Source organism: Rhizobium herbae, from assembly GCF_017873135.1.
Lineage (GTDB): Bacteria > Pseudomonadota > Alphaproteobacteria > Rhizobiales > Rhizobiaceae > Pararhizobium > Pararhizobium herbae.
Window position 1 is genome coordinate 111,269 of the sequence record NZ_JAGGJV010000008.1, and the last position, 110,120, is coordinate 221,388.

A 110,120-nucleotide genomic window follows, 5' to 3' on the forward strand; every position below is an offset into this window, starting at 1 on the left:
CTTGCAGATGGCGAGATACTCGACGCCCCTGTCGGTCACGCGGGTTCCGGTCGTGGTGCCGTCGCCGGCCTTTTCGATCAACGGTTTCCAGTCGGCGGGAAGTTCCTGTGCCATCATGCGGCCAAGGTTGCGGATCGAGACGTCCCGCATCGTGGCGGCAAAGACCTTGGCCTGATCGCAGCCGGGATATTTCTCGCGCGAGGCATTGGCTTCCGCCTGGCGCTTGCCGATGATGGCGTTGCGCTTGGAGGCCGGCACGACGAAGATCACCTGCTGCAGGAAATATTCCGTCGTCACCGGCTTGTTGCCGCCGTTTTCCTGCATGCGCCGGACGAGATCCTCGTTCGAAAGGCGTCCGCCACCGCCACCGCCGCCGAAACGGGCATTGACGACGCGCGGCCAGCTCATGGCAACGGCGACATAGTTTCTGAAGTGGTCGATGCCGACGCCGGCCTGGTCGAGAACATGCGACAGCTGTTCCACCGTCAACTTGTTGCCGGCGGCAAAACGCCCGACGGCGCCGTCGACCTCCGTCGTGCTGACGGAAGCGCCGACCCTCAAAACTTCCTCTCGCTTCAGGGATTCGTCAATCATCTGCTGGCGGGCGGCATCCGCGCCGCCGCTCTGCCGCTGCAGCCGCATGAAGGCGGCGCGTTTGGCGATATCTCCGGATGTGATGGGCGCACCGTTGACGACGGCGACCACCTTGCTTGCGGCGAAGGCCGCCGGCGCGGAGGCAAATGCCAGGCCGCAGGCAAGGATCATTGCCGAAACCGTGCGCGTGATCGAAAGTTTCCCGCCCATTCCCTATCCTTTTCGTTTTCCGCCGAACGTGACGTGTCCGGAGGCCATGGTCTTCAGGCCAAACGCCGTCGTCCTGCGCATTTTCTTTGCAAGGATGCATAATACATGCGGCCGAACAATGACAAGGCCTGCCGATCACAGCAAATAGCGGTTTCCGCTGTCGTTCACCTGCGGCAATGCTTTTGAGGTGCGATTGCCGCAGGTGTGGAGAGAACGCCGTGGCAGCGGCGTGTCTCAGTTCAAGCCGTCGAATTTCGTATCGCCGACGTCGATGTCGCCGAGTGTACGGAAGCTGATGCGTGCGCCGATCGACCAGTCGTTGGCGACGGACTGATCGGTATCGCGCTCTTCCTTATAGACGAGCGAGAAGATCGTATCCCGGTCGTCATAGGTGATGCCGACGCCGTTGCGGGTAATGACATTGCTGTTCAGGTCGTAGGTGACCGATCCGAACACCGACCAGTAGTCGGCGAACTTGTAGGCCGCGGCCGTCTGGATTTCATCCTGGTCGCTTGTCGATCCATAGAGCGGTTGCGCCTGAATGCTGGTGTAGGTGACGGCCGTCTGCCAGAGGATACCCTGGTAACCCACAGTGGCATCGGCCCGCCGCATATCGAAATTGCTCTCGTCGAAACGGCTGCTGAAGCTTGCGGTCAAGCCGGAGGGCGCGTCGATGCCGACCATGGCCACGTAATCGGAGCGATCGGTTTCCAGGCCGGAATCGGATCCGGCCTTGACCAGGTCGTCGGTTGCAAAGGAATTCAGCCCGCCGAGATGGAAGGATTGGCCGGCAATCGCCCGGACGGCGTAACCGTTGCCGAGCGCGCCGGTATAGCGGAAGCCGAGATTGGCCCGCGTTCCGCCTTCGATGCGGTCATAGCCCGAGAACTTGTCGCGGTCGAACAGCGATGTCGCGTCGAAGACGAAGCTCTGGGCGTCCTCGTTCGGCAAGCCGCCGGCATATTCCTCGTCCGGACGGGCAAAGACCTGGGCGATCGGCTCGAGGATATGGCTGCTGTACTCGGTGGTCATCAGGATCGGGTAGCGGGCATCGATACCGGCTGTCAGCATGCGCCGCGTGGCGGCATCATCGTCATAGTAGTTGCCTGTATAGCCGCCGCCCGGATCGGACATGGTTGTTCCGATCGCATCGCCGCGGGCGGCAAGGATCGGCGTCAGCGACAGGCCGCCCGGGATGATGAAATTGCGCTTCCATTCCAGCTCGGCGCTCAGGCGGTGGTACGTGCCGTCGAGGCCGGGAAAGCGATCGACCACACCCGGTATCGTCAATTCGTCCTGACGGTTGCGGTTGATATTGGTCAGGTTGACATCGGCCGTCAGTTCGCCACCGAACACCGGCTGGGGGTGCGTATAGGAATAGTCGAGAACCTGGGCCACGGCCTGCTTGTTTTCGGCCAGGCTGTTCGGATCGGCATCCTGGATGTCGAAATAGAAGGCGCGCGCGTCGAAATAATTGCGCTTGCCGAGACCGGTCAGGTAGGCCTGATTGGTCAGGGTCGTGCCGTCGAAGGTCGACAGCTCATAGGTCTTGGCGAAGTTGTTGTCGCTCTGCACCAGCACGTCCCAGCCGAACGTCCAGCGTGGATTGATCTCGAACTTCGCCTGGGAGCCGATCATGCCGCGGTTGGTTTCCTGGGCGTCGACGGTGTTGCCGGTAAAGCTGCCACGGTTCAGCTGGCTGATGCCGGCCATGCTGAGAACATGTTCGCCGTTTTCGAAGCGCTGGCGGAATTCGCCCTGAAGCAGGAATCCCTGACGGGTCAGGCCGGTTGCCGTCACTGTCGCATCCATATAGGGCGAAATCGCCCAGTAATAGGGAATGCTGACGCCGGCACCGAGCTTCTGGGTGTAGCGGAAACTCGGAAACAGGAAGCCGCTCTTGCGCTTGACCGTCTGGTCGGGAACCTCGAGGACCGGCAGGAAGAGGATCGGCTTGCCGAACAGCTCGAATTTGGCGTTCTCCATGCGAATCGTATGGGTCTTGCCGTTCTGGACGATACGCTGCGCCTTGACGTGCCAGAGCGAGCGATGATCGGGATTGGTCGCGCAGGGCGTGCAGGCGGTGTAGACGGCATTGTTGAGGATCATCTCCTCGCCGTTGCGCCGCTCACCGCTCACCGCTGCGAGTTTTGTCAGGTCGGTGGTTTCGACGCGCAGCCTTTCGATGAAGCCGTTGCCGAAGTCATCGGTCACGTCCATCTGGTCTGCATAGACCTTGTTGCCGCCCGGCTCGATCAGCTCGATTTCACCGGTCGCAATAATGCGCCCGGTCTTCTGGCTGTATTCGACCTGCTGGGCGACCATCTGGTAGCCGCCATAATTGATCTGCACGGCGCCGCGCACGATCACACGCTCGGCGTCCTTGTTGTAGACAAGCTCGTTGGCCGACAGAAGCATCTTGGCGTCTTCTGGCATTTTCGGATTGAACGAATCGATATTGGTGTCTTGTGCCCATGCGGGAGCGATCGGAGTAAACGTTTGGAACGCAACACCTGAAAGCAGAATGGCCGCCAGCAGCCTGATATGTTTGCGGTTGCCTGCCGCCACTAGCCGTCCTCCTCATGCAATAGAATCGTCGAGCCCAGCGCCATCGCTACAACAACTGGCAACCAGGCTGCAACGAACGGAGGCACAATGCCGCTGCTCCCGAATGCTTTTACAAGCACGGTGACGACATAAAGCACGAAGCCCGACAGGATTCCACCGAGAATTACCGGTCTCGATTGGTTAAACCGGCTAAATTTTAACGAGACGCTTGCAGCGATCAATGTCATTGCGACCAGAAGCAGTGGAAGCGAAAGCATGGAGTGGAATTGGGTTTCCATGCCGTAGGTCGGGAAGCCGAACGACTTTGCCACTTCGATCTTGCGTCTAAGGTCGAAAAACTGAATGGAATCAGCCTTCGTCAACGTTTCCTGAACGAATTCCGGTTTCAGATGCGTCGGCAGCTGTACCGCTGCGAGACGCTGCGGCAGCTGCCCGTTGCGCGTTTCCGTCACACCGTTAAGAAGCCAGTAACCATCTTCCAGTTTTGCTGTTGCCGCATCCTGTCTCGAAACGATCGTACCAAGCGGATCGAAATGGATCACCGTGACGTTGACCAGCGTCCTGCCCTCGTCCTGAACGGACCGGGCGCCGATGATCGTATCGTCTTTCCCATAGATCTGGCGAAGCCAGGGGATCGAGATCGCCGAGACGGCGGAAGACGAGCTTCCCCATTTTGCCTCGAGCGCTTCGGCCTGCTTGGTGCCCCATGCGGCGATCGGATTGAGCGCGATCACCGCCAGGATGCCGAACAGGAAGGCGCCGATGACGAAGGGCTGCAGGAACTGCCAGACGGAAATGCCCGCTGCGCGCGCGACCACAAGCTCATAGCGGCGATTAAGCGAGATCAGGGCCGCCATGCCGGCAAACAGTGCGACGAACGGCACCGTCTGCTGCAGGATCATCGGAATGCGGAACGTCGTCATCAAAAGGGCGCCGGTGACCGAATAGTGCGGCAGCTGCGACATGCGGTTCGAAAGTTCGCTGAAATCGATGATGAAGATCAAGGAGAAGATGCCGGCGAGGAACCAGAACGTGGTTATCGCGTAGCGCCTGAAAAAATAACGCCCGAGCGTCGTGAATATCATGGAGCCTTGTTCCCGTCAGATGCAGGTGCTGCCTTGGTCAGGCGCAGGCGAACCAGGATCTCCTTGACCTTCTGCTCCAGAGTGATCGGAATTTCAAGCCGCCTGTTTCCCAGAAGCTGTTGTATCGCCAGATAACCGGTGATGAGCGGGATCAGATACATGATCAGAATGAAGGGACGCGATTCCTCCGCGCTGTTTGCGGCGTAAAACGTCATCCAGCGGATGAACAGGCAGGTCAGCAACGCCGTGATCATCGGATGCACGCGCGCTTCGCGGTGCGACCGTGCGTCACTGCTGACGACCAGCGCGACCAGCGCGAAAAGCAGCGGGTAAATCCATTCCGTGAACCGGCGATGCAATTCCGCCTCGAAGGACATAGGATCTTTCAGGTAGATCGGATCCTTCGGGTCCGGATTCATGAGGAAGGGCAGGTCGCGGTCCTTCGCACGGATCGTGGCTTGGCCCGCTGACTTCGTCATGTCGGTCAGGTCGAAGGCGTAACTGTCGAATTTGATGATCGAGACGTTGCCGTCAGGCAGTTTGCGATGCACCTCGCCGTCCTTCATCACCAACGCCGTTCCGCTCTCGTCGACGGCACCTTCGCGCGCATAATAGACGAGCTCATAGGCGGGATCGCGCGAATCGGCGACGAAGATTCCATGCAACACGCCGCCGCTGCGCCGGGAGGCCACCTGCACATAAAGGCCGTCGCCGATCTTGCGGAAGGTATTTTCCTGGACGATCGACGACAACAGGTCGGCATGCGCGGTGGCGATCATCTTGCGCACGGCCGTACGTGAATAGGGCTCGACGAAGTTGTCGACGGTGAAGGACAAGACGCTGAGCGCAACGCCGAGATAGAGAATCGGGCGGATGATCGTCATGCGCGAGGCGCCGGCGGCGTTCAGAACAGTCAACTCGGAATCCGCGTTCATGGCCGTCAGCGTCTGCGCCACGCCGATAACCAGCGCGAAAGGCAGAATGAGCGGGATGATCGTCGGCAGGATAAGCGTTGCCAGGCGCATGAAGGCAAAGATCGACTGACCGCTGTCCGTTACCAGATTGACGCTCGTCAACGCCTGGGTCGTCCAGACGATCGCCATCAGCGGCAGGAGCGTGACAAGGAACATGCCCGTTGCCCGCTTCAGGATATAGCGTTCGATCAATTTCATGCCTGGTCCTGGCCCATCTTCCCGCCGCTTGCCCGGTATGGCTTCGCCGGTACGCCTCTTGCCGGTTCGTCTGTCCCTATCGCGCTCATTGAACGGGTTTGCAAGTTTTCCACGACAACCAAATTGTAAAAGGGCAGGGCTAAGGCTCGGCAAAGAATGATGGTTAACAGCATGTAAACACAAGGGTGCGTCTTGCCAAGGCCATCAAAACGAAGAAGGGTGCACGGACCTGTTTCCGGGCTTGCGGTTGATGGCGAATGTTTGCCACTGTAACCGCCATGTAACATACAGGCGTCCGCCTGGGGTCATTCTGGAGTCTCTTCATGTCATTGAAATTCGAAATCGGTTTCAGCAAATCGGTACGCCTGTCCGGTGGCCTGGCGATCCTGCTCAAGACTCTTGACGGAAAAGAGGCGGCCGGGACCGCGGAAGCCGATCCCGAAGCAATTCTTTCCAAGGCCGCGAGAATCGCCAAGTTCAAGGCGAAGTCGCTGAGTACGCTCGACGTGGTCGCGCCGCATGGATCGCCGGTCGATCGCATTCTTGTCCTCGGCCTCGGCGATGGTGCCAGCCTTGCCGCGCATGACTGGCTGAAGGCCGGTGGTGCCGCCGCGTCGAAAATCCGTGGTGCCGACAAGGTCGCGATATTCCTCGATGCGCCGGGCGTCGAGGTTTCCGGCAAGGCGGCCGCCGATTTCGCGCTCGGCATGGAGATGAATGCCTACAGCTTCGATACCTACAAGACGACGAAGAAGGACGACGACGACCAGAAGGGTCCGCCGAAGCCGGTGAAAGTGACGATCGTCACCGGTGCCGTCATTGCCGCCAAGAAGGCGGCGGTGAATTCGCAGGCGATCGCCGAAGGCGTCTTCATCGCTCGTGATCTGGTCAATGAACCCGCTAATATCCTCGGCCCGGTCGAATTCGCGGCCAAGGCGAAGGAGCTGGAGAAGCTCGGCGTCGAGGTCGAAATCCTCACCGAGCGCGAAATGAAGAAGCTCGGCATGGGCGCGCTGCTGGGCGTGGCGCAGGGCTCGGTCCGGCCGCCGCGCCTGGCGGTCATGCAGTGGAAAGGTGGAAAACCGAAAGACAAGCCGGTGGCTTTTGTCGGCAAGGGCGTCGTTTTCGACAGTGGCGGTATTTCGATCAAGCCGGGCGCCGGCATGGAGGACATGAAGGGCGACATGGGTGGTGCCGCTGCCGTCACCGGCCTGATGCACGTTTTGGCAACGCGCAAGGCCAAGGCCAATGTGGTCGGGATCATCGGGCTCGTGGAAAACATGCCGGATGGCAATGCCCAGCGTCCGGGCGACATCGTCACCTCGATGTCCGGCCAGACGATCGAGATCATCAACACCGACGCCGAAGGCCGGCTCGTGCTCTGCGATGCGCTCTGGTATTGCAACGACCGCTTCAAGCCGCAGTTCATGGTCAATCTGGCGACGCTGACCGGCGCCGTCATGGTGGCGCTCGGCAGTCATCATGCCGGCCTGTTCACCAATGACGACAGGCTTGCGGGACAACTGACGGCGGCGGGGCTGACGACGCAGGAACGGCTGTGGCGCCTGCCGCTCGGCAGGGAATATGACAAGATGATCGACAGCAAGTTCGCCGACATGAAGAACACCGGCGGCCGCTACGCCGGCTCGATCACCGCGGCGCAATTCCTCAAGCGCTTCGTCAAGGATACGCCCTGGGCGCATCTGGATATCGCCGGCACCGCGATGGGCTCGCCCACCGACGAAGTCAACCAGTCCTGGGGCTCGGGCTTCGGCGTGCGTCTGCTGGATGAACTGATCCGCGCCAACTACGAGAGCTGATCTGAACCGTGACGGAAATCCTGTTCTACCATCTGACCGAATCCAAGCTCGAAGACGCGCTGCCGCCGCTGCTCGACCGCTGTGTCGAACGCGGCTGGCGCGTCGTCGTGCAGACTGTGGCCGACGAGCGCCGCGACATGCTCGACAATCATCTGTGGACCTACCGCGACGACAGCTTTTTGCCGCATGGCACGGATGCCGCCGAGTTTGCCGGGGACCAGCCGATCCTTTTGACGGCAGGAGAGGGTAACGATAACGCCGCCACCGTCCGCTTCCTGATCGACGGAGCAGAGCCGCCACCGGTCGGCGGCTATGAACGGGTGGTGTTCATGTTCGACGGTTATGATCAGGCTCAACTGGAGGGCGCGCGCGGGCATTGGAAGACGCTGAAGGGCGAGGGGCATGCGCTGACCTATTGGCAGCAGAATCAGGACGGGCGTTGGGTGAAGAAGGCTTAGCTTGAAGGGCAACGGCGTCGATGGAACGTATGGACGAGAAATCTTGGCAAGCGATTCCCGGCGGCGAAGCGCTGATCGCCTATTTCGGGCATGTTCCGTTTTTCCATGATGGCGAGATTACGCAGGTGGTTCTCAATCGACGCTCTGCCAGCACAATCTCAATTCATATTTGGGGAATGGACAACATCGATCCCGTTAAACACGCTGTGGTGACGCTGTTGATCGATGATATCATCGATCTTGAGCTCGAAAACTTCAGCCCACAGAATGTTATCGGCGATCTGATCATTCGCCCCTTGCCAGAACGTGACGATCGCAGGGTTTATTATCCCAGGAGTCAAACAGAGGGTGATGTCGAGATCGTATTTGTACCGATTTACGGGTTGGCCGGTGTTATTCGCGCAGGCTCGGTATCTCTGACTTTCGTCCCGGGCAAACCCCGGGACGCTTAGATCAGCCGAACCAATCAATCGAAAAACGCATCCACGAACTTGCGCCGACCCAGCATGAACGCATCGGCGACATGCCGCAGCGGAGCGAGATCGACGTCGGATTTTTTCGCCTTGATGATCTCGGCGAAGCGGGCGTAGAGGGCGGGGTATTCCTGTTCCGGCTCGTCATGCACGAGCTTGCCGTCGATCGACAGCTTGGCGCCGCCTTCGGACAGAACCATCATGCCGGCATCGGTTTCGGCAACGATGTCCCAGCTCTGGTGGCCGGTCTGGCGCCAGTCGAACTCGGCCGAGACGGGCAGGTTGTTGGCATCGCTGAAGACGATCGACGCGGCGATCGGGGCGTCCTTGTTTTCCGGGAATTCCAGCGTCGCCGAGGTGATGAACAGCGGGTTCGGCAGGATATGCGTGACGATCGACAGCGCGTTGATGCCCGGATCGAAGACGCCGAGGCCGCCCGCTGCCCAGATCCAGTCCTGGTTCGGATGCCAGTGGCGCACGTCTTCCTTCCAGATCACCTTGACATCGTTGATTTTCGTGGAGGCGAGAAAGGCCTTCGCGGCTTCGACGGCTGGCGCATAACGCGAGTGCCAGCTGGCAAACAGCGACAGGCCCTTCGAGGCTGCAAGCGATTCCAGGTCGGCGACTTCGCTCAGCGTCGCGCCTGGCGGCTTTTCGAGGAACACATGCTTGCCGGCCTCAAGCGCGGTGCGGGCAGCCGCATAGCGGAACTGCGGCGGCATGCAGAGCGAGACGGCATCGATGGCCGGCACTGCTTCGAGCATCGCCTCGATCGACTTGAAATTGTCGATGCCATCGACGACGCCATGGCGGCTGGCGGCGGCGATCAGGTTGTAGTCGCTGTTCTTCGCGATGGAGGGAAGATGCTGGTCGCGGACGATCTTGCCGACGCCGACGATCGAGATATTGATGGGGCTCATGGTGTTTCGCTCGATTTGTATGACTTTATGACGGGCTTTGTAGCAGAAAGAGAAGTGCGGGCAAGCGGCTGTCACGACGCATAAACGATGACACGCGGACAATCGCGACTGCCGGTGGTGGACAATAGCAATGCCGCGCTATTTGGATAGTCTGCAAGTCAAAACAGGAGTGCCCATGCCCCCGATCATTCGAAAAGCCAGCCGCGCCGATCTCGATATCCTGATCGACTGGGCAGCCAGGGAGGGCTGGAATCCCGGTCTCGACGATGCGCCGGCCTTCTGGGCCGCCGATCCGGAGGGCTACTGGATCGCCGAGGAGGGGGGCACGACAGCGGCGGCGCTGTCGCTGGTGCGCTACGACGAAAGCTATGCCTTCCTCGGCTTCTACATGGCGCATCCGGATTTTCGCGGGCAGGGGATAGGGCTCAGGCTCTGGCAGGCGGCGGTGGCGGAAGCGGGCGGGCGCACGATCGGGCTCGACGGCGTGGTGGCGCAGCAGGACAATTACCGCAAATCCGGCTTCGTCTATGCCCACGCCAATTTTCGCTATGGCGGCGAAGTCCAGTGCACGGAGCCACCCGGCACCGAGCTTGTGTCCGTCTCTCCGGTCCATGTGCCGATGCTGGCCGACTATGATGCACGGTTCAATCCGGCCCGGCGCGATGCATTCCTGCGCGAATGGCTGAAGGCGCTCACAACGCGCGAGAGCTTTGCCTTGCTGCGAAACGCGGAGGTCCTCGGCTACGGCACCATCCGCGCCTGCCGCGAGGGCCACAAGATCGGCCCGCTGTTTGCCGATACCGAAACCGGCGCCGATCTGATCTTTCGCAAGCTGGTGACCAGCGTCGGCGGCGGTCAGGTCTATCTCGATATCCCCGAACCGAACGCGGCGGCGCGGGCGCTGTGCGATCGCTACAATCTGAAGCCGGTGTTCGAGACGGCGCGGATGTATCGCGGCCCGGTGCCGGAGCTGCCGCTCGGGCAGATCTACGGGATTACCACGTTCGAGCTGGGATAGGGTGAGGTCGGGATATCAGGTCCAGGCGAGGAGATTGTGATGCCCGCCGATGATCACGATACTGGCAAAGACGCTGATCACCAGAAGCACGACGAGAACCCAGAACAGCCTGCCGGACGCCTGAGCGTCATCGGTAAGGACAGGTTCCTTGTTGCGCAGCGCGTTCATCGCGTGCCGGGGGTCACCCCATTTGACGCGCCGGAACCGGAAGGCATTTTGCGTTTCGTGTTTCATGGAAGGCAAGGTTAAAGCCTTCATTTGAATGGTGCCTTAAACCCTTTGGTAAAATTTTAGCGTCTGCTTGTGGATAAGGATCTCTCGCAAGCGAATCCGCCGCGGCCGGCTATCGCTTTCGCGCAATGGCCTTGCGCAGTGCTGCAAACACGCGCTCGTCCTGGGACTGCGAGACATTGAACCGCAGAAAGCTGGAAGCCGATTGCGACAGGCTGAACACATTGCCGGGGGCAAGAACGATATTGTCTGCCAGCGCTTGCCTGGCGACATCTGCCGAATCAAGGTCATCGGGCAGGCGGCTCCAGAGAAACAAGCCGGCCTGGGGCTCGATCCACGGTACGAGCCCAAGGTTTTTCAGCCGGGCGTTGACCTCGGCCATGGCGCGCGAGAGGCGATGGCGCAGCCCTTCCATATGCTTGCGGTAGCTGCCGTCGCGCAGCACATTCAGCACCAGTTCGGCGGTGAGCCGGCCGCCGCCGAATGTGGTGGCGATCTTCAGGTCGATCAGCCCTTCGATCCAGTCCGGGCGGGCGGCGATGAACCCGCAGCGCGCCGATGCCGACAGGGTCTTGGAAAAGCTGCCGATATGGACGACTCGGTCAAGACCATCGAAGGCGGCGAGCCTTGGGGCGGGCACATGCTCGAAATCGGCGAAGATGTCGTCCTCGATAATGGTGAGGCCGGCCTGTTCGGCAAGCTTCAGCACCCGGTGCGCCGTTACCGGCGACAGCATCGCCCCGGTCGGATTGTGGATGGCGGAATTGGTGATGTAGAGCCGCGGCCTGTGTTCCTGCAGCGCCTTCGCGAACTGTTCGATATCCGGGCCTGTGGGCGTATAGGCAACGCTGACGATACGGGCGCGATGGGCGCGCAGCAGCGCGTGAAAATTGAAATAGCAGGGATCATCCACCATGACGGTGTCGCCCGGCTCGAGCAGAAACCGGCACAAGAGATCCAGCGCCTGCGTTCCCGATTCCGTCAGCATGATCTGGTCCGGCGATGCATCGATGCCGTGATCACCCATTCGGCGCGCGATCAGCTGGCGCAAAGGCGGCAGGCCAAGCGGCGTGCCGTAGTCGGCGAGCGACGGACCATCAGTGCGCGACAAGGTCCGCAAGGCGCGGCGTATGCCGTCGTCCGGCATCCAGGAGGGCGGCAGCCAGCCGCATCCCGGCTTGAGATCGTCGCCGCCGGCGTCCAACGATTGGCGCGATACCCAGAAGGGATCGACGGCCCGGTCCAGTTTCGGCCCGATTTCCGACAAAGCAAGGGGCACCGCCTGACTTGCCACGTAGAAGCCCGAGCCTGCACGCGCCTGGATCACGCCTTCGGCGGCAAGTCGGTCATAGGCTTCGACCACGGTGGACGTGGAAACCTGCAGGGCTCGTGCAAACGCCCGGATCGACGGCAGCTTGTCACCGGCCGTAAGGCTGCGGCCGGCAATGCGCTGCCTGATCGTGGCGATAACCGCGGCGATACGGGTGCCGTTCTTTGTCTTGTCGAGCATCTGTACGGGATCCGATACCATAACAGTTTTGCCAAACTGTACACGACTGTTGCTGGCATTGCCAGCCGCCGCCGCCGATAAGGGCGAAACGAAGGAGTGTGACATGGACCGGATGGCGAGCGGATGGATCAACGGACTGATCGGCGTGGTGATCTTCAGCGGCTCGCTGCCCGCGACCCGCGTGGCGGTGATGCAATTGGACCCGGTGTTCCTGACGGTGGCGCGCGCGGCGATTGCCGGCCTCCTGGCGCTCTGCCTGCTTCTCGCCTTCCGGCAGAAGCGGCCCTCGCGCAACGATATCGTCTCGCTCGCGGTCGTCGCCTTCGGCGTCGTCCTTGGCTTTCCGCTGCTGACGGCGCTGGCGCTCCAGCACGTTACCTCGGCGCATTCCATCGTCTTCATCGGCCTGCTGCCGCTGTCGACGGCGATCTTCGGCGTGTTGCGCGGCGGCGAACGGCCAAAACCGGCCTTCTGGATATTCTCCGCTCTCGGCAGCGCACTGGTGGCCGGTTTTGCCCTTGTGCAGGGCGGAGCGGCGTCACCTGTGGGCGATGGGCTGATGCTTGCCGCCATCATCGTCTGCGGGCTCGGTTATGCCGAAGGGGCAAGGCTGTCGCGCACGCTGGGCGGCTGGCAGGTGATTTGCTGGGCTCTGGTCCTGTCGCTGCCGGTGATGATCGCCCTGTCGATAACCTTCATGCCGGCAACGTTCTCCAACGTTGCGCTGCCTGCCTGGCTCAGCCTTGCCTACGTGTCGCTGTTCAGCATGCTGATCGGTTTCATCTTCTGGTATCGCGGCCTTGTGCAGGGCGGCATCGCCGCCGTCGGCCAGTTGCAGCTGCTGCAACCGTTCTTCGGGCTGGCACTGGCGGCAACCCTGCTGGATGAGCCGGTGACGTGGGCGATGCTGGCGGTCACCGTCGCCGTCATCCTCTGCGTCGCCGGCGCGCGAAAATTCGCACGGTAGGATCGGGCGCGGGGGACTTTTCCCAAAAGAGATTTTACACTTCGGTCTTCATCGAAGCATTCCGGCGTTTAGGTCGCTATAGCGGGATGGAATTTGGCAATCCTTCTGATGCGAGACGATCATGATACCGGACACGATAGACTTGAAAAAGGAACTGGCGCTGCTCATGGCGCTCGCAACGCTCTGGGGCGCATCCTACACCTTCATCAAGATCGGCGTGGAGACCATTCCGCCGATCACGCTGATTGCCACCCGCACCCTGATCGCCGGCCTGCTGTTGCTGGCGGTTCTGCGCTTTCGCGGGCTTTGCCTGCCAAAGGATAGGGCGACATGGGGCAGGTTCCTGTTTCAGGCCTGCCTGAACAGCGCGATCCCCTTCACGCTGATCGCCTGGGCGGAAAAGACCGTCGATGCCGGTTTGGCCGCCATCCTGAATTCGACAACGCCCATCTTTGCCTTTCTCCTGACCGCCCTCCTGACGCGCCATGAACCGGTGACGGGACGCAAGCTGTTCGGCGTTATCACCGGGATCGCGGGAATTACCCTTGTCGTCGGTCTGGAAGCACTGAACGGTGCCGGTGACCAGCTGCCGGCCCAGCTCGCCATCGTCGCCGCGACGATCTGCTATGCGGGTGCCGCCATTTTCGGCCGCGGCTTCAAGTCGCTCGATCCGATGATGCCGGCGGCGGGCTCTCTGATCTGCGGCGCCGTCATCCTCATGCCGCTTAGTCTTGCGATCGACCGGCCATGGACATTGGCGCCGTCCACAGGCTCGATTCTCGCCTTGCTGGGCCTCTCGGTGTTTTCAACGGCATTGGCCTTCGTCATCTATTTCCGGCTGGTGCACACGCTGGGCTCCGTGGGCACGACCGCACAGGCCTATCTGCGCGTTCCCATTGGCGTGGCGATTGGCGTTGTCTTTCTGGGAGAGAGTGTCAGCGGCACCGCATTGGTGGGGCTTGCCTGCGTTATCACCGGCGTCGCGGCGATGACCATCCCGGCGCGTAGGCGGGTCATGATTGTGTAAAGGCGAGAACGGCACACGAAAGAAAATGGCGGGATTAGCCCGCCATTCAGACAGCCGACAAAGTGCGCCGGATTCGATTTTTGAAAGGCAAAACTTGTCCCGGATGCCCGCCGCAAGGGCGAGCATGAAGGAGGAGACTAGGTACTCAAAACAGTCAACCCGAAGGCCGCCGATCAGCCCGCCATCGCCTGTTCGTATTCGTCGGACAATGTCATCCAATGTTCCTCGGCCTTGGCAAGCTTGGCGACGACCTCGGCGCGTTCCTTGACCTTGGCGGCGGCCTTTTCCGGGAACTTGTCGTAGAGGTCCTGGTCTTCAAGCTCCTTGTCGAGGGCTTGAATCTGTTTGTTCAGTTTTGCCGTCAAGGATTCGACATCGTTGATCTTTTTCTTCAGCGGCGCGAAGGTTGCGCGCTTGTCGGCATTGGCCTTGCGCTGCTCGGCCTTGCTGAGTTGCTCCTCGCCGCCATTGCCCTTGTTCTTGCCGCCCTTGCCCCTGGAACTCTGGACGATGGTTGCGCGGTAGTCTTCAAGATCGCCGTCATAGTTGGAGACGGTACCGTCTTTCACCAGCCACAGCCGGTCGGCCGTTGCCTCGATCAGGTGGCGATCGTGCGAGATCAGGATGACGGCGCCGGTATATTCGTTCAGCGCCTGGATCAGCGCATTGCGGCTGTCGATATCCAGATGGTTGGTCGGCTCATCGAGGATCAACAGGTTCGGCGCATCGAAGGCGGCAAGACCCATCAGCAGACGGGCCTTTTCGCCGCCGGAGAGATCCTTGGCCGGCGTACTCATCTTGGCGGTCGCAAGGCCCATCTGGGCGACGCGGGCGCGTACCTTGCCTTCGGTCGCACCCGGCATGCGCTGGCGCACATGCTCGACGGCATCATGCTCGGGGATCAGGTCGTCCAGCTGGTGCTGGGCGAAGAAACCGATCTTCAGGCCCGGCGCCGTCTGGACAGAACCGCCGGTGGCCGGCAGGCGGCCGGAGATCAGCTTGGCGAAGGTGGACTTGCCGTTGCCGTTCGAGCCGAGAAGGGCGATGCGGTCGTCGGTGTCGATGCGCAGCGACAGGTGCTGCAGGATCGGCTTGCCCGGCGTATAGCCGACGGAGCCGCTTTCCAGCGCGATGATCGGCGAGGCCGCTTCCTTTTCCGGATCGGGAAACTTGAAGCCCTGGACGTGATCCTCGATGACCGAAGACACCGTGCCCATGCGCTCCAGCGCCTTGACGCGGCTCTGCGCCTGGCGAGCCTTGGACGCCTTGGCCTTGAAGCGGTCGATGAAGGCCTGCAGGTGCTTGCGCGCCGCGTCGTTCTTGACCTTGGCCTTGGTCTGCAACTCCATCGCCTCGGCGCGCTGGCGCTCGAACTGGTCGTAGGAGCCGCGATAGAAGGTCAGCTTCTGCTGGTCGAGATGGACGATGGCGTTGACGGCGGTGTTCAAAAGGTCGCGGTCATGGGAGATGATGATGACCGTGTGCGGATACTTGCTGATGTAGTCTTCCAGCCACAGCGTGCCTTCAAGGTCGAGATAGTTGGTCGGCTCGTCGAGCAGCAGCAGGTCGGGCTCGGAGAACAGCACGGCCGCCAGCGCCACGCGCATGCGCCAGCCGCCGGAGAAGGACGAGGCGGGACGCAATTGCGCCGCGGCATCGAAGCCGAGGCCGGCCAGAATGCTGGCGGCACGGGACTCAGCCGAATGCGCCTGGATATCGGCCAGCCGCATGTGGATGTCGGCGATGCGGTGCGGGTCGGTGGCGGTCTCGGCTTCGGCGAGCAGCGCCTCGCGCTCCTTGTCGGCCTTCAGCACGATCTCGATCAGCGGTTCCTCGGTGCCGGGTGCTTCCTGCGCCACCTGGCCGATGCGGGCGTTCTTCGGGATCGAGACCGAACCGGTCTCCGCCTCCATGTCGCCGGTGATGATTTTGAACAGGGTCGACTTGCCGGCACCGTTCTTGCCGACAAGGCCAGCTTTGATACCCGCCGGCAGCGCGACGCTGGCCTGGTCGATGAGAAGGCGTCCGACAATGCGGGCCGAAAGGTTGTTGAGCGTGATCATGGCCGCGTTTTGGCGGAAGTCTCGCGATAAGGCAAGGGTTTGCCGCAGTGCAATACGATCAAGCGGCGTGCGGCGCGTACGTTTTCTTCGTCCGGCCGCCGATCGCGGCGGAAAAGACGAGTACGCCGGGCCTGCCGCTGCTGCGCACGGCGCCGCGGGCAAGCTCCGCCTGGGTGAAGAGATCGACGCTGCCCGATGCGGTCAAGGCCATGGCGATGCCGGTTGACAGCGACAGGGTTTGCGCCGTGAACGTCCGGTTCGGCAAGGCGATCTGTACGCCTTCCACCGACGCGCGGATGCGCTGCGCGATCGCCTCGGCATTCTCGGCTAAGACGTCATGGAAGACGAAGGCGAACTCGTCGGTGCCGATGCGGGCGACGAAATCGTTCTTCTTGATGGATTTGCGGAACACCGGGGCCAGCTTCTTCAAGGCCTTTTCGGCGACGGCCGCGCCATGGCTTTCGCCGAGGTCGCGCAGGCCCTCGATCGTCACCAGCGCCAACGCCGCCGGGCCGGCGGCGTTGCCGTCGTCATAAAGCGCCGAAAGCTTGGCCGAAAAGGCGATCCGGTTGGCAAGGCCGGTGATGGGGTCGCGCATCGATGCCTTGCGCATCACCTCGATGTCGCTGCGAAGACCACCGAGCAGCGCCACGGTTTCGTTCATGGAGGTGGCGAACGCCCGTTCCTCGCGTTCGAAGACGGCGACGGCATCGCGCAAACGTGCGGCATCATCGGCGAACTCCGACATGCCGGCGACGGGATCGGTCTCCAGACGGTCGATGAAGCCGCGCAGCAGCGCGGCGAAGGCTTCCTTCCTGGCGATGCCATTGTTCAGTGCACCGCTCATGGCGGCAATCGACCGTACCGTGTCGGCGCGGATCGTATCGGCCGCAACCGCTGCAAAGCCGGTGAGGTGATATCGGATGCCGATCTGTTCGATCCGGTTTTGCGCAGGCTGGCTGCCAAGGGCGGCGACGTCGCGCGTCAGCTCTGCATTGTGGCCGGACAGCGCCTCGTAGAACAGTTCGTAATTGCGCGGGAAGGGCGCGACACCGAGCTTCGCCATGGTCTGCGCGACCTTGAGAAGGATCGCAGCATTCTGTGCGCCGTCGTTTCGAGACTTGTCCGTCATATCCGAGCCCTCACAAGACCGCGGGAGACGCGGTCGATCGCAAGGAAAGCTCTAGCGCATCGGGATTAAAAGACCGTCAAAAAGGGGCGGATGAACGGCCACTGAAGCATGAGACTTTGGTTGCGGTTCTACTTCGCCGGGCAGGGCCATTTCGCCTGCATGGCCAGCTGGACCAGCATGTCGGCGCTGCGGCCGCGCTCCTTCGGATTGGCCGCGACGAAGGCGCAGACGGTGTTTACCTGCTCTTCAAGCGGGATGGTGATGGGATTGCAGACATTGGCGCGGATCTTGTCCGTCACCGGCACCTTGCTCTTCGGCCGGTTGTTTTCCGCGTCGACCACGTCGGACATTTCGGCGTGATGCAGGTCGCGCGACCAGCGGTCGAGCACGCCGGCGACATAGCCGACGGTTACGGGGTGTTTCTGCTGGCAGAATGTGTTGAGGTCGTCCGCATCCATGAATTGCGCCTGTGCAGCCGGATGAAACAGCAGCAGTCCCGCAAGCCCGAGCATCCTTCGCTTCATGTCGCTCTCCCCGCCATGCCTGCCGGCAGAATAGGTCAAATCTGCGCGGGCGGAAACAGGGAGTCTCGGTACCGGCGCCTAAAGCGCCGCCGACAGGATCTGCTTGGTTGTGTCGGGCAGGGCGACGAACAGGGCGGACAGGTCCTGCCAGCCGTCCGGCTTGCGGCCCGAGACGTTTTCCGGCCAATGGCAGATGCCGTCGCCATGGATATATCCGACCCAGCGCTGCGCGTCCTCGTTTTCGAAACGCAGAACGGCAAGCTTGCCAGCCTCGAGAGCTTCGATCGGATACCAATCCATTGTCTTGCCGTCCTCCTCCTGAAAATCGAAGCGGATATTGACTCGCCTGACTTGCTCAAACCTTGTGACGGTGTTGTGACTGCCCGGAAGAACCAAATGATTTCCGCTGGTTGAGTCACTCGGCGTAATGCCGCCCCTCCGCTGCCCGCAAAAAATAGCTCATATCCAGCGCAAGGCTCGGTCCCCCAAGCGCCGTCAGTGTCATGTGGCACTGACCCCGGTGATGGGTCTGGTGGTTGAAGAAATGGGCGAGCGGCGGGGCGAGGCGCTGGGTGACGGGGGTGGGGTTGGTGATCGGGGTGTAGGTGAAGCGGCCGGCAAGGTCGGCTTCGCTCAAGGACGCGATCCAGGCGACGATGCGGTCGTCTTCGGCTGTTCGCGCCGCTGACAGGCCGGCGAGATCGTCAAACAGGATGGTGTCGAGCGAGGCGGGCGCATCGCCGGTGCCGGTGAAGCGTTTCATCCAGATGCGGTCGGCTGCCAGCACATGGTTGAGCGTCGCATGCAGCGAGCCGAAGAAGGCGCCCTTGTTCTCGCGGTATTGCGCATCGGTGAGGTTGCGCGCCGCCTCATAGAGCAGGCGATTGGCCCAGCGGTTGTAGTCGGCAAACATGCGGTAGTGATCGAGCATTGCGTCCTCCTTAGGCGATGCTTCCAGCCTATCCCATAACCGTATCGCGGTGGGTGATGCGATCGATGAAATTTACTGATTTGATTGTTGTGTGCCGTTGCCGCCGCTTACCGGCTGTGGCGTTTTCGGCCGCTGCAAGCGAAGCGCTTCGTCCGGCTGAAGGCGATTCTCGAGAGCGGCGCTGCGGTCATGGGCGGGTCGAAGCGCTGCCTCGATCTCCGCGGCGGCGTCGGGCGCTGCGTGACAGCGGCGTGAAACTTCGCCGCTCCCCCCTTGTTTTGCGCGGCATTGGCGGCTATTGAACCGCCAAATTCACGGAAAACCCAAGGGAATTGAGACAATGGCGATTGAACGCACCTTTTCGATGATCAAGCCGGACGCCACCAAGCGCAACCTGACGGGCGCCATCACCAAGATGCTCGAAGATGCAGGCCTCCGCGTCATCGCTTCCAAGCGCGTCTGGATGAGCAAGCGCGAAGCCGAAGGCTTCTACGCCGTGCACAAGGAACGCCCCTTCTTCGGCGAACTGGTTGAAGGCATGACCTCCGGCCCGACCATCGTTCAGGTTCTCGAAGGCGAAGGCGCCATCCTGAAGAACCGCGAAATCATGGGCGCGACCAACCCGGCCAACGCCGACGAAGGCACGATCCGCAAGACCCACGCTTTGTCGATCGGCGAAAATTCGGTTCACGGCTCGGACGCTCCGGAAACCGCTGCCCAGGAAATCAAGTACTGGTTCTCCGACACCGAAATCGTCGGCTGAATCAATTCTTGAGGGTTTCGGCCCGAAGGACTTGAAAAGACTGAATTTAAGAGCCGGGGCGGAAACGCTCCGGTTTTTTGTTGGGATTGAGCCCGACAGGCTCTTCGGGGTTTACCGAAAGATCCAAAGCCGAGCGAATCATTGCCTTCGGGGCCGGAGCCATTGCGCGGCGAATTCCCGTGTGTCCTCGATCATCAAACCCGAGAAAATCCCACTTTTGAACCCGATTAATTTGCGAGGGGATTACAATTCCTGCTGGTAGAAAAAACGGGTACGTACCTCACGTAAAGTGTCACGTTTTCATCTTGAACCCCTAATACTTTGGACTAAGGTCGAACGTGCTGGAGGCCGTTGGGAGGCGGCTTATCACGAAAAAAAAAAGCCAATCCTTGGGAGGAAAATGATGCAAAAGCCGGATATCGCAATACCGCCGAAAGACCTCAATATGCTCCAGACGGTTCTTGACGCTTGGTGCTCGCAGCATCGCATTCTGCGCAAGGATGCGACTGCTGAAGCGAAAATATTGATCAACGAGTACAAGCGCGGCAATCGTTCGCAGATCGCACTCATCGATGCACTTATAAACAGCACCACGCACTAGCGGCTCACCTGCCGCTTATCGTCGAGAACCCGGCCTGACAAGCCGGGTTTTGCATGGCCAGATAGATACGCGATGAACAGTCCCGCCCAGAGTGTCGTTGCCCTATTGCAACCCAAAAGGCTGGTTGCCTTCCGGATAAATCATCGCCTCATGCGCGACAGCAGAGGCTTGCACATCTCTATGTCCCGCACTTCGCCGTCGCGAAATGTTCCGGTGTCTTGCCCGCCTTGAAGACGTCCGGATTCTTGTCGTAGGCCGGGCCGACGACCAGCGCCTGCGCCGGCATGATGTCCTGATCGAGGCTGGAGGTCACCGTGGTCTTCAGCGTTTGCAGGATGGTCCCGTCCGGGCCTTTGACCTCGATCGTCACCGCATAGGGTGTGTGCTTCTTCACGCAGGTGACATCCGGGCTTTCGAGGACCACCTTGTCGAGTTTTTCAAACAGCTTGCGGTCGAGCGTCAGCGGCGGCCCGCCGGCGGGGTTTTCGAATGTAGCCACAACGGTACTGCCATCCGGAACAGGTTCGGTCTTGCTCAGCGTGATCATGTAGGTGGCATAGGCGAGGCGATAGTTGAAGATGAATATCTTGCCGGTCAGTTGCAGCGGATCGGGGCCGGTCTCGCGCTGGCAGGCGGAGAGCACCGACAGGACGGCGAGAACACCAGCGGCGAGGGGAAAGCGCTTGCTGCGGGGGCTCATGCGGTCAACTCCTTCTTCTGGCGCTGATAGTGGCGGCTCGCTTTCACGCGGTTTCCGCAGACGGTCATGTCGCACCAGGTGCGGCTGCGGTTGCGGCTGCGGTCGAGAAACAGCCATTGGCAATTAGGGCAGATCTTCAGGCGCTCCGGCTCGCCGAGAGTGGCCAGCATCAGCGCCGAACGGGCCGTTGCTGCGTCGAGCGGCGTGCAGGCGGATTTGGTCGGGTGGCGGCGGATGACGGTGGAGGCTGCGTCCAGCAGGTCGGCCAGCCGTTCGGAGGAGGCAAGCCCCAGCACTTCGGCGCGAAAATGCCGGTCGGTGGCTTCCCGGAGATCGAGAAAGGCAGCTCGGTTCTGCGGCGCGACAGGTTCGAGCGGACCGAACAGCGCCTGTTCCGCGGAGAATTTCATTGCGGCAGTGGCAAAGTCCCTCATGGCAGCGGGATCGGCATAACGGTCGATCCGGCGCTCGGCGTCGAAGCGCAGGATCACCGAATTGGCGACATCGAGCGCAAGCGCGCCACCGGAAAAACGATGCGGGGTCCAGGAAAACGTCATGCCATATCCTAACTGGTAAAACGCATTTTACCAGTTATAATGATTTTGTCATCAGTGGATGTGTCATGGCCTATTTTCTCCAGCAGCTTGCCAGTGCCCTGCCTATCGCCGCCCTTTATGCGCTGCTGGCCTTCGGCTATTCCATCGCGTTTTCCGTGACCCGGCGGGCGGACCTCACCTATGGCGCGCTGTTCGGCTTTTCCGGCCAGATCTTCCTGCTGTTTTCCGATTTTGCCTGGAACCGGCTGTGGCTGGTCCTGCCGGCGGCGCTTGCCGTCGGCGCCATTTCGGCGCTGGTCTATGCGCTCGGCGCCGGCCTCTTCATCGGCCGCTCGATCATGCGCAGGCTGGTGGCGACCTCGGCCAATACGGTCGTGGTCGCCTCGCTCGGCGTGGCGCTGGTGCTGATGGAGCTGTCGCGAATTGCGGCAAAGACCCGCAGCCTCTGGCTGCCGCCCTTCCTCAACACGCCGCTGGTCCTCTGGCCCGATCCGCAATTCCCGGTGACGCTGACGGTGATCCAGCTTCTCAATACCGTGGTGATGCTCTCCATGGTCGGGGCAGGGCATGTGTTTCTGGCGCGGTCCGCCTGGGGCCGTTCCTGGCGGGCGGTATCGGATGATGCGGGAGCCGCGGCGCTCTGCGGCGTCGACGGCAGCCGGGTGTTCGTTGCGGCCTACGGGCTTTCGGCGCTGCTGGCTGCCATCGCCGGCATTCTCGCCACGTCCTACTACGGCAACATGGATTTTGGTGCAGGCCTGATCTTCGGCGTCAAGGTGTTGTTCATCGCGGCGATCGGCGGCCAGACGGCGCCTGTGCTGGCGGCAGTGGGGGCGGCGGCGATGGGCCTGGGCGAAACGCTGTGGAGCGCCTACGGCCCGATGCTCTGGCGGGATTTTGCGATCTTCTCGTTCCTGGTCCTGCTGCTGGTGCTGACGCGCAAGGAGCAATTCCAGCCGTAATCAGTCCTTCGACCAGCGATCCCGCGCGCTGTCGTCTTCGTCCTTGGCGCTGACCCAGCCGCGCTCGATACCGTCGGCGGCGTGTTCCTTCTTCCAGAAAGGCGCCGAGGTTTTCAGGAAATCCATGATGAAATTGGCGCCGTCGAAAGCTGCCTGCCGGTGCGGCGAGGCGGTGACGACGAGGACGATGTTTTCGCCTGGCAGGATTTTTCCGTAGCGGTGGATGGCCGAGACGGCCTGTAGTCCGAAGCGGGTGACGGCCTCCTCGCAGATGCGGTTGATTTCCGCCTCCGCCATGCCGGGATAATGCTCGAGTTCAAGGGCGCTCAGCATGCCGGCCTCGTCGCGGCAGAGGCCGGAGAAGGTAACGACGGCGCCGATATCGTGGCGACCGGCGGACAGGGCTTGCACCTCGGCGGCGAGGTCGAAATCTTCGCGCTGGACGCGAACGGTGACAGGCACGCCGCCCACGGCGTCAGCCTCCGGTCATTGGCGGGAACAGCGCGATTTCCCGCGCACCGGCAATCGGCTCGTCGTGCTCGACATGTTCCTGGTTGATGGCGACGCGGATGACATTCTCATGCTCCAGCGCCGTCTCATATTCCTCGCCGAGCGTCTTCAGATGGGCGAGCAGGTCGCCGGCCGTGACGATGCCGTCTGGAAGTTCCAGCGTTTCCTCGGCCCTGCCGATCCGCTCGCGCACCCAGGCGAAGTAGACGAGGTTGACGGTCGCCATCAGTCGACCATGTGCTTGAGGCCGGCGCGGAAATAGTCGTAGCCGGTATAGAGCGTGATGGCGGCGGCGACCCAGAGAAGCAGGATGCCCATCTCGGTGGTGTAAGGCAGAACCTTGTCGCCGGCGGGGCCTGCGAGCAGGAAGGCGATGGCGACCATCTGGATCGTCGTCTTCCACTTGGCGATACGGGTCACCGGCACGCTGACCTTCAGCGCCGCCAGATATTCGCGCAGGCCGGAAACGAGGATTTCGCGGCACAGGATGATGATCGCAGCCCAGATCGACCAGCCGGCAATCGTGCCGTCGGCGGCAACGAGCAGCAGGACGGAGGCGACCAGAAGCTTGTCGGCGATCGGATCGAGCATGCGGCCGATATTGGAGGTCTGCTGCCAGATGCGCGCCAGATAGCCATCGAAAAAGTCGGTGATCGAGGCGAAGGCAAAAAGCCCCAAGGCCGTCCAGCGGGCAAAGTCCGAACTCTGCAGCCTGCCCTCGATGAAGAAACACAGGACGATCAGCGGCACGGCCAGTATGCGGGCATAGGTCAGGAGATTGGGGATGTTGTAGGCGGCAGGCGTCGTGGACATCGATTCGGGTTCTCTGCGGGTTCGTGGCTACAGATGAAAGACTTTGTGACAGCGGCGTCAACCGGTCATTGAGAGATCGGCCTGAATTATGGCGGAATTCGTCTGAACGCACCGTGAACCGGATGAGATGCATCTTCCCCGAAGGGTAAGCTCCTCTTCCACCCTGGTTTACGCTCTACTTCGCGCCGTCCTCGTGAAAATGATCGTAGACGATCCGCGCCACGGCTTCCGAAATGCCTTCGACCGCGATCAGGTCGTTGATGCCGGCGCGGGACACGGCCTTGGCGGTGCCGAAATGGTGGAGCAGCGCGCGCTTGCGCGTCGGGCCGATGCCGCCGATCTCGTCCAGCGGATTCTTGACCATCTCCTTCTTGCGCCGCGCCCGGTGCGAGCCGATGGCGAAGCGGTGCGCCTCGTCGCGCATGCGCTGGATGAAATAGAGCACAGGATCGCGCGGCGGCAGGGTGAAGCCGTCGCGGCTGCCGCCGGGCGGGAAGAAGCGCTCGCGGCCGGCCTCGCGGTCGACGCCCTTGGCGACGCCGATGGCGACGACGCAATCCTCGATGTCCAGTTCCTTGAGGATTGCCCGCACAGCCGTCATCTGGCCCTGGCCGCCGTCGATCAGGATAACGTCTGGCCAGGCCGGAAATGCGCTGTCCTCGTTGGTCTCGATGCTGCGGTCGGGTTTTCCCTCTTCCTTCAGGAGACGGGAGAAGCGACGTGTCATTACCTCCTTCATCATGCCGAAGTCGTCGCCGGGCGTGATGTCGGTCGATTTGATGTTGAACTTGCGATACTGGCTTTTGACGAAGCCTTCCGGCCCGGCCACCACCATGCCGCCGACGGCATTGGTACCCATGATATGGGAGTTGTCGTAGATCTCGATGCGGCGCGGCGTGCGCTCCAGCTTGAATGTGGTGGCAAGCCCTTCCAGCAGGCGTGACTGCGAGGCGGTATCGGCCAGCTTGCGGCCATGCGCCTCGCGGGCATTGGCGACGGCGTGTTCGACCAGATCCTTCTTCTCGCCGCGCTGGGGAACGAGGATCGCGACCTTGTAGCCCGATTTCTCGCTGAGCGCTTCGCCGAGCAGGTCCTGTTCCTCGACCGTTTCGCACAGCAGGATCTGTCGCGGACAGGGCTTGTCGTCGTAGAACTGGGCAAGGAAGGCACTGAGCACTTCGGCCGGCGTCAACGTCGGATCGGCCTTGGGGAAATAGGCTCGGTTGCCCCAGTTCTGGCCGGTGCGGAAGAAGAACACCTGGATGCAGGAGACGCCGCCTTCGTGGTGGATGGCGAAGACATCGGCTTCCTCGACTCCGGACGGGTTGATGCCCTGATGGCTCTGGACATGCGACAGCGCCGCCAGCCGGTCGCGGTAGAGGGCTGCCCGCTCGAAATCGAGATTTTCCGAGGCCTCGCTCATCGCCGCCGCGATCGTCGCCTTGACCGCCTGGCTCTTGCCGGAGAGAAAATCCTTCGCTTCGGTGACCAGTTCCGCATAGTCGGCGTCGCTGACTTCATGGGTGCAGGGGGCGGCGCAACGCTTGATCTGGTGCAGCAGGCAGGGGCGGGTGCGGCTTTCGAAGACGCTGTCGGTGCAGGTGCGCAGGAGAAAGGCGCGTTGCAGCGAATTGATCGTGCGGCCGACGGCGCCGGCCGAGGCGAAGGGGCCGAAAAAATCGCCCTTGCGGCTGCGTGCGCCGCGATGCTTGTAAAGCGCCGGGGCTCTCGAGTCGCCCGTCACCAGAATATAGGGAAAGGACTTGTCGTCGCGCAGCAGAACGTTAAAGCGCGGCCGTAAGCGCTTGATGAGATTCGCTTCGAGCAGCAGCGCCTCGATCTCGGTGCGCGTCGTCACGAATTCCATATTGGCGGTTTCGCGCACCATCTTGGCGATGCGGTTGGAATGGCCGCGTCCCTGCGCATAATTGCTGACGCGCTTCTTCAGGCTGCGCGCCTTGCCGACATAGAGAACGTCGCCCGCCTCGTTGAACATGCGGTAGACGCCCGGGCTGTTGGGCAGAAGCTTGACGAAAGCCTGGATCAGCTCCGCGCCGCGCAATCCATCGGGAATGGCGCTGGTCTCGGCCCAGTCCAGAATAGGCGCGGGGGCGCCGTTATCCGGGACCTCGATCAGGTCCTCGTCGTCGCTGGCATTTTCGTCATAGAGAATGCCGCCGTCTGTCGGCACGCGCCCGCTCATTCCACAATCTCCAAAATATCCGGCGTCTGCCAGGCCAGATGCTGGCCGCCGTCGAGCGCGATCATCTGCCCGGTGATCGACGGCGTGTCGAACAGAAACCGGATCGTCCGGCCGAACTCGTCGAGCCGCGGGCCTTGTTTCAGGATCACTGCCTCGACCTGCGCGTCGAAATCGGCCTTGTTCTGCCGTTCGTTCGGCAGGGCCGGGCCGGGGCCGATGCCGTTGACGCGGATTTCCGGCGCCAAGGCCTGGGCCATCGTCCCGGTCGCCGTCAGCAGCGCCGACTTCGACAACATATAGGAATAAAATCGGGGGTTTGGAGCCCAGACGCGCTGGTCGATGATGTTGACGACCAGGCCCGCGTTTTCCTTTGGCAATTGCGCTGCGAAATCGCGGGCAAGCAGAGACGGGGCCTTGACGTGTAGGGCGAAATGCCGGTCCCAGATGGCCTCGTCGAAGTCTTCGAGGCTGTCCTTCTTGAAGAGCGAGGCATTGTTGACCAGCAGGCCGATCGGCCCCAAAGCCGCAACGGCCTGTTCCATCACTGTCAGGACGGAAGCCGTGTCGGCGAGATCAGCCATGATCGCCGAAGCCTTGCCGCCTTGCGAGCGGAGGTTGGCGGCAAGCGCTTCAGCCTCCGGCAGGGAGGTGTTTGCGTGGATGGCCACGGCGAAGCCATGGGCGGCCAGATCCTCGACGATCGCCTTGCCGATGCGCTTGGCGCCGCCGGTCACCAGCGCTGTTTTCAAAGGCTGCCTCAAATGTGTCCCCGCCGTGCGATTCGAAATGTCTGCATCCGGCAAGGATATAGGAGCCGGGCAGACAATGCGAAACGGGCTCCACGAATTCGTTTCGGAAAATTTAACGGAAAACGCCTAAATTGAATTGATTTCGACGTTTACAGTATAGATTTCGTTATTCTTTATTTGTGGTTAATAATTACCCTGTGGCTACAGAGCAACATCGAAATTCAGCCATCCTCCCGCCACTAAAATTTCACAATTTGGCTCTTGAGAATCCGCATTTGACGACCAAATTCTCCTCAACCGGGCGGGGTTAATTGCAATTTGTCCGATGTATCAGTTTAGGACCGCGAGGGTCCGGAGCATCGGTTCGAAAGGAGACTTTAATGCGTACTCTCATCACCACTCTCATGGCATCTGCCGTATCCCTCATCGCCTTCTCCGCCGTTCAGGCCGCTGACGCGATCGACGAAGTTCCGGCGGCTCCGGCTGCCGAGTACAGCGAGCCGGCGATCAAGAACTGGTCGGGCGCCTATGTCGGCGGCACGGCCAACTGGGCACATGGCCAGTATGACGCAACCGGCGGCCGTGGAGCTGCAGGTTTCGGCGGCGGTCTCTATGGCGGCTACAACATGCAGAGCGGCAACATCGTCTACGGTGCTGAAGCCGATATCAACTACGGCGACAACGACACCAGGAATTCGGCACGCAAGATGGAGCAGGGCGTCAATGGCTCGGTCCGCGGCCGCGTCGGTTATGATCTGAACCCGGTTCTCGTCTACGGTACGGCGGGTGTTGCCGCGTCCAACGTCAAGGCAACCGCCAATGGCGGTGGCTCGGACAAGAACACGCTGCTCGGCTGGACGGCCGGTGCTGGTGCCGAAGCCTTCGTGACCGACAACGTCACGGCCCGCGTCGAATACCGCTACACCGATTACGGTTCGAAGGACTTCAGCCTGCCGGGCGGCAAGGTTTCGTCGGGCTACGACGAACACAGCGTCCGCGTCGGTATGGGCGTCAAGTTCTGATCGATCGGAACATCGTGAATGAACAGGAAGGCCGGAGCGATCCGGCCTTCTTGCATTTTACAACCCACCGTCGTCAGCGGCTCAGATTTTGAACTGCGCATAATCGGGGAAGAATTTCTCGAATTTCTGCGGCCAGTTCTTCAGCTTCGGGCGGCCCTTCTGCCATTCACCGGAGAAGCGCAGCTCGATGTAGCGCAGCATCGCGGCAAGTGCGAAATGGCCGGCATGCAGCTTGGCGCCGGTCTTCGGCATGTTGGCGTTGAGGTAATCGAGACCGCGCACGACCTTTTCCCATTGCCTGTCGATCCACGGCTGGTGGATCTTTTCCGGCGGGTGGAAGCGCTTTTCGTAGACGATGGCGAGCAGGCTGTCGCAGATGCCGTCGCAAAGCGCTTCCAGCATTTCCACCTCGGTCCGCTTTTCCGCATTGCGCGGATAGAGCTTGCCCTTCGTCTCGCGGTCGATGAAATGCATGATTGCCCGGCTGTCGTAGATCGCCTTTCCAGCAGGCGTAATCAGCGTCGGAATCTTGCCGAGCGGATTGTTGCCGATCAGTTCGGGCGGATTGGCGTTGGTGTCTGTCAGCACGCTTTCGGCCGCAATCCCGGCATAGTGCGCACCCATGCGCACCTTGTTGGAATAGGGGGAGGCGGGGGAATAGAGAATTTTCATGCGAGGTTTCTTTCTTCTGGTGGTCAGGGTGTGGCCGGCAGGCTGAGGCTTTTCACCGTGCAACCGGCGCGATCGATCTCGCCGCAGGCGCGGAAGCTCAAGTCCTTGTTGAAGCAGATGCGGACTTCATCGACGCGTCCGGCCGCGCAGCTGACGGCCATGGCATTTGTCCGCAGGCCGGGATTGGCGGTGGTGAGCGCAGTTTCGATCTCCGCGGCGCTCGTCCGCCGAGGCGATGCCACCGATTGCAGCGCCGGCGGTATCGTCACCTTTTCCCGGGCAGCGCGCAGGACGGCAAAATAGTCTCTCTGGCCGAGCCCCGAACACGAACCGTGCTTGCGCCATTCATGGCCGATCAGGCCCATGGAGGGCATGATGTCGAACAGGGTCCGCCCCAGCGCGTCCGGCACCCGGTCGGGGTCGCGCGTCCGGCAGAATTCCGGATAGCCCTGTTCGTTCTGCGGCCAGAGGCCGTGGACGATGAAACCATGGCTATTGTCCGGGTCGCATTGTTCGGTGCGGCCGGACGGATCGTTCTCGATGCACCAGCTCGGCGACCAGGAGAGCGAAAGCACGTAGAAATCGAAACCGCTGCCGAGAGGAACCGGTTGCGCGCCGGATGGCGTTTTGACGGGATTGCCGGCGATCGGTGTCGTCGTCATCGAGGTGTTGGCGTTCTGCGGGGCCTTCCGCGCGTCACTTTCGCCATCGCAGGCGGCGAGCAGCAGCGCACCAAGCAGGAGCAGGACAATGCGGCGGAAACCGGACATCACGCCTTTCACCGCAACGAAGCGCACTGCGCACCATGGACATTCCAGGGATCAAGACCGCTCAGGCAGAATTCGATGTTCGATCCCATGCCGGCAAAGCCGAAGCCGCGTTCGATCAGATACCAGAGCCCGCGCCGCTTTCCGTCCGTTGTGATGGCGGTAGCGCTGCAATATTCGCGCTGGACCGGTCGGGTCTCGTCGCGCAGGACAAGCCGTTTCTGCCGCATGTCACGGATTTCGGCGATGGCGATATCCCTCTTGAGATAGTGAGAGGCCCGATAGCCGAAGTCGGAGGTGATGAAGGCAAGCACATCCCGGCTGCGGCAGGCATCGGTGACGCGTCCCGTGCGGGAATTCAGATAATCGCCGGCCTTCACCGGTGCTGCGAAGCATGTCATGGCGGCAAGCGAGAAGAGGAAGGCGGTTTCAAGCATCGCTTTCATGATCGTCTTCCCCGTTTCAGCCCTGAATGACATTCAGATTGCGTCTCTTGCAGCCGGACCGTCAAGCCCCGTTCAATCCCGCTCGGGCATCTCCTCGCCGCGCAGCCAGAAGGCGCGGGCCGACGCATGGCGATCCTGTTTCAGCCGGTCCTTGAGGAAGGGCAGCAGGATGTCGAGTTCGCCCTTCAGCGTGAAGGGCGGATTGACGATGATCAGGCCGGAGCCGGAAAGCCCGGTCGTGTCGCGGTCACTGCGAACAACGAGTTCGGCGCAGAGCATTTTTGGGATTTCCAGCGCCTGAAGGGCTGCATGGAACTCGGCAATCGGTGCGCCCTGCTTGAGCGGATACCACAGGCAGAAGGTGCCGCCGGAAAACCGTCGGTATGCCTTGTGCAGGCCGTCGGCCAGCCTCTCGTATTCGCCAGCAATCTCGAACGGCGGATCGACCAGCACGATGCCGCGCTTCTCCTTCGGCGGCAGATGGGCTCCGAGCGCCAGCCAGCCGTCAAGCTCGGTGATGCGGCTCTGGAAGTCGCCGTCGAACAGGCGGTGCAGCGTCTCGTAGTCGTCGGGATGCAGCTCCATCGCCGACAGCCGGTCCTGCGGCCGCATCAGCATGCGGGTGAGTTTCGGCGAGCCGGGATAGAGCGTCAGGCCGCCGTCGGGATTGAGGTCGCGCACCGCCGTGAGGTAGGGCTCCAGGATTGCCTTTGCCTTGGCGGGAATATCCGTATCGAGAATGCGGCCAATGCCATCCACCCACTCGCCGGTTTTCTGCGCTTCCTCGCTGGAGAGGTCATAAAGGCCGATGCCCGCATGCGTATCGAGCACACGAAATGCCTTGTCCTTCTGCGCCATGTAGACGATCAGCCGGGCAAGCACCGCATGCTTCAGCACGTCGGCGAAATTTCCGGCGTGGTAGATGTGACGGTAATTCATTCGCGTTCCTGATCGTTCGGATGAAATGTTGGAATGCATGGCGTTGGGGACTTTGAGACCCTTTCGCGATGCAATATAGAAAAGCCATGAACGTTGCGACCCCCATAAAACCACAAATGTCCGTCGGCCACACCGTCTGTCCGCATGACTGTCCCTCGGCCTGTGCGCTGGAGGTCGATGTCACGCCCGAAGGCCGGATCGGCCGGGTGCGCGGCGCCGGCGCCAATACGTACACCGCCGGGGTTATTTGCGCCAAGGTGGCCCGCTATTCCGAGCGCATCTATCATCCCGGCCGCCTGATGGTGCCGCAGCGCCGCAGGGGCGCGAAAGGCGAGGGCAGCTGGCAGGAACTTTCCTGGGAAGACGCGCTCGACGAAATCGCCAGCGCCTTCGTCAGGGCGGAGCAGACGCATGGCTCCGAAGCTGTCTGGCCCTATTTCTATGCCGGCACGATGGGGCAGGTGCAGCGCGATTCGATCGACCGCCTGCGTCATGCGAAGAAATATTCCGGCTTCTTCGGTTCGATCTGCACCAATCTCGCCTGGACCGGGCTGACAATGGGAACCGGTTCGCTGCGCGGGCCTGATCCGCGCGAGATGGCGAAATCCGATTGTGTCGTCATCTGGGGCACCAATGCGGTCTCGACCCAGGTCAACGTCATGACCCACGCCATCAAGGCCCGCAAGGAACGCGGCGCCAAGATCGTCGTCATCGACATCTACGACAATCCGACCATCAAGCAGGCCGATATGGGTCTGGTGCTGAAGCCCGGCACCGACGCGGCGCTCGCCTGCGCCGTGATGCACATCGCCTTCCGCGACAACTATGCGGACCGTGCCTATCTGGCTGAGTATGCCGATGATCCGGCCGGTCTCGAAAACCACCTGAAGACGCGCACGCCGGAATGGGCCTCGGCCATCACGGGGCTGCCCGTGGACGAGATCGAAGCCTTCGGCAAGCTCGTCGGCACGACCCCGAAAACCTATTTCCGTCTCGGCTACGGTTTTACCCGCCAGCGCAACGGCGCGGTCGCCATCCATGCCGCAGCCTCGGTGCCTACCGTACTCGGCTCCTGGAAGCACGAGGGTGGCGGCGCCTTTCATTCCAACAACGATATCTTCCGGTTCGACAAGCGCGAACTGGTCGGATCAGTGATGCTGGACCCGGATATCCGCATGCTCGACCAGTCGCAGATCGGCCGGGTGCTGACCGGCGATGCGGAAGCCCTGCGCCATCGCGGCCCGGTGACGGCGATGCTGATCCAGAACACCAATCCGGTCAATGTGGCGCCGGAGCAGCGGCTGGTGAAGCGCGGCTTCCTGCGCGACGATCTTTTCGTTGCCGTGCACGAGCAGTTCATGACCGATACGGCCAAGGTCGCCGATATCGTTCTGCCCGCCACCATGTTTCTCGAACATGACGATCTCTATCGCGGCGGCGGCCACCAGCACATTCTGCTTGGCCCCAAGGTCGTCGAGCCGCCACCGACGGTGCGCCCCAACCTCTTCGTCATCGAGGAACTGGCCAAGCGCCTGGGCGTTTCGGACAAACCCGGCTTCGGCTTGAGCGAGCGCGAGCATATCGACCATATCCTGGTCAACTACGGCATCGGCTATGAAGGGCTGAAGCGCGAGAAATGGCTGGATGTCCAGCCGGATTTCGAGACGGCCCATTTCATCAAGGGGTTCGGTCATCCCGACGGAAAATTCCGCTTCAAGGCCGACTGGACAGGTACGCCGGCACCGAACCGCCCGCCGAAGGCCTTGGGCGTTTTCGGCCCGCATGCGCAGCTTCCCGAGTTTCCCGATCATGTCAATTTGATCGAGGTCGCTGACGAGACACATCCGTTCCGTCTGGCGACATCGCCGGCGCGCTCCTTTCTGAACTCGACCTTTGCCGAGACGCCATCCTCGCTCCAGAAGGAAGTCCGTCCGGAGGTGATGATCCATGCGGACGACGCGGCGGCACTCGGCGTTGCCGAAGGCGATATCGTCCGGATCGGTAATGAGCGCGGCGAAATTCGCCTGCATGCCAAGCTCGGCGGCGGTGCGCGGCGCGGTGTGGTGATCGCCGAAGGCCTCTGGCCGAACGACGCGCATCTCGACGGCGAGGGCATCAACGTGCTGACCGGCGCCGACGCGGCAGCCCCCTATGGCGGGGCGGCGTTCCACGACAATCACGTATGGCTGCGCAAGGACTGAACTGGAAATGGCGAAATTCAAGGATGCGAAGGTCGAGATCCTCAAGGACGAGACGCTTTCGAAAAACTGGTACCACCTGCGCAACGTCACCTTCGATTACACCGGCTCGAACGGTGTCACCAAGAAACTGAAGCGCGAGGTCTACGATCGCGGCAACGGCGCGACCATCCTGCTCTACGATCCCAGGCGCGACAGCGTCATCCTCGTGCGGCAGTTCCGCATGCCGGCGCACCTCAACGGTCATTCCGGCTGGCTTTTGGAAACGCCGGCCGGACTGCTCGACGGCGATCATCCGGCCGAGGCGATCAAACGCGAGGTGATGGAGGAAACCGGCTATCTGGTCACCGATGTCCGTCCCGTCTTCCAGGCCTTCATGTCGCCCGGCGCGGTGACCGAGACCATCCACTTCTTTGCCGCGATCATCGACGTGACGGTGCGCGCCGAAGACGGCGGCGGCGCCGCGCACGAGGACGAGGACATCGAGGTGCTGGAGGTGCCGCTTGGCGATGCGATGGCGATGATCGACAGCGGCGAGATCTGCGACGGCAAGACGATCATGCTGTTGCAATGGGCGATGTTGAATCGAGCTGCGTTAGCGAAATGACGTCGATCTGATAATCGTCATTGAGCATTCAGCCCTGAATATCCGCCACAACTACCTTCCCGTCCACCATCCGCACCTTGCCCTCGGCCAAGAGGCGAAGAGCCTGCGGATAGGACTTGTGCTCCTCGACCAGCACCCGTGCTGCAAGGTCTTCCGACGTATCGCCCGGCAGCACCGGCACCTTGGCCTGCAGGATAACCGGTCCTTCATCCATGCCCTCGGTGACGAAATGCACGGTGCAGCCGGCTTCGGTCATGCCGGCGTCGATGGCCCGCTGATGGGTATGCAGGCCTGGAAACAGCGGCAGCAGGGAAGGGTGGATGTTGATGATCCGGCCTTCGTAAGCGTTGATGAAGGTGGCGCTCAAAAGCCGCATGTAACCAGCCAGACAGATGATGTCCGGGGATAGACGGTCGAGTTCTGTCAGGATCGCGGCTTCATGGGCTTGCTTGCTCTCGAAGTCCTTGCGCACGAACGCAAACGTCGCGATTCCGAGGGGCGCTGCCTTGGCGAGCCCGCCGGCATCGGCCTTGTCCGAGATCACGGCGACAATCTCAGCCGGAAAGCCCGGCTCGGAGGCGGCTTTCACCAGCGCCAGCATGTTGGAGCCGCCGCCGGAAATGAACACCACGACCCGCTTGCGGGCCGCTTTGACCGCATCGTTCATAGAGCCAGCGTGCCCTTGTAGATCGTGCCGGCCGCACCCTCTTCACGGGCGACCATGCGGCCGAGTGCAAAGACGGTTTCGCCTTCAGCTGTGAGGACCGACGTCACCTTCTCCGCGTCTTCCGCCTTGACGACGGCGATCATGCCGACGCCGCAGTTGAAGGTGCGCAGCATCTCGTTGGCGGCAACGCCGCCGGTTTTGGCAAGCCAGGAGAACACCGCCGGCGCCTTGATGGCATCGAGATCGATCTCGGCGGCCAGATGCTTGGGCAGCACGCGCGGAATGTTCTCCGGAAAGCCGCCGCCGGTGATGTGGGCGAGCGCCTTGATCTTTCCGGTCTCGCGGATCGCCTTGAGCAGCGGCTTCACATAGATGCGCGTCGGGGTCATCAGCACGTCGGCCAGGGTCCCTTCGCCGAAGGGTGCCGGTGCGTCCCAGGCGAGGCCCGAGAGCGAGACGATCTTGCGCACCAGCGAGTATCCGTTGGAATGGACGCCGGAGGAGGCGAGGCCGAGGATCACGTCGCCCTCGGCGATATCGCCGGCCGGCAGCAACTGCCCGCGTTCGGCGGCACCAACCGCGAAGCCGGCGAGATCATAGTCGCCGCCCGCATACATGCCCGGCATTTCAGCAGTTTCGCCGCCGATCAGCGCGCAGCCGGCCTCGCGGCAGCCCGCGGCAATGCCGCCGACGATCGAAGCGCCCTGATCCGGATCGAGCTTGCCGGTGGCGAAGTAGTCGAGGAAGAACAGCGGCTCGGCGCCCTGGACGACCAGATCGTTGACGCACATGGCGACGAGATCGATGCCGACAGTATCGTGCTTGTCGGCATCGATGGCGATCTTCAACTTGGTGCCGACGCCGTCATTGGCCGCAACCAGCACCGGATCGGTGAAACCCGCCGCCTTCAGGTCGAACAGGCCGCCGAAGCCGCCGATCTCGCCGTCGGCGCCGGGGCGCCGCGTCGAGCGCACATGCGGCTTGATCTTTTCCACCAAAAGGTTTCCGGCGTCGATGTCCACACCCGCATCGCTGTAGGTCAGACCGTTCTTTCCTGGCTCGCTCATGGCTTGATCTCCGCCGGCTCGTCATATTTGGATTGCGATTGGCATGGTGGTGCCGCAAGTGCAAGCATATTGCCCCGGATACTCCCGCTTTTTTGCTGTTTTGCCCGCCATTGTCGGCCGTTTGCGGCCACAGGCTTGACCATGGTCGGTGCCACATCCTATCTCCAGCAATGGAAGCGGCGCGGTGCGGCGCCAGCGGCAACACATCGGAACAGCGGCATGGTCAACAAATTGAGCAGCAGCGGGCTGCAGCGCCAGATCATCTTCTGGCTGCTTTTCCTTGCCGCCTTCATCGCCTTCCTGATGGTGTTCTCGACCATCCTGCTGCCGTTCATCGCCGGCATGGCGCTTGCCTATTTCCTCGATCCTGTCGCCGACCGGCTGGAAAGAATTGGCCTCAGCCGCCTGATGGCAACGGTCGTCATCCTGATCGGCTTCATCATCGTCTTCGCCCTGTCGCTGGTGATCATCATTCCCATCGTCTTCACCCAGGCGTCCGATTTCATCCAGAAGATGCCCGGCTATATTTCGCTGCTGCAGGAATTTTTGACCAGCCAGCGCGCCGAGTGGCTTCCAAGCTGGATCACGGGCCAGATGGACACGATCAAGCAGAACTCGGCCAAGCTGCTCGAGCAGGGGGCAAGCTTCCTCGGCACGCTGTTCCAGCAATTGTGGAATTCGGGCATGGCGCTGCTCGACATCATCTCGCTGTTTGTCGTCACGCCGGTGGTCGCCTTCTATCTGCTGCTCGACTGGGACCGCATGGTTGACAAGGTCGACAGCTGGATCCCGCGCGATCACGTCGCCACGGTGCGTCAGATCGCCCGCGACATGAACCTGACGATTGCCGGCTTCGTGCGCGGCCAGGGCTCGCTCTGCATCATCCTCGGCCTGTTCTATGGTGTTTCCCTGTCTTTCGCCGGCCTGAACTTCGGCCTGCTGATCGGCCTGTTTGCCGGTATGATCAGCTTCATCCCCTATGTCGGCTCGATGGTCGGGCTGGTGCTTGCCCTCGGTGTGGCACTCGTGCAGTTCTGGCCGGATTATATCCATATCGGCATCATCGCCGTGATCTTCTTTGCCGGGCAGTTTCTCGAAGGCAATGTCCTCCAGCCGCGGCTGGTCGGCAAAAGCGTCGGCCTGCATCCGGTCTGGCTGATGTTCGCGCTTCTGGCCTTCGGCGCCCTGTTCGGCTTCGTCGGGCTCCTGGTCGCAGTCCCGTGCGCCGCTGCCATCGGCGTGCTTGTCCGGTTCGGCATCGGGCGGTACCTTGACAGCACGCTCTATCACGGCCATCGCCACATCCTGACGATCGAGCCGGAACACAAGAGCCCAGAGCACAGGCTTCCAGAGTAACAGCGTATGGTCCGCAAGTTCGAACAGTTGCCGCTCGTTTTCGAGCACGAGCCCCAGACGGGCCGTGACGACCTGCTCGTGTCCGAACGGCTGAAAGCGGCCGTTTCCATCATCGACAGCTGGCCGCGCTGGACGTCGCCCGTGGTGATCCTTGCAGGACCTGTAGGGTCGGGCAAATCGCACCTTGCGGCGATCTGGCGGGAAAACAGCGCTGCCGTCGCCATTCATCCGACAGCGGACAGCAATGCGGCCGACATCGCGGCGGCGGGTCCGGTCCTGTTCGAGGACGCCGACCGCCGGGGGTTTGACGACCGGGCGCTGTTCCACGTCATCAACAGCGTCCGGGAAAACGGAACCAGCCTGTTGATCACCAGCCGGCTTTGGCCGATGTCCTGGCCGGTCGAGCTGCCGGACCTGCGCTCACGCCTGAAGGCTGCGACTGTGGTCGAGATCGGCGAGCCGGACGACGAGCTTTTGGCCCAGGTTCTGGTCAAGCTTCTGGCCGACCGACAGCTCTCCGTCGATGACCGGCTGATCGGCTATATCGTGGCGCGTATGGAACGCTCGCTCGAATCCGCCCAGACCGTCGTCGAGAGGCTGGACCATCTGGCGCTCGCACGCGGGACGCGCATCAACCGGGCACTGGCGTCAGAGGTGCTGAATGCCCTTGGAAAGACACGCGAAATCGATTGACTGTCATAGTTAGGTCGTCAAACTGCGCTAGCTGCATCGAAGAACAAAAAAGGCGGTCTTGGTCATGGACACTGTAACATCTGCGACAATTGCCAACGAGCCTGTGGCCGATCAGATCGACCTGATGACCAGCCCGGAACGCTTCATCAACCGTGAATTCTCCTGGCTTCAGTTCAACCGCCGCGTCCTTGAGGAAACCCTCAATACCGCCCATCCGTTGCTGGAGCGCGTGCGCTTCCTGTCGATTTCCGCCGCCAACCTCGACGAGTTCTTCATGGTCCGCGTCGCAGGCCTCGAAGGCCAGGTCCGACAGGGCGTCGTTGTTCGCAGCCCGGACGGAAAGACGCCCGCCGAGCAGCTGGAAGACATCCTCAAGGAAATAGACAACCTGCAGATGGAACAGCAGGCCTCGCTTGCCGTCCTGCAGCAATATCTTGCCAAGGAAGACATTCTCATCGTCCGGCCGATCTCGCTGTCGGCGCAGGACAGGACATGGCTTGCCAACGAGTTCGAGCAGGCGATCTTCCCGGTGCTGACGCCGCTGTCGATCGACCCCGCCCATCCGTTCCCGTTCATTCCCAATCTCGGCTTCACCATGGGCCTGCAGCTCACCAGCAAGCGCGGTCGCGAGCCGATGACGGCGCTCCTGCGTCTGCCGGTGGCGCTTGATCGCTTCATTCGCCTGCCGGACGCCAAGTCGGTGATCCGCTACATCACGCTGGAAGACGCCGTCAGCCTGTTCATCGAGCGGCTCTTCCCGGGGTACGAGGTCAAGGGCTCCGGAACCTTCCGTATCATCCGCGACAGCGATATCGAAGTCGAGGAAGAGGCCGAGGATCTCGTCCGCTTCTACGAGACGGCCCTGAAGCGCCGCCGCCGCGGTTCGGTGATCCGCATCGAGATCGATTCGGAAATGCCGCTGGAACTGCGCCAGTTCGTCGTCGGCGAACTCGGCGTGCCGGTAAACCGCGTCGCAGTTCTGCCCGGCCTTCTGGCGCTCAACACGCTCTCCGAGATCACCAAGGCGCCGCGCGAGGATCTGCGCTTCGAGCCGTACAATGCGCGATTTCCCGAACGTGTCCGCGAACATGCCGGAGACTGTCTTGCCGCCATCCGCGAAAAGGACATGGTCGTCCACCATCCCTATGAGAGCTTCGACGTGGTGGTCCAGTTTCTGCTCCAGGCTGCGCGCGATCCTGACGTTCTGGCGATAAAGCAGACGCTCTACCGCACTTCCAACGATAGCCCGATCGTCCGGGCGTTGATCGACGCGGCCGAAGCCGGCAAGTCGGTGACGGCGCTGGTCGAATTGAAGGCGCGTTTCGACGAGGAAGCCAATATCCGCTGGGCCCGCGATCTGGAGCGGGCCGGCGTGCAGGTCGTGTTCGGCTTCATCGAACTGAAGACGCATGCGAAGATGTCGATGGTGGTGCGCCGCGAGGAAGGCAAGCTTCGGACCTACTGCCATCTCGGCACAGGCAACTATCATCCGGTCACGGCGAAGATCTATACCGACCTGTCGTTCTTCACCTGCAATCCGAAGATCGCCCATGACATGGCCAATATCTTCAACTTCATCACCGGCTACGGCGAGCCGGAAGCGGGTATGAAGCTGGCGATTTCGCCGCACACGCTACGCCCGCGCATCCTGCAGCATATCGGCGAGGAAATCGTCCATGCGGAGGCCGGCCGGCCGGCCTCGATCTGGATGAAGATGAACTCGCTGGTCGATCCTGAGATTATCGATGCGCTCTATCGCGCCAGCCGGGCCGGCGTGGAGATCGATCTGGTTGTGCGCGGCATCTGCTGCCTGCGGCCGCAGGTTCCAGGGCTGTCCGAAAGGATTCGCGTCAAATCCATCGTCGGGCGCTTCCTCGAACATTCGCGTATCTTCTGCTTCGGCAACGGCCATGGGCTTCCCTCCGAGCACGCGCTCGTCTATATCGGGTCGGCGGACTTGATGCCGCGCAATCTGGACCGGCGGGTGGAGACCCTTGTGCCTCTCATCAACCGGACTGTGCATGAACAGGTGCTGTCGCAGATCATGCTGGGCAATCTCATCGATAACCAGCAGAGCTACGAGATCCTTTCGGACGGAACGTCGCGGCGCATGGAAGTCGCCAGGGATTCCGAACCGTTCAACGCACAGGTCTATTTCATGACCAATCCCAGCCTGTCCGGGCGGGGCGAGGCCTTGAAGTCCAGTACCCCCAAGGTAATAGCCGGCTGGGACAACGGCCGTAGAAGATAAAACTGGAATGGCATGGTAGAATCTGAAGCCCAGGGGCGTTTGCCTGGTATCGCCCCGGTCTCCGTCGTGGACATTGGGTCGAACTCGATTCGGCTTGTGATCTATGAGGGGCTGAGCCGGTCTCCGGCCGTTCTGTTCAACGAAAAGGTCATGTGCGGCCTTGGCAAGGGTATCGACGCGACCGGCCGAATGGACGCCGAGAGCGTCGAGCGGGCGCTGAAGGCGCTGCATCGTTTCAGGGCTTTGTCGACGCAGGCGCGCGCTTCCACCGTGTTCGTGCTGGCAACGGCTGCTGCCCGCGACGCATCGAACGGCCCGGATTTCATCCGCCGCGCCGAGATCATTCTCGGCCAGAAGGTGCGCGTGCTGACCGGCGAGGAGGAGGCCTATTTCTCCGCGCTCGGCATTATCAGCGGTTATCACGACCCCGACGGCGTCGTCGGCGACCTCGGCGGCGGTTCGCTCGAACTCGTCGATGTCGTCGGTACCAAAATCGGCAAGGGCATCACCCTGCCGCTCGGCGGCATAAGGCTGTCGGAACATGCAGAGGGATCAATCGTCAAGGCGCGCAGCCATGTGCGCCGCTACGTGAAGGGCGCGCAGGTCCTGCAGAACGTTGCGGGCCGTACCTTCTATGCCGTTGGCGGCACCTGGCGCTCGATCGCCAAGCTGCACATGGAAACGCGCAACTATCCGCTGCACATGATGCAGGGCTACGAGATCTCCTTCGACGAGGCCATGGCCTTCCTGCCCGAGGTGATCGAGCCGAAGGACCTGAAGGCGCCGGCATACGCGCATATTTCCAAGAGCCGCCGCACGCTCCTGCCGTTCGGGGCCGTTGCGATGCAGGAAGTGATCGCCCAGATGAAGCCGGCGACGATTTCTTTTTCGGCGCTCGGCGTGCGCGAGGGCTACCTGTTCTCGCTGCTGTCGGACACCGTCCGTGCCCACGATCCTCTGCTGGTGGCGGCGCGCGAAATCGCCATCCTGCGCGCCCGCTCGCCCGAGCATGCGCGCGAGCTTGCCGACTGGAGCGGCAAGATGGTGCCGCATTTCGGCATCACCGAGACCGAGGAAGAGGGCCGCTACCGCCAGGCGGCCTGCCTGCTCGCCGATATCAGCTGGCGTGCCCATCCCGATTATCGCGGCCTGCAGGCGCTCAACATCATCGCTCACAGCACCTTTTCCGGCATCACCCATGCCGGCCGCGCCTATATTGCCCTTGCCAACTACTACCGTTTCGAAGGCCTCAACGATGACGGCGCGACCGAGCCACTGGCGGCGATTGCCACGCCGCGCATGCTGGAACTCGCCAAACTGCTCGGCGGCTTGCTGAGAGTGGTCTACCTGTTGTCGGCATCAATGCCGGGCGTCGTGCGCAACCTCGATATCCGCCCGTCGACATCTTCCGACCTCGACCTCGAATTCGTGATCCCGTCGGCCTATTCGGAGTTCGCAGGCGAACGGCTTGACGGCCGGTTGCAGCAACTCGCCAAGTTGACGGGCAAGCGGATTGGTTTCCGGTTCGAGGGGTAATTCTCTCGTTGGCGTCATGGTTTTAGCGCCGGTCGCGTATTGCGGGCGCCGCGAGGAATGGTATATCTTGATACAACTTAAAGGTTAAGAATCACTTTAGAATTTATTGTAACAGGCGGGAATCCATGGCGACGATTACTTATGGAAATACGGGTTATGGCGTCGATATGCTTGCGACGAGCGTGGACGATGTTTTGGATTACAACAAGGCATCATGGTCGACGATGATGCTTAAGCTGTTTGATGACTCCATGAATTACACGTTGTTCAACGGAACCGGTTTGAAGGTTTCATCGTCGTCGGGTCGGCCTACCGATATCACGGCTGGCACTGTAACCAGCATAAAAGTCGTCATCGACGGAACGACTGCCGTATCGGTTACGGGCTTGAGCGTGTCGGCCGCTAAGCTCGGCGATGCGATTTTTGCTGGAAACGACGCGACTTTTCAGGCCTTGATCCTTGCCGGCAATGATACGGTCAACGGGACGAACTATGCGGACGGCCTCGTCGGCGGCCTCGGCAACGATACGTTGAAAGGCAATGACGGCGATGACGATTTCCTTGGCGGTATCGGTGCTGACAAGCTTTTCGGCGGATCCGGCTTCGATACGGCATATTACATGTTCGCAACGAAGGGTGTCACGGCCAGCCTTGCCAACACGTCCATCAACACAAACGATGCCAGGGGAGACACCTATTCCTCGATCGAAGGTCTCGTCGGGTCGGCCCATGCCGACAGGCTCTACGGCAACGAAAGCATCAACTGGATCGTTGGCGATGCGGGCAACGACATAATCAACGGTGCCGGCGGCGGCGACAAGCTTTATGGCGATGTTGGCGCGGATGATCTGATCGGCGGCGCAGGCAAGGATTCGTTCATATTCGGGGATAAATCGGAATCGACTGTTTCGGTCTCCGGCCGTGATACGATCCACGATTTCTCCGGCGCCGACGGGGACAGAATCCATCTGGCCGCTATCGATGCAAATACGAAATCTTCGGGCAACCAAGCGTTCGACTTCATTGGCACTGCGGGTTTCCATGGCAAGGCCGGCGAACTGCGCTACGTCAAGCAAGCCTCCGATACCTATGTCTATGCCGATATCAACGGCGACAAGAAAGCCGATTTCGCCATCCATTTCGATGACGCCCTGATCCTGAGCAAGGGCTATTTCATCCTCTGAGCGCTGCTCGTGATGGCATGAATCGAAAGGCCCTGCAGTTGAACGCTGCAGGGCCTTCGTCTTTTTACTTGGCGTTCAGAAACTCGCCGACTTCGAGCAGCACGAACTCGTTGTCATCAGCCTTGTCGAGCGCACGGCCGGCCGAGAACGGCAGGTTGTTGTCGTTGCCGACGATGATGTGGGTGTCATCGACGCGGTCGACATTCTCGATGGTGACGAAGGGCATGTCGTAAAAGCCTTCGCCGCCGCCCTGGCGCTTCTTGTTGTCCGGGTCGGCGATCTTCAGGAGATCGATATAGCCGATCTTGCGCACGGCCTTGCCGGCGTTGTCATCGGTCATCTCGATCTTGTAGACGCGCTTGACCTTGGAGCCGACGGCAAAGCAGTCCGGCTTCGGTTCCTTCGGATTAGCGCAGGCCTTGTCGACGGTACCGGCGCCGTTGTCGCGCTCGATCACCAGCGCCGTCTTGTCGTCCAGCATGTTGAAATCGCCGATCGCCTCGCCGCCTTCAGCGAGCGGATAGAGCCAGCTGCGGCCGGTCCAGGCTTTCGATGCGACGTCGAGTTCAATGATGCGCAGCGCCGGGCGGCCTTCGGCCTGTTCGACGGTCTCGGCATCCGTCCAGAGCGGACCTTCGAGCAGGCCGTAGAGCTTCGTGCCGTCCTTCGACAGGGCAAGGCCTTCATAGCCGCCGGAACGCTTGACGTTGAGCGCCGGCATCGGCTTCGAAGGATCGGCCTGTACGGCGAGCGTCGGATTGTCGGGCGACATCACCGGCTTGCCGTTGACTGTGGTCGGGATCACGTCGGTCAGCTTGCCGTCGAGGTCGAATTTCAGGATATAGGGACCGAACTCCTCGCCGACCCAGAAGCCGTCGGCAACCGGCTGGATCGATTCGACGTCGAAATCCGCACCTGTCAGATAGCGCTTGGCGGCACCTTCCATGACGATCGGGAAGGGGGCCTTCTTGTCGGGATCGCTGAGGAAGACATCCTTGACCACCGCAACCTTGCCGGCATCCCAATCGATCTTGATGTTGTGCAGCATCAGCATGGTGTCGGAGGAATTCATCTTCGAGCCGAAGCCGTTGTCCGACAGGCTCCAGAAGGTGCCGTCCGGCATGGTCTTGATGCCGGAGAAACCCTGCATCGGCTGGCCGTCGAAGGGCAGGGACAGGCCGGTGAGGCGAACGCCGTCCTTGCCGGGCACGGTGCCGAGCGCCTCGGTGCGCTTGCGGTCAGGTGTCGTGAACTTGCCGGAGGTCTTCAGATAATCGGCCGCGTCGGCAGGTGCCGCGATGATCGTGTTGGCCGGCAGCACGGCATGGGCCGCGAGCTTGGCCGGGAAAACAGTGTCTTCGGCAAGAGCGGCCGATGTCATCAGAATGCCAAGTGCCAAGGGAGCGAGAATTGTCTTTTTCATCGGGGTCTCACGAGTTGGAAGATTGAACCTGTTCCCGATAGGCAGGGTTTGTGAATGCCGATTGACGATTGATTGACGTTCCCATGAAGCTTTGGTGACGCGCCTTGCGGGTGGTCGAATATATCGCCAAACGCATAGCTCTAATCGCAGCGTTGCTTTGCCCTATTGTTTGCCTCGAAGATTAAGTTAGGAATACGTGCATTGATGGTCTCTCAATCCGGTTGAAGCGGGGATATGCGGTGGCAAAATCGTATGACGATTTTTTCGAGGCGCTGGGGGAAAGGGAATCCGGCGGAAACTACAAAGCGGTTAACCAGCTCGGCTACCTTGGAAAATATCAGTTCGGCGAACTCGCGCTTATCGACCTCAAATATTACCTGAAGGACGGGACGTCCAAGAACGATTGGAAGCCCGACTTTTTCACCGGCTTGAACGGCATCGATACGAAGCAGGAATTCCTGAACTCATCTGCCGTTCAGGAGGCCGCAATCCGAAAATACATGCAGCTTCAATGGTCGTATCTCAAAAGTGTCTGGCAATACGAAGGGCAGGTCCTCAACGGCCTGAAGATCACCGTTTCGGGCATGCTGGGTGGTTCCCATCTCGTCGGCCACGGCGGTGAAAAGACGTTCCTGAATTCCGGCGGTGATACCGTCCCGATCGACGGCAACAAGGTGCCGATTTCAGACTACATCAAACTTTTCGGCGGCTATACGACACCCTTCAAGGTTGATCACGACATCGCGGAGGTGATTTCCGGCGGAAAGGGGGCCGACGTTCTGATCGGGCATGGCGGTGCCGATGTTCTGAACGGAAACGGCAAGAACGATGTTCTTTCCGGCGACGATTACTATGGCAGCTACCAGGCGGGGCGATTGACCATTGCTGCCGTCGGCCCGGCGGTGCAGGTTGCCGGAGGCAAACTCGATGTGGTCAAGGAGCTTGCGACCCTGCAGCGCGTGGATGGCGGTCTGAAAAGCGGGATAGCGGCTGGAGGAAAAGGTGCCGACACCCTCAGCGGTGGCGATGGCAACGATCTCCTCTTTGGTGGCGCCGGTGCTGATACATTGAGAGGCGGCGCCGGCAACGACACCCTGCTTGGCGGCGTCGACGGCGACAAGCTCTACGGCGATGCCGGAAATGATCGCCTCGGGGGCGGTGCGGGGGCCGACCTTATGACGGGCGGTACCGGCGATGATTTCTACCTGGTTACCGATAGCGGCGACAGGGTGGTGGAAAGCGCAAAGGGCGGCGTCGATACCGTCCTGCTCGGCGTGGCCGGCATCTTCAAGCTGGACAATGTGGAAATTGTCGCGCTGGCCTCGAATGTCGGCAATGCCGGCATCGATATCGCCAGCCTTGGCCAGACACTGGACGGTCTTCCCGTCAGCCTGGCCGTCTTGGGCAATGCTGCGAGCAACAAGATCACCGTATCCTATTCCGGAAAGGGCGATGTCGAGGCGGCCTTTTTCGGTGGCGCCGGAAACGACACGTTCGTCTTTTCCGGCAAGAATGCCGCGTCAGCCGATCTTCATTTCAAAGACATTTCGTCCGGCGACAGGATCGATCTCAAGGCCTATCAACTCGATGAGAAGATTGTCAGCGGCGTCCTTGATATTCGCTCCGGGTTTGTCGATGGCACCTATCTGATCGCAGATGACGTCACGATCCGATACAATGTCGACGGCAGCTCCGGACCGGTTGCCAAAACCGCCGCCGCCGACACGTTCTTCGGCACGAACAATGACTGGATGGTGGTCAACGTCATCTCCGACAAGGCGGAGGTTGTCGCGGAACTCTACGGTGCGATGCAGAACGGCACATTCCTCGTCTAAGCCGGATTAGGCCGGCACTGATTGCCGCATTCAGGTTTCCGTTTTCTCCAGTCGGAGTTCTTTCGCCGGTCCGGCGGCTACTCGGCAGGAATCCGCAGCTCGAAGGGGGCGAGGAGTTCTGCTTTCGCCTGCTCGGCCAGCGCCATGACACCGAGCGTCTGGCCGCGACCCCTGACGGCATGGGTGCCCAGATCCTCGACGGCGATCGTGTCCGGCAGCTTGATGCGCTGGGCAAGCTCGGTCGAGATCAGCACGGATCTGTTCAGTGCCTTGCACAATGTTTCAAGTCGCGCGGTGGTGTTCACGGTATCGCCGAAATAGGCGATCTTGTGGTGGTCGACGCCGATTTCCGCCGTGATGATGAAGCCGCCGTGCAGGGCTGCGCGCAGCCGTGGAACCTGACCGAAATTCTTGCGCCAGGTGTCCGCGTTGGCTTCGATGTCGTCGAGAATATCGAAGATGCAGCGGACGCAGCGTGCGAATTTCACACCCCGTGCAAGCGGCCAGGTGACGATGGCAGCATCCCCGACATAATCGTCGATCGCACCCTTGTGGCGCCGGACCGGTTCGGCGAAGGCCGCAAACAGGGCTTTGAGAAATTGTTGCGCGCGCAGGTCGCCATGTTTTTCGGCGAAGGATGTCGAATCGGCGAGGTCGATGAACAGGAAGACGCGCTCCTCCCTCACCGGCCGGCGATAGCGGCTGATCAGCATGCTGGTGAACACGTCGCGCCCGAGCAGGTCGCGTACGCGCAGGATGAAGACGATCAGCGCGCAGACGGCAAGCGCATAGACAAAGACGTTGAAGGGCATCACCAGGGCCTCGGCCAGCGGCCTGAGCGGGATGAACCCCAGCGCCCGCATCAGCAGGGTTGCCAGCGCATAGCCGATGCTCATCAGTATCTCGTAGATGACCAGTGCCGCGACGATGAAGGCAAAGGTCGGAAGCCGCTCGATACGCCGGTAAAGCGGCCGCAACAGGATTCGCCGTTCGAAGGCGATCATCGGCACGCCCATGAAGGCCGCGAAGACCGCGCCGATGATCACCGGCTCGCCGGGATAGGCCACCATACCGTAGAGGATGCCGCTGAGCGCCATGCCGAGCGTGATCAGGAGCCAGTTTTCTGTCGGGGATATGTCTCTCATGAATCAGCTCCGCTCCCCCGGTGCATACAGGCATTGTTCCATTTGGGCAGGTCGGGTCAAGCGATTTCGTGTCGCGGTCCGTGGCGTTTCACGCCCGGCCGCGCAGGCTTGCCCAGCGGCCGGGCAGGCGAGTGTTATATCTCTGACATGCGGCACGAATAAAATATTCTCATGCCGCGTCACTTGATCGTATTCGTCGTTCTGGCCTTCACGCAAATCACGGGTTGGGGTGTTGTCGGGATACTTCCTGTAACTGCCTCGCTCATTGCCGCCGATCTGCGAACCACATTGCCCACGGTTTTTCTGGGAACTGCCGTCATGTTCGTCACCATGGGCCTCATGGCGCCGGTCATCGGCAAGGCTTTCCACCGTTTCGGTGCGCGCAGGATCATGGCCATTGGCGCCGCATTGATCGGTTGCGGGATCGCATGCGTGGGCGCGGCTCAATCCGTGCCCGTTTACCTCATGGCTTGGGGGCTGATAGGCCTTGCCGGTGCGATGTTTCTTACAACCGCTGCTTACATCTATCTTGCCGGCTTCGCCGATGATCGGGCGCGTGGGATGATCGGCACGCTGATGCTCGTCACCGGCCTTGCGGGCAGCGTGTTTTGGCCGGTCACGGCGTTTCTGGAGCATACGGTCGGCTGGCGCGTCGCGACGCAGATCTATGCCGTGGTTATGCTCGCCATCGTCACCCCGATGATTTTCCTCGGCCTGCCGGAAGTTGGCGGCAGCCGGCAGAACAGGAGCGATGGCGGTGGGGCGGTTCGGAGAGGGCGCATCTTCTGGTTCCTCGTCGCGGCGATCGCATTGAATAGCTTCGTGACCTTCGGCATGGAGGCAACGGGGATAGAACTGTTCCGCACGCTTGGAGCCGATCCGGCATGGGCTGTCGGCCTTGCCTCGTTCCTCGGCGTGCTCAAGGTCTGCGGACGCCTGATCGATATGGCCGGCGGCAGGCGATGGGATTCACTGGCGACCGGCCTGGTGGCGGGGGCGATGATTCCGGCAGGTCTTATGATGCTTCTCGCCTTCGGTGCAACATCATGGGCGGTATTGGCCTGCCTCATTCTTTTCGGAATCGGCAGCGGCGCGTTTGCGGTAGCCCGTGCGACCATGCCGCTCGTCTTCTACCGCAAGGCCGACTACGCGGCCGCCATGTCGGCAATAGCCCTTCCAATGAACCTGACCAGTGCGATGGCGGCGCCAATCCTTTCGGGGCTTTTGACGGGGTCTGGGGCGACAGCTACTCTTGCACTGCTTGTCGTCTGTAGTGGTGGCGCGCTTTTCCTGTTGCTCTGGCTGAACACTCTGCGAAAGCGATCCGTTCCAATGGGTTCGGAAATTCAGTCGTAAATTTCTAAGTTTCCCGAACAATCGTGGCCGCTGAAAGGCCCGGAACCCCCCGTTGGCGTTTCCGGCCTCACGTGCCTAAAGCTCGACGGCCTCGATCTTGCGGTCGACGAAACGCAGGGCGACTTCGCCGTTGATCAGCTTCAGGGCGGTGTCGCCGAACAGCTCGCGGCGCCAGCCTTTCAAGGCGCCGACATCGGCTTTCGGACCTTCGGATGCGATGCGTTCGAGATCGTCGCTGTTGGCGATGATCTTGGCGGCAACGCCCTGTTTTTCGGCGATCAGCTTCAGCAGCACCTTGAGCATTTCGCTGGCGGCCTGCGCGCCTTCCGGCGACTGGTTCTGGCGCGGCATTTTCGGCATGTCCGCCTTCGGCATATCGATCGCGGCGTTGACGGCCTCGATGATCGCGGTGCCTGCTGCCGAGCGTTCCCAGCCCTTTGGAATGGTGCGCAGGCGGGAGAGGGCTTCCATGTCCTTCGGCTGCTGCTGGGCGATCTCGTAGAGGCCGTCGTCCTTCAGGATACGGCCGCGCGGAACGTTGCGGCTGCGTGCCTCGCGTTCGCGCCAGGCGGCGACCTTCTGCAGGACGGCCAGTTCCACCGGCTTCTTCAGCCGCATCTTCAGCCGCTGCCAGGCGTCGTCGGGATGGATGTCGTAGGTTTCCTTGGCTTCGAGGATCGCCATTTCCTCGGTGAGCCAGAGCGAGCGGCCTTCGCGCTCCAGCTCTTCCTTCAGGTGCAGGTAGACATCGCGCAGGTGGGTGACGTCGGCCAGCGCATAGTCGAGCTGCTTTTCCGACAACGGCCGGCGGCTCCAGTCAGTGAAGCGCGAGGACTTGTCGATATGGACGTTCTTGATCCGGCTGACGAGCTGGTCATAGGAGACGCTGTCGCCGAAGCCGCAGACCATGGCGGCGACCTGCGTGTCGAAGATCGGATGCGGGATCAGCTTGCCGAGATTGTAGATGATTTCGATGTCCTGGCGCGCGGCATGGAACACCTTGATGACGCTGGTATCGGCCATCAGCTCGAAGAACGGCGCCAGATCGATGCCCTTCGCCAGCGGATCGACGATGACGGCAATGTCCGGTCCAGCCATCTGGATCAGGCAGAGTTGCGGCCAGAAGGTCGTTTCGCGGAGAAATTCCGTATCGATGGTCAGGTATTGGCCCTGGGCCAGCGTTTCGCAGGCGGCGGCCAGTTCGGCGGTTGTCTCGATCATCAAACTTCAATCACTGTGGCGGAAATGCGGCCGTTAAAACTCACCCGATGTATCCCTTCGCGCCCGGCGTCACAACGAAAAAAGCTCAAACGACACGGAAATATCCCGACATTCCCGTCTTCTGATGCTCGATGATATGGCAATGGAGCAGCCAGTCGCCGGGATTGTCGGCGACGAGGCCGAGTTCGGCCTGTTCGTCCGGCAAAAGCAGGATCGTGTCGGTCGGCGGCGGCAGGATGGTCCGCTTGTTGGAACTGAGGATACGGAAGCTGAGGCCGTGCAGATGGATCGGGTGCGCGTGCGGCGTCCGGTTCCGGACCTGCAGCACGTAGCTTTTGCCAAGCTTCAGTTCCGAGACCGGCGCCCCCGGATCGGGCGTATCGCCCTGCCACGGTACCTTGTTGATCGCCCAGAACGTATAACCGAGCGTGCCGCAGATGCTGGGAACGGGCGCATGCTCCGCCGTGGCGGTGAAATCGAGCGGAATGCGCACGGCCGTGGAAAGATCGGCCTCTGCGATCGGGTTGGCGGGAAGCGGCTTCACGTCGCGGATATCGCGCTTCAGCGATGCGCCGGTCGCGCGCAGTGTCGCGATGGTGAAGGGGCTGGAGCCGCGGAAGTTGCCAAGCTTGACCACGGCGCCTTCGTCGTCCGGCATGCGCAGGACCAGTTCGACGCGCTGGCCGGGGCCGAAATCCAGAAGGTCGAGCGGGAAGGGCATTTCCACCGGATTGCCGTCGAGCGCGATGACCAACGCCGGTGCGCCGTCCGCGCCGAGCGTGTAGATGCGGGTCACGTCGGTGGCGGCGATCCGGATGCGGACGAGGCCGCCGGCGGGCGCGTCATAGCTTGGTTCCTGCTGCCAGTTGGCGGTACGCACCGTGCCATAGGTGCCGCCGCGCGCGGCATCGCGGGGCTTGAAGGGGGCGATGAAGGCGCCGCCGGCGCCAAGCCGCCAATCACGCAGGTTGAGCACGATCTCCGCGTCGAAAACCGCATCGTCGGGATTTTCGACGACGATGACGCCGGTCAGCCCGTGGCCCATCTGCGTCAGCGTGTTGCAATGCGGATGATACCAGAAGGTGCCGGCGTCGGGCGGCGTGAAGACATAGTCGAAGCCGTCGCCGGGATAGACGTAAGGTTGGGTCATCTCCGGTACGCCATCCATGGCGTTGACGATGCGCAGCCCGTGCCAGTGGACCGTCGTCGGTTCGTCCAGTGCATTCATCAGCCGGGCGGCAAAAGGCTCGCCCTTTTTCATCCGGATGACCGGCGGCATGCCGGTCGCGGCCGCCTCGCTTGTTCCGTAGGTCATGACCTTTGGCGTGACGCCGTCGCCTACCAGTGATGCATCAGTGAACTGCGCCTTGAGCAGGAGCGGCGAGGGGGCGGCGATGCCGCGTCGGGCCGCCAGTCCGCCTCCGATCGTAAACGAGGCTGCTGCTGCGGCGGAGCCCTTCAGAAGCGTGCGGCGGCTGATGATCGGCATGAGGCAGAATTCCGGAGATTGGGATGCTTGGGTTTAAACTTGATGCCGTCATTCAGCAATTGGCAACGATGCGCATCTTGCCGCAGCGCTCATACCTTTTTCTTGTCCTCGGGCGATGCCGCCAGCTTGTTGAAGAAGGAGGACGTGCGCAAGAGATTGCGGAACCGCATTGAACGCGCGCCGGCCGGTACCGCGCTACGCGCCGTCATCCGTTGCAGCGTGTAGAGCATGAAGGCGGCCAGCACGGCGGCGGTATAGATGAACAGCGCCTGCGGCCCGAAGATATCGAGCATGAACGAGGCAAACAGCGGCCCGATGATGGCGCCGCACGACCAGAAGAACAGCATGCCGGCCGATACCAGCGCATGCTGGCCTTCCGCAGCATGGTCGTTGGCATGGGCCGAGCAGAGCGAATAGAGCGGCATGGCGAAGGCGCCGAAGATGAAGATACCAATGAAGTTCAGCCATTCGTCGCTGCCGGCAAAAAGCGCCAGGAACAGCCCCGCCAGCAGCGAGCCGAAGGTGGCGAGCAGGATGATCAGTCGCCGGTCCAGCCGGTCGGAATAGAGCCCGAGCGGATATTGCAGCACCACCCCGCCGATGATGCCGACGCTCATGAAGGTGGCAATCGCGGTGATCGACAGGCCGATGCCCTCGGCATAGATCGGTCCGAGCGAGCGGAACGTCGAGTTCGTCAGCCCGACGACGATGCAGCCGATGGTGGCGAGCGGCGAGATGTTCCACAGCGCCTTGACATCGAACCGGATCGCCTCGGGTGCGCCGGGACTGGAACGGTCGGCAAAGGAGATCGGCACCAGCGACAGAGTCAGCGCCATGGACACGATCGCAAACAACTGGAATCCTTCAATGCCGACGGTCGGGATCAGGTATTGCGCCGCGGTGACCGATCCGAGATCGACCAGGCGGTAGATCGACAGGGTGCGGGCGCGGTTGGCATTCGTCACGCGCGCATTCAGCCAGCTTTCCACCGTGGCGAAAAGGCTGGCAAAACAGATGCCGGCAATCAGCCGCATCAAAAACCAGAACCACGGATCGATTAGGAGAACCATGGCGATCGAGGCGGCCGACGCAATGGCCGCCATGGCCGAAAACGTCCGGATGTGGCCGATCGAGCGCAGGATGCGCGTCACATAGATGCAGCCGATGGCAAAGCCGATATTGTAGCCGGTGCCGACAAGGCCGATCAGCGAGGTGGAAAAACCCTCCTGAAGGGCGCGCAGCGAAATATACGTCCCCTGCAGCCCATTGCCGCCGATCAGGATACCGGCGGTGATGAGAAGGGGGATGAGGGGACGGATCTGGGACATGAAGCAAGGGTATCCGGACGGACGCGACTCTATGTCTGCGTGCCGAGCCACATCAATAGACGGAGCGGATCGGCAAAAACAGTCACGAAAATTGATGGTCTATTCAGCGTCCCGCATGAATGGGAGGTTTCCGCCATGTCTTCCGCTGATGCTTCTCTGCGTGCCTGTGGTCGCACGCACGCAGCCCCGGCCTTGACAAATCGCCCCCATCATGCGCTTTTCCGCCCGATTTTGACGCTGCCGCAGCGCGCTTTGGCGTGGCCGCGCGGCCACTTGGTTCCAGGATAATATCATGCATCGTTACCGCAGCCACACTTGTGCCGCTCTTCGCAAAGCCGACGTCGGACAGACCGTTCGTATCTCCGGCTGGGTCCACCGCGTCCGCGACCATGGCGGCCTGTTGTTCATCGACCTTCGCGATCATTACGGCATGACGCAGATCGTCGTCGATCCCGACAGTCCCGCCTTCAAGACGGCAGAAACCGTGCGCGGCGAATGGGTCATCCGCATCGACGGCACCGTCAAGGCGCGCTCGGACGAAACCGTCAACAAGCAGATGGCGACCGGCGAGATCGAGCTTTACGCGCAGGAGATCGAAGTGCTCTCCGCGGCAAAAGAACTGCCGCTGCCGGTGTTCGGCGAGCCCGATTATCCGGAAGACATCCGCCTCAAGTACCGCTTCCTCGACCTGCGCCGCGAAACGCTGCACAAGAACATCGTCAAGCGCAGCCAGATCATTTCCGACATGCGCCTGCGTATGAACTCGGCTGGCTTTGCCGAATATTCGACGCCGATCCTGACGGCCTCCTCGCCGGAAGGCGCGCGCGACTTCCTCGTGCCATCCCGCATCCATCCCGGCACGTTCTTCGCGCTGCCGCAGGCGCCGCAGCAGTACAAGCAGCTGCTGATGGTCGCCGGTTTCGACCGCTACTTCCAGATCGCGCCGTGCTTCCGCGACGAAGACCCGCGCGCCGACCGCCTGCCGGGCGAATTCTACCAGCTCGACGTCGAGATGAGCTTCGTCACCCAGGAAGATGTCTGGGATACGATGGGCCCGCTGATGACCGGCGTGTTCGAGCAGTTCGCCGAGGGCAAGCCCGTCACCAAGGAATGGCCGCGCATTCCCTATGACCAGGCCATCCGCAAATACGGCTCCGACAAGCCGGACCTGCGCAACCCGATCGAGATGCAGGCCGTCACCGAACATTTCGCCGGTTCCGGCTTCAAGGTGTTCGCCGGCATGATCGAGCGCGATCCGAAGGTCGAGGTCTGGGCCATCCCGGCCAAGACCGGTGGTTCGCGCGCCTTCTGCGACCGCATGAATGCCTGGGCGCAGTCGACCGGCCAGCCGGGCCTCGGCTACATCTTCTGGCGCAAGGAAGAGGACGGCACGACCGCCGGCTCCGGCCCGCTTGCCAAGAACATCGGCGAGGAGCGGACCGAAGCGATCCGCACGCAGCTCGGCCTTGATGTCGGCGATGCCTGCTTCTTCGTCGCCGGCGATCCGTCCAAATTCTACAAGTTCGCTGGCGAAGCCCGCACCAAGGCCGGCGAGGACCTGAACCTCGTCGATCGCGACCGGTTCGAACTGTGCTGGATCATCGACTTCCCGTTCTACGAATGGAGCGACGAAGACAAGAAGGTCGATTTCGCCCACAACCCGTTCTCGATGCCGCAGGGCGGTCTCGAGGCGCTGCAAAGCCAAGATCCGTTGACGATCAAGGCCTATCAGTATGACGCTGTCTGCAACGGCTTCGAAATCGCCTCGGGCTCGATCCGAAACCAGTCGCCGGAACTGATGGTCAAGGCGTTCGAACTGGTCGGCCTGTCGCAGACGGACGTTGAAGAGCGTTTCGGCGGCATGTACCGCGCCTTCCAGTACGGCGCACCTCCGCATGGCGGCTGCGCCTTCGGCATCGACCGGGTCGTCATGCTTCTGCTCGGCGCCAAGAACCTGCGCGAGATCACGCTGTTCCCGATGAACCAGCAGGCGCAGGACCTGCTGATGAACGCACCGGCGCCGGCCATGCCCAAGCAGCTCGCGGAACTGTCGTTGCGCGTCATTCCGCCGATGAAGAAGGACTGAGGCAAGTCCTCTCCCGATTGGATTTGATCAACCCGGCGATGCAGATCGCCGGGTTTTTCGCATCCGCAATTTGCCTGAAAACAGCCCTCAAAGCGGCGATATTCCGCGCGCAATCGGCCTCAATGCACGCTTAACGATAGTGTGCCGGCACGTACCCAGCCGGTTTCAATGTCTGGGGGTTTGGACATGACCGATAGCGACTTAATCCCGGAAGAGGGTTTCGGAGACAAGCAACCATTTTCACAATCCGATACAACGTCGCAGCCCGGAACGCTCCGAACGCTCCTGTCTTCGCCCGGTGTCAAGTTCATCATGATCGGCTTCATCTCGGTGGCGTTGTTGATTCCGACGCTGCTCGTCTGGGGGCTGGTGGAGGAACGTGGCCGCCGGGCGGAAGAGGTCTCATCGCGGATCGCCAAGGGATGGGGAGGGCCGCAGGTCCTCAACGGCCCCTATGTCGCCGTGCCCTTCGAGGTCAACCGCAACCAGACGATCGACGGCCGCATTGTCTGGCAGACCGTCACCGAATGGGCGCTGCTGATGCCCGAAACATTGAGCGTGGATTCGAAGCTGGCGACGGAAGAACGCAAACTGTCGATCTACACGCTGCCGGTCTACAACGCCAGGATCGCCATATCCGGCAAGTTTGCGCCCGGCATGATCGACGATCTCCGGCAGATCGAGGGCAAGCCGGATCTCGACCGGGCAATGCTGGTGATGAGCATCGCCGATATTACCGGCATCCGTTCCGACGCCGGCGTACGCATAGACGGCGGGCCGTTGATGCCGTTCGATCCCGGCATGAAAGCCATCACGTCTCTTATGCTCGGTTCACCGGAGCCCTACGGTTCGCCCGCCAAGCTGGATTCGGGCGTGAACCGTCCGATCGGCCGCGCCCTTGTCGAAAGCGGCTTTGCCTTTGCCATGGACCTGTCGCTCAACGGTTCCGGCAGCTTTGCCGTTGCGCCCGCCGGCCAGACGACGCATTTCTCGGCTGAGGCCAATTGGCCGCACCCGGGCTTCGAAGGCCTGTTCCTGCCCGAGGAAAAATCGATCGACGGCAAGGGATTTTCCGCCAAGTGGACGATCCCCTATCTTGCCCGCGGCGTCGATCGCGTCGTCTCCGGCTCGGTGATGCCGCTGTCGAACAGCCTGATGTCGATCAATATGGTCGAGCCGGTCAAGTTCTACCAGGTCGTCGCCCGGACGCTGAAATATTCGATCGGCTTCTTCTCGGTGGTCTTTCTCGCCGTTTTCATCATCGAACTGAAAAGCGCCCGCAAGGTTCACTGGATCCAGTATGTGCTGACGGGGCTTGCCTTGGTGGTCTTCTATATCCTGCTTCTGGCGCTGGCCGAACATACCGGTTTCGAGATCGCCTATGTTCTGGCGTCGCTGGCAACCGCTGGGCTGATCTCGACCTATGTCGGCTCGGTGACCGGCAGCGCGCGGCGCGGCGCGGGACTCGCCTTCGTGCTGTGTACAGCCTATGCGGTCATGTACCTGATCCTGCGGGAAGACGAATACGCCCTGCTTGCCGGCGCGCTGATTTCGTTCGTCACCATCGCGGCGACGATGTTTTCCACCCGCGCGGTCGACTGGTCTGGCACAGGAAGGAAGCCTGCTTAAGGCACTGATGGATCATAAAAAGAGGCCCGGCGTGCTGAACGCCGGGCCTTCTCATATTCAGGGCTGATCCGTCGGATCAGTCGTTCGCCGTCACCTTGACGCCAAGCACGCCCGGTACGGTGTTCGGGGCGCCCATGGCGGCGCCGATGATCATCGGGAAGGGAACGGGGTTGGCCGGCTCGGCCGAGATCGTCAGGCTCTTCGGCCCATCCAGATAGGTGTTGACCGCGGTCGAGACCTGGTTCTGCAGTTCCGGCACGTTAAGCTGTGCCATCATCAGCGGTACCATGCCCTTCAGCGACTGTGCCAGCTGATCGCCGGTCACGCCCTGCTGGGCTCCGATATAGTCAAGCACGCGCTTGGTGATCGTCGCATCGTCGAAGCGCAGGGAAGCGCTGTTGAAGGTCAACTGCTGGACGAGGCCCATCATTGCAAGGCCCATGGCCTGGTTGGCTTCTTCCTTGTTCGGATTGGCCTCCTGTGCCTTCATCGCCTCCTGTATGGATTTCATGAATTCCAGCGTGTAGCCGGAAATATCGACGGCAAAGGCAAGGCGGCCGACATTGGCGAAGTCGAAGGCATATTCCTCAAGCGAGACATTGCCGGAGGCGACTTCCCAGCTTCCCTTGATCGTCATCTCGCCGGAAAGCGTCTTCAGGCCGAGCTTTTCGATCGCATCCTTGGCCTTGGCGTCCTCGACGTCGGAAAGGTCAGCCTTGATGCCGGAAAGCGTCGCGTCGAAATCGAAGCCGGCATCGCTTTCCTGCTTCGCCAGGTTGGCTTCCGATTCGTCCATCGAAAACACCTGCTTGCCCTTGACGGTCACAGTCACGGGGCCGGTGCCGGCGGATTCGTAAAGGACCATGTCGTTGATCGTGCCGCCCGTCGGATTGCCGGGAATAGTGAGGCCGCCCATGGTGATGTCCTTGGCCGTGACCGCGGTTTCATCCTCCTTGACGTCGACATCCGGCAGCGTGACGGTCTCGACATAATAGCCGCCGTTGTCGCTTTCCTCGACGCCCTCGAGCGTCACTTCGCCGACCTTGAAATCTTTGCCGGGGGCGGCCGTCGATTTGACGGTGACGCCGGTCAGCGTCACCGTCGTGCCGTCCACCGCAACGTTTTCATAGGCAATGGTTGCGCCGCTGAGCGCATAGGCGGCATTGAGCTTGGTGACGAGGTCCGCGCCGTCGAGCGCGAAGGCCGGCCCGGAAAGGCCGATAAAAGCGGCGCTCGCCAGCATCAGACGGAGGTTGCGGTTAGGCAGCATAGGGTGGTTCCTTTGTTGTAAAGGTTTAATTTCGAAGGCATTTCTAATACGGATTGAGGCCGAAATATATTCGAATTGCGTTGCGGTGTCATGTTTCGTACCGGTGTCCATTTTTGGGATGAAAATCGCCGGTGGAGAGTTGCTTCGGGCTATTTCACGACGACGTCGATCGAATCCTGAATGTACTTGGTATCCGAGCGGCCCTCGTATCGCTGCATGCTCATGCCGAAGGTGAGGCTGTCCTTGCCGCGAAAGCCCGGTTGCGGCTTGAAGAGGATCGCCATGCCCCATGCCGGCTTTCCATCGCAAAGCCTGGAGATGTTGCTGATCTTGTATTTGATCCATTGAAACCGGACGCTGCCATGTGCTGGCTCTTTGACGACTTTCATCTTCGGCTTGCCTATATTGCGGCAACTGGGGGTAACGCCGGTGACGAAATTGATCGCGCTTTCGCGATTGGCGGGAATGCTGATTTCTGCTGCATTTGCGCTTTGCAGGGACAGGCAGGCGAGGCCGATGGCGGCGAACTTCGACGGGATGCGCATGAAATGACCTCTGTTCTGGAATCGTTTTAACTGTGGTGATCTGCGACTAGCACGAATGCAACCATGTGTGGTAGCTGGCGGACGGAATTTTGCAGAGATATCCAGGCGCCTTGCATGTCTGTCGCAGGCAAGGTTCTCCACAGCGCAATGCCCTGCAATCCTTGCCGTTCAGGGCGTGTTGGGGTAGCAAGAAATCATGGGACAAAGCCTTTTGCCGCCGTCGGGCGGAGACGATCACATTCTGCCGGTTGACCTCAAGGCGGCGCTGGAAGAGCGCTACCTTGCCTATGCGCTGTCGACCATCATGCACCGCGCGCTTCCGGACGTGCGCGACGGCCTGAAGCCGGTCCATCGCCGTATCATCCATGCGATGAGCGAAATGGGGCTGCGCTCCAATTCGTCGTTCAAGAAATGCGCCCGTATCGTCGGTGACGTCATCGGTAAGTTCCACCCGCATGGCGACCAGTCGGTCTATGATGCGCTGGTGCGTCTGGCACAGGATTTCTCGCAGCGTTACCCGATCGTCGATGGCCAGGGCAACTTCGGCAATATCGACGGCGACAGTGCCGCCGCCTATCGGTACACCGAAGCGCGCATGACCGACGTCGCGAGCCTTCTGCTCGAAGGCATCGACCAGGACGCGGTGGATTTCCGCCCGACCTACAACGAGGAAGACCAGGAACCAGTCGTCATGCCCGGCGCCTTCCCGAACCTTCTGGCCAACGGCGCCTCCGGCATCGCCGTGGGCATGGCGACCTCGATCCCGCCGCACAATGCGCACGAACTCTGCGACGCGGCGCTGCATCTGATCAGACACCCGGATGCGACGGTCGAGGACCTGATGTTTGATCCGAACAACCCGGAACGGGGCGGCATCGAAGGTCCGGATCTTCCGACAGGCGGCATCATTATCGACAGCCGCGAAAGCATCATCGAGGCCTACAAGACCGGCCGCGGCGGTTTTCGCGTGCGCGCCAAGTGGGAGGTCGAGGATACCGGCCGCGGCGGTTACCAGATCATCGTCACCGAAATTCCCTTCCAGGTGCAGAAATCGCGGCTGATCGAAAAGATCGCCGAGCTGCTGATTGCCCGCAAGGTGCCGTTGCTCGAGGACGTGCGCGACGAATCGGCCGAGGATGTCCGGCTCATTCTGGTGCCGAAGAGCCGTTCGGTCGATCCGACGATCCTGATGGAATCGCTGTTCAAGCTCTCGGAGCTGGAAAACCGCATTCCGCTGAACATGAACGTGCTCTCGATGGGCCGCGTGCCCAAGGTGATGGCGCTGAACGAGGTTCTCTCGGAATGGCTGCAGCACCGCCGCGAAGTGCTGCAGCGCCGCTCGCGCTTCCGGCTGGCGGCCATCGATCGTCGTCTGGAAATTCTCGGCGGCTACCTGATTGCCTATCTGAACCTCGACGAAGTCATCCGCATCATCCGCGAGGAAGACGAGCCGAAGCCGGCCTTGATGGAGCGTTTCACGCTCACCGACCTGCAGGCCGAATCGATCCTCAACATGCGGCTGCGCTCTTTGCGCAAGCTGGAAGAGTTCGAGATCCGCACCGAGTTCGAAGCGCTGTCGAAGGAGAAGGCGGAAATCGAGACGCTGCTGGCCTCCGACGACAAGCAGTGGCAGACCGTCGCCTGGGAAATCGGCGAGGTGAAGAAGAAATTCGCCAAGGCCACCGAGCTCGGCCGCCGCCGCACGCTGTTCTCCAACGCGCCGGAAGCCGATTTGGAAGCCATCCAGCAGGCGATGATCGAGAAAGAGCCGATCACCGTCGTCATCTCGGAAAAGGGCTGGATCCGGGCGTTGAAGGGCCACATCTCCGATGTCTCGACCTTGCCGTTCAAGGAAGGCGACGGCCTGAAGCTGTCGTTCACGGCGTCCACCACCGACCGCATCCTCGTCGTCACCACCGGCGGCAAGGCCTATACGCTGGGCGGCGACAAGCTGCCGGGCGGCCGCGGCCATGGCGAACCGTTGCGCATCATCGTCGATATGGAAAACGACCAGGATGTGCTGACCGCCTTCGTCCACGATCCCTCGCGCAAGCTGCTGATCTCCTCGGCTGCGGGCAACGGTTTCGTCGTGCCGGAGGCCGAGATGGCGGCCAACACCCGCAAGGGCAAGCAGATCATGAACGTCGCCATGCCGGACGAGGCCAAGCTCGTCATCCCGGTCAAGGGCGATCATGTCGCCATCGTCGGCGAAAACCGCAAGATGCTGGTCTTCCCGCTTGCCCAGATCCCCGAAATGGGACGCGGCAAGGGGGTGCGCCTGCAGCGCTACAAGGACGGCGGCATCTCCGACATCCGCTGCTTTGCCATTGCCGACGGCCTCACCTGGGCCGACAGCGCCGGCCGCAGCTTCACCAAGACCAAGGACGAACTGATCGAATGGCTGGGCGACCGGGCAACGGCGGGCAGGGCGGTACCGAAGGGGTTCCCGAGGAGTGGGAAATTTACGGGGTGATGGATGCGCGGGGGATTAACCCGCCCGCTTATCTGTTTTCAGATGGAACGGTGACGTCCCGCAGGAAGCGGATGGCCCCGTCTTCGTCGATCTCGCCAGCAGCGACCGATAGGACGAAGCTGAAGAGAAGGCTATCGCTCGTTTCGATCTCGTAACCGTTCTCCATCAGGAAAACAGCCGCCGCAACAATGGCGATACGCTTGTTCCCATCAATAAACGCATGGTTCATTGCAAGACCGAACAGATATGCGGCGGCAAGTTCGATAACATCGTCGCAACCGTAATGGTCTTTGTTGACCGGCCGTGCCAGAGCCGATTCCAGTGCGCCTTCGTCTCTTAAACCGAAAGCGCCGCCAAAACGCTGGATCTGGATAGTTTGCAATGCCTCAATGAGAGGTCGTTCCAGAAAAACGAAATCCCTCATTCGGCCAGCTTTTTCAAAGCGACCTTGTATTTGTCCATGAAACGATTGGCGTGTTCGAGTTGACGCTGAAATGCTTCCTCGAGCGGCTGCATCTGAAAGCCGCCATCTTTTGCGGTGAGTTGCATCTGATCGCCTGCCTTCAGGCCATATCGTTCAAGCATTTCCTTCGGGATGATGACGCCTTCGGAATTGCCGATCTTGCGGATGGTGATGTTCATGGCAAAACTCCAATGTTATAATCACGTTATAACATCGGTTTTGCTAGTCAGCAATTGCGCGTGAATTTCACCCCGTAAACGGAAACTCGCTCGACGCGTCCACCGCCGATTTCCTCCGCATCTGCCATACCGAATGCCCGACCAGTGCCAGAATCAGCACGGCGCCACCCAATAGCGTCTGCACGGTCGGGACTTCCATGAAGGCGATCCAGATCCAGATAGGGGCGAGGATGGTTTCGAGCAGGTAGAACATGCCGACTTCCGGCGCCGACAGGTAGCGCGGGCCGGTGGCGAGGCAGAAGAAAGCGAGCGGGATCATGATCAGGCCGTCGAACATGATGAAGCCGGGATGGGCGATGGCAAGGCCTTCGGATGGCGACAGCAGGTAGCCGATGACGCAGGGAAAGATCGCGGTTGCCAGCGGGACCAAGCCCATGTCCTTGCCGCTCGCCCGGCTGACGGTGATGGCGCAGGCAAGCAGGAGGGCGGAACAGACCGCCATGGCATCGCCGAAGACATTGCCGCTTTTCAAGCCGCCGTGAACGATCAGCCCGACGCCGAAGACCATGATCGCCATCGTCACCAGCGTGGCGTTGGACGGGCGTTCCTTCAGGAAGATCCACGATAGCACGGCTGCGAACATCGAGGTGAAGGCGACGATGAAGACGACGTTGGCCGTCGCGGTGTTGAAAACGGACAACAGGAACGTGAAGGTACCGAGGCCGTAGAACAGGCCGGCCAGCAGTCCCGCCTTGCCGGGGATCAGCGCGATCTTGCGGCCGAGGAATTTGTTGAGCACGACCCAGGCGACCAGCGCCACCGTGAAGGTACACAGGCTGCGCAGGGCCAGCAGCGACCACACCTCGCCCTGCGACGAGCGGATCAGCGGAATGTCGAAGGAGAGGGCAAGGCCGCCGAGACCGGTGATGAGAAGTCCGCGGCGGTGGTGGGCGGCATCGATGGCTTGGCTCAAGATTCAGTCCGATTCGGTAACAGTGCCTTCGCCTGTATACCGTTCCCAGCCCTGCGCCATAAGGTGCTCCTGCGGCAGAAACTTTGTTTTATAGTCCATCTTGCGCGAACCTTTGACCCAATAGCCGAGATAGACATGCGGCAGGCCGCGATCTTTCACCTTGCGGATATGATCGAGGATCATGAAGGTGCCGAGCGAGCGGTCGGACAGCTCCGGGTCGAAATAGGAATAGACCATCGATAGCCCGTCGCCCATCTTGTCGGTCAGCGCCGCGCAGATCAGCGGCCCCTTGGCCTGACCGATGCCGTCGCCTTCGACCTTCAGCCGGTATTCGATGATCTTGGTGTTGACGTGTGTGTCCTCCACCATCATCGCATAGTCGAGCACCGACATGTCCGACATGCCGCCCTTCTGGTGGCGGTGGTCGAGATAACGGCGAAACAGGCTGTACTGTTCGCTGGAAGGCTCCGCCGGATATTCCGTCGAGACGACGTCGCTGTTCAGCGCCAGGATACGCCGCATCGAGCGGGTGGGGGAGAACTCGCCGGCGACGATCCGGACCGAGACGCAGGCCCGGCAGCTCTCGCAGGCCGGCCGGTAGGCGATGTTCTGCGAGCGGCGGAAGCCGCCCTGGGTCAGGAGATCGTTGAGTTCAGGGGCCCGCTCGCCCACCATGTGGGTAAACACCTTCCGCTCCATCTCCTGCGGCAGATACGGGCAGGTCGCCGGCGCGGTCAGGTAGAATTGCGGGGACGGTGCAGTTTGCGTGTTCATATGGTGCGGGGATCGCTCTTCTTGGCCGCTTCGAAAACATCAGCATGGCGCAAGAATGAAAAAGGTCAATCGCGACTTTTTGAACCGTCGGATTGCGATGCGATAAAGCTGTGATTTTCGGCTGCGCGGCTGGCCGGCAGCGAAGGGATGTCACACTTCCATCCCTTCGCAGACGTGCGAATCAATAGATGTCGCGGCGCACAGTCACCGTGCCGATGAGCAGGTCATGCAGCAGGCGGCCGCGATCGGTGAACAGGCCGACGAGAAGGACCAGCGGGGTCAACAGCGCATTGGCGATCCAGAAGATCACCAGATGCACGATGGCCGTCAGGAAATCCATCGGCCGGCCGTCGGTGCGGGCGATCGCCAGGCCCATCATGTTCATGCCCGGCGACGCCTGTTTCGGGCCGCCGACCGTCACGCCGAAATAGAGCATGGCGAGACCGGCAAAGAGCACGGGATAGAGGAAGAAGCCGAGGCCGAACGTCAGGATGCCGAGGAAGAACACGACGACGGCGGCGGGAATCCACAAAAGCGCGACGATCGCATAGTCGATGACGAAAGCCATGACGCGACGGCTGAGCACGCCCTGATAGGCCCGCCAGTCGCTGCTGGGGATTCTCACATTGTCATCCTGCGTACTCATTGCCGTTCTCCAAATTCAACAGCAGGGATATGGGAAGTGTGGACCGAAAAATCAAATGAAGCGGTGAAATAACCGCAAAGCCTGCAGTTTATCCTCGACGTATCGCGGTCACGTGCAGCCAGTCCGTTTCCTCGCCGTCGTAGCCGCGCCCCTTGTTTTCCCCGACATCGACGCGCATCCACTCGAGGGGCGCATATCGCGCCGTCAGCCAGTCGCGGGAGGGATAGTTATAGTAGCGCTGCAACCCGTCGCGCCCTTCGGCCGATCCCGCCTTGAAGCTCGCATAGAAAGTCCCGCCGGGTTTCAGCGCCCGGTGGATGCGCGACAGCACCGCGGCCAGTTCCTGTCTCGGCACATGAAGCAGGCAGGCACTGGCCCATACCGCATCATAGGCGGCCGTTTCGTCCAGGCGATCGAATGCGAGGACGGCGACCGGGCGCCCCAGCAATCGCTCGGCCTGCTCGGCCATTTCCGGCGAGCCGTCGGTGGGCGTGACGTCGAAACCGCGCGCCAGCATAGCGTGGCTGTCCTGACCGCCGCCGCATCCCAATTCGAGAATTCTCGCGCCTGCCGGCAGTCCCGTCAGGAAGCCGTCAAGGCGTGCGTTCTTCGTTGCCCGTGACCGCAGCGCATAGACTTCGGCTTCGGTCGCGTAGAAACGCAGGGTTTCGGTGTCCACACTGCTCATCGTCATGCCTCCATTGGGGGCGGGCGGCTATCAGCGCTTCGCCAATATCCGTGCCACATCCATGGCGAAATAGCTGAGGATGCCGTCGCAGCCGGCACGCTTGAAGGCGAGCAGGGTTTCGAGCATGACGCGCTCGCCGTCGATCCAGCCGTTGGCGGCGGCCGCCTTGATCTGCGAATATTCGCCGGAGACCTGGTAGGCAAAGACCGGCAGGCCGAAAGCCTCCTTCATCCTCCAGCAGATGTCGAGATAGGGCAGGCCGGGCTTGACCATCAGCATGTCGGCGCCTTCCTCGACGTCGAGCGCTGCGTCGCGCATCGCCTCGGTGCCGTTGGCCGGGTCGATGTAATAGGTCTTCTTGTCGCCCTTCAGTAGCCCGCCGGTGCCGATCGCCTCGCGGTAGGGGCCGTAGAAGGCGGAGGCGAATTTGGTGGCGTAGGACATGATGCCGACATTCTGGTGGCCGGCAGCGTCCAAGGCCTGGCGGATGGCGCCGATGCGGCCGTCCATCATGTCGGAGGGGGCGATGATGTCGGCGCCGGCATCGGCCTGCAGCACGGCGGCCCTGGCGATCTGCGCCACCGTCTCGTCGTTGACGATCTCGCCGTCGCGCAGGATTCCGTCATGGCCATGGCTGGTGAACGGATCGAGCGCCACGTCGGTGATGACGCCGATGTTCGGCACGCTCTTCTTGATGGCGCGGGTCGTCTCGTTGATCAAGTTGTTGGCGGCAAGGCTGTTGGAACCGGTGTCGTCCCTGAGCGACATTTCGATGTTCGGAAAGGTGGCAAGGGCAGGGATGCCGAGATCGGCGGCTTCCTTCGCAGCCTCGACGGCCTTGTCGATGCTCATCCGGTTGACGCCGGGCATGGCCTCGATCGGCTCGACGATGCCGGAGCCCGGAACCACGAAGATCGGCCAGATCAGATCGTCCACCGTCAGCCGGTTTTCCTGCACCATGCGGCGCGTCCAGTCGGCCTTGCGGTTGCGGCGCATGCGGCGGTGGCCGGTGATGAGGTCAACAGCGTTGGTCTTGTCGGTCATTGCGGTGGTCTTTCCGTCAGCTGGGTCGTGTGGTCGCGGTTTATCATGCGATGCGGGCAAAGGAAAACAGCGAAGGCTTCGCCGGTTTGGTGTCCTGGTGCCGTTTTGTCCACCAAACAGCGATCGTGCAGGAACCATTTCCGTTTTGCCCCGTTCCTGCTGCGTCTTTTGGAGCGCCCGACGACGTCACCGATGAGCGGTGAGAGTGGTCTCCAGACCCAAGGAGAGACAATGAAAGCCGTAGTCAAGATCGCTTTTGCCGCCGCCATTTCCGCCATGTCGATGGGTGGTTATGCCGCAGCCCAGACCGCCACGCCGATGGTGGCCGACGACATGCTGACCATCGTCAATGTCGGCTCTGAAACCAACGCAAGCACCGACACGTCCTCCATCCCTGCGACCTATCGCAATCCGTCGCCGGAATCGATCACCAAGGCGCAGACTGAAATCCAGAACGATCCCGCTCTGATGGCAAGCCTCGTGGCCAAGAACGTGCAGCTCGAAAATGTCATAGGCATCCAGACGGCCGCCAACGGTGGCAAGGTCGTATACACGAAGTAAAGATCGCCACTTTTGCAGAAAAGGGCTCCGCAAGCGGGGTCCTTTTTTTGTTTTGCCTTGCCGCTTCCATTTCGGGGCGGCGGCATCGAGCGTCGCTTGATCCATGGATTGCTGCGGATGATATACCCGCGAAGTCACGTACTTGAGCAAAGCGTGCGATGCAGAGCCTCCAGAAATCCCCGTCTGGCAAAGCGCCCGCCCGCCACGTATCCTCGCAGCCATGGCTCTTGATTCTGTAAAAATTCCCAAGCTCTCGCTGACCGAAACGCTCTTCGGGTTGTTCCTGCGGCTGGTATCCATTTCGTGTTTCTGGTTCGGGCTCACTTATTGGGCGATGCTGATCGGCTTTTCGTTTGGCGGCGGCGGGCGGTTCGACTTGTTGCCGGTGCCGTGGCGGGTCGCGGCGACCGCGCTTGCCGTCGTCTATCCCGTGGCAGCGCTCGGGCTGTGGCTGCTTGTCTCCTGGGGGCCGGTGCTCTGGGTGGTGGCGGCGGCGACTGAAATCGTGATGTTTGCGGTCTATCCGCAGATCTTCGGAGTGAAGCCGCTGCTGCTTGTTCTGCATGGCACGGTGGCTTTCACCTTCGTGCTTTTCCGGGCTGCGATCGTCTATCAGCGGGCACGCCAAGCCAAGGCTGCAAGAATTGATTTACCCTGACACAAGGGCTGTGGATAGTAAGGCGCTGTTAAGGCTGTAGTTTAAGTCGAATTTTATACGTATTCGATAGTGTCTACCTCAAGGCGGGAAGAGATACATACACCGCCAAACAAACAGTGAGGCAGTCATGATGAACACCAAAATGAAACCGCAGGTCGTTGCCGTCAAAGATCCCCACGAAGACGCGATCCGTTCGCTCTACATGGAATCCCTTCACCTCGTCGAACGTCTTCACCGCCGTCTGCTCGACGTCGTCAAGGACGAATTCGACCGGTCGGGCCGCTCCGACGTCAACGCCGTCCAGGCGCTTCTCCTCTTCAACATCGGCAATTCGGAACTGACGGCCGGCGAACTGCGCTCGCGCGGTTACTATCTCGGCTCCAACGTATCCTACAATGTTAAAAAGCTGGTTGATCTCGGCTTCATCAACCACCAGCGCTCGCGCATCGACCGTCGTTCGGTCCGCATCAGCCTGACGGACGAAGGCCAGGAGATCGCCGAGACGGTCGCCAAGCTCTATGAGCGCCATATCGGCTCGATCCAGAAGGTCGGCGGCATCGGCACCGACGAGTTCGGCCAGATGAACAAGCTCCTGCAGCGCCTCGACCGCTTCTGGAACGACACGATGCTCTACAAGCTCTGATCGGAGCCTCAAGCTGACTGCTGTTTCTCCCTCCTGCGGCTCACCGGCCGCAGGATGAGAAGCGGACATAGGATGGCAAGATGAAAATGCCCCTATTTCCCGGCCCGATTCAAGCGTTGCTTATCGGGAAACCGGAGATCGATGACCTTTCGGCATCCGATCGACAACCACGCGCGCTGCTGCGCGATTTTCTCCCATTCAACGATTGGTGTGCATCGGGTTGCCCGCGCTTTCGCCGCCTCCACGGCCAAACCGCTGCCTCGGTCCCGAGCTGAACCGATGTCGCTGGAATGTTGCACCGATCACCAGTGAACGCTTCGAAGCCGGACGCAGCCGGCCCGCGACACGAATTGGCCATATTACTATGACAGCGACGAGGGCACGAGAATGCGGGTCTTTGTGCTCCCACTGTTGCCGATGTGCGACTGGCGGCAACTGGCGTTCACGATCTCACGAATGTGAACTGCGGGCAGGGGACTGCACGTGTAGTTTGCGTTTGTTAACCATATTCGTGGTAGCGCTGCGTTTGTGTCGCAGCATTGAATGGTAGGAATTATGTCGAAAAAACCCGGAATTGATGCATTCTCACGCCGGAACTTTCTGGCCTCGGCCGCCGCTTTCGGTGCCGCCGCCTGGGCTGGCGGTGCTTTGGCGCAGGACGCGCTCGACGAGATCATCAATGCGCCGCGCCGCGGTGCCTGGGACGACCAGTTCGACGCCAAGGCTTCGCGCAGCGCCACCGCCGTCGTTTCCAACACGCCGATCTTCGGCATGGATACGCTTGCCAACACGCAGAACGCCATTGCCCAGTACCAGCAGATCGCCTCGGCCGGCGGCTGGCCGCAGGTCAATTCGTCGGTTCGCCTGGAGATGGGCGTTTCCGATCCGTCGGTGCAGGCCCTGCGCCAGCGCCTGATGATCGTCGGCGACCTGCCGCGCTCCGCCGGTATTTCCAACTCCTTCGACAGCTATGTCGACGGCGCCGTCAAGCGGTTCCAGGCGCGGCATGGATTGCCAGCGGACGGCGTCATGGGCGATTATACCGTCAAGGCGATGAACATCTCCGCGGATGTGCGCCTGCAGCAGCTGAACACCAATGTGGTGCGGCTTCAGTCGATGTCGGGCGATCTCGGCAGCCGCTACGTGCTGGTTAACATTCCCGCCGCCTATATCGAAGCCGTCGAAAACGGTCGCGTGGCGCAGCGTCATACGGCCGTCGTCGGCCGTCTCAGCCGTCCGACCCACATCATCAACTCGAAGATCTACGAGGTCATCCTCAACCCGTACTGGACGTCTCCGCGCTCGATCGTCGAGAAGGACATCGTGCCGTTGATGCGCAAGGACCCGGAATATCTGAAGAAGAATTCCATCCGCCTGATCGACGGGCAGGGCAACGAAGTTCAGCCGGAAACGATCGACTGGAACGCCGAGAAGGCCCCGAACCTGACGTTCCGTCAGGACCCCGGCAAGACGAACGCCATGGCGTCCACCAAGATCAACTTCCACAATCCGAACAACGAGTACATGCACGATACGCCGCAGCAGGGCCTGTTCAACAAGCTGGCACGCTTCGAATCGTCCGGCTGTGTCCGTGTTCAGAACGTCCGTGATCTGGCGACATGGCTGCTGCGCGACACGCCCGGCTGGTCGCGCCAGCAGATCGAGGCAACGATCCGCACCGGTCAGAATTCGCCGATCCAGCTGGCTGTCGAGGTTCCTGTCTACTTCAAGTACATCACCGCCTGGGCGGCGACGGACGGCATCGTGCAGTTCCGCGACGACATCTACCAGATGGACGGCGAGCAGGAACTGGCGCTGCAGACGACGACCGGCATCGAGCAGGCTGCGGGTTCCGTCGAGCAGGAAAACCTGCCGCAATAAGCCGACTGTACGTCTTGAGCGGGGCCGCGCATCCTTCAAAGGGGGCGCGGCCTTTTGCATTGCTGCTACATGTCGCATTCCCGGCGCGGCAAATGGGGGAAATGGCGCAAATCGCACAGCCCGTATTGCCCTTGCCATGCGAGGACGGTAAACACCGTGCACCGTCTCTTAAGGAGCTTTGAGAATGAGCGTTTCTGCCGCCGCCACCGACGTATTCTTCAGCCGTTCTCTCGCCGACAGCGATCCGGATATTTTCGGCGCGATCGAGAAAGAGCTTGGCCGCCAGCGTCATGAGATCGAACTGATCGCATCGGAAAACATCGTCTCGCGCGCCGTTCTGGAAGCGCAGGGCTCGATCATGACCAACAAATATGCCGAGGGTTATCCGGGCAAGCGTTACTATGGCGGCTGCCAGTTCGTTGATATCGCCGAGGAACTCGCCATCGAGCGCGCCAAGAAGCTGTTCGGCGTCAATTTCGCCAACGTCCAGCCGAACTCGGGTTCTCAGATGAACCAGGCCGTATTCCTGGCGCTGCTGCAGCCGGGCGATACCTTCATGGGTCTCGATCTCAATTCGGGCGGTCACCTGACGCATGGATCCCCGGTCAACATGTCCGGCAAGTGGTTCAACGTCGTTTCCTACGGCGTGCGCGAAGGCGACAACCTGCTCGACATGGATGCCGTGGCCGAATCGGCGCGCAAGCACAAGCCGAAGCTGATCATCGCCGGCGGCACCGCCTATTCCCGCATCTGGGACTGGAAGCGGTTCCGCGAGATCGCCGATGAAGTCGGCGCGTGGCTGATGGTCGACATGGCCCATATTGCAGGCCTTGTTGCCGGCAACCAGCATCCGTCGCCATTCCCGCATTGCCATGTTGCAACGACCACCACGCACAAGTCGCTGCGCGGCCCGCGCGGCGGCATGATCCTCACCAATGACGAGGATCTGGCAAAGAAGTTCAACTCGGCCGTCTTCCCCGGCCTGCAGGGCGGCCCGCTGATGCACGTCATCGCCGCCAAGGCCGTTGCCTTCGGCGAGGCGCTGAAGCCGGAATTCCAGGATTACGCCGCCCAGATCGTCAAGAACGCCAAGGCGCTGTCCGAAACGCTGGTGGCCGGCGGCCTCGACATCGTCTCGGGCGGCACCGACAACCACCTGATGCTGGTCGACCTGCGCAAGAAGAACGCCACGGGCAAGCGCGCCGAGGCAGCGCTCGGCCGCGCCTACATCACCTGCAACAAGAACGGTATCCCGTTCGATCCGGAAAAGCCGTTCGTCACCTCCGGTGTCCGCCTCGGCACTCCGGCCGGCACGACGCGCGGCTTCAAGGAAGCTGAATTCCGCGAAATCGGCAACCTGATCGTCGAAGTTCTCGACGGCCTTAAGGTCGCCAATTCGGACGAAGGCAATGCAGCCGTCGAAGCCGGTGTTCGCGAAAAGGTCGTCAAGCTGACCGACCGTTTCCCGATGTACCCTTACCTCTGATCACAGACCTCTTATCAAGGAGCCTTGATGCGCTGCCCCTATTGCGGATCGGAAGACAGCCAGGTGAAGGATAGCCGTCCTGCGGAGGACGGCGCCGCCATCCGCCGCCGACGCATCTGCCCGGATTGCGGCGGCCGCTTCACGACCTTCGAAAGGGTGCAGCTCAGGGAACTGATGATCCTGAAGAAGACCGGCCGCAAGGCGCCGTTCGACCGCGACAAGCTGTTGCGTTCGTTCGAGATCGCCTTGCGCAAGCGGCCGGTCGATCGTGACCGGATCGAGCGGGCGGTGTCCGGTATCGTCCGGCGGCTGGAAAGCTCCGGCGAGACGGAAATCCCGTCCGAAGAGATCGGCCTGCAGGTGCTGGAAGCGCTCAAGGGCCTCGACGACGTTGCCTTCGTCCGCTACGCCTCGGTCTATCGCGATTTCTCCCATGCGGACGATTTCGAGAAGGTGATCGCCGAGATCAGCGCCAAGATCGCGCGTGATCCCGGCGCCTGATCGCCACCAAAGCTGGCGCCGCCGAAAGGCGGCGTTTGACGTTTGCAGGATCGGGAAACACGGAACGGCATCGACATGGCAGACAGGATTGAAGACGAGCGGTTCATGACAGAGGCGTTGCGCATCGCGCACCGCAATCTCGGCGCAACCGGCTCCAACCCGTCCGTCGGCTGCGTCATCGTCCGCGATGACGGCGACGGTCCGAAGATCGTCGGCAGTGCCGTGACGGCGTCGGGCGGCAGGCCGCATGCGGAGACGCAGGCTCTGGCTGTCGCCGGTGCGCTTGCGCGCGGCGCCACCGCCTACGTGACGCTCGAACCCTGTTCCCACCATGGCAAGACGCCGCCCTGTGCCGATGCGCTGATCGCCGCCGGTGTCGCCCGCGTCGTCGTTGCCGTCACCGATCCTGACGAGCGGGTCGCCGGGCGCGGTCTCGAAATGCTGCGCGACGCCGGCATCGAGGTGGTCACCGGCGTGCTTGCGGAAGAGGGTGAGCGGGAGCTTGAGGGCTACCTCATGCGCAAGCACAACAATCGGCCCTATGTGACTCTCAAGCTTGCCGTTTCCGCCGATGGCATGATCGGCATCAAGGGGCAGGGGCAGGTGCGCATTACCGGCGCGTCCGCCCGCGATCATGTGCAGCGGCTGCGGGCGGAGACCGATGCGATCCTCGTCGGCATCGGCACGGCGATCGCCGACGACCCGGAACTGACCGTCCGAATTCCCGGTCTGGAGCACCGCTCGCCGTTGCGGATCGTCATCGACGGCGATCTCGATCTGCCGGTGTCCTCGAAACTGGTGCAGACGGCCCACGCCGTGCCGGTTCTCGTCGTCACGGGGCAGGAGGACGGCTCGATATCCTTTGCCGAGCGGCGGCAGGCCCTGGAGGCCGCCGGCGTCGAGGTCGTCGTCTGCGATCCGGCGGTGCCAGCCGATCTTCTCGGGGCGCTGGCAACGCGGGGAATTTCCTCGCTTCTGGTCGAAGGCGGCGCACGGACGGCACAGCAATTCCTCAACGAAGGGCTTGTCGACCGGATTCTGCTGTTCACCGCGCCCGTGACCCTTGGCGACCAGGGGGTGCCATCCCCACTTGAACGCAACCTGATCCCGGTCGGCTTCGTCCACCGGCGGTCGGATACTTTCGGCGACGATCTTCTCGACACCTACGAATACGAAAGAACCCCCTGATGTTCACCGGCATTATCACCGATATCGGCACCGTCGAAACGATCACCCCCCTCGACGAGGGCATCAAGCTGCGTATCGTCACCGCCTATGATCCCAAGGGCATCGACATCGGCGCCTCGATCGCCTGTTCCGGCGTCTGCCTGACGGTGACGACCCTGCCGGAAGAGGGCGCGAACGGCCGCTGGTTCGAGGTGGAGGCCTGGGAAGAAGCGCTCAGGCTGACGACGATCTCGTCGTGGAAGTCAGGCCAGCCCATCAATCTGGAGCGCTCGCTGAAGATCGGCGACGAACTCGGCGGCCATCTGGTGTCCGGTCATGTCGACGGCAGGGCGGAAATCCTCTCGGTGGAGACGGAAGGCGAGGCGACCCGTTTTCGCCTGCGCGCGCCGGACCATCTGGCCAAATTCGTGGCGCCGAAGGGTTCCGTTGCGCTCGACGGCACCTCGCTGACGGTCAACGCGGTGAATGGAACCGATTTCGACGTGCTGCTGATCCGCCACTCGCTGGAGGTGACCACCTGGGGGCGGCGCAAGGCGGGCGATTTCGTCAATTTCGAAGTTGATACGATGGCGCGCTATGCCGCAAGGCTGGCGGAATTTCCGGCGCCGAAGGCGGAAATATAGACCTCCCCCGTTGGAAGGGAGAGGCCGGCTTTCGAATGGCAGTCAGCGGACGTAGAAGGTCAGCCCGCCGTCAGCGGCCTGGCTCGCGCCGATCACGTTGGCAAGCGTGACGCTGCGGGCCTTCAGTTCCTTCGCCAGTGTCCGGTTGGATGCGAGCGCTTTCTGGAAGGTTGCCTGCTCGCTCGACGACGTGGTGCCGACCCATTCGCCGGCATCCAGCGTATTGGAATGGACGATGTTGAAATTGTTGCCCTTGTAGGTCGCGACGGTTCGGTCGATCTGTTGCGGCCAGTTCTCCTGCGTGCCCGCGGCCAGGGAAACGCCGGCGAGCGGGAAGGCGGTGAGTGCGACGATTGCGGAGAGTTTTACGATGCGGTTCATGGTTTCAGCTCCATAGGATGCCTGTGGACTGCCCTTTGGCAGGCCACAGGGCGGGTCTCCGTGACGCGTCTTGCGCCATGGAAGGCCTTGGGTTGCAATGATCGGCCTTGCACCGTGCCGACACTTCGGAGATAGTGCCGAAAAATGGCGGGAAAAGGTCCCAAGTCGTTGAAGTTAAATTAAAAATTGTTCATCAAATTTTAGGCTGCGGTGAGCCGGAAGCTGCGTCGGGGTAGTCGGTATCCGCGTGCCCTGGACGACGGGCGCCCCGCCGCAAGGACACTAAACCGGATCAGTCCGCTGACCATCGCGGAAATAAAGCCACCCGCCCGGAACGGCTGCGGCAGCAATTGGCCTTCGCTCTCAGAGAATGAAATTTCCATTCGACAGCGAGATCGCATCATCCAGGTGAATGGCGAAATCGACCTTCTTGTCGCCATTGACGTCGCCATAGATGTAAGTGTCGGAGGCCTGCTTGATATAGCGCAGTTCTCCGGCCGTGCCGGTGAAGATTGCCGTCCCGAGGTAGGTGAAGGCCTGATCCCCCGAAACTGTCGCATTTGCATCGATGGTCGACAGGTCCAGCCGGTCACCGCCGGTACCAGAGAAATCGAAGATCGAGTCCCGACCGGCGAGGGCGACGGTGGTATCCGTCAGTGCATTGAAGTCGAAGGTATCGGCACCTGCGCCCCCCCACATGTCATCCGCGCCGAGCCCGCCATTGATCGTGTCGTTGCCGCTGGCGGCGTTCAGGACATCATTGCCGGAGCCACCGGCGAGCAGGTTGGCGCTGCCATTGCCGTAGAGCGTGTCGGCGTGGCTCGAACCTGACAGCCGTTCGATCGAAACGTAGGTATCTCCCTGGGCATCGCCGGTATTGATGGCGGCATTGGCGAGGCTTGCGGTCACGCCGGCCGTGGCGCCGCCATAGTAGGCAGTGTCGGTCCCAGCTCCGCCATCCAGCTTGTCGGCCCCGGCTTCGCCATAGAGCTTGTCCGAGCCGTCGCCGCCCGTGATCGTGTCGTTTCCGGTCCCGCCAAAAATAGTATCGTTGCCGCCGTTGCCCGCGGCAGTATCGTTGCCTCCGTAAAGCTTCACGTAGTCAGCGCCGTTTCCGCCCTTGAAGACGTCGGCCGCTGCAAGCACGTTCTTGATCAGCGCAAGGTCATCGCTGGTGCTCGTCGTCTTTACAGCCGCCCAAACGCTGGTCATCGGGATGCTGAAACCGTCAAACAGGTATGCCCGCGTTGCCTGGTGCCAGGTGGCATGGCTCGTGACGGTACCGCCAATCGGCGTGCCCATTCCGTCATAGGTAAAGTTGCTGCCGCCGAATTCCTCCTTGCCCAGCGCGTATTGAGCGACAAAGCTCGTACTGGTGCGGCTGTAGGAAACGGCATGCAGGATTTCACTGAAATCAAAGTCGCGGATATCGAAGCCAAAGCCGCTGTTTACGGTAATGTTCGCCATTTTGCCCTCCCCTTGGGCTACTATGGAAGACCCACGGCACTTCTAGAAAGCACGCAACCGCACATCGCCCCCGCGTCCAGCCAGACGGCGTGGGGCGTCCTATGTCTCTTGCATAATCCCGCGAAGTGACCTCCTCGGCAAAGCGCCGGGCTGGTCCCCAAGACCGTTAAGAATAGCACATGCCGGACGGATGAAACTTCACCCCTCCTACCTATTCTTCAGTATCTTAGCACCCCTTTTCGGGCGTTAAGCCGGCGCGCGACCCGGGCATGGCGGTGGGATGGGAAAGTTCGGCATTTGCCGTGGAGCAGCGCAGGCGTGTCCCTTCAGGCACGCCGAATGAGGGTCGCCAAAAGAGGTGAGGCGAGTGGCCTGCCCTCCAGCCGGTATGATGGGGCCGGAGCTGAAGAGTTATCGCTCCAGCAAAATCACCTGCGCTCCATGATAAACCGTCCGCCGCGCCTCCTTGAATTGCAGCTTTGACGCCACCCGGAGCGAGGCGAGGTTGGATGTGTCGATGATGCAGGTCTTTTTCAGCGACGGAAACTGCTGGTCGCCCCATTTCAAGGCTGCGCCGACGGCCTCCGTCGCAAGGCCGCGGCCGTGCGAGCGGGGGGAGAGTGCCCAGCCGGTTTCCATTGTGCCTTCGAGGGATGGGCTGATAACGCGGTGCAGGTCGTGAAAACCGGCTTCGCCGATGAACTGGCCTGTCTCGCGGTCCTGCAAAGCGAAGAAGCCGAAACCGAAATAGTGCCACATGCCGACCTGGCGCAGGAACCGCGTCCAGGCCTGCTCGCGTGAAAACGGTACGCCGCCGATGAAGCGCGTCACCTCGGCATCGGCAAACAGCGTGCTGTAGGGGCCGAAATCGTCGCGGCGGTAGGGGCGAAGGATCAGGCGTTCGGTCTCGATGGTGGGGACAGTGTGCATGAGCGTCGTTCAGTCCGTTTGAAATGCGATTCCGTCATTCGATCAGATTCCCGGCTCTCCGTCCCAATAATCGACTTCGCTTTCCTTTCGCCCGACGAAGCGGAAAACCGGCTTGCCGCCGGGCGTTGCGCGCGACTTCGCCAGGAACTTGCCTGAGTCCGGGTATTCGACGATCTCGGCTTTGGCGTTGGCCGAAATCGACAGGTATGTGAGCGGGAGGGTGCCGGTGTTGATCAGGTGATGGGCGGTCTCCGGTCCGCCGGCAGGGGCGCCGAGCACATCGCCCGGTTTGACGGGGTAGCGGTTGGCGCCGAAGCGATATTCGCCTTGGCCGCTGAGGATCACGAACAGCTCTTCCTCGATATGGTGATTGTGGAACGGGCAGCTGGCTTTTCCCGGCGGCACCTCGCTATAGCCGACGCCGAGGTCCTTGAGGCCCAGCTGCGCGCCGAAAGAGACATCCCGGGATTCGAAAAACGTCCCCTGTTGGCCATGATCCAGGTGCAGCTCGGCGGGGTTGACTATGGGTTTCTTCATCTCTGTCATGTTTTTCTCCACTCGGATCAAACTTGTACAGAGACGCCACCGAATTGAAAAGGCGACGCCAATTTCCGCGGTTCCGCATGCAATCGGCTTCCGGTGTCCCTGCAAATCGGTCATTCCAGCGAAAAATGCTTGCCAACCGGGCTCCGGCGTGGTTTGACCGCCGCCTGCGCCGGAGATGTCCGGCCCCAAATTTCAAACGGGTGAAAAATGGCCGAAACATCCAAACCACATATTCTGATTGTGGAAGCGCGCTTCTATGACGACATGGCCGACGCTTTGCTCGACGGCGCGACATCGGCGCTGAAGGATGCCGGGGCGACCTATGACGTCGTCACCGTCCCCGGCGCGCTGGAAATTCCCGCCGCGATCGCCATGGCGCTTGATGGCATCGACAATGGCGGCACCGAATATGACGGCTTCGTCGCGCTCGGCATGGTCATCCGTGGTGAGACCTATCACTTTGACATCGTCGCCAACGAATCCTCGCGCGCGATCATGGATCTTACCGTCAGCGAGAGCCTTGCCATCGGCAACGGCATCCTGACGGTCGAGAACGACGCGCAGGCCTGGGCCCGCGCGAAGAAGTCCGAAGGCGACAAGGGCGGTTTTGCCGCCCGCGCCGCGCTGACCATGATCGACCTGAAGATCAAGCTGGGCGGCGAACAGTGAGCGATATTCCGACCAATCCGCCGGCCGATCAGCCGATCAAGCAGGCAAACCAGCGCGGTGCTGCCCGTCTTGCTGCCGTTCAGGCGCTCTACCAGATGGATATCGGCGGCACCGGCGTGCTCGAGATCGTCGCGGAATACGAGACGCATCGTCTCGGCCAGGAAATCGACGGCGAAACCTATCTGAAGGCCGATGCCTCATGGTTCCGCTCGATCGTCGCCGGTGTCGTGCGCGACCAGCGCCAGCTCGATCCGCTGATCGGCACCGCCCTTCAGGACGACTGGGCTTTGTCGCGCCTCGATTCGACGGTCCGCGCCATCCTGCGCGCCGGCACGTTCGAACTGCGCGAGCGCCGGGACGTTCCCGTTGCCGTCATCGTCACCGAATATGTCGAGATCGCCAAGGCCTTCTTCGAAGACGACGAGCCGAAGCTCGTCAATGCCGTGCTCGACCGGATCGCCCGCACGATCAGAACCGACGTCAAGAAGTAGGATCATCCGATGACGCTGCGGGTGGGCGGGGTGCAGGACATGGATCATGAACTGCGCGGCGCCCGTCGCAACGTCTATCTGCTGACCGCTGCGCAGGCCGTACTCGGGACGATCGGTCCGATCGTCTTTTCCGTCGGCGGCGTTGCCGGCTATCAATTGCTCGGCGACGACAAGTCGCTGGCGACGGCGCCGCTGACGGGCTTCAATGTCGGCGTGGCGCTCGGCGCCGTTTTCGTCGCCGCCATGTCCAGATTGCTCGGCCGCAAGGCAGCCTTCATGGTGGGCGCGCTTCTCGGCGCCGGCGGCGGCGTGCTTGCGGCCTACGCGCTGTTTCTGAGCGATTTCTGGCTGTTTGCGCTGGGCATGTGCGTGTCCGGCGTGGCTGGCGGCTTCACCCAGAAACTGCGTTTCGCCGCGGCGGATGCGTCCCCCAGATTCTACAAGCCGCGCGCGATTTCCTGGATCTTGGCCGGAGGCATGGTCTCCGCCGTACTCGGGCCGCAACTGGTCATCCTCACCAAGGATATGCTGGCGCCGGTGTTCTTTGCCGGTGCCTTCATCGCACTCGTTCCCACCTGCCTTGCAGCCATCGCCATATTGGCGTTCCTGCGGCTGCCGGACCTGCGCCCGGTCGCGGGCGCCGCCCCCACCGGCCCTGTTCGCCCCTTGCGGGAGATCGTGCTGAACCGGCGCTTTCTCACCGGCATGGTCTGCGGCATCTCTACCTATGCGCTGATGACCTTCATGATGACGGGTGCGCCGATCGCCATGGTCGTCGGCTGCGGTTTTTCGCAGGACATGGCGACGCTCGGCATCCAGTGGCATGTGCTGGCAATGTTCGCGCCGAGTTTCTTCACCGGCATGCTGGTCAGCCGCTTTGGCGCCGAAAAGGTCGTTGCCTGCGGCCTGGTTATCCTCATGCTCTGCGCGCTGGTGGCTCACGCGGGCATCGGGCTGTGGAATTTCTGGGGTGCGCTGATCCTGCTGGGAACGGGCTGGAACTTCGGTTTCATCGGCTCGACCGCGATCGTTGCCTCAAGTTACAGGCCGCAGGAGGCTGACAAGGTGCAGGGGTTCCACGATATCATCCTGTTCACCGCGGTCGCGCTCGCATCCTTCGGTTCCGGCAAGGTTCTGACGGCCTATGGCTGGGATATGCTGAGCGCTGCTGTCTGGCCGGTCACCGCTTTTTGCCTTTTGTTGCTGTTTTCCCTGTTTATCGCCGAAAGGCGGCGTTCTGCCTGAGATTTATCTCCAAAAGTAGTATTCCGTACCTGTAAGCCACCGCCAACATACCGAAAAACGTGGGTTTTTCCGATTGTGGCGGCTTGACGATAGCGATTCGTCCCCGCACTCTGCGGCCACGTCTGCCGCCGCCGCTTGAAGAGGAAGCACGGCTCGCAGCGCTTTTTGGGGGTCTGTGGAACGGAGTGAGCCCGCAGGCTTAAACGGAGGAAAGAGCGAAATGACCATACTACTGGGCGTTATCGCATGCGGGTTGCTTTCGGTGGTCTATGCCATCTGGGCGACGCAATCGGTGCTGTCAGCCGATCAGGGCAATGCCCGCATGCAAGAGATTGCAGGCTTCATACGCGAGGGGGCGCAGGCCTATCTCACACGTCAATACAAGACCATTGCCATCGTCGGCGCCGTCGTCTTCATCGGTGCCTGGGTTCTTCTCTCCGTTACCGCCGCCATCGGCTTCCTGATCGGCGCGGTCCTGTCGGGTGCCGCCGGTTTCATCGGCATGCACGTCTCTGTCCGGGCCAACGTGCGCACGGCGCAGGCGTCCTCCGTCAGTCTTGCCGCAGGTCTCGATATTGCCTTCAAGTCCGGTGCGATCACCGGCATGCTCGTCGCCGGCCTGGCGCTGCTCGGCGTCACGATCTACTACCTCGTGCTGACGGCTGGTCTCGGCCTTGCGGAAGGCTCGCGTGAGGTCATCGACGCGCTCGTATCGCTCGGTTTCGGCGCTTCGCTGATCTCGATCTTCGCCCGTCTCGGCGGCGGCATCTTCACCAAGGGTGCCGATGTCGGCGGCGATCTCGTCGGCAAGGTGGAAGCCGGCATTCCGGAGGACGATCCACGCAATCCTGCCACGATCGCAGACAATGTCGGCGACAATGTCGGCGACTGCGCCGGCATGGCGGCCGACCTGTTCGAAACCTATGCGGTCTCGATCGTCGCAACCATGGTGCTGGCCGCCATCTTCTTTGCCGGCGGCGCCAACCTTGCCGTCGTCATGTCCTATCCGCTGGCCATCTGCGGCGCCTGTATCATCACCTCGATCATCGGCGCCTTCTTCGTCAAGCTCGGTTCCAACGGCTCGATCATGGGCGCCCTCTACAAGGGCCTGATCGTTACCGGCCTGTTGTCGATCATCGGCCTCGGTGCGGCCACCTCGCTTACCATCGGCTGGGGCTCGATCGGCACCGTCGAGGGCAAGGACATTACCGGCACCAACCTGTTCATCTGCGGTATTCTCGGGCTCGTCGTCACCGCGCTGATCGTGGTGATTACCGAATACTACACCGGGACCAACAAGCGGCCGGTGAACTCGATCGCCCAGGCCTCCGTCAGCGGCCACGGCACCAACGTCATCCAGGGGCTTGCCGTGTCGCTGGAATCGACGGCGCTGCCCGCCATCGTCATCGTTGGCGGCATTATCTCGACCTACCAGCTGGCAGGCCTGTTCGGCACCGGCATCGCGGTCACCGCCATGCTCGGCATCGCCGGCATGATCGTGGCGCTCGACGCCTTCGGCCCTGTGACCGACAATGCCGGCGGCATCGCCGAGATGGCCGGTCTTCCTCCGGAAGTTCGCAAGTCGACCGACGCGCTCGACGCCGTCGGCAATACCACCAAGGCGGTAACCAAGGGCTACGCGATCGGTTCGGCCGGCCTCGGCGCCCTGGTGCTGTTTGCGGCCTATTCGAACGACCTCAAATACTTCGTCGCCAACGGCGACAAGTATCCCTACTTCGCCGACGTCGGGACGATCTCGTTCGATCTCTCCAACCCTTACGTCGTCGCCGGCCTGATCTTCGGCGGTCTGATCCCCTATCTCTTCGGCGGTATTGCCATGACGGCCGTCGGCCGTGCGGCCAGTGCCGTGGTCGAGGAAGTCCGCCGTCAGTTCCGCGAAAAGCCCGGCATCATGGCAGGCACGGATCGCCCGGACTACGGCCGCGCCGTCGACATGCTGACCAAGGCTGCGATCCGCGAAATGATCGTGCCGTCGCTGCTGCCGGTGCTGGCGCCGGTCGTGGTCTATTTCGGCGTGCTGTTGATCTCCGGCTCCAAGGCGTCCGCCTTCGCAGCGCTCGGCGCTTCGCTTCTCGGCGTCATCGTCAACGGCATCTTCGTCGCCATCTCGATGACCTCTGGCGGCGGTGCCTGGGACAATGCCAAGAAGAGCTTCGAGGACGGCTTTGTCGACAAGGACGGTGTTCGCCACATGAAAGGATCGGACGCGCACAAGGCCTCCGTCACCGGCGACACGGTCGGGGACCCCTACAAGGATACGGCAGGCCCCGCCGTCAACCCGGCAATCAAGATCACCAACATCGTCGCGCTTCTGCTTCTGGCGGTTCTCGCCTGATCACGCGTCAAAAACAAGCCTGCGGCATCTCCCGGGGTGCCGCAGGTGAAAAGAACGACGGACAAAGAAAAACCCGCCGGCGCAATCGCCGGCGGGTTTTCGTTTCCGGATCGCGAGCCGGTTGCGGCTCAGGTGCCAATCACTTGTTGTTGGCGTTGCCCAGCACGGACTTCGCCATGCTCTTGCCGATGCCGTTGCCGGAGAGCAGCTGACCGAGGAAGGTCATTTCCTTGCCGCCGGTCGGTGTCGTGCGGGAAATCATGTCGAAGACCTTGCCGTCCTGCAGCGTGTAGTGCGCCAGCTGCGAGACGACGCCGTCCTTGTCGAAATACACGGCGAGAATGCTCTGGTCGACCAGCTTCGGCTTCATGAAGGCGACGGGACGCTGGCGCTTCTGCGAAATGTAGTAGAACACCTCATTGTCGAAGGTTGCCGTGGTCGACGGCGTGCCGAGCGACAGAAGCACCTGCTCGCGGCTGGAGCCGACCGGTGCCAGAGCCAGCGTCTCCTGGTCGACAACATAGCCCTGATTGAGGGTTTCGCTGGTGTTCAGCATATCCGCCGTCTTGCAGCCGGAAAGGGTCGTTGCGCAAATTGCCAATGTAAAAGCGACGTTGTTCAGAAATTTCATGTCTGACCTGAAATACCGTTTCGTCAACGACATCTCCCTCAAGGTAACGCTGGCAGATGCGCCATTGCATTTCGTGCCTGCTTCGGTAAACCAGCTTCGGCGATCATGCAATAACAGGATGCGCGGCCTTGCGCATTTTGAAGCAGGCAAACTTGGGCTTTATGATGATATTCGGACTGTTCGGCAAAAAAAACAGCAATACGGCCATCGTCGCGCGCCAGTACGACCTTTTGACCACCGCTGCGCGCCGTCCGTATCTCTATACCGACCTCGACGTGCCGGATACGGTGATGGGACGCTTCGAGATGCTGTCCGCGTCGCTGATCCTCTATTTCCGCCGCACCCGCAGTTCCGAACGTGCCGGACAGGAGATCGCCCAGGAGATCATCGACGCCTTCTTCGAGGATGTCGATCATTCGATCCGCGAGCTCGGGGTCGGTGATGTCGGCGTGCCGAAGCGCATGAAGAAGCTTGCCGCGATGTTTTACGGACGTCTCGAAAGCTATGCCGCGGCACTCGAAAGCAAGGATCGCGATGTGCTGGCGGCGGCGCTGAAGCGCAATTTCCATCCTCAGACCGAGGACCCATCTCTTTCCATGCAGGGGCTTGCCGACTATTTGCTGGCCGCCGAGGCGCAGCTTGCGCTGCAAGGCGAGGATGTCGTAGAAACCGGCCGGATCGACCTGCCGCAAGCGCAAGGCTGAGCCCGCCTCGCGAGAGGGGACGCCGGAGCCGAGTGACGGCTGGCAGCACTATCTTGGGCGGCGTTACCGCCCGAAAGGACCTGACGATGAACCACGACGAAAAGCCCGCATTCTCCTATCCGGTCAAGGTCGGCAATATTTCCGCCAATGCCGTGACGGTTCGTCTCGAGGCGAATGAGGCGGAGCGCAAGGCGCTGGGCGAGCTTTGGGATGTGCTGGAGGTGCAGTCGCTCAAGGCTGAGCTGCAGATCGCCCGCTGGAAGAAGGATGGCGTCAAGATCAAGGGCCGTGTCCAGGCCATGATCGTCCAGGCCTGCGTCGTAACGCTGGAACCGGTGGAATCGGCGATCGACGAACCCGTTGAGGCGATCTTCGTGCCGGAAGGCTCGCGGCTGGCGCGGATCGCCGCCAATGACAGCGGCGAAATGATTCTCGACCCCGAAGGGCCGGACCTCCCGGACACGTTTGCCGGCGACACCATCGATGTCGGCCTTGCCGTCACCGAACACGCGGCGCTTGCCATCGATCCCTATCCGCGCAAGGACGGGGCGAGCTTTGGTGAGCGGATCGAAAGCAGCGACAAGGACGATATCCGTCCAAATCCCTTCGCGGCACTCAAGGATTGGAAAAAGGACTGAGTCCGAAAAGCCGTGCGGCACAATTCGGTTGTCACGTCAGCGAAAAACGGTATTTTGGCCGAAATCCAGCCCGTTGGGCCGTTTTGTCCCGCACGCGGGACTGTTACGTCTCAAACGTCATGAAAACACGTGTGTCTCCATCGCTCAGACTGATTGCGCCGGGACGAAACATGCAGTGTGGCAGGAATAAAGGATAAGGCACGCGTGGTCAGAATTTCTCTTGATGTGATGGGCGGCGACTTCGGTCCGCAGGTCGTCATCCCGGGTGCCGCAAAGGCGCTCGAACGGCATCCCGATATCCGCTTCGTGCTCTATGGCCTCGAGGACCAATGTACTCCCCTTTTGGAGAAGTACCCCAAGCTGAAGGCGAGCAGCACCTTCCATGCGTCCGAACTGGCGATTGCCATGGACGAGAAGCCGAGCCAGGCGCTCCGGCGCGGGCGTGGCAAGGCGAGCATGTGGCAGGCAATCGACGCCGTCAGCAAGGGGGAGGCCGACGTGGTCGTTTCCGCGGGCAATACCGGCGCGCTGATGGCAATGTCGGTGTTCTGCCTGCGGATGATGCAGGGCATCCAGCGCCCGGCGATCGCGGCGATCTGGCCGACGCTGAAGGGCGAGAGCATCGTGCTCGATGTTGGTGCCACGATCGGCGCGGATGCGCAGCAGCTGATGGATTTCGCGCTGATGGGCGGCGCCATGGCGCGCGCCCTGTTCGAGGTCGAACGGCCGACGCTTGGCCTGCTCAATGTCGGCGTCGAGGAGATCAAGGGCCAGGAACAGGTCAAGGAAGCCGGAAGGCTGTTGCGCGAAGCCGGCCTCGACAGCATCGATTATTTCGGCTTCGTCGAGGGTGACGATATCGGCCGGGGTACCGTCGACGTCGTGGTGACGGAGGGGTTTTCGGGCAATATAGCGTTGAAGGCCGCCGAAGGCACCGCCCGCCAGATCGCCGAATATCTGCGCGCGGCGATGTCGCGCACGCTGCTTGCCAAAATAGGGTATATTCTAGCCAAGGGCGCCTTCGACCGCCTGCGCGAGAAGATGGACCCGCGCAAGGTGAACGGCGGCGTCTTCCTCGGCCTTAATGGCGTCGTGATCAAGAGCCATGGAGGAACGGACGCGGAAGGTTTCGCAGCCGCCATCGACGTCGGCTACGACATGGTCCGCAACGGGCTGAAGGCCAAGATCGAAAACGATTTGCAAAAATACCATGCCTCGCGCCCTTCGGAAGGTGCGGCGACCGGCACGGCTGACGAGGTTTGAAGAGTATGATCCGTTCTGTGGTTCGCGGTTTTGGGGCATCGCTTCCGAAACGGGTGATGACCAATCGCGAAATGGAAGAAAAGGTCGACACGTCCGACGAATGGATCGTGCAGCGCACCGGCATTCGCCAGCGTTACATCGCCAGCGAGGGGGAAACTACCGCCTCGCTCGGCGAGGCGGCGGCCCGCGCCGCGTTGACCAATGCCGGCCTCACGCCCGCCGATCTCGACGTCATCATCGTCGCGACCTCGACGCCCGACAACACGTTTCCGGCAACGGCCGTCAATATCCAGAATCGCCTCGGCATGCACCATGGTGCCGCTTTCGACGTGCAGGCGGTCTGTTCCGGCTTCATCTTTGCCGTGACGACGGCGGACGCCTATATCCGCGGTGGTCTGGCCAAGCGGGTTCTGGTCATCGGCGCTGAGACGTTTTCGCGCATTCTCGACTGGAACGACCGCACGACCTGCGTGCTGTTCGGCGACGGCGCCGGCGCCATCATCCTGGAAGGCCAGGAAGGCAACGGTACCACGGCCGATCGCGGCGTGCTGACCACTCAGCTGCGCTCAGACGGCGCCCACAAGGAAAAGCTCTATGTCGACGGGGGGCCATCGACCACCGGCACGGTCGGCCACCTGCGCATGGAGGGCCGCGAGGTCTTCAAGCATGCGGTCGGCATGATCACCGACGTCATCGAGGCCGCCTTCGAGGCCACCGGCACCACGGCCGACGATCTCGACTGGCTGGTTCCGCATCAGGCCAACCGCCGCATCATCGACGGTTCGGCGAAGAAGCTCGGCATACCGCTCGAAAAGGTTGTGGTGACCGTTGATCTTCACGGCAACACCTCGGCCGCCTCCATCCCGCTGGCACTCAATGTCGCGGCGTCCGACGGGCGCATCAAGAAGGGCGATCTCGTCCTGCTCGAGGCGATGGGCGGTGGCTTCACCTGGGGTTCGGTGCTGCTGCGCTGGTAAAAAAATGTGATATGGCGCAGACGCTTGACCGGAATGGACAAGGGCAATACTCTTTCCGGGCTAATCGATATTTCAAGAAAATCGGTGGGGGAAGATGAGCGGAAAAACGGTGACACGAGCAGACCTGGCCGAATCGGTTTTTCGCAAGGTAGGTCTTTCCCGAACGGAATCGGCCGAACTGGTCGAGACGGTGATCGATGAAATCTGCAACGCAATCGTGCGTGGCGAAAGCGTCAAGCTGTCCTCCTTCGCGACGTTCCAGGTGCGCGACAAGAACGAGCGCATCGGCCGCAACCCGAAAACCGGCGAGGAAGTGCCGATTTCTCCGCGCCGCGTCATGACGTTCAAGGCCTCCAACGTGCTGAAGCAGCGCGTTCTCAAGGCGCATCTGTCGCGCAAGGCCAAGCTGAAACCGCAGTCGCCGGCCCCGTAACGACGCCTTCCATCATTAAAGTGGTTGAAAACACCTGCATAAGCCGTTGAAATGCGCATGATTCGTGTAATCATTCGCATTCACGGCAATAACGGCGTGTGGCAATGCTCACGCTATACAGAGCCGGACGTGTTCGACGCGAAATGGGGGAAGACATGGACAAGAGCCCGGATGCGTTTCGCACCATCAGTGAAGTGGCCGATGATCTCGACCTGCCGCAGCATGTCCTCAGATTCTGGGAGACGCGCTTTCTGCAGATCAAGCCGATGAAGCGGGGCGGCGGCCGGCGCTACTACCGGCCGGAAGACGTCGATCTGCTCAAGGGCATTCGCCATCTGCTCTATGACCATGGCTACACGATCAAGGGCGTGCAGAAACTTTTGAAGATGAACGGCAACAAGTTCGTCGCGGCGATCGCCAGCGGCGATCTGGCAACCGTCGAGGCGCTGGCGGCCGCCAATCTCGAGGAACAGGTTCAGCCGAAGCTCGGCAATCCGGAGGAGGACCAGATCGTCGGCCGCGCCAAGGCGCCGGCCAGCCGCCGGTTCTTCTCCTTCGTCGGCGGGAACGACGAGGCGCCGGAAATTTCGGTCGGCAAGACGTCCGTCGGCAAGGAGGACCGGGCGCTGCTGCAGGAGGCGCTCTACGACCTTCTGGAATGCAAGCGCCTGCTCGACCAGGTACGCTGACACGAGAAACAATCCGGCCTGTTTATTCCGCTTTCCTGTCGTGCCGCCATCCATGTTCATGGTAACAACCCGGATCGAATTCCGAGCAAGGCAAAAACACATGGAACAGGCCTGGACGAAAAGCGTGACGCTTGCCCTTGAGGGGCCGGGCAAATACGTAACGATCTCCAACACCACCGAGGCATCCTGGGCGATGATCGAGGATTGGCCGCTGGAAGACGCGCCGGCGCTGGATCGCGCGCTCGATATCTGCGCGCAGGTCGTCGAGGGCAAGAGGCCGGCCGAGGATGCCCGCAAAGCGTTTCTGGCCGCCGCCGCCGAAGCGGAGATCCCGGTGCAAGAGTGACAGACTGTCTTGAGGCCTTGGCGCAGGCGCCCGGCATCCCCATCTGTCCGTCGCCCGAATGAAGAAAAGCCCGATGAATAAAACAGCGACATGACCAAGGCCCTTCCGGCGAAGTTTCACGGCGAGATGCTTGCCCTGTATGATCACTGCGCGCGATTCGGCTTCCGCCCCGTGCTGTTTCGCCGTCTCGTCATCCTGAAGGGCGGCGTCGAGGCTGCGAAGGAACTGGTGTTCAAGCCCGGCACGACCGGTCTCGAACGCCTGGTCGAGGCAAAGAAAACGGAACTGTCGATGGAGGCCGCGATGACGCGACCGGAATACCGCACTCTCTTCACGCCGCTCGAAATCAAGGAAGCGGCAAAACGGCTGGAGGGCAGCACGGCCCGCGAACGCTCCAGGGGCCGGCTCACCGCCACCGTCACCAACACTGTCACCAACACGAAACAGGCCTGACGACCATGACGAAGAAACAGAAGCTCGAGCATTCCGATTTCGCCGGCGAATTCACCGATGACGGCGTCACCGTGCTCGTCGACATCTTCCGCAAGGAAGGCAGTACCGATGGCTGGACGCTGGAGGTGATCGACCAGGACGAGGGCCTGACCGTCTGGGAAGAGCCCTTTGCAACGGACAAGGAAGCCTTCGAGGAGTTTCTGGCCACCGTCGAGCGCGACGGCATCCAGTCTTTCCTGGACGAGCCGGAGACAGATGTCTCGGTGCATTGAAATGCAGACGCCGTTTTGCGCGGCGTTTCAATATGACAGGGACTTCAAGAAAAAAATGGTCGGAGTGGCGGGATTCGAACCCACGACCCCTTGACCCCCAGTCAAGTGCGCTACCGGGCTGCGCTACACTCCGAACCGAAAAGAGCCGTATATAATCAGGACTCGGGGCGCAAGCCCTGATTTTGGAAAACGGGATAAATACGCTGAAAAAGCGGGGACGTTTTTGGTTGCCACCCGAAATGCCGCAAACACGTCCGCAACGGCAGATTTTCGCGATTCTTAAAGTTTTCGGCAATCCCTTGCCCCGATAATGCGGTGGCGAATCAGGGATCCAGACCATGGCGAAGACAGCGGCGAGAAAAGGCCAGAAGCGGCGGGCGAGCCGGAAGCAGTCGAAGGGCAGCATGTGGCCGTGGTATCTGGTCGGTATCCTGTCGGTCGGTGCTGCCGTTGCTTATGACCATCGGGTCGAGATCATGCCGATGACGGCGCCCTTCTACACGGCGTCGATCGCCAAGCCGCGCCCTGTGGAAAAACAGTCCGCTCCCGAAAAACGTGTCGAGAAAATCCAGCCGATCGCAAAACCTGCGCTGGCGATGCCGGCGGTGCGGCCCATCGAGCAGGCGGCCGTGGACGTTGGCGCGCTGAAGCCCGTTGGCGAGCAGAGGGTTGTTGGCGCGCAGACGGCCGTTGGCGGCAAGCCGGGCGCCTTTTATTTCTGCACGGAGACGCTGGAGAACTGTGTCGTCGATGGCGGCACGTTCTGGTACGGCCGGCGGAAAATCCAGATCGCCGACATCCAGCCGCCAAGAATCAAGCAGGCCAAGTGCGACAACGAGCGCAAGCTCGGCTCGCTGGCGAAAAAGCGGCTCTGGGAAATCCTCAATGCCGGCGATGTCCAGCTGGTGGGCGCCTCCGGTCAGGACGCGACAGTGACAGTCGGGCAGGGGCGATCGATCGGTGACATGCTGGTTTCCGAGGGGTTGGCCCGGCGCAGGGCGGACGGCAAACGGGGCTGGTGCGCGCAGGGGTGATTGCGCCGCTGCTTTCCCGCCGGGCGTACTGAAAGATCCGGCTGGTCACCGCGTGGCGACAAGCCGCCGGTACACCGCCTCGGTCTTGTCGATCATCTGTCCCATCGAAAAATTCGCCATTCGCGCCTGCGCCGCCGCCGTCATCCGGCGATGACGCTCAGGGTCGGCGCTTTCGATCATGGCATTGGCGAGCTTGGCGGTATCGCCGTCGTTTGGAACGATCAGGCCGCTTCTGTCCCTGTCGATCGCCATGGTTGCGCCGCCGACATCGGTCGAGACGATCGGCTTTCCGGCGGCCGCCGCCTCCAGCATCACATAGGACATCGCCTCGTAGCGGCTCGGCATGACCAGCACGTCGAAGGCGGGAACAGCCTGCGGGCCGGTGAAGGCCGAGGTCAGGCGAATGCGCTTCTGCAAGCCGCTCTCGGCGATGGCCTTGCGGATTTCCGGTTCGAGTTCGCCGGAGCCGACCATGATCAGCTGCGCCTCCGGCAGCCGCGAGGCGGCATTGCGGAAGGCCTCGATCAGCCGTTCGGGCGCCTTCTGGTGGGACAGCCGGCCGACGAAACCGAAGACGAAGGCATCGTCTGAAATGCCGAAGCTGGCACGCACCGTCTTTGCCATGTCAAGCGGCGGCGGCGCCACGCCGTTGACGATGACGGAGAGTTTTCGCGCCGGCATGCCGAACGACCGGGCATGGGCATGCTCGTCGTCGGAAACGCAGATCAGGTGATCGGTGAACAATTGGGCAAGGATGGTCTCGATGCTGCCGAATATCAGCCGTCCGGCCTTGCCGAGCGTCGGGTCCATGGTGCGGAAAGCATGCGGGGTATAAACGCGCGGCGCGTGGAAGCCGGGCAGGCGCAGGCGGGTGAGCGCGCCGGCCTTCGAGCTGTGGCCGTGGACGATGTCGAAAGGAACACTGCCGTTGATGATGCGCCGCAGCGCCCGAAAGGCGGCAATGTCGGACAGGCCCGGAGACCGTTTCATGGCGACGGCGTGGACGGTGGGAAGACCGATCGATTTCAGTTCGCGGACAAAGGCATCTTCCGCCCGGATCGGCGAATAGACCGCCTCGACATGGTGGCCGCGCTGCTTCAATCCCCGGCAGAGATCGAGAAAATGGCGGCCCGAGCCGCCGCCGCTCGGCTCGAGAACCTGGAGAAGGCGCAGTCCGCTTTCAGCTTCGGCGATGGAGGGGTCGATGTTCATTCAGGACAATCCGCCGCCGGTCCCGACATGGAACCGATCCGTACACCTTGTGTACAGTGTTGATGTTAACGCAGCGTTGGCGCCGGCGAACGCCAATGTGCGGGAGGGACCGAAGCCTGGCGCCGATGGCGGTATTCCAGGGCGCCGCAGCCCCAGATGACGCCCAGCAGCAGGAAGAAATGCCGCCAGTGATCGGTGTCGATGACATTGCCGATGGCGGCGTGGCCGATCAGGACGATCCACGCGATCATCAGATAGGGCTGCCAGGGCCGGTCGAGCAAAAGGAAGCGGAAGCCCATCGTCACCGTCCAGAGGATCAGCGTGACATAGGAGACGAAACCGAGCCAGCCGTAGGAGGTCAGCGATTTCAGCCAGACATTGTGCTCGTCCTCGGGAAACAGGGTGCTGAACACCATCGGGCCGATGCCGAGCGGCTTTTCCATCGACATCAGGAAGCCGATCTTGTGGCGGTCGAAGCGGCCGAGATGGCCGCCGTCATAGTCCTGGACAAGCTGGGTGCGGTTGGAAAAGAGATCGGCGACCTGCGGGATCTGCAGCGCGATGACAAGCGCCGCGACCATCAGTAGCGCGCCGGCCAGCGCCAGCACGAGGATCTTCAGCCGGAAGGCGCCGGTCCGTTCCTTGAGCAGCATGATAAGGACGAGCGCGCAGGCGCAGAATAGATAGAGCGCCCAGGCAGCACGGGAGAAGGAGAGGAACAGGCCGAGCGCCATGATAAGGATGGCGACCGCCCTTAGCGGCGCGGTCGTGATACGCTCGGTGAGCAACCGGTACATGAGGTAGATCGAAGGTGCGACCAGGAAGGGACCGAAGACGTTGGGGTCCTGGAACGCGCCCTTGGCGCGGTCGTAGAGCGTAAAATTCTCCGCCCCCGGGATCGCGCCGAAATAACCGAGAATGCCGAGCAGGGAGGTCAGGACGCCGGCGGCAACCCACGCGTCGAAGATCAGTTTCAGCCGCTCGTGACGCGCTTCGATGATGGCCGCGTAAAACACCGAGGAAAGGCAGAGGAAGCCCGATACGGCCATGTACATCGGGCCGGCCGCAAGGTCCCGCATGACAGTCAGCGACAGCAGGCCGCCGGTCATGAACAGGATGAGCAGGGCCAGAAGCGGCGCGACGGAGCGTGAAATCTTCAGGCCGAAGAGAAACCAGAGCCCTATGAGCGCCGCCATGAAGATCTCATAGGGGGCCGGTTCGGCAATGACGAAGCCTGACAGGAAGACGCCGAACGTCACCATCGCCGAGCCGAGGATCGCGACGGCGGCGAGCTGCGGGCGGAAACCCGCGGCAGACGTGGTGTTCAGTGCGCTCAATAGGCGTTTTCCGTGTTGAGAAGCCGGATCGGCGTCAGGAACAGGATCTTCAGGTCCAGCCACAGCGACCAGTTTTCGATGTAGTAGAGGTCGAACGCCGTGCGGAACCTGATCTTTTCGTCATTGTCGATCTCGCCGCGCCAGCCGTTGATCTGCGCCCAGCCGGTGACGCCGGGCTTGACGCGGTGACGGGCGAAGTAGCCTTCGACGACATCGGAATAGGTACGGTCTGCGGTCTGGGCAAGCACGGCATGCGGGCGCGGGCCGACCAGAGATAGCTGGCCTCTCAGCACGTTGAAGATCTGAGGCAGTTCGTCGATCGAGGACTTGCGCAGGAACCGGCCGACGCGGGTGACGCGCGGATCGCCCTTGGTGACGGCATTGCGGGCCGTCGGGTCGCTCATGTTGGTATACATCGAGCGGAACTTGTAGACGTCGATCGTCTCGTTGTTGAAGCCGTGGCGCTTCTGCTTGAAGATGATCGGCCCCGGCGAGCTGATCTTCACGGCAATCGCGGCGCCGATGAAGACCGGCCAGAGAACGGCGAGTGCGACGATGCTGAAGAAGACGTCGAAGATGCGCTTGGCGACGGAATCCCAGTCGGCGATCGGCTTGTCGAAGATGTCGAGCATCGGCACCTGGCCGATATGCGAATAGCTGCGCGGACGGAACCGCAGATTGTTGGCATGGGCGGCAAGACGGATATCAGCCGGCAGGACCCAAAGCTTTTTCAACAGCTCGAGGATGCGCTGTTCCGCCGAAAGCGGCAAGGCGATGATCAGCATGTCGATGCGGGTGAGGCGGGCGAAATCCACCAGTTCGGCAACCGTGCCGAGCTTGGGGTATCCGGCGATGATGCCGGGCGAGCGGCGCTCGTCGCGGTCGTCGAAGATGCCGCAGATGCGGATATCGTTGTCGGTCTGCTGTTCGAGCGAACGGATCAGATCCTTGGCCGGCTGGCCGCCGCCGACGATGACCGCCCGGCGCTCCATGATGCCGTTGCGTGCCCAGCGGCGGATTGAAAAGGCGATGAAGGCGCGCTCCGCAACGAGGAAGATTGCACCGAGCACGTACCAGCCACCGAAGGAGAGCCGCGAGAAAGTCCCGCCGATCTTGAGGACAAACAGCACGAGCGTCATGGACGCGAAGGCCAGCGTCCAGCAGCCGATCAACCGGGGCAGGGCCCGCGCCGAAGACCGCAGCGTGGGGACCTGATACCCGTCGCACAGCTGCAGGAAAGCCACCGTGAGCATCGAGCCGCCGGCAATCAGCCCGCAATAGCCGAGCAGCTCGTCAAGCGGCGGCGCGATATAAAGCATGTGGATGGCATAGCCGATGGCAAACAGCGCGGTGAATTCGAACAGGCGCATCAGGCCGATGATCATGTTCGGAGAATAGGTATCGGTACGGAATTGCGACGCAATGCGGCGCGCAAGCGGATTGAGTTCGCGCTTCGGTTCGTTGTCGCGTTTCTCGCCGGGCGCAATGGTCCGGATCTCGGAAATCTTCTTGCGCAATGCGTCGGCGTCGAAAGATTCCGGATTGTCGATCTGGTTCATAATATCCGCCCGGGCCGTTGTGTCCCTTCGGGATAGCAGAAAGCCCCTAAGAAACGCCTAAGAGTGCTTGGGCGCGACCTTCTGTAATACGGACGATTCCGGCACGAGCTGGCGGTAGAGCCGCATGATGCTGCCAGCCATTGTCGATGTCGAGAAAGCCGCCTTGAACGCTTCGGCTTCCGGCATAACCTTGGCTGCCCAGTCGGGCTCGGTCGCCGCCGCCGTCATGACCGCCGCGAGCGCCTGCGCGTCGTCCGGCGTGGCGAGCGCGGCACTTTCGGCGCCGAGAACCTCCGGGATGCCGCCGACCCTGGAAGCGATCACCGGCTTGCGGGCGGCAAGCGCCTCGAGGACGATATAGGGCATGGATTCGGCGCGCGAGGGTACGACGACATTGCGGGTGAAGGCGAACGCATCGCGTGCCTTCATCGCGGGCAGCATTTCGATGCGGCGGCCAAGGCCGCGTTCCAGCATCATCTGCTCGTATTCCTGCCTCTGCGGTCCGTCACCGATCATCATCGCCGACAGGGGTTTGCCGATGATCCGCTCGGTTTTGGCGAAGGCATCGATGAAAAGGTCAGGCCCCTTCAGATCGCGCAGCATGCCGATATAGAGGAAGTCCACGGCATCCGGACGGGCGTAGACGGTTTCGAAATCGCGATCATCGATGCCGTTGTAGATCAATTCGCTATAGGGTCGCGGCTTGCCGACCTTGGCCTCGTAGGTCCGGCGCTCGAAATCGCAGACGAAGACGATTGCGTCCGTCAGATATTCCTGCAGGCGCTCAAGGAGGAACACCGTTTTTCCGGTTAGTGTCTTGCTGTCGTAGTGCAGGCTGCCGCCATGCGGCGAATAAAGGCGGGCAACGCAATACCTGTTCACCCGCAAGGCTGAGCCGATGATCCGGGCCAGAACGCCACCCTTGGCGCCGTGACCGTGCAGGATATCCGGCTGCAAACTTCTGATTTCCTTGTAACTGCTCCAGAGGGCCGCCAGATCGGTGGGGCCGATGGACCGGCGGATCGGCAGGCGAACGAGACCGAGCGCCAGAAACGGCCTTATCTCGTCGAAAAGAGCGTCTTCGTAGCTGCCGCCCGTGGTGCTGTCGCAGACGATGCCGACTTCGTGGCCCTGCCTGGCATGCGCTTCGGCCAGATCGCGCACATGGCGGAAAATTCCACCGATGGGCGACCTGAAACAATGGATGATGCGCAGCGGCGGGGAATCCGGCATGGCTGTCAGAACAGCCGCTCGCGAACGTAGATGGTGTCGCCGGCCATGATCGGGTCGGAGATGGAAACGCGGCCGGTCAGGATGCGCCCGTTGATCTTGCGGGTGACATCGACATTTGCTTGATTTGCACGCGGCGAGTAACCGCCGGCGACTGCGATGGCGTTCTGCACGGTCATGCCTGGAACATAGGAATACTGCCCGGCCTGGCCGACCTCACCCATGATGAAGACGGAGCGGTAACGATCGACCTCGATCGTCACGTCCGGATCGCGCAGGTAGCCTTCACGCAGCTTGCTGGCGATCATCTTTTCCATTTCGGGCAGGGTATGTCCGCGCGACGGCACGGCGCCGATCAGCGGGAAGGCGACGTAGCCTGCCTGGTCAACCGTGTAGCTGCCAGTCAGGCCTGCCTGCTCGAAGACGCTGATGCGCAGCTTGTCGCCGCTGTCCACCCGGTAGGGCTGGATCGTTGCCTCGTGGAATGCCTTGGGCGCGGGCTGATAGCTGCTGCACCCTGAAATTGCAAGGCACAGAGAGAGTGCGGCCAAGGCAGGGCCTGTTTTCAATCGTGCGGATGTCATCGGGCTCTCGCGCTCCAGAAACCATGTCATGGCCTGATGTTATCAATCCGTTAGGGTTAATAGCCGGTAAAGGCGGCGAAGAAATTCGCGTTGAGCGGTATGTTTATGCTTTCATACAATCGTCATCGTACGCTATTCCTGGGCTCTTCACCGCATTAACCCTTGCGTTACCATGTTTGTTTACGGTGACGCGAAGTTGTGCAGGTTCGAGGTAAAGCGCATGTCGAGCGTCAACGACGGTCATCAGGATGTAGATATCGATCTCGGCGGGCTTTTCCGCGCCATCTGGCGCCGGCGGGGCAGGGTGCTGATGGCGACCGTCGCTTTCGCGGGCCTCGCCTTTGTCGGCGCGAACCTCATGTCTCCTGAATACCAGGGGGAAGCCCGCATTCTGATCGAATCGCGTCAGGCCGAATTCAGCGGTGCAAACCAGGGGCAGCCGCAGACAGGTGACAGCCAGTTCGACGAGTCCGGCATTTCCAGCCAGGTACAGGTCCTGCGCTCGGCCGACCTGATCAAGCAGGTCGCCCGTGAAATGAAGCTCTATGAACTGCCGGAATTCGACCCGACGGCAAACCCGTCGGCGATCTCCGACGTGCTTGTCATGCTGGGCATCAAGAAGAACCCGCTCGACCTGCCGCCGGAAGAGCGCGTTCTGAAGGAGTTCGAAAAGAAGCTGCAGGTCTATCAGGTCGAGAAATCGCGGGTGATTGCGATGCAATTCACCTCGGAGGATCCGCAGCTGGCAGCCGCCATCCCCAATGCGATGGCCAAGGTCTTCCAGTCGCTGCAAAGCGGCGCCAAGCTCGATTCCAATTCGGAGGCCAGCCGCTGGCTGGAGCCGGAGATTGCCAATCTGCGCGAAAAGGTGCGCGACGCCGAGGAGAAGGTTGCCAATTACCGGTCGTCTTCCGACCTGCTGCTCACCGGTGAAACCGGCGGTACGTTTGCGACCAAGCAGCTGAACGATATTTCCACCGAGCTTGCCCGCGTGCGGGGCGAACGGGCCAATGCCGAGGCGCGGGCCGAAAACGTCCGCACGGCGCTTGCCAGCGGCCGGGCCGTCGATACGCTGAACGATGTCGTCGCCTCGCCGATGATCCAGCGCCTCAAGGAAACCGAATCCAATATCCAGGGGCAGATCGCCGATCTTTCGACCACCCTTTTGGACGGGCATCCGCGCCTGAAGGGATTGAAGTCGCAGCTGCAGGGCATTCGCGCGCAGATCATCAGCGAAACGAAGAAGATCCTCGGCAGCCTGGAAAACGAGGCGAACGTCTCGCAGTTGCGCGAGCGGCAGCTGGTGGCCCAGCTCAACACGCTGAAGGCGACATCCGCCAAGGCCGGCGAGGACGAGGTCGGCCTGCGGGCGCTGGAGCGGGAAGCGACCGCGCAGCGGCAGTTGCTCGAAACCTATCTGGCGCGCTACCGCGAGGCGACCTCGCGCAGCGGCGAAAATGCGGCACCCGCCGACGCCCGGATCATATCCCAGGCGGTCGAGCCGACCGAGGTCAGTTTCCCCAAGGTGCTGCCGATCACCATCGTCGCCGCCGTTGCCAGCTTCCTTGTCAGCTGCGTGATAATCATGCTTTCCGAATTGTTCAGCGGCCGCGCCCTGCGTCCGGTGGGACGGAGGGAAGAGCAGGCCTTTGAAGAAGAGCAGGTGCAGGAAGCGCCGTCGGCGCGGAAGGTCGTGTCTCAGCCAGAGGCTGTCCAGCCAGTGCCTGTTGCCGTTCGCGAACCCGTCGTTGCCGAAACGGCGCCGTCCGATGACGCTGATCCGCAGGAGGATGATTTTTCGATCGAATCCGTCGCCGACCATCTTTGCGAGGACGATGTTCGCGTGGCGATCTCCGTATCGCCGGCCGGCGATGACGGCTCGGTGAATGCGGTAGCGCTGACGCGACTGGTTGCCGAGGAGGGACGCAAGATTGTCCTGATCGACCTGACCGGCTCGGCCTGCCCGACACGCCTGATGGCGCAGTCGACCGATCTTGCCGGCATCACCAATCTGCTCGTCGGCGAAGTTCCCTTCACCGAAACGATCCATGCCGACCGTCTGTCCGACGCCCATATCATCCCGCAGGGCGACGCCGATCCGGTGCTTGCCATGCGCGGCATCGAACGCCTGCAGATGATCATCGATGCCCTGTCGAACGCCTATGATACGGTGCTGATCGAGTGCGGCCCGGCCGATGTCAATGCGATCCGAAAGGTGACGCGGTCGAAGGATACGCAGATCATCATCTCCGCTCCGGCAGTCGGCAATGAAGAAATCATCGAACTGATCACCGGTTTCGGTGAGGCCGGTTTCGGTGAAATCGTGCTGATGACGGGAACGGGTTATCCGCAGCCTGGAAATTCCGGCCGCCGCGCGGCGTGACAATCGGCGATTGTTTCAGTCGCCGTCGGTATCCGGGACGGCCGCTGCGTCGGGCGTCTGCCGTTGCTGGCGCAGGCGCTGGAGAAAGGCATAGGCCTTCCTGTTCTTCTTGATCCAGACCTTCATCCGGACCGCCGTGCGGTGGGCCCCGGCCGCCAGACGTCCGCGCAGCGTCAATGGCAGGACGATATCGCGCTGGACGGTCTCGACCGTGCACCAGGAGCGCTTGTAAGCTTGGTCGCCGATACCGAAATCGAACAACGTTACCCCTTCGGCATTGCATTTGCGGATCATCAGATAGAAGAGCAGTTCGCCCGGGCTGGCGTCGGCGGCCATTTCCTCGTCGATCGATCCGAACTGGCAGATGACGTGGTCGCCCTTGCGCGACAGCCCGGCGATGGCGACGATGCGGCCGTTCTGTTCTCCGCGCAAACGGATTGCGTTGAGTTCCAGCGGCTGACCTTCCGCCGTCGGTTCCACGGCCGCCAGCGTATGGAAGAAGGCCTGCGTCTCCCTGTCCTGGAAAACGTTGGGCAGGCCGAGCGCCTTGAAGCGGATGGCTTTCTGCTCGAAGAAGAGGTCAAGGATCTGCCGCCGGTCCCGGCGTGTTGTGGCTACAACGTGTTCATAGCCGCCGAGCGCTTCCAGCCGCTTTTCCGAAACACGAAATTTCTTGCGCCGCCGTTTGGCATTGATCTGGGCCAGCGTCGCTTCGAAGCTTGCAAGAAGCGGCAGCTGGAAGGACGAATTCTGGTTGCGAACCGCCGGGAGCGAGGCGAGGGGATGGCAGGTCCCATGCCAGTCGAAGGGCATTTTCTCCAGCGTGACGATATCGGCGACACGCGACAGTTTCGCCGATAGATCGGCGATCAGCGACGCGCCCAACTGTTCGCAGGTGAGAGGATCGAAATCGGCGGCGAAAAGCCCGGTATTGAGATTGCTGTGCGGCGAGCCGATGAACCGCGCCGTGCGGAAGAACCGGCCGCGAACCAGTTCGAGCGGCAGGATGAAGACCGTTTTCTGGCCGATGCTGCCGCGCACGAGCAGCAGCTGGTTGGGATGGGTCTTGGCCCAGGCGGCGCACCAGTCGAAGCCTTGATGCAGGGATGCGGCGGAGGAGGCTTCCAGCGCGCGCCAATCGGCTTCCAGCGCCTGCATGCTGACATGGACGGAGAGCTTCAGGTCTGTTGCGGCGGCAATATCCTGCGCCTTGTCGCGACGGGCATGCCAGACGCGGCGGCGAGCCTCGCTAACGGGCATCATGTTGAAGTCCACGTCCGTCATGATCGCTTGCTGTTCCGGGAACTGGGTGACGTCCCATCTAACGCAAGCATGTCCTTATTTTCATTTAAATTGGACGGGCCACGGAACGGTTGTCCCTGCTTTTAAAAAATGCGGTTACCAAATGGCTAAAGGTCCGATGGGCAGGCCCCGTCAGTCGCCAACCCAGCCGCTGGCGAGTGCATTGGCCCATTCCCTATTTCCGCGCGCGCCGGCAAGCCGCGACATCGCCATGTGATCGTAGGATACGCGCCGGAAGGTCACGTCCCAGCGGCCGTCCGCCTTCGACAGAATGGCGTAGGAGGCATCGGGCGAGCCGGTTTCCACCTTGTGGAACACCGGTTCGTCATCGTCATAGCCGGGGCAACCGACGCTGCCGGGATTGACGATCAACCGGCCATCGGCAAGGTGCACGGCGCGCGGAATATGGGTATGGCCGCAGAGGATGACGGGGTGGTCGATGCCGGCGGCGAAGCCCTCGATCCGCTGGCGGGCCGACATATGCACCACGCCTTCGTTTGTCAGGTCTTCCAGCCAGTAGATGAGATCGTCCTGCGGCGTGCCGTGGCAGAGAAAGAGCTCCTGCCGGTGAACGAGCGTCGGGGGCAGGGTGCGCAGCCAGTCGAGATGGTGCGGCTGCAGTTCGTCGTGGGCGGCGCGATCCCAGCGGCCCATGTCGGCCGGTTCCTTGGTGATCAGCCAGCGGTCGTGGTTGCCCCGGATCGACGGGAAATTGCGCGACATCAGGATATCGGCCGTCCGGGCAGCATTCAGCGGGCCGCTCAGATGATCGCCGAGATTGACCACATCGTCGATACCGTGTGCGCCGATGTCGGCGAGTACGGCTTCGAGCGCCAGATCATTGCCGTGGATATCGGCGATCACTGCGATTTTCATGATATTTTCCTTGGGTCAGCGCGGCTTGGCAGGCTTTTCCATCCACTTGATGATCAGCATGGCAGGCAGCACCCACAGCAGGCCGGTGAAGAAGAAGTAGAGCAGATGCACCCACCAGGGGGCCGCGCCGAGCAGCAGCGAGGCAAAGGTGGTGGCCGCCAGCGCATAGACGATGACGAGGATGACGATCAGGATCGTGCCGATCAGTTTTCTGAGGCGTGCGGGCATTCAGGTCTTTCCGGTTGGCAAGGGCGCCCGGCATCTGGCCGCGACGGCATGCCGCAAAGGGGTAAGCCTTGTTTTGCACAGCGCTCTGGTGCAAATCAACGGCTTTGATGCATGTACCCAATGACAAATCGCCTTCTGCGGGCCAGGGCCATGCCTTTCGACAGTGGAGTCCTCAGATGGCAAGCACGGATTTGGCAACGCAACAGCGGCTTCTGCGGGAGATCGACGTCGTCAGCCGCAATCGCACGCGGATCAGGATCTGGCTGGGTGTGGTCGTGCTGGCGTTGTTTGCGCTGGTGCTGGTCGGGGGGGCGACGCGGCTGACCGAATCCGGCCTGTCGATTACGCAATGGAAGCCGATCCATGGTGTCATTCCGCCGCTGACCGCCGCCGAATGGCAGGAGGAGTTCGATCTCTACAAGCAGATCCCGCAATATGAACTGCTCAACAGCGACATGACCGTCGAGGGGTTCAAGACAATCTTCTGGTGGGAGTGGGCGCACCGGCTGCTGGCCCGCTCGATCGGGCTGGTCTTCGCCCTGCCGCTGGCTTTCTTCTGGATCAGGGGGCAGATCGAGCCGCGCTTGAAACTGCCGCTGGTCGGCCTTTTGGCGCTGGGCGGTTTTCAGGGCTTTATCGGCTGGTGGATGGTCTCGTCCGGTCTCGCCGACCGCACCGAGGTCAGCCAGTACCGGCTTGCCACCCATCTCGTCATCGCCTGTCTGATCTTCGTCTCCTGCATCTGGATCGGCCGCGGTCTGGCACCGCATGCGGATGATCCGGCGCCGACGAAAAGCTCGAAGAAGATGGCAGCGATCGTCGCCTGCATGGCGCTGTTCCAGATCTATCTCGGCGCGCTGGTCGCCGGCCTCGATGCGGGCTTGAGCTACAACACCTGGCCGCTGATGGACGGTTCGCTGGTGCCAGGCGATCTGTTCATCCAGCAGCCGGCCTGGATCAACGTTTTCGAGAACCCGAAGACCGTGCAGTTCATTCACCGGATTGGCGCCTATGTGCTGTTCGCCTTCGTGCTGATGCACATGATCGCCTCGCTGCGCAGCGCGCCGGACACGACGCACGCGCGGCGGTCAGTCCTGCTCTTCGTGCTGGTGACGATCCAGGCGATGATCGGCATCACCACGCTGCTGCTGCAGGTGCCGGTCGGCTGGGGCGTGGCGCATCAGGGCGGCGCCTTGATCGTACTCGGTTTCGCCGTTGCCCATTGGCGGGCTTTTGCAGGCGAATATCCGCGGCCGCTGGCGATCGAGGTGCGGGACTGATCAGCGCAAAAGCGTGTCGAGCGCAGGCATGCCGAGGACGGCAGCTGCGCCGATCAGGACGTAGCAGATGGTCCGGAACGTCGATGGTTTGGCGAGGCCGAACAGGCGAGAGCCGACGTAAAGTCCTCCGGCGTAGAGCGGAAGGATGATGAGCGTAAGGGCGAAGACCTGTTCGACGAACAGGCCGCCGACGAGATAGCTGACCGCTGTCAGCGCCGAGGAAATCACGAAATAGAGCATCAAGTTGGAGCGGATGACCAGAACGTCGCTGGCGCCGCTCAGCCAGTAGGCGACGACCGGCGGGCCGCCGAGTTGCGCAGCACCGCTGAAAACCCCAGCAATGCCGCCGACACCGGCCGTCAGTGGCGCACGCGGCTGGCCGTGATAGCGCCAGCCGGAGACCAGCAGGATCAGCAGACATGCCGCGACGATGGTGATCGCCCAGCGCAGGATGAGCGGATCGGCAAGCGCCAGCGCCGCCGTGCCGAGCGGCACGCCGATCAATGCGCCGGACGCCATGGTGAATACCTCGCGCCGGTTGGCGGCACGCCATGCGGCGGGCAACATTCCCGCTGACGCGATCGTGTCGATCACCAGGAGGACGGGCGAAATGATCTTCGGGCCAACGATCGAGCCACCGATCGGGATCAGGATGAGCGCCGCACCGAATCCGGAAAAGCCGCGCGCCATGCCGGCGATGAAGGTGCAGACCAGCAGCGGGTAGAGGCCGTGTTCGGGCAACGAGGCTGCGACCCTTGCAAGAAGGGTCGCGAAGAAACCGGTATCGCCCATGTCAGGTCGGTGCCTTTCCGCCATCGCGGTCGGGTGGCGGGACGGCGAAAAGCCGCCCCTTGGGGAGTCTTAAGCCGAAAGCATCAGATCCATGTTCTGGACCGCCGCTCCCGAGGCACCCTTGCCGAGATTGTCGAGCAGGGCGACGAGATTGACCTGTCCGCCGCCGTCGGATCCGAAGACATACAGTTTCATCGTGTCCTTGCCGGCGAGTTCGACGGCATCGATACGGGCCATTTTCGCGCTTTCTTCGCGGGAAACGACCTCGACGATCGACTGGCCGGCATAGTGGGCGGCGAGGGCTGCGTGAATAGTTTCGAGCGTTGCGCCGTCGTTTAGCTGATCAAGGAACAGCGGCACCTGGACGATCATGCCCTGCGGGAAACGGCCGACCGAGGGGGAAAAGATCGGCGCGCGATCGAGCAGGCCATGCGTCTGCATTTCCGGTACGTGTTTGTGCTTGAGCGTCAGGCCGTAGAGGAAGTTCGGCGAATCGATATGGTCCGGATTTTCCGGGTCTTCCATCTGCGCGATCATCTGCTTGCCGCCGCCGGTATAGCCGGAGACCGCATTGACCGTGACCGGATAGTGTTCCGGCAGGATGCCGGCCTGGCGCAACGGGCGGATCAGGCCGATGGCGCCAGTCGGGTAGCAGCCGGGATTGGCGACGAGGCGGGCGTCACGGATTTTTCCGGCCTGCGCGGTATCCATTTCTGCGAAACCATAGGCCCAGTCCGGCGCGATGCGGTGCGCCGTCGAAGTGTCGATGATGCGCACCTTGTTGTTGCCTTCCAGCATGGCGACGGCCTGTTTGGAGGCATCGTCGGGCAGGCAGAGGATGGCGACGTCGGCGCTGTTCAAAAGGTCTTCGCGAATGGCGGCGTTGCGGCGTTCCGCTTCCGGAATGGACAAGAGTTCCACATCCGAACGACCAGCCATGCGGCTGCGGATCTGCAGCCCCGTGGTGCCGTGTTCGCCATCGATGAAGATCTTCGGTTTCATGGTTTTATCCTGTCCTGCCAGATGATTAGCCGTGTTTACGGAATCACTTTGGCATGAAATTGAATCAGTTTGACAACAGGCTCGCGCGGGCCACTACCCACGTCGTTCCGCCAGCTGTTCGGCATGAAGGCCGAGCATATACATCGCGATGGTGGAGGCCGCAATGGCGGTGATATCGGCATGGTCGTAGGCCGGGGCAACCTCGACGACATCGGCCCCCTTGATGACCAGCGCCCCCAGCTTGCGGATCACCGACAGGATCTTCGCCGAGGACGGGCCGCCGGAAACCGGCGTACCGGTGCCCGGCGCATAGGCCGGGTCGAGGCAGTCGATATCGAAGGTGAGATAGGCCGGGCGGTCGCCGACATGGTGGAGGATGACGTCGGCGATCTCGCCGGCGCTCATCTCCTCGATATCGTAACCGTAGAGAATGCGGATGCCGCAATCGTCGGGCGCATGGGTGCGGATGCCGAGCTGGATCGAGCTTGCGGTATCGATCAGTCCTTCGCGGGCGGCACGACCAAGGAAGGAGCCGTGGTCGATGCGGCCTTTCTCGTCGGCCCAGGTGTCCTGATGCGCATCGAAATGGACGAGGGCGAGGGGACCATGAACGGCGGCATGGGCGCGCAGCAGCGGCAGCGTGACGAAATGATCGCCGCCAAGGCTGAGCAGGAAGGCGCCGCTCTTTAGGATTTTTGTCGCTTCGCGTTCGATGGTCGCCGGCGTCTTGCCGTGATTGCCGTAGTCGAGCAGGCAGTCACCATAGTCGATCGTCGCCATGTCGGCAAACAGGTCGCGTTCGAACGGGTACTGCGGATCGTTGTCGAATATGGCCGACGCCCGGCGGATCGCCTGCGGCCCGAAACGCGCGCCGGGACGATTGGACGTCGCCGCGTCGAAGGGTATACCCCAGACGACGGCATCAACGCCCTTCAGGCTCTTGGTGTATTTCCGCCGCATGAACGACAGGACGCCGGCATGGGTCGGGTCGGTCGCAGCACTTTTCAGCGATGTGGCGGTGATCGCGTGGTCTATCGTCTTGTTGGCCATGATCCGTCTCGTCCGTTGCGTGGCGAGACGTTGGACAATCGGCCGATGGAAGGCAAGACCCCGATTGTGGCCGCCGCCGGATAATCCGTCTTTCACGAGGCCTTGGCTTCGAACGTGGGCGCAAAGTCACCCAGCGATTTCGCCTTCAATATCAGGCCTTCGATGTCCTGCTGGACGATCGCTTCGAGGTCGGCGAAGCTGTCGATGACATAGTAGATCGGCTGAACGATATCGATCCGGTAGGGTGTCCTCAGCACGCTCAGGAGATCGAACGGCCGGAACTCACAGGCAGTGCCGTCCATCGCGGCTTTTGCCTCGCTCGGCGAGGAGACGATGCCGGCGCCAAAGCAGCGGCGGCCCTGCGGCGTGTTGATCAGGCCGAATTCGACTGTGAACCAGAAGATGCGGAACAGGTGCCAGGAATAGCCCTTGCCGAGGCTGACGGCGGTTTCGCCGAAATGCCGGACGAAATTGGCGTAGCTCTGGTTGGTGAGCAGCGGGCAGTGGCCAAACACCTCATGGAACAGGTCGGGCTCCTCGATATAGTCGATATGCTCGCGGCGGCGCAGGAAGGTGGCGAGCGGAAATTTGCCCTGCGACAGAAGCTCGTAGAAGCGTGATGGCGGAATAAGGGCGGGGACGCCTTCGACCCCGAATCCGGTGGTTTCATGCAGGCGACGGTCGACGTCGGCGAGCTGCGGAACCTTGTCCGGCTTGAGGCCAAGCATCTTGACGCCATCCAGATATTCGCGGCAGGCCATGTTTGCCAGAAGCTTCATCTGGCGCTCGTAGAGTTCGCCCCAGATCGTATCTTCCTCGGCTGTGTAGGCATAGAGCCCGTCTGGGCCGGGCAGTTTAGCGGTGTAGCTGCTTTCCTTGGTCATGCTCAGATCCTCCCGGGCACTGCGACGTCTGTGCAATTATGCTCCAAAAACGGTGGATTTTCCTTTCTTTCCTGCTGTCTATCGCCATAATCTTGGCAAGAATTTTCGAGGGACGCAGGAAATATGAAAGAATCCGGGAGTTTTCACCGCAAGCTGCTGCAACTGGTTCAGGCCGATGGCAGCCTGTCGCTGGCGGAACTGGCGGAGAAAGCCGGCATGTCGCAAAGTTCGGCCTGGCGGAAGATCCAGGAGCTGGAGGCGGATGGCGTCATCCGCAAGCGCGTGACGCTGCTCGATCCGGGAAAACTCGATCTCAAGCTTTGTGTCATCGCGCATGTGACGCTGGAAGATCACCACGAGGAAGCGGTGGCGTCCTTTGCCTCGGTGGTGCTGGAGCGGCCGGAGATCATGGAGTGCTACGCACTCTCCGGCGCGTTCGATTACATGCTGAAAATCCGGGCGAGCGATGTCGAAAGCTACGAGGCGTTCATGACGCGCTACCTGATGCGCAATCCGCATGTGCGCACGGTGGTGTCGAGCTTCGTGCTGCGCGAGCTCAAGTTCTCGACGGAACTGCCGATCTGACATCAGTGCATAGAAAAAGGCGGGACAAAGCCCGCCTTCTCCAAATCGAAATTTTCGAAACGATTAACGCTTCGAGAACTGGAACGAACGGCGGGCCTTGGCCTTGCCGTACTTCTTACGCTCGACGACGCGCGAGTCACGGGTCAGGAAGCCACCCTTCTTCAGGACCGGACGCAGGCCCGGTTCGAAGTAGGTGAGAGCCTTCGAGATGCCGTGACGAACGGCACCGGCCTGGCCGGAAAGACCGCCGCCTGCAACAGTTGCATCGATATCGAACTGGCCGTCGCGGGCAGCAGCGAAGATCGGCTGGCGCAGGATCATCTGCAGAACCGGACGCGCGAAGTAGGTAGCGAATTCGCGGCCGTTGACGGTGATCTTGCCGGAACCCGGCTTGACCCAGACGCGGGCTACGGCGTTCTTGCGCTTGCCGGTCGCATAGGAGCGGCCCTGGGCGTCGACCTTGCGGACATGAACCGGAGCCGAAGCGGTTGCTTCAGTCGCCGTGCCGAGGTCTTTCAGAGAAGAGAGATCAGCCACGATTAGGCGCTCCTTGTGTTCTTGCTGTTCAGCGCGGCGACGTCGAGGACGGTCGGCTGCTGTGCTTCATGCGGATGATTGGTGCCGGCGTAAACGCGCAGGTTCTTCATCTGGCGACGGCCAAGCGGACCACGGGGAACCATGCGCTCGACAGCCTTCTCGAGAACGCGCTCCGGGAAGCGGCCTTCGATGATCTGGCGCGCGGTGCGCTCCTTGATGCCGCCCGGGTAACCGGTGTGCCAGTAGTACTTCTTGTCGGTGTACTTCTTGCCGGTGAGGACAGCCTTCTCGGCGTTGATCACGATGACATTGTCACCATCGTCAACGTGAGGGGTGTAGGTGACTTTATTCTTGCCGCGCAGGATGTTGGCGATGATGGAAGCGACGCGACCAACAACGAGGCCTTCGGCGTCGATGAGGATCCACTTCTTCTCCACCTCTGCAGGCTTCTGAACGAAGGTTGACATGTTAAAACTCTTTCGTTTGAACCCGATGCGTTGCCGCCGGGCGTTTCTTGTTGCTTGAATTGACGGACCCGAAAGTCAGCCAAAAATGAAAGCGGCCCCAAGGGACCGCGATCTGGTGCGGCTTATACGCAAGGGATGAAATGCCGTCAAGATCACCGTTTTTGATGGTTTGAAAAAATACCCATATAAAACATATGGTTAGATATGAGGTATTTATATACCACAAATTATCGCGGTGGAATCGAATAGGTCGCAGTCGCGTGGGCGACCAGTTCTCGGGCACCAATCTCTGAGATTGCCGCATCGAGAACCGCCAGCCGCTTGCCGAGTTTCAGGATACGGCAGGTGCATTGCAGGGGCCCGAGCTTCGGTTTCCGCAGGAAATTGATGTTGAGATTGGTGGTGACGGCGAGCGCCACGGGGCCGATATGGGCAAGCAGGGTAATATAGGCCGTGACGTCGGCGAGCGCGAACAGTGTCGGCCCGGAAACGGTGCCGCCGGGGCGCAGGTGCTTTTCCTGCGGATCGAGCCGCATGGTGGCAAAGCCTGGGCCGGTGGCGATGACCTCGAAGATCTTGCCGTCGGTATGCACCTCGGAAAAATCCGTTTCGAGGAAGCGGTTGAGGTCTTCGATGGTGAGGATCGGCTCCAGAGGCATGGTTCACTCCCAAAATAGAGGCCTGCTTTACAGACCGGCGGGCGGCCAGGGCAAGCTGGAAGAAAGTCTTAAACTCTACCGCCCGTGCTTGAAACGGCGGTTGCCGCGGCGTACCAAGCGCTGATCCGGACAAGCCGCGAGATCAGACAAAGGAGAAAAACATGGCGGACATCGTTCCCCTGCACAAGGAAGAACCCCGCGGCCTGGTGCTGCGCGAGGTCTCCGGCAATGTTCTGCGGCTGACCTTGAACAACCCGCCGGCTAACACGCTGTCGATTGCGGTAATGGAAGCGCTAGCCGGTGAACTCGATGCCGTTGCCAAGTCCGATGACATCCGGGTTGTGATCCTGGCTGCTTCCGGCGCGCTGTTCTCCGCCGGCCACGACCTGAAGGAATTGACGACGCATCGCGCCGACGACGATCAAGGGCGAGCTTTCTTCGAAAAATCCGTGCGGCTCTGTGCCGATCTCATGCTGAAGCTCAACCGGCTGCCGCAACCGGTCATCGCCGAGATCGACGGGCTGGCGACGGCGGCGGGCTTGCAGCTGGTGGCGAGCTGCGATCTGGCGATCTGCACGGACAGCTCGACCTTCTGCACCCCCGGCGTCAATATCGGCCTGTTCTGCTCGACGCCGATGGTCGCCGTGTCGCGCGCGGCGCACCCCAAGCAGGCCATGGAGATGCTGCTCACGGGTGAAACCATCGACGCATCGACAGCCAAGGATTTCGGCCTCGTCAACCGCATCGTGCCGAAACAGTATCTGCAACAGGTGGTCAACAAATACGCCGCCGTCATCGCCTCGAAATCGCCGCAGGCGCTACGGATCGGCAAGCGGGCGTTCTATGGTCAGGCGGAGATGAGCATCACGGAAGCCTATGATTTCGCCACGGGCGTGATGGTGGAGAACATGCTCAAGTCCGATGCGAAAGAGGGCATCGATGCGGTTCTGGGTAAGCGGACGCCGGAGTGGAAGGCGGAGTAACGTTCAACGTTGTACGATAGACGTATTACGCACAGCGTAGTATGTTTCGCGGATGATCAAATCGATTGCCAACAGCGCGACGCGGCAATTTACGGAAAGCGGAAAATCGAAATTTTCCGGACTGGATTCCGAAAAGGCAAAAATGCGGCTGGTGATGTTGCACAACGCCCGTTCACTCGATGATTTGGCGCCATTGAAATCGGTTGGTCTGCATAAGTTGTCGGGAGATCGGAAGACACAATGGGCCATGACCATCAACGGACCTTGGCGGCTGTGTTTTCGATTTGAAGACGGACACGCTTATGACGTTGAAATCGTGGACTACCATTGAAGGAGAATGCGATGTTTGAAATTCATCCGGGCGCAATGCTCAGGGAAGAACTGGATACACGCGGCATGACGGGCAACGCACTGGCACTGGCGCTGCGCATAAACTCCGGCCGTGTTTCCGAGATCCTGAATGGAAAGCGTGCGATTTCCGCCGACACCGCTTTGAGGCTCGGTCAGTTCTTTGGAAATGATCCTCAGTTCTGGCTGGGACTTCAGGCTACCTATGATCTTGCCGTTGCGGCGCGGCAAAACGGTGATCGGATCAAAACGGAAGTTCTTCCTGCGAAATCGGCCGCCTGAAAATCGCTGAAACAGCGTTCAAGCCAGCTTCAGCATCAGCGCCCCAAGCGCGATCAGGCAGGCGGCCGCGATGCGGAAGATGCTGACGCGTTCCTTGAGGAAGACGATGGAAATGACGATGGCAAACAGGATCGACGTTTCGCGCAGCGCTGCAACAGTCGCAACCGGCGCTTTCGTCATCGCCCAGAGCGCCAAGCCATAGGCGCCGATCGAGCCGCCGCCGCCGATCAGGCCGCGCCACCATTGATGGCGGACGTGAAAGAGAACCGGAGCGATGCCGCGCTTAGCGAAGGCCCATGAAAACAGCAGCACCGGCGGCAAAAGCGCCATCCAGAGTGTGTAGGAGATGGGATTGAGCGCCAGCCGCGCGCCGATGCCGTCGACATAGGTGTAGCTGGCGATCACCACGGCATTGGCCAGCGCCAGCAGGATCGCGCGCTTGCCGCCCTTGCGCGCCTCGAAAGCAAGCGTCAGCACGCCGGTCGAGATCGTCAAGACGCCGGCGATAGCACCACTGGAAAGATTCTCGCCGATGATCGCGCCGCTGGTCGCCGCCACCAGCAGCGGCGCGACGCCGCGCATCAGCGGATAGACGAGGCCGATATCGCCAGCGCGGTAGGCGGCGGCGACAAGCTGGAAATAGGCGAACTGGAAAAGCGCCGAGACCAGGATGAACGGCCAGGCATCCGGATGCGGCAGCGGCATGAACGGCAGGAAGGGCAGGGCAACGACCGCGGCACCGAGCGCGACCATCGCGGCATCCAGCGATTTCTCCGACCCCGCCTTGACCAGCGCGTTCCAGGTCGCATGCAGGAGCGCCCCGAATAAAACGAGAGCGATGACGTCAAGAGGCACGGGAAACCTTCAGGGAATGCGAGGAAAACGGCGGAATAGTTGGGTTTTGCAGGGCACTATCGCGAAAAGCAACTTGATTTGACGCAAAAGGCCAATTTTTGCCACGCGCTACGATCCACATCGCTCAAGAAATCAGGCGCGAACCCACATGTGATCGGTTGACAGAGGGGAGAGCTGTCCCAATTATCCCCACAACGATTGTGCAGCGCGGAATTCGACGATGAATCATGACGTGTATCCCGACTACTATCTGTCCGATATTCTGCGCGCGACGAAAACCATAGCCCTGGTCGGCGCATCGCCCAATACCGAGCGGCCGAGCCACCGGGTGATGGCGTTCCTCTTGCGCAAGGGCTACATGGTTTTCCCGGTCAATCCGGGCCAGGCGGGCAAGGAAATCCAGGGCCGGACGGTCTATGCCCGGCTCGCCGATATCCCCGAGCCGATCGACATGGTCGATGTGTTTCGCGCAGCGGACGCGCTTCCGGCGCTCATTGATGAAATTCTTGCGCTGAAAGTCCGCCCGAAAGTCATCTGGGGGCAATTGTCGGTCCGCGATGACGAAGCGGCGGCAAAGGCCGAGGAGAATGGCATCCAGGTGGTGATGGATCGATGCCCGGCGATCGAATATCCGCGGCTGGTCGGCTGAGCCTTCTCCTCGCCGAAATCCGGTTTGGAATTCCTTGCTCGTTCGGCGTGCAAATCGGGCAAAACAGTCTTTGACCGGAACGTGCCGCCTCTGAAATAGTGCGCCGAACTTGATCAAGGGAGGACACGCCGATGAAGAACAATCCAGGTTTCAACACGCTCGCCATCCACGCTGGCGCAGCACCAGACCCGACTACCGGCGCGCGGGCAACGCCGATCTACCAGACGACGAGCTTTGTCTTCAACGATGCCGATCACGCCGCCTCGCTGTTCGGTCTGCAGGCTTTCGGCAACATCTACACCCGCATCATGAACCCGACGCAGGCTGTGCTTGAAGAACGCGTCGCAGCGCTCGAAGGCGGCACGGCGGCGCTGGCCGTTGCCTCCGGTCATGCGGCGCAGCTGCTGGTGTTCCATGCCATCATGAGCCCCGGCGACAATTTTCTGGCTGCCCGCCAGCTCTACGGCGGTTCCGTCAATCAGTTCGGCAATGCATTCAAGTCCTTCGACTGGCAGGTGCGCTGGGTCGATACGGCGGATATTTCCTCCTTCGAGAGCCAGATCGACGGCCGCACCAAGGCAATCTTCATCGAGAGCCTGGCCAATCCCGGCGGCACCTTCGTCGATATCGCGGCGATCTCGGAAGTCGCAAAGAAGCACGGCCTGCCGCTGATCGTCGACAACACCATGGCGACGCCCTACCTCATCCGCCCGATCGAGCACGGTGCCGACATCGTCGTGCATTCGCTGACCAAATTCATGGGCGGCCATGGCAATTCGATGGGCGGCGTTCTGGTCGATGGCGGCACGTTCGACTGGTCGAAATCAGGCAAGTATCCGATCCTCTCGGAACCACGGCCGGAATATGCCGGTATGGTGCTGCACGCGACCTTCGGCAACTTCGCCTTCGCCATCGCCTGCCGTGTGCTTGGCTTGCGCGATTTCGGCCCGGCCATTTCTCCGTTCAACGCTTTCCTGCTACTGACGGGCATCGAGACTCTGCCGCTCAGGATGCAGCGCCATTGTGACAACGCGCTTGCCGTTGCCAAATGGCTGAGTACCCATGACAAGGTCGCCTGGGTCAAATATGCGGGCCTTGAAGGTGACGCCAATCACGCGCTTCAGCAGAAATACTCCTCAAAGGGAGCCGGCGCCGTCTTCACGTTCGGCCTGAAGGACGGCTATGAGGCCGGTAAGCGCTTCGTCGAAGGTTTGGAAATGTTCTCGCACCTCGCCAATATCGGCGATACGCGCTCGCTGGTGATCCACCCGGCCTCGACCACGCACCGGCAATTGACGCCGGAACAGCAGACGGCAGCCGGTGCCGGACCGGAGGTCGTTCGCCTGTCTGTCGGCATCGAGGATATCACCGACATCATCGCCGATCTGGAACAATCGCTGGCGAAAGCCTGAGACAACCGAAGATGGCCGGTTTTCC

At 61.5% G+C, this 110,120-nt stretch carries 112 protein-coding genes and 1 tRNA gene (1 of these 113 cut by a window edge); 52 read left to right on the plus strand and 61 right to left on the minus strand.

Features of this window, described 5'->3' with window-relative positions; genetic code table 11:
* The 4 genes from J2Z75_RS21085 to lptF all read right to left on the minus strand — a co-directional run.
* A protein-coding gene (locus J2Z75_RS21085; RefSeq protein WP_209854754.1) for a peptidylprolyl isomerase crosses the window boundary here: on the minus strand, positions 1-804 show its 5' portion. Its footprint begins 141 nt before the window's first position; 804 of the gene's 945 nt are visible here — the first part of the coding sequence; its start codon is at positions 802-804; the stop codon falls past the left edge of the window.
* Between the two features lie 234 nt (positions 805-1,038).
* Positions 1,039-3,372 (minus strand): LPS-assembly protein LptD, encoded by a 2,334-nt coding sequence (locus J2Z75_RS21090; protein ID WP_209854755.1) that lies wholly within the window; start codon positions 3,370-3,372, stop codon positions 1,039-1,041.
* Entirely contained in the window at positions 3,372-4,457 is a 1,086-nt protein-coding gene (lptG, locus tag J2Z75_RS21095) for an LPS export ABC transporter permease LptG (protein ID WP_209854756.1), read from the minus strand. The genes J2Z75_RS21090 and lptG overlap by 1 nt, the downstream gene beginning before the upstream one ends.
* On the minus strand, positions 4,454-5,629 hold the full coding sequence (gene lptF / locus J2Z75_RS21100; protein ID WP_209854757.1) for an LPS export ABC transporter permease LptF: 1,176 nt from the start codon (positions 5,627-5,629) through the stop codon (positions 4,454-4,456). The genes lptG and lptF overlap by 4 nt, the downstream gene beginning before the upstream one ends.
* A 323-nt stretch (positions 5,630-5,952) precedes the next feature.
* Here lptF and J2Z75_RS21105 point away from each other — a divergent pair, with 323 nt between their 5' ends.
* From J2Z75_RS21105 to J2Z75_RS21115, 3 genes are read left to right on the plus strand one after another with little or no spacing between them, the layout of a single operon-like run.
* Entirely contained in the window at positions 5,953-7,449 is a 1,497-nt protein-coding gene (locus J2Z75_RS21105) for a leucyl aminopeptidase (RefSeq protein ID WP_209854758.1), read from the plus strand.
* Between the two features lie 8 nt (positions 7,450-7,457).
* On the plus strand, positions 7,458-7,907 hold the full coding sequence (locus J2Z75_RS21110; RefSeq protein ID WP_209854759.1) for a DNA polymerase III subunit chi: 450 nt from the start codon (positions 7,458-7,460) through the stop codon (positions 7,905-7,907).
* 20 nt (positions 7,908-7,927) lie between these two features.
* Entirely contained in the window at positions 7,928-8,359 is a 432-nt protein-coding gene (locus tag J2Z75_RS21115; protein WP_234937484.1) for an immunity 50 family protein, read from the plus strand.
* A gap of 14 nt (positions 8,360-8,373) precedes the next feature.
* On the opposite strand, the gene J2Z75_RS21120 is transcribed toward J2Z75_RS21115, so the two are convergent.
* Positions 8,374-9,300, minus strand: a complete 927-nt coding sequence (locus tag J2Z75_RS21120) for a Gfo/Idh/MocA family protein (RefSeq protein ID WP_209854760.1) — start codon at positions 9,298-9,300, stop codon at positions 8,374-8,376.
* A gap of 175 nt (positions 9,301-9,475) precedes the next feature.
* On the opposite strand from J2Z75_RS21120, the gene J2Z75_RS21125 reads away from it, so the two are divergent.
* Positions 9,476-10,318, plus strand: coding sequence for a GNAT family N-acetyltransferase (locus J2Z75_RS21125; protein ID WP_209854761.1), 843 nt, complete (start codon positions 9,476-9,478; stop codon positions 10,316-10,318).
* A 15-nt stretch (positions 10,319-10,333) separates the two neighbouring features.
* On the opposite strand, the gene J2Z75_RS21130 is transcribed toward J2Z75_RS21125, so the two are convergent.
* Together J2Z75_RS21130 and J2Z75_RS21135 are read right to left on the minus strand one after the other, a co-directional pair.
* Positions 10,334-10,552 (minus strand): hypothetical protein, encoded by a 219-nt coding sequence (locus tag J2Z75_RS21130; RefSeq protein ID WP_209854762.1) that lies wholly within the window; start codon positions 10,550-10,552, stop codon positions 10,334-10,336.
* A 109-nt stretch (positions 10,553-10,661) separates the two neighbouring features.
* Complete coding sequence (locus J2Z75_RS21135; RefSeq protein ID WP_407692795.1) at positions 10,662-12,059, minus strand: aminotransferase-like domain-containing protein; 1,398 nt, start codon at positions 12,057-12,059, stop codon at positions 10,662-10,664.
* A gap of 103 nt (positions 12,060-12,162) precedes the next feature.
* On the opposite strand from J2Z75_RS21135, the gene J2Z75_RS21140 reads away from it, so the two are divergent.
* Both J2Z75_RS21140 and J2Z75_RS21145 read left to right on the plus strand, forming a co-directional pair.
* Entirely contained in the window at positions 12,163-13,026 is an 864-nt protein-coding gene (locus J2Z75_RS21140) for a DMT family transporter (protein WP_209854764.1), read from the plus strand.
* A 121-nt stretch (positions 13,027-13,147) separates the two neighbouring features.
* Positions 13,148-14,053 carry a DMT family transporter gene (locus J2Z75_RS21145; protein ID WP_209854765.1) on the plus strand — a complete coding sequence of 302 codons (906 nt, stop codon included), beginning with the start codon at positions 13,148-13,150 and terminating at the stop codon, positions 14,051-14,053.
* Between the two features lie 173 nt (positions 14,054-14,226).
* Here J2Z75_RS21145 and J2Z75_RS21150 read toward each other — a convergent pair whose 3' ends face one another.
* The 5 genes from J2Z75_RS21150 to J2Z75_RS21170 form a co-directional block, all read right to left on the minus strand.
* Positions 14,227-16,116, minus strand: a complete 1,890-nt coding sequence (locus tag J2Z75_RS21150) for an ABC-F family ATP-binding cassette domain-containing protein (protein WP_209854766.1) — start codon at positions 16,114-16,116, stop codon at positions 14,227-14,229.
* 58 nt (positions 16,117-16,174) lie between these two features.
* Positions 16,175-17,248, minus strand: a complete 1,074-nt coding sequence (locus J2Z75_RS21155; RefSeq protein ID WP_209854767.1) for a GGDEF domain-containing protein — start codon at positions 17,246-17,248, stop codon at positions 16,175-16,177.
* 128 nt (positions 17,249-17,376) lie between these two features.
* Positions 17,377-17,772 carry a Rap1a/Tai family immunity protein gene (locus J2Z75_RS21160; protein ID WP_209854768.1) on the minus strand — a complete coding sequence of 132 codons (396 nt, stop codon included), beginning with the start codon at positions 17,770-17,772 and terminating at the stop codon, positions 17,377-17,379.
* 78 nt (positions 17,773-17,850) lie between these two features.
* Positions 17,851-18,072, minus strand: a complete 222-nt coding sequence (locus J2Z75_RS21165) for a hypothetical protein (protein WP_209854769.1) — start codon at positions 18,070-18,072, stop codon at positions 17,851-17,853.
* 115 nt (positions 18,073-18,187) lie between these two features.
* The gene (locus J2Z75_RS21170) at positions 18,188-18,703 is read right to left on the minus strand and encodes a DinB family protein (protein ID WP_209854770.1); all 516 of its coding nucleotides are present in this window, start codon (positions 18,701-18,703) and stop codon (positions 18,188-18,190) included.
* Positions 18,704-19,043: 340 nt separating this feature from the next.
* Here J2Z75_RS21170 and ndk point away from each other — a divergent pair, with 340 nt between their 5' ends.
* The gene (ndk, locus tag J2Z75_RS21175; protein ID WP_068953196.1) at positions 19,044-19,466 is read left to right on the plus strand and encodes a nucleoside-diphosphate kinase; all 423 of its coding nucleotides are present in this window, start codon (positions 19,044-19,046) and stop codon (positions 19,464-19,466) included.
* A 403-nt stretch (positions 19,467-19,869) separates the two neighbouring features.
* Positions 19,870-20,067 carry a hypothetical protein gene (locus tag J2Z75_RS21180; protein ID WP_209854771.1) on the plus strand — a complete coding sequence of 66 codons (198 nt, stop codon included), beginning with the start codon at positions 19,870-19,872 and terminating at the stop codon, positions 20,065-20,067.
* A 178-nt stretch (positions 20,068-20,245) separates the two neighbouring features.
* On the opposite strand, the gene J2Z75_RS21185 is transcribed toward J2Z75_RS21180, so the two are convergent.
* Both J2Z75_RS21185 and J2Z75_RS21190 read right to left on the minus strand, forming a co-directional pair.
* Positions 20,246-20,767 (minus strand): hypothetical protein, encoded by a 522-nt coding sequence (locus J2Z75_RS21185; RefSeq protein WP_209854772.1) that lies wholly within the window; start codon positions 20,765-20,767, stop codon positions 20,246-20,248.
* Complete coding sequence (locus tag J2Z75_RS21190; protein WP_209854773.1) at positions 20,764-21,324, minus strand: CGNR zinc finger domain-containing protein; 561 nt, start codon at positions 21,322-21,324, stop codon at positions 20,764-20,766. Before J2Z75_RS21190 ends, J2Z75_RS21185 begins: the two co-directional genes overlap by 4 nt.
* Before the next feature lie 65 nt (positions 21,325-21,389).
* On the opposite strand from J2Z75_RS21190, the gene J2Z75_RS21195 reads away from it, so the two are divergent.
* Complete coding sequence (locus J2Z75_RS21195) at positions 21,390-22,286, plus strand: branched-chain amino acid ABC transporter permease (RefSeq protein WP_209854774.1); 897 nt, start codon at positions 21,390-21,392, stop codon at positions 22,284-22,286.
* On the opposite strand, the gene J2Z75_RS21200 is transcribed toward J2Z75_RS21195, so the two are convergent.
* From J2Z75_RS21200 to J2Z75_RS21220, 5 genes are all read right to left on the minus strand, one after another.
* The gene (locus J2Z75_RS21200) at positions 22,287-22,757 is read right to left on the minus strand and encodes a molybdenum cofactor biosynthesis protein MoaE (RefSeq protein ID WP_209854775.1); all 471 of its coding nucleotides are present in this window, start codon (positions 22,755-22,757) and stop codon (positions 22,287-22,289) included.
* 4 nt (positions 22,758-22,761) lie between these two features.
* On the minus strand, positions 22,762-23,022 hold the full coding sequence (gene moaD, locus J2Z75_RS21205; protein WP_209854776.1) for a molybdopterin converting factor subunit 1: 261 nt from the start codon (positions 23,020-23,022) through the stop codon (positions 22,762-22,764).
* Positions 23,022-23,609, minus strand: coding sequence for a CDP-diacylglycerol--glycerol-3-phosphate 3-phosphatidyltransferase (gene pgsA / locus J2Z75_RS21210; RefSeq protein WP_209854777.1), 588 nt, complete (start codon positions 23,607-23,609; stop codon positions 23,022-23,024). Before pgsA ends, moaD begins: the two co-directional genes overlap by 1 nt.
* A 175-nt stretch (positions 23,610-23,784) precedes the next feature.
* Positions 23,785-25,812 carry an excinuclease ABC subunit UvrC gene (gene uvrC, locus J2Z75_RS21215; protein ID WP_209854778.1) on the minus strand — a complete coding sequence of 676 codons (2,028 nt, stop codon included), beginning with the start codon at positions 25,810-25,812 and terminating at the stop codon, positions 23,785-23,787.
* Positions 25,809-26,573: an SDR family oxidoreductase gene (locus J2Z75_RS21220; protein ID WP_209854779.1), complete on the minus strand. Its 765-nt coding sequence runs from the start codon at positions 26,571-26,573 to the stop codon at positions 25,809-25,811. Before J2Z75_RS21220 ends, uvrC begins: the two co-directional genes overlap by 4 nt.
* A 368-nt stretch (positions 26,574-26,941) precedes the next feature.
* On the opposite strand from J2Z75_RS21220, the gene J2Z75_RS21225 reads away from it, so the two are divergent.
* The gene (locus tag J2Z75_RS21225; RefSeq protein WP_209854780.1) at positions 26,942-27,583 is read left to right on the plus strand and encodes an outer membrane protein; all 642 of its coding nucleotides are present in this window, start codon (positions 26,942-26,944) and stop codon (positions 27,581-27,583) included.
* An 81-nt stretch (positions 27,584-27,664) separates the two neighbouring features.
* On the opposite strand, the gene J2Z75_RS21230 is transcribed toward J2Z75_RS21225, so the two are convergent.
* The 4 genes from J2Z75_RS21230 to J2Z75_RS21245 form a co-directional block, all read right to left on the minus strand.
* Positions 27,665-28,255, minus strand: a complete 591-nt coding sequence (locus J2Z75_RS21230; RefSeq protein WP_209854781.1) for a glutathione S-transferase — start codon at positions 28,253-28,255, stop codon at positions 27,665-27,667.
* A 23-nt stretch (positions 28,256-28,278) separates the two neighbouring features.
* Positions 28,279-29,025 carry a ribonuclease T2 family protein gene (locus tag J2Z75_RS21235; RefSeq protein WP_209854782.1) on the minus strand — a complete coding sequence of 249 codons (747 nt, stop codon included), beginning with the start codon at positions 29,023-29,025 and terminating at the stop codon, positions 28,279-28,281.
* 8 nt (positions 29,026-29,033) lie between these two features.
* Positions 29,034-29,468 carry a hypothetical protein gene (locus J2Z75_RS21240; RefSeq protein ID WP_209854783.1) on the minus strand — a complete coding sequence of 145 codons (435 nt, stop codon included), beginning with the start codon at positions 29,466-29,468 and terminating at the stop codon, positions 29,034-29,036.
* A 72-nt stretch (positions 29,469-29,540) separates the two neighbouring features.
* Entirely contained in the window at positions 29,541-30,407 is an 867-nt protein-coding gene (locus tag J2Z75_RS21245) for a 23S rRNA (adenine(2030)-N(6))-methyltransferase RlmJ (RefSeq protein ID WP_209854784.1), read from the minus strand.
* A gap of 68 nt (positions 30,408-30,475) precedes the next feature.
* Between J2Z75_RS21245 and J2Z75_RS21250 the strand changes: the two genes are divergently transcribed.
* Positions 30,476-32,608 (plus strand): molybdopterin-containing oxidoreductase family protein, encoded by a 2,133-nt coding sequence (locus tag J2Z75_RS21250; RefSeq protein ID WP_209854785.1) that lies wholly within the window; start codon positions 30,476-30,478, stop codon positions 32,606-32,608.
* Between the two features lie 7 nt (positions 32,609-32,615).
* Positions 32,616-33,212, plus strand: a complete 597-nt coding sequence (locus tag J2Z75_RS21255) for an NUDIX domain-containing protein (RefSeq protein ID WP_209854786.1) — start codon at positions 32,616-32,618, stop codon at positions 33,210-33,212.
* Between the two features lie 28 nt (positions 33,213-33,240).
* On the opposite strand, the gene purN is transcribed toward J2Z75_RS21255, so the two are convergent.
* Together purN and purM are read right to left on the minus strand one after the other, a co-directional pair.
* Complete coding sequence (gene purN, locus J2Z75_RS21260; protein WP_209854787.1) at positions 33,241-33,879, minus strand: phosphoribosylglycinamide formyltransferase; 639 nt, start codon at positions 33,877-33,879, stop codon at positions 33,241-33,243.
* Entirely contained in the window at positions 33,876-34,946 is a 1,071-nt protein-coding gene (gene purM, locus J2Z75_RS21265) for a phosphoribosylformylglycinamidine cyclo-ligase (RefSeq protein ID WP_209854788.1), read from the minus strand. Before purM ends, purN begins: the two co-directional genes overlap by 4 nt.
* 219 nt (positions 34,947-35,165) lie before the next feature.
* Here purM and J2Z75_RS21270 point away from each other — a divergent pair, with 219 nt between their 5' ends.
* From J2Z75_RS21270 to J2Z75_RS29555, 5 genes are all read left to right on the plus strand, one after another.
* Positions 35,166-36,302 (plus strand): AI-2E family transporter, encoded by a 1,137-nt coding sequence (locus J2Z75_RS21270; RefSeq protein ID WP_209854789.1) that lies wholly within the window; start codon positions 35,166-35,168, stop codon positions 36,300-36,302.
* A gap of 6 nt (positions 36,303-36,308) precedes the next feature.
* Positions 36,309-36,995, plus strand: a complete 687-nt coding sequence (hdaA, locus tag J2Z75_RS21275; RefSeq protein ID WP_209854790.1) for a DnaA regulatory inactivator HdaA — start codon at positions 36,309-36,311, stop codon at positions 36,993-36,995.
* A 64-nt stretch (positions 36,996-37,059) separates the two neighbouring features.
* Positions 37,060-39,246, plus strand: a complete 2,187-nt coding sequence (locus J2Z75_RS21280; protein ID WP_209854791.1) for an RNA degradosome polyphosphate kinase — start codon at positions 37,060-37,062, stop codon at positions 39,244-39,246.
* A 12-nt stretch (positions 39,247-39,258) separates the two neighbouring features.
* Positions 39,259-40,782: an exopolyphosphatase gene (gene ppx / locus J2Z75_RS21285; protein WP_209854792.1), complete on the plus strand. Its 1,524-nt coding sequence runs from the start codon at positions 39,259-39,261 to the stop codon at positions 40,780-40,782.
* A 125-nt stretch (positions 40,783-40,907) separates the two neighbouring features.
* Complete coding sequence (locus J2Z75_RS29555; protein ID WP_209854793.1) at positions 40,908-41,966, plus strand: calcium-binding protein; 1,059 nt, start codon at positions 40,908-40,910, stop codon at positions 41,964-41,966.
* A gap of 64 nt (positions 41,967-42,030) precedes the next feature.
* On the opposite strand, the gene J2Z75_RS21295 is transcribed toward J2Z75_RS29555, so the two are convergent.
* The gene (locus J2Z75_RS21295) at positions 42,031-43,389 is read right to left on the minus strand and encodes an esterase-like activity of phytase family protein (protein WP_209854794.1); all 1,359 of its coding nucleotides are present in this window, start codon (positions 43,387-43,389) and stop codon (positions 42,031-42,033) included.
* A gap of 239 nt (positions 43,390-43,628) precedes the next feature.
* Here J2Z75_RS21295 and J2Z75_RS21300 point away from each other — a divergent pair, with 239 nt between their 5' ends.
* Positions 43,629-45,224, plus strand: coding sequence for a calcium-binding protein (locus tag J2Z75_RS21300; protein WP_209854795.1), 1,596 nt, complete (start codon positions 43,629-43,631; stop codon positions 45,222-45,224).
* Positions 45,225-45,301: 77 nt separating this feature from the next.
* On the opposite strand, the gene J2Z75_RS21305 is transcribed toward J2Z75_RS21300, so the two are convergent.
* Positions 45,302-46,369, minus strand: coding sequence for an adenylate/guanylate cyclase domain-containing protein (locus J2Z75_RS21305; protein WP_209854796.1), 1,068 nt, complete (start codon positions 46,367-46,369; stop codon positions 45,302-45,304).
* Positions 46,370-46,540: 171 nt separating this feature from the next.
* Between J2Z75_RS21305 and J2Z75_RS21310 the strand changes: the two genes are divergently transcribed.
* Complete coding sequence (locus tag J2Z75_RS21310) at positions 46,541-47,725, plus strand: MFS transporter (protein WP_209854797.1); 1,185 nt, start codon at positions 46,541-46,543, stop codon at positions 47,723-47,725.
* 75 nt (positions 47,726-47,800) lie between these two features.
* On the opposite strand, the gene rnd is transcribed toward J2Z75_RS21310, so the two are convergent.
* The 3 genes from rnd to J2Z75_RS21325 form a co-directional block, all read right to left on the minus strand.
* The gene (rnd, locus tag J2Z75_RS21315; RefSeq protein WP_209854798.1) at positions 47,801-48,946 is read right to left on the minus strand and encodes a ribonuclease D; all 1,146 of its coding nucleotides are present in this window, start codon (positions 48,944-48,946) and stop codon (positions 47,801-47,803) included.
* Positions 48,947-49,031: 85 nt separating this feature from the next.
* Positions 49,032-50,435, minus strand: coding sequence for a multicopper oxidase family protein (locus J2Z75_RS21320; protein ID WP_209854799.1), 1,404 nt, complete (start codon positions 50,433-50,435; stop codon positions 49,032-49,034).
* An 89-nt stretch (positions 50,436-50,524) separates the two neighbouring features.
* The gene (locus J2Z75_RS21325; RefSeq protein WP_209854800.1) at positions 50,525-51,763 is read right to left on the minus strand and encodes an MFS transporter; all 1,239 of its coding nucleotides are present in this window, start codon (positions 51,761-51,763) and stop codon (positions 50,525-50,527) included.
* A gap of 292 nt (positions 51,764-52,055) precedes the next feature.
* On the opposite strand from J2Z75_RS21325, the gene aspS reads away from it, so the two are divergent.
* Entirely contained in the window at positions 52,056-53,849 is a 1,794-nt protein-coding gene (aspS, locus tag J2Z75_RS21330) for an aspartate--tRNA ligase (protein ID WP_209854801.1), read from the plus strand.
* Positions 53,850-54,035: 186 nt separating this feature from the next.
* Entirely contained in the window at positions 54,036-55,478 is a 1,443-nt protein-coding gene (creD, locus tag J2Z75_RS21335) for a cell envelope integrity protein CreD (protein ID WP_209854802.1), read from the plus strand.
* 76 nt (positions 55,479-55,554) lie between these two features.
* On the opposite strand, the gene J2Z75_RS21340 is transcribed toward creD, so the two are convergent.
* Both J2Z75_RS21340 and J2Z75_RS21345 read right to left on the minus strand, forming a co-directional pair.
* Positions 55,555-56,748: a DUF945 family protein gene (locus J2Z75_RS21340; RefSeq protein WP_209854803.1), complete on the minus strand. Its 1,194-nt coding sequence runs from the start codon at positions 56,746-56,748 to the stop codon at positions 55,555-55,557.
* 149 nt (positions 56,749-56,897) lie between these two features.
* Positions 56,898-57,293, minus strand: a complete 396-nt coding sequence (locus J2Z75_RS21345) for a hypothetical protein (protein WP_209854804.1) — start codon at positions 57,291-57,293, stop codon at positions 56,898-56,900.
* A gap of 196 nt (positions 57,294-57,489) precedes the next feature.
* Here J2Z75_RS21345 and parC point away from each other — a divergent pair, with 196 nt between their 5' ends.
* On the plus strand, positions 57,490-59,766 hold the full coding sequence (gene parC, locus J2Z75_RS21350) for a DNA topoisomerase IV subunit A (RefSeq protein ID WP_209854805.1): 2,277 nt from the start codon (positions 57,490-57,492) through the stop codon (positions 59,764-59,766).
* A 28-nt stretch (positions 59,767-59,794) separates the two neighbouring features.
* Here parC and J2Z75_RS21355 read toward each other — a convergent pair whose 3' ends face one another.
* From J2Z75_RS21355 to hemB, 7 genes are all read right to left on the minus strand, one after another.
* A complete protein-coding gene (locus tag J2Z75_RS21355) occupies positions 59,795-60,190 on the minus strand; it encodes a type II toxin-antitoxin system death-on-curing family toxin (RefSeq protein WP_209854806.1) in 396 nt (131 codons plus the stop codon).
* Positions 60,187-60,408 carry an AbrB/MazE/SpoVT family DNA-binding domain-containing protein gene (locus tag J2Z75_RS21360; protein ID WP_209854807.1) on the minus strand — a complete coding sequence of 74 codons (222 nt, stop codon included), beginning with the start codon at positions 60,406-60,408 and terminating at the stop codon, positions 60,187-60,189. Before J2Z75_RS21360 ends, J2Z75_RS21355 begins: the two co-directional genes overlap by 4 nt.
* A 67-nt stretch (positions 60,409-60,475) precedes the next feature.
* The gene (locus J2Z75_RS21365; protein WP_209854808.1) at positions 60,476-61,381 is read right to left on the minus strand and encodes a DMT family transporter; all 906 of its coding nucleotides are present in this window, start codon (positions 61,379-61,381) and stop codon (positions 60,476-60,478) included.
* 3 nt (positions 61,382-61,384) lie between these two features.
* The gene (locus J2Z75_RS21370) at positions 61,385-62,155 is read right to left on the minus strand and encodes an arginyltransferase (protein ID WP_209854809.1); all 771 of its coding nucleotides are present in this window, start codon (positions 62,153-62,155) and stop codon (positions 61,385-61,387) included.
* Positions 62,156-62,336: 181 nt separating this feature from the next.
* Positions 62,337-62,801, minus strand: coding sequence for an RDD family protein (locus J2Z75_RS21375; RefSeq protein WP_209854810.1), 465 nt, complete (start codon positions 62,799-62,801; stop codon positions 62,337-62,339).
* Positions 62,802-62,889: 88 nt separating this feature from the next.
* Positions 62,890-63,489 (minus strand): class I SAM-dependent methyltransferase, encoded by a 600-nt coding sequence (locus J2Z75_RS21380; protein WP_209854811.1) that lies wholly within the window; start codon positions 63,487-63,489, stop codon positions 62,890-62,892.
* Between the two features lie 30 nt (positions 63,490-63,519).
* Complete coding sequence (gene hemB / locus J2Z75_RS21385; RefSeq protein ID WP_209854812.1) at positions 63,520-64,533, minus strand: porphobilinogen synthase; 1,014 nt, start codon at positions 64,531-64,533, stop codon at positions 63,520-63,522.
* Between the two features lie 231 nt (positions 64,534-64,764).
* Between hemB and J2Z75_RS21390 the strand changes: the two genes are divergently transcribed.
* The 8 genes from J2Z75_RS21390 (at position 64,765) to J2Z75_RS21425 (ending at position 72,074) form a co-directional block, all read left to right on the plus strand.
* On the plus strand, positions 64,765-65,094 hold the full coding sequence (locus J2Z75_RS21390) for a hypothetical protein (protein WP_209854813.1): 330 nt from the start codon (positions 64,765-64,767) through the stop codon (positions 65,092-65,094).
* A 142-nt stretch (positions 65,095-65,236) separates the two neighbouring features.
* The gene (locus J2Z75_RS21395; protein WP_407692796.1) at positions 65,237-65,752 is read left to right on the plus strand and encodes a DUF6163 family protein; all 516 of its coding nucleotides are present in this window, start codon (positions 65,237-65,239) and stop codon (positions 65,750-65,752) included.
* A gap of 130 nt (positions 65,753-65,882) precedes the next feature.
* Positions 65,883-66,395 (plus strand): transcriptional regulator LdtR, encoded by a 513-nt coding sequence (ldtR, locus tag J2Z75_RS21400; protein WP_062576320.1) that lies wholly within the window; start codon positions 65,883-65,885, stop codon positions 66,393-66,395.
* A 555-nt stretch (positions 66,396-66,950) separates the two neighbouring features.
* Positions 66,951-68,276 (plus strand): L,D-transpeptidase family protein, encoded by a 1,326-nt coding sequence (locus J2Z75_RS21405; protein WP_209854815.1) that lies wholly within the window; start codon positions 66,951-66,953, stop codon positions 68,274-68,276.
* A gap of 184 nt (positions 68,277-68,460) precedes the next feature.
* Entirely contained in the window at positions 68,461-69,762 is a 1,302-nt protein-coding gene (gene glyA, locus J2Z75_RS21410) for a serine hydroxymethyltransferase (protein ID WP_209854816.1), read from the plus strand.
* Positions 69,763-69,789: 27 nt separating this feature from the next.
* The gene (gene nrdR / locus J2Z75_RS21415) at positions 69,790-70,263 is read left to right on the plus strand and encodes a transcriptional regulator NrdR (protein WP_068953276.1); all 474 of its coding nucleotides are present in this window, start codon (positions 69,790-69,792) and stop codon (positions 70,261-70,263) included.
* Between the two features lie 75 nt (positions 70,264-70,338).
* Positions 70,339-71,451, plus strand: a complete 1,113-nt coding sequence (gene ribD, locus J2Z75_RS21420) for a bifunctional diaminohydroxyphosphoribosylaminopyrimidine deaminase/5-amino-6-(5-phosphoribosylamino)uracil reductase RibD (RefSeq protein ID WP_209854817.1) — start codon at positions 70,339-70,341, stop codon at positions 71,449-71,451.
* On the plus strand, positions 71,451-72,074 hold the full coding sequence (locus J2Z75_RS21425) for a riboflavin synthase (protein WP_209854818.1): 624 nt from the start codon (positions 71,451-71,453) through the stop codon (positions 72,072-72,074). Before ribD ends, J2Z75_RS21425 begins: the two co-directional genes overlap by 1 nt.
* A 42-nt stretch (positions 72,075-72,116) precedes the next feature.
* Here J2Z75_RS21425 and J2Z75_RS21430 read toward each other — a convergent pair whose 3' ends face one another.
* The 4 genes from J2Z75_RS21430 to J2Z75_RS21445 form a co-directional block, all read right to left on the minus strand.
* Positions 72,117-72,455: a hypothetical protein gene (locus J2Z75_RS21430; protein WP_209854819.1), complete on the minus strand. Its 339-nt coding sequence runs from the start codon at positions 72,453-72,455 to the stop codon at positions 72,117-72,119.
* A gap of 363 nt (positions 72,456-72,818) precedes the next feature.
* The gene (locus tag J2Z75_RS21435) at positions 72,819-73,922 is read right to left on the minus strand and encodes a calcium-binding protein (protein WP_209854820.1); all 1,104 of its coding nucleotides are present in this window, start codon (positions 73,920-73,922) and stop codon (positions 72,819-72,821) included.
* A gap of 411 nt (positions 73,923-74,333) precedes the next feature.
* Positions 74,334-74,852: a GNAT family N-acetyltransferase gene (locus J2Z75_RS21440; protein WP_209854821.1), complete on the minus strand. Its 519-nt coding sequence runs from the start codon at positions 74,850-74,852 to the stop codon at positions 74,334-74,336.
* 42 nt (positions 74,853-74,894) lie between these two features.
* Entirely contained in the window at positions 74,895-75,398 is a 504-nt protein-coding gene (locus J2Z75_RS21445) for a cupin domain-containing protein (RefSeq protein WP_209854949.1), read from the minus strand.
* 207 nt (positions 75,399-75,605) lie between these two features.
* On the opposite strand from J2Z75_RS21445, the gene ribH reads away from it, so the two are divergent.
* From ribH to J2Z75_RS21465, 4 genes are all read left to right on the plus strand, one after another.
* A complete protein-coding gene (gene ribH / locus J2Z75_RS21450) occupies positions 75,606-76,067 on the plus strand; it encodes a 6,7-dimethyl-8-ribityllumazine synthase (protein WP_068953288.1) in 462 nt (153 codons plus the stop codon).
* Between the two features lie 5 nt (positions 76,068-76,072).
* A complete protein-coding gene (nusB, locus tag J2Z75_RS21455) occupies positions 76,073-76,558 on the plus strand; it encodes a transcription antitermination factor NusB (protein ID WP_209854950.1) in 486 nt (161 codons plus the stop codon).
* Between the two features lie 9 nt (positions 76,559-76,567).
* Positions 76,568-77,803 (plus strand): MFS transporter, encoded by a 1,236-nt coding sequence (locus J2Z75_RS21460; RefSeq protein WP_407692797.1) that lies wholly within the window; start codon positions 76,568-76,570, stop codon positions 77,801-77,803.
* A 220-nt stretch (positions 77,804-78,023) separates the two neighbouring features.
* Positions 78,024-80,159 (plus strand): sodium-translocating pyrophosphatase, encoded by a 2,136-nt coding sequence (locus J2Z75_RS21465; protein ID WP_209854822.1) that lies wholly within the window; start codon positions 78,024-78,026, stop codon positions 80,157-80,159.
* A 139-nt stretch (positions 80,160-80,298) separates the two neighbouring features.
* Here the strand turns inward: J2Z75_RS21465 and J2Z75_RS21470 are convergent, their stop codons facing one another.
* Positions 80,299-80,823 carry an outer membrane protein assembly factor BamE gene (locus tag J2Z75_RS21470; protein WP_209854823.1) on the minus strand — a complete coding sequence of 175 codons (525 nt, stop codon included), beginning with the start codon at positions 80,821-80,823 and terminating at the stop codon, positions 80,299-80,301.
* A gap of 131 nt (positions 80,824-80,954) precedes the next feature.
* Here J2Z75_RS21470 and J2Z75_RS21475 point away from each other — a divergent pair, with 131 nt between their 5' ends.
* The 9 genes from J2Z75_RS21475 (at position 80,955) to J2Z75_RS21515 (ending at position 86,565) form a co-directional block, all read left to right on the plus strand.
* Entirely contained in the window at positions 80,955-81,494 is a 540-nt protein-coding gene (locus J2Z75_RS21475) for a ubiquinol-cytochrome C chaperone family protein (protein ID WP_209854952.1), read from the plus strand.
* A gap of 86 nt (positions 81,495-81,580) precedes the next feature.
* The gene (locus J2Z75_RS21480) at positions 81,581-82,132 is read left to right on the plus strand and encodes a YceD family protein (RefSeq protein WP_209854824.1); all 552 of its coding nucleotides are present in this window, start codon (positions 81,581-81,583) and stop codon (positions 82,130-82,132) included.
* Between the two features lie 204 nt (positions 82,133-82,336).
* Positions 82,337-83,395, plus strand: a complete 1,059-nt coding sequence (gene plsX, locus J2Z75_RS21485; RefSeq protein ID WP_209854825.1) for a phosphate acyltransferase PlsX — start codon at positions 82,337-82,339, stop codon at positions 83,393-83,395.
* A gap of 5 nt (positions 83,396-83,400) precedes the next feature.
* The gene (locus tag J2Z75_RS21490; RefSeq protein ID WP_209854826.1) at positions 83,401-84,372 is read left to right on the plus strand and encodes a beta-ketoacyl-ACP synthase III; all 972 of its coding nucleotides are present in this window, start codon (positions 83,401-83,403) and stop codon (positions 84,370-84,372) included.
* Between the two features lie 94 nt (positions 84,373-84,466).
* Positions 84,467-84,805 carry an integration host factor subunit alpha gene (locus tag J2Z75_RS21495; protein WP_209854827.1) on the plus strand — a complete coding sequence of 113 codons (339 nt, stop codon included), beginning with the start codon at positions 84,467-84,469 and terminating at the stop codon, positions 84,803-84,805.
* A 155-nt stretch (positions 84,806-84,960) separates the two neighbouring features.
* On the plus strand, positions 84,961-85,494 hold the full coding sequence (locus J2Z75_RS21500) for a MerR family transcriptional regulator (protein ID WP_209854828.1): 534 nt from the start codon (positions 84,961-84,963) through the stop codon (positions 85,492-85,494).
* Between the two features lie 100 nt (positions 85,495-85,594).
* The gene (locus tag J2Z75_RS21505; RefSeq protein WP_209854829.1) at positions 85,595-85,840 is read left to right on the plus strand and encodes a DUF982 domain-containing protein; all 246 of its coding nucleotides are present in this window, start codon (positions 85,595-85,597) and stop codon (positions 85,838-85,840) included.
* Positions 85,841-85,930: 90 nt separating this feature from the next.
* Entirely contained in the window at positions 85,931-86,293 is a 363-nt protein-coding gene (locus J2Z75_RS21510) for a hypothetical protein (protein ID WP_209854830.1), read from the plus strand.
* 5 nt (positions 86,294-86,298) lie between these two features.
* Positions 86,299-86,565, plus strand: coding sequence for a hypothetical protein (locus J2Z75_RS21515; protein ID WP_209854831.1), 267 nt, complete (start codon positions 86,299-86,301; stop codon positions 86,563-86,565).
* A gap of 56 nt (positions 86,566-86,621) precedes the next feature.
* Here J2Z75_RS21515 and J2Z75_RS21520 read toward each other — a convergent pair.
* Positions 86,622-86,698, minus strand: a tRNA-Pro gene (locus tag J2Z75_RS21520).
* A 205-nt stretch (positions 86,699-86,903) separates the two neighbouring features.
* On the opposite strand from J2Z75_RS21520, the gene J2Z75_RS21525 reads away from it, so the two are divergent.
* Entirely contained in the window at positions 86,904-87,599 is a 696-nt protein-coding gene (locus J2Z75_RS21525) for a hypothetical protein (protein ID WP_209854832.1), read from the plus strand.
* A gap of 45 nt (positions 87,600-87,644) precedes the next feature.
* Here J2Z75_RS21525 and J2Z75_RS21530 read toward each other — a convergent pair whose 3' ends face one another.
* The 5 genes from J2Z75_RS21530 to J2Z75_RS21550 form a co-directional block, all read right to left on the minus strand.
* Complete coding sequence (locus J2Z75_RS21530; RefSeq protein WP_407692801.1) at positions 87,645-88,805, minus strand: glycosyltransferase family 4 protein; 1,161 nt, start codon at positions 88,803-88,805, stop codon at positions 87,645-87,647.
* Positions 88,806-88,876: 71 nt separating this feature from the next.
* The gene (locus tag J2Z75_RS21535; RefSeq protein ID WP_209854834.1) at positions 88,877-90,148 is read right to left on the minus strand and encodes an O-antigen ligase family protein; all 1,272 of its coding nucleotides are present in this window, start codon (positions 90,146-90,148) and stop codon (positions 88,877-88,879) included.
* On the minus strand, positions 90,145-91,707 hold the full coding sequence (locus J2Z75_RS21540; RefSeq protein ID WP_209854835.1) for an undecaprenyl-phosphate glucose phosphotransferase: 1,563 nt from the start codon (positions 91,705-91,707) through the stop codon (positions 90,145-90,147). The genes J2Z75_RS21535 and J2Z75_RS21540 overlap by 4 nt, the downstream gene beginning before the upstream one ends.
* Before the next feature lie 57 nt (positions 91,708-91,764).
* Positions 91,765-92,940, minus strand: a complete 1,176-nt coding sequence (locus tag J2Z75_RS21545; protein ID WP_209854836.1) for a glycosyltransferase family 4 protein — start codon at positions 92,938-92,940, stop codon at positions 91,765-91,767.
* Positions 92,941-92,945: 5 nt separating this feature from the next.
* Complete coding sequence (locus J2Z75_RS21550) at positions 92,946-93,521, minus strand: polysaccharide biosynthesis/export family protein (protein ID WP_209854953.1); 576 nt, start codon at positions 93,519-93,521, stop codon at positions 92,946-92,948.
* Positions 93,522-93,741: 220 nt separating this feature from the next.
* Here J2Z75_RS21550 and J2Z75_RS21555 point away from each other — a divergent pair, with 220 nt between their 5' ends.
* A complete protein-coding gene (locus J2Z75_RS21555) occupies positions 93,742-95,904 on the plus strand; it encodes a GumC family protein (protein WP_209854837.1) in 2,163 nt (720 codons plus the stop codon).
* Between the two features lie 15 nt (positions 95,905-95,919).
* Here the strand turns inward: J2Z75_RS21555 and J2Z75_RS21560 are convergent, their stop codons facing one another.
* From J2Z75_RS21560 to J2Z75_RS21570, 3 genes are all read right to left on the minus strand, one after another.
* Positions 95,920-97,191: a GNAT family N-acetyltransferase gene (locus J2Z75_RS21560; protein WP_209854954.1), complete on the minus strand. Its 1,272-nt coding sequence runs from the start codon at positions 97,189-97,191 to the stop codon at positions 95,920-95,922.
* 147 nt (positions 97,192-97,338) lie between these two features.
* Entirely contained in the window at positions 97,339-98,082 is a 744-nt protein-coding gene (locus tag J2Z75_RS21565; protein ID WP_209854838.1) for a metallophosphoesterase family protein, read from the minus strand.
* Between the two features lie 15 nt (positions 98,083-98,097).
* Positions 98,098-98,310 carry a DUF2842 domain-containing protein gene (locus J2Z75_RS21570; RefSeq protein ID WP_209854839.1) on the minus strand — a complete coding sequence of 71 codons (213 nt, stop codon included), beginning with the start codon at positions 98,308-98,310 and terminating at the stop codon, positions 98,098-98,100.
* A gap of 176 nt (positions 98,311-98,486) precedes the next feature.
* Between J2Z75_RS21570 and J2Z75_RS21575 the strand changes: the two genes are divergently transcribed.
* Positions 98,487-99,590, plus strand: a complete 1,104-nt coding sequence (locus tag J2Z75_RS21575; RefSeq protein ID WP_209854840.1) for a COX15/CtaA family protein — start codon at positions 98,487-98,489, stop codon at positions 99,588-99,590.
* Here the strand turns inward: J2Z75_RS21575 and J2Z75_RS21580 are convergent, their stop codons facing one another.
* The 4 genes from J2Z75_RS21580 to J2Z75_RS21595 all read right to left on the minus strand — a co-directional run bounded on the left by J2Z75_RS21580 (position 99,591) and on the right by J2Z75_RS21595 (position 103,318).
* Positions 99,591-100,382: a sulfite exporter TauE/SafE family protein gene (locus tag J2Z75_RS21580; RefSeq protein WP_209854841.1), complete on the minus strand. Its 792-nt coding sequence runs from the start codon at positions 100,380-100,382 to the stop codon at positions 99,591-99,593.
* A 69-nt stretch (positions 100,383-100,451) separates the two neighbouring features.
* Positions 100,452-101,384: an N-acetyl-gamma-glutamyl-phosphate reductase gene (gene argC, locus J2Z75_RS21585; RefSeq protein ID WP_209854842.1), complete on the minus strand. Its 933-nt coding sequence runs from the start codon at positions 101,382-101,384 to the stop codon at positions 100,452-100,454.
* Positions 101,385-101,477: 93 nt separating this feature from the next.
* Positions 101,478-102,434, minus strand: coding sequence for an agmatinase (gene speB, locus J2Z75_RS21590; protein ID WP_209854843.1), 957 nt, complete (start codon positions 102,432-102,434; stop codon positions 101,478-101,480).
* A gap of 92 nt (positions 102,435-102,526) precedes the next feature.
* The gene (locus tag J2Z75_RS21595) at positions 102,527-103,318 is read right to left on the minus strand and encodes a phenylalanine 4-monooxygenase (RefSeq protein ID WP_209854844.1); all 792 of its coding nucleotides are present in this window, start codon (positions 103,316-103,318) and stop codon (positions 102,527-102,529) included.
* Between the two features lie 123 nt (positions 103,319-103,441).
* On the opposite strand from J2Z75_RS21595, the gene J2Z75_RS21600 reads away from it, so the two are divergent.
* Entirely contained in the window at positions 103,442-103,903 is a 462-nt protein-coding gene (locus J2Z75_RS21600) for an Lrp/AsnC family transcriptional regulator (RefSeq protein ID WP_209854845.1), read from the plus strand.
* 63 nt (positions 103,904-103,966) lie between these two features.
* On the opposite strand, the gene rpsI is transcribed toward J2Z75_RS21600, so the two are convergent.
* The 3 genes from rpsI to J2Z75_RS21615 all read right to left on the minus strand — a co-directional run bounded on the left by rpsI (position 103,967) and on the right by J2Z75_RS21615 (position 105,566).
* Complete coding sequence (gene rpsI / locus J2Z75_RS21605) at positions 103,967-104,440, minus strand: 30S ribosomal protein S9 (protein ID WP_209854846.1); 474 nt, start codon at positions 104,438-104,440, stop codon at positions 103,967-103,969.
* Between the two features lie 2 nt (positions 104,441-104,442).
* Positions 104,443-104,907, minus strand: coding sequence for a 50S ribosomal protein L13 (gene rplM, locus J2Z75_RS21610; protein WP_209854847.1), 465 nt, complete (start codon positions 104,905-104,907; stop codon positions 104,443-104,445).
* A gap of 227 nt (positions 104,908-105,134) precedes the next feature.
* The gene (locus J2Z75_RS21615) at positions 105,135-105,566 is read right to left on the minus strand and encodes a PaaI family thioesterase (protein ID WP_209854848.1); all 432 of its coding nucleotides are present in this window, start codon (positions 105,564-105,566) and stop codon (positions 105,135-105,137) included.
* Positions 105,567-105,727: 161 nt separating this feature from the next.
* On the opposite strand from J2Z75_RS21615, the gene J2Z75_RS21620 reads away from it, so the two are divergent.
* Genes J2Z75_RS21620 through J2Z75_RS21630 form a run of 3 tightly spaced genes read left to right on the plus strand, consistent with a single transcriptional unit; the run spans position 105,728 to position 107,179 of the window.
* Complete coding sequence (locus J2Z75_RS21620; protein ID WP_209854849.1) at positions 105,728-106,549, plus strand: enoyl-CoA hydratase; 822 nt, start codon at positions 105,728-105,730, stop codon at positions 106,547-106,549.
* 52 nt (positions 106,550-106,601) lie between these two features.
* Positions 106,602-106,880 carry a type II toxin-antitoxin system RelE/ParE family toxin gene (locus J2Z75_RS21625; RefSeq protein ID WP_209854850.1) on the plus strand — a complete coding sequence of 93 codons (279 nt, stop codon included), beginning with the start codon at positions 106,602-106,604 and terminating at the stop codon, positions 106,878-106,880.
* Complete coding sequence (locus J2Z75_RS21630; RefSeq protein ID WP_234937486.1) at positions 106,877-107,179, plus strand: HigA family addiction module antitoxin; 303 nt, start codon at positions 106,877-106,879, stop codon at positions 107,177-107,179. Before J2Z75_RS21625 ends, J2Z75_RS21630 begins: the two co-directional genes overlap by 4 nt.
* A gap of 18 nt (positions 107,180-107,197) precedes the next feature.
* Here J2Z75_RS21630 and J2Z75_RS21635 read toward each other — a convergent pair whose 3' ends face one another.
* Positions 107,198-108,034, minus strand: coding sequence for an EamA family transporter (locus tag J2Z75_RS21635; protein ID WP_209854851.1), 837 nt, complete (start codon positions 108,032-108,034; stop codon positions 107,198-107,200).
* Positions 108,035-108,254: 220 nt separating this feature from the next.
* Between J2Z75_RS21635 and J2Z75_RS21640 the strand changes: the two genes are divergently transcribed.
* Together J2Z75_RS21640 and J2Z75_RS21645 are read left to right on the plus strand one after the other, a co-directional pair.
* On the plus strand, positions 108,255-108,683 hold the full coding sequence (locus tag J2Z75_RS21640) for a CoA-binding protein (protein ID WP_209854852.1): 429 nt from the start codon (positions 108,255-108,257) through the stop codon (positions 108,681-108,683).
* 131 nt (positions 108,684-108,814) lie between these two features.
* Positions 108,815-110,095, plus strand: coding sequence for an O-acetylhomoserine aminocarboxypropyltransferase (locus tag J2Z75_RS21645; protein ID WP_209854853.1), 1,281 nt, complete (start codon positions 108,815-108,817; stop codon positions 110,093-110,095).
* Positions 110,096-110,120 lie beyond the last annotated feature (25 nt).

What these genes read in the sequence shown, in the direction of transcription:
- J2Z75_RS21500 (WP_209854828.1), top strand. Translation starts at nt 84,961, where the DNA reads ATGGACAAGAGCCCGGATGCGTTTCGCACCATCAGTGAAGTGGCCGAT.
- J2Z75_RS21190 (WP_209854773.1), bottom strand. Translation starts at nt 21,324, where the DNA reads ATGACGTTTTCCTGGACCCCGCATCGTTTTTCCGGTGGCGCGCTTGCG.
- J2Z75_RS21125 (WP_209854761.1), top strand. Translation starts at nt 9,476, where the DNA reads ATGCCCCCGATCATTCGAAAAGCCAGCCGCGCCGATCTCGATATCCTG.
- J2Z75_RS21620 (WP_209854849.1), top strand. Translation starts at nt 105,728, where the DNA reads ATGGCGGACATCGTTCCCCTGCACAAGGAAGAACCCCGCGGCCTGGTG.
- J2Z75_RS21145 (WP_209854765.1), top strand. Translation starts at nt 13,148, where the DNA reads ATGATACCGGACACGATAGACTTGAAAAAGGAACTGGCGCTGCTCATG.
- speB (WP_209854843.1), bottom strand. Translation starts at nt 102,434, where the DNA reads ATGGCCAACAAGACGATAGACCACGCGATCACCGCCACATCGCTGAAA.
- hdaA (WP_209854790.1), top strand. Translation starts at nt 36,309, where the DNA reads ATGGTCCGCAAGTTCGAACAGTTGCCGCTCGTTTTCGAGCACGAGCCC.
- J2Z75_RS21280 (WP_209854791.1), top strand. Translation starts at nt 37,060, where the DNA reads ATGGACACTGTAACATCTGCGACAATTGCCAACGAGCCTGTGGCCGAT.
- J2Z75_RS21375 (WP_209854810.1), bottom strand. Translation starts at nt 62,801, where the DNA reads ATGAGTACGCAGGATGACAATGTGAGAATCCCCAGCAGCGACTGGCGG.
- J2Z75_RS21360 (WP_209854807.1), bottom strand. Translation starts at nt 60,408, where the DNA reads ATGAACATCACCATCCGCAAGATCGGCAATTCCGAAGGCGTCATCATC.
- J2Z75_RS21505 (WP_209854829.1), top strand. Translation starts at nt 85,595, where the DNA reads ATGGAACAGGCCTGGACGAAAAGCGTGACGCTTGCCCTTGAGGGGCCG.
- J2Z75_RS21130 (WP_209854762.1), bottom strand. Translation starts at nt 10,552, where the DNA reads ATGAAACACGAAACGCAAAATGCCTTCCGGTTCCGGCGCGTCAAATGG.
- J2Z75_RS21515 (WP_209854831.1), top strand. Translation starts at nt 86,299, where the DNA reads ATGACGAAGAAACAGAAGCTCGAGCATTCCGATTTCGCCGGCGAATTC.
- J2Z75_RS21155 (WP_209854767.1), bottom strand. Translation starts at nt 17,248, where the DNA reads ATGACGGACAAGTCTCGAAACGACGGCGCACAGAATGCTGCGATCCTT.
- argC (WP_209854842.1), bottom strand. Translation starts at nt 101,384, where the DNA reads ATGAAACCGAAGATCTTCATCGATGGCGAACACGGCACCACGGGGCTG.
- parC (WP_209854805.1), top strand. Translation starts at nt 57,490, where the DNA reads ATGGGACAAAGCCTTTTGCCGCCGTCGGGCGGAGACGATCACATTCTG.
- J2Z75_RS21295 (WP_209854794.1), bottom strand. Translation starts at nt 43,389, where the DNA reads ATGAAAAAGACAATTCTCGCTCCCTTGGCACTTGGCATTCTGATGACA.
- J2Z75_RS21105 (WP_209854758.1), top strand. Translation starts at nt 5,953, where the DNA reads ATGTCATTGAAATTCGAAATCGGTTTCAGCAAATCGGTACGCCTGTCC.
- J2Z75_RS21545 (WP_209854836.1), bottom strand. Translation starts at nt 92,940, where the DNA reads ATGCCGGATTCCCCGCCGCTGCGCATCATCCATTGTTTCAGGTCGCCC.
- ldtR (WP_062576320.1), top strand. Translation starts at nt 65,883, where the DNA reads ATGAACACCAAAATGAAACCGCAGGTCGTTGCCGTCAAAGATCCCCAC.
- J2Z75_RS21250 (WP_209854785.1), top strand. Translation starts at nt 30,476, where the DNA reads ATGCAATATAGAAAAGCCATGAACGTTGCGACCCCCATAAAACCACAA.
- J2Z75_RS21495 (WP_209854827.1), top strand. Translation starts at nt 84,467, where the DNA reads ATGAGCGGAAAAACGGTGACACGAGCAGACCTGGCCGAATCGGTTTTT.
- J2Z75_RS21405 (WP_209854815.1), top strand. Translation starts at nt 66,951, where the DNA reads ATGTCGAAAAAACCCGGAATTGATGCATTCTCACGCCGGAACTTTCTG.
- J2Z75_RS21425 (WP_209854818.1), top strand. Translation starts at nt 71,451, where the DNA reads ATGTTCACCGGCATTATCACCGATATCGGCACCGTCGAAACGATCACC.
- J2Z75_RS21115 (WP_234937484.1), top strand. Translation starts at nt 7,928, where the DNA reads ATGGAACGTATGGACGAGAAATCTTGGCAAGCGATTCCCGGCGGCGAA.
- J2Z75_RS21490 (WP_209854826.1), top strand. Translation starts at nt 83,401, where the DNA reads ATGATCCGTTCTGTGGTTCGCGGTTTTGGGGCATCGCTTCCGAAACGG.
- J2Z75_RS21160 (WP_209854768.1), bottom strand. Translation starts at nt 17,772, where the DNA reads ATGAAGCGAAGGATGCTCGGGCTTGCGGGACTGCTGCTGTTTCATCCG.
- J2Z75_RS21140 (WP_209854764.1), top strand. Translation starts at nt 12,163, where the DNA reads ATGGACCGGATGGCGAGCGGATGGATCAACGGACTGATCGGCGTGGTG.
- moaD (WP_209854776.1), bottom strand. Translation starts at nt 23,022, where the DNA reads ATGGCGACCGTCAACCTCGTCTACTTCGCCTGGGTGCGCGAGCGGATC.
- J2Z75_RS21135 (WP_407692795.1), bottom strand. Translation starts at nt 12,059, where the DNA reads ATGCTCGACAAGACAAAGAACGGCACCCGTATCGCCGCGGTTATCGCC.
- J2Z75_RS21340 (WP_209854803.1), bottom strand. Translation starts at nt 56,748, where the DNA reads ATGCTGCCTAACCGCAACCTCCGTCTGATGCTGGCGAGCGCCGCTTTT.
- J2Z75_RS21460 (WP_407692797.1), top strand. Translation starts at nt 76,568, where the DNA reads ATGACGCTGCGGGTGGGCGGGGTGCAGGACATGGATCATGAACTGCGC.
- J2Z75_RS21595 (WP_209854844.1), bottom strand. Translation starts at nt 103,318, where the DNA reads ATGACCAAGGAAAGCAGCTACACCGCTAAACTGCCCGGCCCAGACGGG.
- J2Z75_RS21185 (WP_209854772.1), bottom strand. Translation starts at nt 20,767, where the DNA reads ATGAGCCCCCGCAGCAAGCGCTTTCCCCTCGCCGCTGGTGTTCTCGCC.
- J2Z75_RS21600 (WP_209854845.1), top strand. Translation starts at nt 103,442, where the DNA reads ATGAAAGAATCCGGGAGTTTTCACCGCAAGCTGCTGCAACTGGTTCAG.
- J2Z75_RS21440 (WP_209854821.1), bottom strand. Translation starts at nt 74,852, where the DNA reads ATGCACACTGTCCCCACCATCGAGACCGAACGCCTGATCCTTCGCCCC.
- rplM (WP_209854847.1), bottom strand. Translation starts at nt 104,907, where the DNA reads ATGTCAACCTTCGTTCAGAAGCCTGCAGAGGTGGAGAAGAAGTGGATC.
- J2Z75_RS21640 (WP_209854852.1), top strand. Translation starts at nt 108,255, where the DNA reads ATGAATCATGACGTGTATCCCGACTACTATCTGTCCGATATTCTGCGC.
- creD (WP_209854802.1), top strand. Translation starts at nt 54,036, where the DNA reads ATGACCGATAGCGACTTAATCCCGGAAGAGGGTTTCGGAGACAAGCAA.
- J2Z75_RS21235 (WP_209854782.1), bottom strand. Translation starts at nt 29,025, where the DNA reads ATGTCCGGTTTCCGCCGCATTGTCCTGCTCCTGCTTGGTGCGCTGCTG.
- purM (WP_209854788.1), bottom strand. Translation starts at nt 34,946, where the DNA reads ATGAGCGAGCCAGGAAAGAACGGTCTGACCTACAGCGATGCGGGTGTG.
- pgsA (WP_209854777.1), bottom strand. Translation starts at nt 23,609, where the DNA reads ATGTCCACGACGCCTGCCGCCTACAACATCCCCAATCTCCTGACCTAT.
- J2Z75_RS21245 (WP_209854784.1), bottom strand. Translation starts at nt 30,407, where the DNA reads ATGAATTACCGTCACATCTACCACGCCGGAAATTTCGCCGACGTGCTG.
- J2Z75_RS21555 (WP_209854837.1), top strand. Translation starts at nt 93,742, where the DNA reads ATGTCGAGCGTCAACGACGGTCATCAGGATGTAGATATCGATCTCGGC.
- J2Z75_RS21480 (WP_209854824.1), top strand. Translation starts at nt 81,581, where the DNA reads ATGAACCACGACGAAAAGCCCGCATTCTCCTATCCGGTCAAGGTCGGC.
- J2Z75_RS21540 (WP_209854835.1), bottom strand. Translation starts at nt 91,707, where the DNA reads ATGAACCAGATCGACAATCCGGAATCTTTCGACGCCGACGCATTGCGC.
- J2Z75_RS21525 (WP_209854832.1), top strand. Translation starts at nt 86,904, where the DNA reads ATGGCGAAGACAGCGGCGAGAAAAGGCCAGAAGCGGCGGGCGAGCCGG.
- J2Z75_RS21230 (WP_209854781.1), bottom strand. Translation starts at nt 28,255, where the DNA reads ATGAAAATTCTCTATTCCCCCGCCTCCCCCTATTCCAACAAGGTGCGC.
- J2Z75_RS21390 (WP_209854813.1), top strand. Translation starts at nt 64,765, where the DNA reads ATGAAAGCCGTAGTCAAGATCGCTTTTGCCGCCGCCATTTCCGCCATG.
- J2Z75_RS21470 (WP_209854823.1), bottom strand. Translation starts at nt 80,823, where the DNA reads ATGTCGTTGACGAAACGGTATTTCAGGTCAGACATGAAATTTCTGAAC.
- J2Z75_RS21310 (WP_209854797.1), top strand. Translation starts at nt 46,541, where the DNA reads ATGCCGCGTCACTTGATCGTATTCGTCGTTCTGGCCTTCACGCAAATC.
- J2Z75_RS21150 (WP_209854766.1), bottom strand. Translation starts at nt 16,116, where the DNA reads ATGATCACGCTCAACAACCTTTCGGCCCGCATTGTCGGACGCCTTCTC.
- uvrC (WP_209854778.1), bottom strand. Translation starts at nt 25,812, where the DNA reads ATGAGCGGGCGCGTGCCGACAGACGGCGGCATTCTCTATGACGAAAAT.
- J2Z75_RS21510 (WP_209854830.1), top strand. Translation starts at nt 85,931, where the DNA reads ATGACCAAGGCCCTTCCGGCGAAGTTTCACGGCGAGATGCTTGCCCTG.
- rnd (WP_209854798.1), bottom strand. Translation starts at nt 48,946, where the DNA reads ATGATCGAGACAACCGCCGAACTGGCCGCCGCCTGCGAAACGCTGGCC.
- purN (WP_209854787.1), bottom strand. Translation starts at nt 33,879, where the DNA reads ATGAACGATGCGGTCAAAGCGGCCCGCAAGCGGGTCGTGGTGTTCATT.
- J2Z75_RS21625 (WP_209854850.1), top strand. Translation starts at nt 106,602, where the DNA reads ATGATCAAATCGATTGCCAACAGCGCGACGCGGCAATTTACGGAAAGC.
- ribD (WP_209854817.1), top strand. Translation starts at nt 70,339, where the DNA reads ATGGCAGACAGGATTGAAGACGAGCGGTTCATGACAGAGGCGTTGCGC.
- J2Z75_RS21645 (WP_209854853.1), top strand. Translation starts at nt 108,815, where the DNA reads ATGAAGAACAATCCAGGTTTCAACACGCTCGCCATCCACGCTGGCGCA.
- J2Z75_RS21320 (WP_209854799.1), bottom strand. Translation starts at nt 50,435, where the DNA reads ATGCCGATCATCAGCCGCCGCACGCTTCTGAAGGGCTCCGCCGCAGCA.
- hemB (WP_209854812.1), bottom strand. Translation starts at nt 64,533, where the DNA reads ATGACCGACAAGACCAACGCTGTTGACCTCATCACCGGCCACCGCCGC.
- J2Z75_RS21225 (WP_209854780.1), top strand. Translation starts at nt 26,942, where the DNA reads ATGCGTACTCTCATCACCACTCTCATGGCATCTGCCGTATCCCTCATC.
- nrdR (WP_068953276.1), top strand. Translation starts at nt 69,790, where the DNA reads ATGCGCTGCCCCTATTGCGGATCGGAAGACAGCCAGGTGAAGGATAGC.
- J2Z75_RS21575 (WP_209854840.1), top strand. Translation starts at nt 98,487, where the DNA reads ATGGCAAGCACGGATTTGGCAACGCAACAGCGGCTTCTGCGGGAGATC.
- J2Z75_RS21165 (WP_209854769.1), bottom strand. Translation starts at nt 18,072, where the DNA reads ATGGATTGGTATCCGATCGAAGCTCTCGAGGCTGGCAAGCTTGCCGTT.
- J2Z75_RS21570 (WP_209854839.1), bottom strand. Translation starts at nt 98,310, where the DNA reads ATGCCCGCACGCCTCAGAAAACTGATCGGCACGATCCTGATCGTCATC.
- J2Z75_RS21615 (WP_209854848.1), bottom strand. Translation starts at nt 105,566, where the DNA reads ATGCCTCTGGAGCCGATCCTCACCATCGAAGACCTCAACCGCTTCCTC.
- J2Z75_RS21170 (WP_209854770.1), bottom strand. Translation starts at nt 18,703, where the DNA reads ATGCTCGATCACTACCGCATGTTTGCCGACTACAACCGCTGGGCCAAT.
- J2Z75_RS21255 (WP_209854786.1), top strand. Translation starts at nt 32,616, where the DNA reads ATGGCGAAATTCAAGGATGCGAAGGTCGAGATCCTCAAGGACGAGACG.
- J2Z75_RS21120 (WP_209854760.1), bottom strand. Translation starts at nt 9,300, where the DNA reads ATGAGCCCCATCAATATCTCGATCGTCGGCGTCGGCAAGATCGTCCGC.
- J2Z75_RS21180 (WP_209854771.1), top strand. Translation starts at nt 19,870, where the DNA reads ATGCAAAAGCCGGATATCGCAATACCGCCGAAAGACCTCAATATGCTC.
- ppx (WP_209854792.1), top strand. Translation starts at nt 39,259, where the DNA reads ATGGTAGAATCTGAAGCCCAGGGGCGTTTGCCTGGTATCGCCCCGGTC.
- J2Z75_RS21305 (WP_209854796.1), bottom strand. Translation starts at nt 46,369, where the DNA reads ATGAGAGACATATCCCCGACAGAAAACTGGCTCCTGATCACGCTCGGC.
- J2Z75_RS21445 (WP_209854949.1), bottom strand. Translation starts at nt 75,398, where the DNA reads ATGACAGAGATGAAGAAACCCATAGTCAACCCCGCCGAGCTGCACCTG.
- J2Z75_RS21380 (WP_209854811.1), bottom strand. Translation starts at nt 63,489, where the DNA reads ATGAGCAGTGTGGACACCGAAACCCTGCGTTTCTACGCGACCGAAGCC.
- ribH (WP_068953288.1), top strand. Translation starts at nt 75,606, where the DNA reads ATGGCCGAAACATCCAAACCACATATTCTGATTGTGGAAGCGCGCTTC.
- J2Z75_RS21565 (WP_209854838.1), bottom strand. Translation starts at nt 98,082, where the DNA reads ATGAAAATCGCAGTGATCGCCGATATCCACGGCAATGATCTGGCGCTC.
- J2Z75_RS21370 (WP_209854809.1), bottom strand. Translation starts at nt 62,155, where the DNA reads ATGAACACGCAAACTGCACCGTCCCCGCAATTCTACCTGACCGCGCCG.
- glyA (WP_209854816.1), top strand. Translation starts at nt 68,461, where the DNA reads ATGAGCGTTTCTGCCGCCGCCACCGACGTATTCTTCAGCCGTTCTCTC.
- aspS (WP_209854801.1), top strand. Translation starts at nt 52,056, where the DNA reads ATGCATCGTTACCGCAGCCACACTTGTGCCGCTCTTCGCAAAGCCGAC.
- J2Z75_RS21270 (WP_209854789.1), top strand. Translation starts at nt 35,166, where the DNA reads ATGGTCAACAAATTGAGCAGCAGCGGGCTGCAGCGCCAGATCATCTTC.
- J2Z75_RS21550 (WP_209854953.1), bottom strand. Translation starts at nt 93,521, where the DNA reads ATGACATCCGCACGATTGAAAACAGGCCCTGCCTTGGCCGCACTCTCT.
- J2Z75_RS21465 (WP_209854822.1), top strand. Translation starts at nt 78,024, where the DNA reads ATGACCATACTACTGGGCGTTATCGCATGCGGGTTGCTTTCGGTGGTC.
- J2Z75_RS21435 (WP_209854820.1), bottom strand. Translation starts at nt 73,922, where the DNA reads ATGGCGAACATTACCGTAAACAGCGGCTTTGGCTTCGATATCCGCGAC.
- J2Z75_RS21475 (WP_209854952.1), top strand. Translation starts at nt 80,955, where the DNA reads ATGATATTCGGACTGTTCGGCAAAAAAAACAGCAATACGGCCATCGTC.
- J2Z75_RS21580 (WP_209854841.1), bottom strand. Translation starts at nt 100,382, where the DNA reads ATGGGCGATACCGGTTTCTTCGCGACCCTTCTTGCAAGGGTCGCAGCC.
- ndk (WP_068953196.1), top strand. Translation starts at nt 19,044, where the DNA reads ATGGCGATTGAACGCACCTTTTCGATGATCAAGCCGGACGCCACCAAG.
- J2Z75_RS21240 (WP_209854783.1), bottom strand. Translation starts at nt 29,468, where the DNA reads ATGAAAGCGATGCTTGAAACCGCCTTCCTCTTCTCGCTTGCCGCCATG.
- lptF (WP_209854757.1), bottom strand. Translation starts at nt 5,629, where the DNA reads ATGAAATTGATCGAACGCTATATCCTGAAGCGGGCAACGGGCATGTTC.
- J2Z75_RS29555 (WP_209854793.1), top strand. Translation starts at nt 40,908, where the DNA reads ATGGCGACGATTACTTATGGAAATACGGGTTATGGCGTCGATATGCTT.
- J2Z75_RS21195 (WP_209854774.1), top strand. Translation starts at nt 21,390, where the DNA reads ATGGCCTATTTTCTCCAGCAGCTTGCCAGTGCCCTGCCTATCGCCGCC.
- J2Z75_RS21325 (WP_209854800.1), bottom strand. Translation starts at nt 51,763, where the DNA reads ATGTCCCAGATCCGTCCCCTCATCCCCCTTCTCATCACCGCCGGTATC.
- J2Z75_RS21430 (WP_209854819.1), bottom strand. Translation starts at nt 72,455, where the DNA reads ATGAACCGCATCGTAAAACTCTCCGCAATCGTCGCACTCACCGCCTTC.
- lptG (WP_209854756.1), bottom strand. Translation starts at nt 4,457, where the DNA reads ATGATATTCACGACGCTCGGGCGTTATTTTTTCAGGCGCTACGCGATA.
- J2Z75_RS21355 (WP_209854806.1), bottom strand. Translation starts at nt 60,190, where the DNA reads ATGAGGGATTTCGTTTTTCTGGAACGACCTCTCATTGAGGCATTGCAA.
- J2Z75_RS21345 (WP_209854804.1), bottom strand. Translation starts at nt 57,293, where the DNA reads ATGCGCATCCCGTCGAAGTTCGCCGCCATCGGCCTCGCCTGCCTGTCC.